Source organism: Pseudomonas putida (genome assembly GCF_005080685.1).
In the GTDB taxonomy this organism is placed as follows: Bacteria; Pseudomonadota; Gammaproteobacteria; order Pseudomonadales; family Pseudomonadaceae; genus Aquipseudomonas; species Aquipseudomonas putida_V.
Genome location: NZ_CP039371.1, coordinates 3,094,478 through 3,209,820, shown reverse-complemented (window position 1 = coordinate 3,209,820; position 115,343 = coordinate 3,094,478). Strand labels below are relative to the sequence as shown.

The window sequence follows — 115,343 nt, the reverse complement described above, 5'->3', positions numbered from 1 at the left end:
TCGCTCAACGCCACCCGCTTGTCGCGCAGGGCCGCATAGTCGTCCGGGCCTTCGGCGCGGGTCAGCAGCAAGGCCTGGTAGTGGTTGCCGGCGGGCGTGTAGGGGCCGGCACTCAAGGTGAAGGTGGCGAACGGCTCGATCCGGGGATCGCGCCGATGAGCCAGCATGTACGAGGCCGGGCCCAGGCGGGCGAGGTCGGCGCCGCCCGAGACGATGGCGTCCACCACGCTTTCGTAGGAGGGAGCGATCACCAGTTCGACCGGCACCCCTGCAGCCTGGCTCAGGCGCTCGAGCAGGGGCTGGTGTTCGGCGATCATCTGCTCGCTGCTCTTGATCGGAATCACCGCCAGGCGCAGGCTGCGCGGCGTGCAGTCGGCGAGGCTGGCACTGGCGTGCAGGGCAATCGACAGCAGAGCAAAGGCGGTCAATACACGCATGATCGTTCCTCGCTGCCATTGAACGGTGGGTACTCGCGCAGCTGCAGCGGCGACAGGGGGCGGCTGAAGTAGTAGCCCTGGGCGATGTCGCAGCCGGCGAGCTTCAGGCAGACCACTTGCTCGCGGGTTTCCACGCCCTCGGCGACCACCTCCAGGCCCAGGCGCTTGGCCAGGATGATGGTCGACGACACGATCGGGCTGTCGTCGTAGCTGTTGGACAATGGCGCGATCAACGAACGGTCGATCTTGAGCTTGCTCAGTGGCAGCGCCTGCAGGTGCGCGAAGCCTGCATAGCCGCGGCCGAAATCGTCCAGGCTGATGCCGATACCGGCGCCACGCAGGCAGTGCAAGTGCTCCACAGCGGTCCCCTCCGGATCAAGGATGGTGGTTTCGGTGATTTCCAGTTCCAGCCGCCGCGGATCGATGCCCTGTTGGCGCAACTGGCCCAGCAAACGCACGGCGAAGTCGGCCTGGCGCAGTTGCAGCGCCGACACGTTCACCGCCAGCCGCGCGCAGCGGCCATCGTGGCGCCAGTGGGCCAGCTCTTGGCAGGCCAGGCGCAGCACCTCCCAGCCCAGGTCGATGATGAAACCGCTGCGCTCGGCCATGGCGATGAAACGATCGGGGTAGAGCAGGCCGAACTCGGGGTGATCCCACCGCACCAGGGCTTCGTAGCCCAGTACTTGCTGGGTATCCAGGCGGATCTGCGGCTGGTAGTGGAGCACGAACTGGCGCTCGGCCAGTGCACTGCCAAATGCCTGTTCGAGCGTGAACGCCTGGATGTCCGAAACGTTCAACGAGGGGTCGAAGAAGCGGTACTGCGCGCGCCCGGCCTGCTTGGCCGAGTACATCGCGGCGTCGGCGCAGCGGATCAGGCTGTCGATGTCCTGGCCATCGCGAGGGCAGATGCTCACGCCGACGCTGGGGCTGGTGTTGACCTCCTGACCGTCCAGGGCATAGGTAGCCGAGAGCTTGTGCACCAGGGTGCGGACCCAGTCGTTGATGCGTTCTTCGCTGCGCTCGCCGGCCAGCAGCACCACGAACTCGTCGCCACCGAACCGCGAAGCTTCGTCACCCGGTTCCAGCAGGCGCTGGATGCGCCCGGCCACGGCCTGCAACAACAAGTCGCCAATCTTGTGCCCGAGTGAATCGTTGATCGACTTGAAGCGGTCCATGTCGATGAACAGGATGGCGAGTAGGCGGCGCTTGCCGCGTTGGCGGGTCAACGCCTGGCTGGCCACCTCGACGAACTGCCGGCGGTTGTGCAGGCCGCTCAGGTGATCGGTGGCGGCCGCGTGGCTGCTGCGCCGATGTTCGTCCTCGAGCCGGTCGATCAACTGGCGGTTGACCTGCTGGGCCTGCTCCAAGGCGCTGAAAGCCTCCTGGCGCTTGCGCAGCAGGCGCAAGGTCCAGGCCAGGCTGGCGAGGATCATCAGGGTCATGCTCAGGTTGAGCCAGAACTGACGACCGTAAGCCCGCGCGGAAGCCGCGAGGATCTCGTCGTGGCGCTGGCTCACCACCACGCTGAAGCCGCGTTCGGCCACCCGCCGATACAGGCTCTGGTAGGGTTCCCCCGCGGCGTACTGGGTAACCAGGCCGCAGGCCTCGTTGCCTTGTGACAATGCGGGCAGTAACGCATCGCCGGCGACCACCACGCCACTGGAGTCGATGCGCAGACGCTCCTGGCCATCGTCCTGGAGCAGGCGCACCAAACCGCTGCGGCCCAGATCGATATGCTGGAACAGCACGGCCAGATAACCGATATCCAACTGCACCACGAGAATGCCATCGATTTCCCGACCAGGCAGGTCGGTCAGCGGCAGCAGAAAGGGCAGGCGCCAGGTGGGCACCGCTGTGGGACTGTCGCTTTGGCTGGCCTTGGGCAGGAAAGGTTTGAATCCGTGATGGGCGACGTGCTGTTGCAGCTGCGCCAACCAATCCTGCGGTAGTACCTGGACTTCGTCGGGCTGACTGGCCGAAAGCAGCCGGCCTTGCCGGTCATACAGGCTCTTGCGCTTGAACACGGGGTCTTCGGCCAGTATTCGGGCCAGGTTGAAACTGCCTTGGCGCAGCGCTTTCATGTCGTCCTGGGTGCCGCGGCCAACGGCTTGGGCGCGGTCGACCAGTTGGCGCAGGCTTTCGGCGACGATACTGGCAAGGTTCAGGTGCTCGGCCGCCTTGGCCGACAGCGCATCCTGGCGCGAGGCAACTTTTTGGGTGAAGTACAGCCCCCAGAGAAATGCCAGGGTGGCGGCGCAGAGCATCATGATCAACAGCCGCAGCAGGCCTGCGGACGAAAGAGAGCGGCGGATCACTGCTGGTATTCCCTACCCTGGGTGATCCTCGAAAAATACGACAGACAGATGACAGTCTCGTGACTGATGGCTAAATGCCTTTAAGGTTTTTCCGTAGCCGCTACCGGGGTCTGGATGCGCGAGGTCTCGTTTTCCAGATAATCGAGCAGCGCCGTGACCTCGGCGTCACCCAGGCGCATGTTGGGCATCGCCAGGCCTTTGTACTGGTCGAGCAGCAACATGGCCAGCGGGTCTTTTTCGGCGAGCATCTGGTCCGGCGCTTTCAGCCAGCGGGTCAGCCACTGGATATCCCGTTGGCGCGTCACTCCCAGCAGGTCGGGGCCGATGCCCGGTTGGCCGCCAGGTTCGGCATTGCCCAGGGTGTGGCATGAGGAGCAGCGGGTGCGGAAGATCTGTTCGCCGCTGCTGGGTGGGCGCACCTGCGGTGCATTGGCATAGTCGTTGGCCATGGCGCTGGCTTGCTTCCAGTTGTGCAGGCTGTTGCCCAGGCGGTCGGCCAGGATGTAGGGGCTTTCGAAGGGCGAAGCTTTCATCCAGCGGCCGGTGCTCTGGTTGCCGATGATCAGGCTCAGGTTGTGGTCCTTCGAGCGGCCATTTTCCAGGCCATCTATATAGAGGCCCAGGCGCCGGCGCAGTTGCTCGATGTCGTCGGGTTCGCCGGTGAGCAGGGTCCAGCCGGGGCCGATGCCGAATTTCTCGGCGTAGCGTTTGAGGGTGGCGGGCGTGTCGTTGTAGGGGTCGATGCTGATGGAGTAGAGGAAGATATCCTTGCCGACCCGGTCGCCGAGAATTTTCTGTACCTGGCGCAGACGTGCGGTTTCCACCGGACAGGAGTCGGAGCAGCCGGTGAAGATGAAGTTGATGGCCACTACCTTGTCTTTGATCAAGTCGTCGAAGAAATGCACTTTCTCGCCGTCCTGGGTCACCAGCGGGGTATTGGGAAAGTAATCGGCGCCCCACGGGCTTGCGCCGCTGGTGTTGGCAGCCGGCATGGGCAGGGCTTGCTGGACCGGTTTCAAAGGCCAGTAGTGGATACCGGCGGCGAACATCAGGAGCGCGAGCAGAACACGCCATGAACTGGCCATGATGCAATCCTCTTCGAATGATTGCGGGGCGTCATCGCCGGCAAGACGGCTCCTACGGTGTTGCTAGGAGCTGCTTGCCGGCAATGGGCCGCAGAGCGGCCCGTGTCACGAACGACTCACTTGACGCTGATCGGCGCCGTCACGCTGCCCCCGAGCGCCGAATTCACGGTGATCGTAGCCGCGGTGGCGGGGCCGTTGCCGGTGGTGGTCACCGATATCCGCCAGCGCGCCCCGGTGCCCAAGGCGCTGAGCGTGGCTTGGCCGAGGTTCAGCGGGCCGGCCGTGGTCGCGGCGGTCACGCTGATACTGTTGCCTGCAGCTACCGAGGTGGTGCCGGAGATATCCCAGGTGTAGCGGTTGTTGCTGCGCACCTGCACTGCTGCGCTGCTGACCTGGATCTGGTCGGCCACTACCGCTGGCGACACTGCGACACTCACCGTGGCCGGGCTCGCCGACTCAGCGCCTTTGGCGTCGCGCGCCGAGTAGGTGAAGCTGGCGGTGAATGGCGTCGGTACGCTTTGCGGTGGTGTGTAGGTCACTTTCAGGCCGTCGGTACTGACCGTGCCTTGGCCCGAGTCCGGTTGGGCCAGGCCCACCACGCTCAGGGGCAGGTTGCCCTCTGGGTCGGTGTCGTTGGCCAGCACGTTGATCACGATCGGCTTGCCGGCGTTGGTCGCGGCGCTGTCGTTGACGGCTACCGGCGGTTTGTTGCTGTTGTCTTCGCCATTGTTGGAACTGGCGGTGCGGAAGGTCGGCAGGCCCACCGAGGCCACGTATTCCACGCCATCCCAGCCCGGCAACGGAGTCGGCATCACCTGGAACTGGCCAGGATGCTCCAGGTCCCAGCGCAGCAGCATCGACGAGTCTTCATGCTGGGTGTTATGGCAATGCTCCATGTAGGTCCCGGCGAACTCGCGGAAGCGGATGGCCATTTCCACCTCTTGCGAGGAGTCGGCATCCGGGCCGATGCGGTAGACGTCCTTGCGTGCCCATTTTTCCCACTCAGGCGGTGCCTTGCCGTCGCGGCTGAGGACCACGCCTTCCTCGAAGTGCACGTGCACCGGGTGGCTCCAACCGTTGCCGCCGTTCTTGATCTTCCAGACTTCCAGGGTGCCGTCGCCGCTGAAACCGCCAGCGGTGGCTTCACTGGCCAGTTGCGGGGCCGCAGTGATGCGCCGTGGGTCCATGCTGTAGCCGAAGCCGCCGTCGGTCTTGATGGTCCACGGCGTGGTGTCGGTACCATCGGAGCGGCCGAACAGGAACTCGCGGTGGCGCGCAGCCTTGATCTTCTCCTTGTCGGCGACCGAGTTGCGGTCCAGGGTCAGCGGGATCATCTTCAGGCCTTCGGCCTTGCCAGGCTTGGCCGGTTCATAGGCGGTCGGGTCCATGGCCTGGTCCACGCCGCTATAAGGCTGTACCAGCAGTTGCAGGAACTTGCCGACCACCGGGTCGCCGTCGTCCCACTCAGGGCCTTTGCTGGTTTGCTTGATCACCGCCTTGTATTTTTCCGACAGCACATCGGCGAGTGAAATGGTTTCGGCAGGCCCTTTGCCGGTGTCATGCTCCTGGAGGTTGACGAAGTACAGCTTGTCGCCCGCCTTGATGCCGTTCTTGGCGAAGTTGATGATGATGTCGTAGCGCTCGGCGATGCCTTGCAGCGGCAGGATGCCGTTGTTGTCCTGCAGGTTGCCGTCGCCGTTGAGGTCCAGGGTGCCGTCGAACGGAACTGCGTGTTCCATGATATTGCCGTCGTTGGCGATCATGTGGAACGGTACCCGCGCATAGGACAGGTTGGAGCCGGACGGGCCCTTGAATTCGCCGCCGTTGCCGGCGATTTCACGTACCACGGCGAATTTGAAATAGCGCGACACCGAGCCATTGAGGATCCGGAAGCGGTAGCTGCGCGCCCGCACCTTGAGCTTGGGTTGGTACTGCCAGTTGACCAGGATCTGGTCGCCGAGGAAGCCGTCGGTGTTGAACGGGTTGAACCACAATTGGCCATTCTCGTCCCAGGCCTTGTCGGCGATCACCAGATTGACGTCATAGTCGCGGTTGCCCCAGGGCATGCCCGTGCCGCTCGGGAAGCGCAGGTTGACACCATCCTGGAGGGCTTCGTTGCCGCGGTCGATGGCACTGTAGTAGTTCATCATCACGGCGTTGCCCTTGTAGACGTTCTGCGCCGTGAAATCCATCATGTGGTCGTGGAACCAGTGGGTGCTCATGGTTTCGCGCCAGTCGCCACGGATCTTGATGCTGCCGTTGTCGCAGGTCTTCAGGCCTGGCGTGGCGTCGTTGACGTACAGCGTCTCGCCCGGCGAGCAGGGGAACGCCGCACGCGGATCCTGGGCACGGGTGTTGATGGTGTCGTAGCCTGCCAGTTGCACCGGCCAGCGGTAGTCGTAGTACTGGCCTGGGAAGAAGTAGGCATTGGCGAAGCCGTCACTCTCGGCCGGCGAGTGGCCGTTGTGCTCGTGGGTCGAGATCGTGTGCAGGCCGAACCCGCCGTTGGCCGATGGGTCGATCGGCAGCGCGTTGTAGTGGCGCATCAGCACCGGCTGGCCATAGCGCACCATCAGCAGCTTGGGCGGGAAGGTGCCGTCGAATGTCCACAGCGACTTGTGGTTCTGCAATGGGAAGTTGGGGTGGAAACGGGTGTCGATGCCTTTGGTCGTGCCCAGCGTGGTCGGGATGTCCGAGGTCTGGTAGTACAAGCCGCCCGGCGCGAACTCGCCCGTGGCGTAGTTGTGCAACTGCCTGCGGTCACGCAGCCCCTGGTTGATACGTGCACCGGCCTGTGCGGTCTTGAACGCGGCCTGGGGATAGAACTCGTTCCAGCGTTGGTGTGACCAGCCCTTTCCTGGTGGACGGCCCTCGGCGGGCGAACCGACCGAGTTGCGGTTCAGGAACAGCTCGATCTGCGCCTTCCACGGGTTGCGGTCGAGCGTGTTGGAGTACTGGGTCGGGAACGGGAACAGGCCCGGTTGCTTGAGGAAGGCTTCCAGCGCGGTGCCGTTGGGGCTGCTGCGGGCCACCACGTTGGGGTCCTGCGCCGGGGCTTGGCCCAGGGTCGGCACGGGGAAGGTGAGTTCCTGAGGCGGCTGGTTGGGGTCGAGTTTTTCCAGGCCGAATTCTTCGAACAGCAGCAACTGCTGGGTGAAGGGCTGGGCGCCGAACAGCGGGCTCGGCTTGCCGTTGGTGGGGTAGTTGCGCGAGGTTTGCTGGGCAGGTTGCAACACGTTGTCGATGCGCACGGTGTCGCGGTTGCCGAACGCGCCGTTTGGCAGCTCCAGCGCGCCCTCATTGGCCTCGGGCAGGTTGAACAGGTTCAGTAACGCAGGATTCGGGTCGGCTGGCTGGTCGGTATAGGCAGATGGGTCCGTCGGCGGCGGCTGGCCCACATCATCGAGCGAAGAAGCGCTGGCGGAAATCAATCCAAAGCCAAGCAGCAGTGCGGTAACGGCTGAGAGTGGGAACGCGTGGCGGTTTGGGTGGAACACGGCAGGGGTTTTCATTGCCTGATGCCTCGCTTGCTAAAATGGCCTTTGGCCGCCAGTGGCTTTTTGCCTGTCTTCAAGGGGTTCAGCAACGGGTGTGCCAACTGACAGGACTGGTAATGCTTTGTTAAACAAATGCTTGCGGCGCCTGGTGTGTGCTAAATAAAAGCGCGTCAATTACTGGGGGAAGGCCCCCGCTAACGGGGTTGACCAAGCCCCCAACAGTGGTGATTGGTCCCCACGGCCCAAGCCCGTGATTGCGGGGAACACGCCGATCCGTTCGGTGATTTCCAGGTGCAGTTTCCCCGGCCCTGACGAAGCGGCCAGCAGTCGAAGCCAAGGGCAAACCCGGACGCTCAGTTGGTTACCAGCAGTTCCGGGCCTAGGTAATCGTTGATCTGGTCGATGTCGTCGTCACCGAGGCTGCCGACCGACGAAGCCAGGCGCAGGCGCGACATCAGGTAGCGCAGTTTGGCCTCAAACAGGTCGTGACGGGCGACGAACAACAGTTCCTCGGCATTGAGCACATCGGAGTTGGTGCTGGTGCCGCCTTCCTTGAAACCCTTGCGGGTCGAAAGCAACGAGCGCTCGTTCGATGCCACGGCCTTTTCCAGGGCGCGAATGCGCAGGGCGCCGCTCTGCACGCCGCGGTATTCCCGGGTGGTGCCAGAGATGACTTCCTCGCGCGTGGCATCGAGTTCGTCCTGGGCCTTGGCGCTGTTGGCACTGGCCTGGCGGGTCAGGGCGCTGACGCCACCACCGCTGTAGAGCGGGATGTTGATTTCCAGGCCGATCGAGCTGTAGTGATTGCGCTGATTGAGCTCGGACAGCGACTGGCTTTCGCCCGCGGTGTAGCCGGCGACGAAATCCAGCGTTGGCCAGTGCCCGGCCCGGGCGCGCCTGACTTCTTCCTCGGCCAGTTCGAAACTGGAGCGCCGCGCATGGATCAGCGGGCTGTCGGCCTGCGCCTTGATCAGCCAGTCCTGAAGGTTGCCTGGCAGCAGCGGCGGGGTGGCGAAGCCGGCTTGCAGGGTGGTCAGCGATGCCGGCGTTTCGCCGATGAATTCCTCGAGTGCACGCCGGGCATTGACCAGGTTGTCCTGTGCCTCGATCAGCTCCGCTTCGGCCAGGTCACGCCGGGCAGCGGACTCGTCGATGTCGGTGATGGTGCCGGCGCCGAGTTCCATGCGTCGTTTCGCCGAGGCGAGCTGCTCTTCGAAGGCGGTGAGCTTGGCCTTGGCCAGGGTGATGGTTTCGCTGGCAAGGAGCACGTTGAAGTAGCTGTCGGCCAGGCGCACCGCGGCGTCCTGGCTCTTGGCATCGAACACGGCGACGCTGTACTCGGCGCGCTGCTGGCCCTGGCGGTATTCGGCCATCTTCTGCTTGTTGAACAGCGGCTGGCGCAGGCGCACGTTGGCCCCGGTCGAGTCGTAGTCGAGATCGTTGCTGATGCCGTTCTGGCGCTGGCTGCCGTTGACCTTGTTGCTGTACGCCGAGGCGTTGATCTGCGGCAGCAGGCCAGCCTTGCCGATGGCACGGTTTTCCAGCCCGGCCTGCTGTTCGTGCACGGCGGCGCGGTAGGTGGGGCCCTGATACTGCAATAAGTCCCAGGCCTGCTTGAGGTCCATGGCGCTGGCGGGCAGCGCCACGCCGAGCAGGCACGCGACGAGGCAATGACGGTTCATTTCATTGCTCCTTGAAGGCGCTGTCGACCCGTTCGAGCATCGGCTTGAGCAGGTAGCTCAGCAGGTTGCGCTCGCCGGTCTTGATGGTGACGGTCGCCGGCATGCCGGGGCGGATGTGGTTGCTGCCAAGCAGGCCCATGCCGGCCTGGGTCACTTCGACCTGGGCGAGGTAGAACGGCTGCTTGCTCTCTTCGTCGAGCAGACGGTCGGCGGAGATGGTCTTGACCCGGCCAGGGATGTTCGGCGTATGCGCATGGTTGAAGGCGGGGAAGGCGATGTCCACTGCCAGGCCCGGCTCCATCTTGTCGATGGCCTGCACTGGGATCATCGCGTCGACCTGAAGCGGCTCGCTGCCGGGGACGATCTCCATGATCTTCGCGCCGGGCTGGATGACACCGCCGACCGTGGCGATGCTCAGGCCCTGGACCATGCCGTCGATGGGCGAGCGGATCACCGTGTGGGTCACCTCGTAGTCCAGGGCGCGCAGGCGGTCGGCGAGGCTGGTGTTTTCCCGGGCGGTGTCGGTCAACTGCGATTCGACTTCCTTGAGGTAGTCGTGCTGGCGCTGCAGGATCCGCAGCTTGATCTCGGTGGCCTGGCTGCGCGCCCGGGCGATATTGTTGAGGTTCTCGGCCTGGCCGGCGGACAGGTCGGCGTTGTTGCGTTCCAGCTCCAGCAGGCGGTTGCGCGGCACGTAGCCTTCGGCGGCGAGTAGCCGGGTGCCTTGCAGCTCCTGGTTGAGAAAGCCGATTTGTGAAGCGCGCGCGCCGTAGACTTGCTGCAGGCCCTTGAGCTGCACGGTCGAAGCCGAGAGGTTCTCTTCAAGGATGCCGATTTCACCGGCAAGGCCCGCACGACGGGTGTCGAGCAGCCGCTGTTGCAGGTCCATGGCCGCGATCAGGCGGGGATCGCCAGCGAAACGTTCGAGCAGCGCCGGGTCGTAGACCACCTGGTCACGTCCATCTCGTTCGGCTTCGAGGCGGTTCTCCACGGTCTTGCCGACGATGTACTGGGCACTGACCGCACCCTGTTCGGCGGCAGCACGCAAGGCATCGAGGCGGACCAGTGGTTGGTCCTTGTTCACCGCATCGCCTTCACGTACGAGGATCGCCTCCACGGTGCCGCCGCTCAGGTGCTGCACCGCCTTGCGGTTGCTGGTGACCTTGACCGTGCCGGTGGCGACCACGCCGGCATCCAGCGGCGCCAGCCAGGACCACAGCAGAAACCCGCCGAATCCGGCGGCCATCAGCCACAGACCCCAGCGGGCGGGTTTGCCGACATCGAGGTCGATCAGACCAAAGCTGTCGTCGGGGAGCATGGGAGCAGGTTGGTTGAGGTTCATGATCGTCACTCCCGTACCTTCACCGAAGCCAGCGGTGTCGAGGCGCCAGCGGGCATCACGCTGGCCTTGCGCAGCGCCGCGAACACTTCCTCGCGGGTGCCAAGCATCTGCACGCCGCCATCGCGCAGCATCAACACGTTGTCCACGGCGCACAGTACATTCGGTCGGTGCGAGACGAGGATCACCGAGGCGCCTCGCGCCTTGGCCTCGGCCAGGGCATCGACCAGGGCTTTTTCACCGATGTCGTCGAGGTTGGCGTTGGGTTCGTCCAGCACGATCAGGCTGGGCTCGCCATACAGCGCGCGAGCCAGGGCGATGCGTTGCTTCTGCCCTCCGGAGAGCGGGCTGCCATCGCTGCCCAGGCGGGTGTCGTAGCCTTGGGGGAAGCGCAGGATCATCTCGTGTACCGCGCATGCCTTGGCGGCGCGGATCACGGCGTCGCTGTCGACCTCGCCAAACCGCGCGATGTTGTCGGCAATGCTGCCTTCGAACAGCTCGACGTCCTGGGGCAGATAACCCAGCCAAGGGCCCAGCTCGCCCTTGTTCCAGGTGAAGATATCGGCGCCATCGAGCCGCACTTTGCCGGCTTGGCATGGCCAGACGCCAACCAGCAAGCGGGCGAGGGTGGACTTGCCAGAGGCCGACGGCCCGATGATCCCGAGGCTTTCACCGGGAGACAGATTGAAACTCACCCCGCGCAGGATGGTGGTGTTGCTGCCCGGGGCGCCGGCGTAGACGTTTTCCACCGCCAGCATGCCCAGCGGCCGTTGCAGCGACATGCTGGGCGGACGGTTCGGGTAGTCGCCGAGCAGTTCGCTGAGCCGGCCCCAGGCAAGGCGGCAACCGAGCAGCGGCTTCCACGCCGCGATCACCTGCTCGACCGGGCCCAGGGCGCGGCCGGTGAGGATCGAGCAGGCGATCATCATGCCTGGGGTGATCTTGCCCTCGATCGCCAGCAGTGCCCCGGTGCCGAGAATCAGCGACTGCAAGGTCACCCGCACGAAGCGGCCGACGCTGCTGATCACCGCGGCGCGGTCGGAGGCCAGGGTCTGCATCTGCAGGATCTGCAGGTGGCTCTTGTACCAACGCTGGCTGATGGCCGGGAGCATCCCCATCGCCTCGATCACCTCGGCGTTGCGCAGGTTGTTGTTGGCGTAGCTGGCCGACGCTAGGGCGGCCTGGTTGGCCTGGGCCAAGGGCTTTTGCGTGGCCTTTTCGGTGAGGTAGGCGAGGGCCGCCAGAATCGCCGAGCCGGTCAGCGTGACCAGGCCGAGCAGGGGGTGGATCAGGTACGCCACCAGCAGGTAGATCGGCGTCCACGGCGCATCGAAGAAAGCGAACAGGCCATTGCCGGTAAGAAACTGGCGCACTTGGGCCAAGTCTTGCAAGGCTTGCCCTGGATTGCCTCCGGCGCGGCTCAGGTTGCGCTCGAAGGCGGCGCTGAAAATGCGGCGGTTCAGGCCCATGTCGAGGCAGTTGCCGACGCGGATCAGGACCCGGGTGCGGATCATCTCCAGGGCGCTCATCAGCAGGAACAGACCGACCACCAGGAACGTCAGCATGGTCAGGGTGGTGACGTTGCGGCTGACCAGGGCGCGGTCGTAGACCTGCATCATGTAGATCGAGGGCGTCAACATCATGACGTTGATCACGCCGCTGAACCCGGCAAGGGCGTAGAAGGTGCGTCTGAGGCGCAAAAGTGCGTCGGCGAGCTCGGAACGGCTATGCGATTGCTTGTGCATGAGAGCCTCCCAGGGTGCAAAACCGGAGGCCGTTGCGGCGCTCCGGACAACAGTCAAGACAGCGTCTAGTCGGCATTGCAGAGGGCTCGCTCTGGTGACGGGCCTTTTACGATCACTGCGCTGCTCCCACAAGCTGGAGCGTAGGTGGGGTAGAAATATTTTGTAATATCAATTCGCTCTAAAGATTAATTGAACTTTCTATAAGTCCACTCAAAACAGTAAGTTGCGAGTGATTATCAGCACGTGCCATTTTTTCGACGTGATATTGACAAAGGTTGGCGCGCCAACTTTAGTCTTGATTATTCGCGGGTCGTCCGTTGAAGCCTGCCTTCTGTCCGGCAGTGCATGGCGCGGTGATATCCCCGTTGGAGTGAACATGGCGATCATTTCGTGCTCGTGCCGCATGAATAGGCCATACAGGACGTTCGCCTGCTGTTCCGGGCTGCATGGCCCACCCCCGGTACTGGGGCGTGTTGCCTGAATTCCCTGCGAGTCCTCTCTACGCGATGACCAGGCGCATTTCCCGGCTTGCGGGTCTTGCCTGCCTCGCGCCAGCTCTCGCCTTCATATGCTCCGCACCTCAACGGGCGCGGGATGGACCCTGTCGCCCTGCGTTCCCTACAGATCGAGGGCAATCACAATGGCCAACTTCAGCAAGTCGGACCTGGAATTCATCCTCAAGCAAATCTTCATTGCCGAGGCCCATGCCGATGGTGCCAACCTCAGCGACCTGCTGCCCAACAGCCAGGTGCCGTTCGGCTTGCGCACCGTCGATGGCAGCTTCAACAACCTGCTGACCGCACAGACCGAGTTCGGCGCCGCCGACAACGCCTTCCTGCGCCTGCTCGATGCCTCCTATCGCGCGGCGTATGCCAATTCCGGCAATGTCGTCGACGGCCAGCCACGGGTCATCAGCAACCTGATCGTCGACCAGACCGCGGCAAACCCGGCGGCGGTCGAAGCCAATGGCGGCGCTGCCCCAGTGCTTAGTCCAGGCCTTGACGGGGTATTCGGCACCAGCGACGACAAGCCGGTGTACTTCATTCCCAACGAATCACCAGACGCCGGGCTTACGGCTGGTTTCAACGCCTGGATGACCTTCTTCGGCCAGTTCTTCGACCACGGGCTGGACCTGGTCACCAAGAGCAGTACGGCCATGGTGGTGATCCCGCTGCAGCCGAGCGACCCGCTTTACGTGCCAGGCAGCCCGACCAATTTCATGGTGCTGTCGCGCGCGGTGCAAAACGCAGGCGCAGACGGCCTGGTCGGCACTGCCGACGACAGCCAGACCAACACCACCTCACCGTTCGTGGACCAGAGCCAGACCTACAGCTCGCACCCCTCGCACCAAGTGTTTCTGCGTGAATACATGCTCAATGGCGCCGGTGAGCCGGTGGCCACCGGGCGTCTGATCAGCAACCGCGATCTGGGCGCCGATGGCAAGTTCGGCACCAGCGATGACGGTGCTGGCAGCGGCATGGCCACCTGGGCGGTGGTCAAGGCCCAGGCCCGCGACATCCTCGGCATCGACCTGACCGACGCCGACGTGCACAACGTGCCCATGCTGCTGACCGACCCCTACGGCAATTTCATTCGCGGTCCAGGCGGCATGCCCCAGGTCGTGATCCGCGTGGGCAATGGCGCCGACGGCGTCGCCGGCACTGCAGACGACGTGCTTGGCCTGCGCGAAGGCAACCGCGCCTCGCCGATCAGCCTGGCCGATGCGGTGAGCACCGGGCATGGCTTTCTCGATGACATCGCGCACAATGCCGAGCCGGTCACGCTCAACGGGCAGCTCCAGGCCGACGGCGACACCCAGGTCGGCAACGCCCAGGATTCCCTCAATGGCAGGAACCTCACCTACGACAACGAACTGCTCGACGCCCACTACATCGCAGGCGACGGCCGGGCCAACGAGAACATCGGCCTTACCGCCGTGCACCATGTGTTCCACTCAGAACACAACCGCCTGGTGCAGCAGACCAAGGACACGGTCCTGGCGTCCAACGACCTGGCGTTTCTCAATCAGTGGCTGGCCGATGACGTGACCGAACTGCCGACCACGCCAGCGCAGATCGCCGCTCTGGTCTGGGATGGCGAGCGCCTGTTCCAGGCTGCCAAGTTCGGCACGGAGATGCAGTACCAGCACCTGGTCTTCGAGGAGTTCGCGCGTACCATCCAGCCGCAGGTCGATGAGTTCCTCGCGCCCAATGGCTACGACACCTCGATCAATCCGGCGATCATGGCCGAGTTCGCCCATGTGGTGTACCGCTTCGGCCATTCGATGCTGACCGAGACGGTCGACCGTTTCGACTCGACGTTCGACGTGGTCGGGGGCGACCCGAACAATCCTGACCAGCAGATGGGCCTGATCGCCGCCTTCCTCAACCCGCTGGCCTTTGCCGGCAGTGGCGAGACCGCCGACCAGGCCGCGGGCGCGATCATTCGCGGCGTGACCCGCCAGCTCGGTAACGAGATCGACGAGTTCGTCACCGAGGCGCTGCGCAACAACCTGTTGGGGCTGCCGCTGGACCTGCCGGCATTGAACATCGCCCGCGGTCGTGACACTGGCATCCCGTCGTTGAACGAGGCGCGTCGTGAGTTCTACGCCATGACCGGCGATAGCCAACTCAAGCCCTACATCAGTTGGGCAGACCTGGGCGATCACCTCAAGCACCCAGCCTCGCTGATCAACTTCATCGCCGCCTATGGCAGCCACGAAACGATCGTCAATGCCACCACCGTCGCTGATAAACGCGCCGCAGCGATGGCGCTGGTGCTGGGCGGCAGTGGCGCGCCAGGCGATCGACTGGACTTCCTCAATGGCACCGGCAGGTGGGCCAGCCCAGCGCTGGCTGCCGACGACCAGCTTGGTGCGACCATCACGGGGGTCGACGCCATCGATTTCTGGGTCGGTGGCCTGGCCGAGGAGAAGATGCCGTTTGGCGGCATGCTCGGCTCGACCTTCAACTTCATCTTCGAGACCCAGCTGGAGTCGCTGCAGAACGGCGACCGCTTCTATTACCTGGCGCGCACCGCTGGCCTGAACTTCGGGACCGAGCTTGAAAACAACTCGTTCGCCAAGCTGATCATGCTCAATACCGATGTCACGCACCTGTCCAATACCGTGTTCCTGACGCCCACCTATACCCTCGAAGTCGATGCCACCCGGCAATACACGGGTTTGGGCGCCGATGGCCGCGACGATCCTACCGGCGGCTTGACGATCAACGGCGTCGAAGTGGTGCCGCTGGTGATTCGCGACAATCCCGACACCGTTGGCAGCGATGACAACTACCTGCACTACACCGGCGAGGACCATGTGGTGCTGGGCGGTACCTCCGGGGCGGACATCATCATCTCGGGCGACGGTGACGACACGCTCTATGGCGACGGTGGCAACGACTACCTCGAAGGGGGTGCCGGCAACGATGCGGTGCTCGGTGGCGCAGGCGACGACATCATCACCGATTCGTTCGGCGACAACCGCCTGGAAGGCAACGCCGGCAACGACGTGATCGTCGCTGGCAGCATGCTGGTTGCGGGCAACCTGATCCTCGGCGGCGACGGCCAGGACTTCATCGTCACCACCGAAGACATCACTACCACCTTCGGCGGCCAGGGCGACGACTTCATCCTCGGCGCCAAGACCAACCTGCCGCCGACCGGCAACGAGGGCGACGACTGGATCGAGAAGGGCACCCAGGACGGCGCCCCGGGCGACAACTTCGCGCCGTTGCTGACCGACGATGTGGTCGGCAACGACATCTTCGTCGGCGGCGGTGGTTTCGACGAGATGATCGGCGAGGGCGGCGACGACATCTTCGTCGGCAGCGATGCCCAGGACAAGATGGACGGCATGTCGGGGTTCGACTGGGTCACCTACAAGAACGACCAGGTCGGCGTGACCGTGGACCTGAGCCTGGCGGCATTGGCCCAGCCACATGGCAACGCGCCAAACCAGAACGCCGGCGTGTTCAACCCGGTCGGCGCTTCGCCTGCGTCGATCCTCGACCGCTTCGCCGAGGTCGAGGGGTTGTCCGGTTCGAAGTTCGCCGATGTGCTCAAGGGCGATGACGTCGATGCGGTGACCATCCTCAACCATGGCGGCGCCACCGGCAGTGCCTTGAGCAACGTCGAGCTGATTCGGGGTCTCAGGCAATTCCTCAGCGATGCCGGGCTGCCGGTAACGGGCTTTGCCACCGGCAACATCATTCTGGGCGGCAACGGCAGCGACCTCATCGAAGGGCGCGGAGGCGACGACCTGATCGATGGTGACAAGTGGTTGAACGTACGGATCGCGGTGTATGCCGTTGGCGATGTCGACCACACCGGGCCTGAAATCGCCAGCTTCGACAGCATGGTCGACATGATCCCGTTCATGCTCGATCGGACCTACAACCCTGGCCAGCTCAAGGCCGTGCGTGAAATCCTGCCTGGTACCTCGACCGGCGGGGCTGCCTTCGACACCGCGATCTACTCCGGGGTGCAGGACGAGTACGTGGTCACCCATAACGACCGAGGCACGGCCGACGTCAGCGATGACGTATGGACCGTCACCGATACCGTGGCCGGGCGCGACGGCAGCGATACCTTGCTGCACATCGAGCGTCTGCAGTTCGCCGATGTGCAGCAGGTGCTGGTCGAAGGCGTGAATGCCCAGCCCACCGAGCGGCCAACGGTGACCGATGGCAACGGCGCCGCGATCACCGTGGGCGATGTGCTCACGGTGAGCATGGCCGGCGTGCGCGACGGCGATAACGTTACCGCCAGCAACCCGCAAGGCCTGGTGAACAACGCCTCGGTGTCCTACTACTGGCAGTTCGAGGCAGACCCAGGCAGCGGTGTGTTCGAGGATATCGTGCTGTTGCCCGCTGGCGATCTGGCGTTCCAGAGCGCCGATGGCACGGCGTTCAAGGTCTCACCGGATCTAGCCGGCCTGGCCTTGCGGGTCAAGGCGATCTACCAGGATGCCCATGGCACCACCGAAGTGGTGTTCTCGGCGCCCACCGCCGTGGTACAGCCTGGGGCACCGGTGGTACCGAGCCCGGCGGTGGCCGTGGTCGACGCCAATGCCGGCGGCGATGGCTTGCACATGGTGCGTTCGGACCTGAATTTCATCCTTCAGCAGATCAAGATCGCCGAGGCCGATGCGGCAGGGCAGGACATCCTTTCGCTGATCCCCAACATCCGCGCGCCGCTGGGGCTGCGGGCGGTGGATGGATCGAACAACAACCTGATGCACCTCAATGGCATCGACAATACCCAGTTCGGCGCCGCCGACAACGTCTTCCCGCGCCTGAGCGACCCGGTGTTCAATGACGCGCAAGACACACCGGCCGGGTTCTTCGGTCCCAACTCCCCAGGTGGCGCCCCGACCTCGTATACGCAGACGAGCGGCAGGGTGTTCGACTCGCAGCCGCGCACCATCAGCAACCTGATCGTCGACCAGACTGCCGACAACCCGGCAGCCTATGCCGCAGCCTACGACCCCGGCTCGGACGGCTTGCTGCACACCGGTGACGATGTGTTGAAGGATGGCGTGCGGGTGGTCGCCAGCCCTGGCATGGACGGCAAGTTCGGGACCGGTGACGACCAGGACGTGTTGGTGTTCGACAACACCGCCGCCGATGCCGGCCTGTCCGCACCGTTCAACGCCTGGATGACCTTCTTCGGCCAATTCTTCGACCATGGCCTGGACCTGGTCAGCAAAGGCGGCTCCGGCACGGTGTACATCCCGCTGCAGCCGGACGATCCGCTCTACGTGCCGGGCGGTCACACCAATTTCATGGTGTTGACCCGCGCCACCAACCTGCCAGGGGAGGATGGTGTGCTCGGCACGGCCGACGATATCCACGAACACACCAACACCACCACGCCGTTCGTGGACCAGAACCAGACCTACAGTTCGCACCCGTCGCACCAGGTGTTCCTGCGCGGCTATCAGATGACAGCCGACGGCCCGATCGCCACGGGCAAGCTGATCACCAACCGTGACCTGGGCGCCGATGGCAAGTTCGGTACCCAGGACGATACCGAGATCGGCGGGATGGCCACCTGGAAAGTCGTCAAGGCCCAGGCGAACGACATCCTCGGCATCCATCTGACCGACGCCGACGTGGACAACGTACCGCTGCTGGCGACCGACGCCTATGGCAACTTCATCAAGGGGCCGCACGGCTATCCGCAAGTGGTGATGAAAGGCGCCGATGGCTTGGCCGGAACCGAAGACGACGTGCTGGTCGAGGGCAACCCTGCCAGCCCCATAGACCTGACCAATGCCGTGCGTACCGGGCACCAGTTCCTGGCAGACATTGCGCATAACGCGGTCCCGGTATTCGTCGCTGGCGCCCTCGCGCCGGACAACGATGCCGTGGCTGGCAATGCCATCCCGGTCGATCCGCGCACCGGTGCCAGCGCGGTCTACGATAACGAACTGCTCGATGCCCACTACATTGCCGGCGACGGGCGGGTCAACGAAAACATTGGCCTGACCGCCGTCCACGCAATCTTCCACTCCGAGCACAATCGCCTGGTAGCGCAAACCAAGGACACCGTGCTGGAGTCGGGCGATGTGGCTTTCCTCAACGAATGGTTGCTCACTCCGGTCGATCATGTGCCGACCAGTCAGGCCGATATCGAAGCCCTGGTGTGGAATGGCGAACGGCTGTTCCAGGCCGCCAAGTTCGGCACCGAGATGCAGTACCAGCACCTGGTGTTCGAGGAGTTCGCCCGAACCATCCAGCCACGGGTGGACCTGTTCTTCGCGCCGACCCAGGTGTATGACGTCGATCTGGATGCGTCGATCGTCGCCGAATTCGCCCATACCGTGTACCGTTTCGGTCACTCGATGCTCACCGAGACGGTGGACCGCTTCGATGCCGACTTCAGCGTCGTGGGCGACCCCAACAGCACCAACCCAGACCAGCAACTGGGCCTGATCGCGGCGTTCCTCAACCCCCTGGCCTACGCCGACAGCGGTGTGACGCCGGAGGACGCGACCAGCGCCATCGTGCGTGGGGTGACCCGTCAGGTCGGCAACGAAATCGACGAGTTCGTCACCGAGGCCCTGCGCAACAACCTGCTCGGGCTGCCGCTGGACCTGCCGGCGATCAACATCGCCCGCGGTCGGGATGTGGGCATCCCGTCGCTCAACGCCCTGCGCCGCGACATCTTCGGCCAGACCGGCGATACCCAGCTCAAGCCGTACACCAGCTGGGCCGACCTGGTGCAGCACCTCAAGCACCCCGAGTCGCTGATCAACTTCATCGCCGCCTATGGCACGCATGACTCGATCACCTCGGCTACCACCCTGGCCGGCAAGCGCGATGCCGCCTTGGCGCTGGTGCTCGGCGGGGCCAACGCCCCAACGGACCGGCTGGACTTCCTCAACGGCACCGGCGACTGGGCCAACATCACCTTGGCCGGCAAGGATCAGCAGATGGGCACCGCCGACGACCTCAAGGGCGTGACCGTGACCGGCGTCGATGCCATCGACCTGTGGATCGGCGGCCTGGCCGAGAAGAAGACCCCGTTCGGTGGCATGCTCGGCTCCACGTTCAACTTCGTGTTCGAGAACCAACTGGAGAAACTCCAGGATGGCGACCGCTTCTATTACCTGGAGCGTACCGCGGGCCTGTCGATGGACGCCGAGCTGGAAAGCAACTCGTTCGCCAAGCTGATCATGGCCAACACCTCGGCCACCCACTTGCCGGGCCTGGTGTTCTCGACGCCGGGGCTGTACCTGGAGGTGGACCCGAACAAGCAGTACAACGACGGCCTGGGCGCCGCCGACCCGGAGGGGGTAATCCGCGACAACCCGCTGACCACAGGCCTGGACAGCAACTATATCCGCTACATGGGTGATGAGCATATCGTGCTCGGCGGCAGCAACGGCAATGACATCCTGGTGTCCAGCGAGGGTGACGACACCGTCTGGGGCGATGGCGGCAACGACCGTATCGAAGGTGGTTACGGCAACGACCAGCTGCGCGGTGGGGCAGGCGACGACATCATTACCGACGTCGGCGGCGACGATAACATCCAGGGTGGCGACGGTAACGACGTGCTGCATGGCGGCAACGGCGTCAACCTGATCATCGGCGGCTTCGGCAACGATTTCATCGTCACCGGCGAGGATGCCTCCGAGGCCATTGGCGGCCAGGGTAACGACTTCATCCTGGGCAGCAAGGCCAACGAACAGGACATGGGTAACGAAGGCGACGACTGGATCGAGAAGGGCACCTCGGACGGGGCGCCCGGCGACAACTTCGACCCGCTCGGCAACGACCCGGTGATCGGCAACGACGTGTTCATCGGTGGCAACGAGAACGACAAGTTCAACGGTGAGGGCGGGGATGACATCATGGTCGGCAGCCTCGGCCTGGGCGATCGCTACATCGGCGGTTCAGGATACGACTGGGCGACGTTCAAGGGGTTGGCCCAGGGCGTTAGCATCGACATCAGCGATCGCTTCTTCAATGTTCCGCCGGTACCGGGCTCCGGCGCCTCAGCCCTGGCGCGCTTCGATATCATGGAAGGGCTGTCGGGGTCGGCGCATGGCGACTTCCTGCGCGGCGACAACGAAGATGCCACCTCGCTGCCCACTGCGGGGGCGACCGGCAGCGTGCTCACCAACATCGGCCTGATCGACGGCCTGGCCGGCCTGTTGGCCGCCGGGGCGACTTTCTACGATGGTGGCAACATCATCCTTGGCGGTGCCGGTAGCGACCTGATCGAGGGGCGTGGTGGCGATGACATCATCGACGGCGACAAGTGGTTGAACGTGCGTATCAGCGTGAGGGAGAACGCCGATGGTACGGGGGACGAGATCGCTTCGTTCGACAGCATGGAGCCGATGGTGCCATTGATGCTCAACGGGACCTACAATCCAGGGCAGTTGGTGATCGTGCGGGAGATCCTCAGTGGCGCCGACCATTACGACACCGCCGTGTTCTCGGGCAATGCCGGGGACTACAACGTGGTGGTCGACGGTAACGCGGTGATCGTGACCGACCTTGTGGCCGGGCGTGATGGCGTCGACCGGCTGACCGGCATCGAGCGCTTGCAGTTCGCCGACGGTGCGCAGGCCTCTGGCGTGGGCACCGCCAGCAACAATGGCCCAGCGGGGCACCTGGCCATTCTCGACGATGCCAGTGGCGTTCGCGATGACACCCCCGTGGTGGGCCAGTTGCTGCGTGTGAGCAACCTGGCGGTGCACGATGCCGACAACCAGGGCGCTGGTAACCCCAGCGGGGCGCTTTCCGGCCCGGCTTCCTATTACTGGCAGGTGGAGCGCCTGCCGGGGTCTGGCGTCTATGAAGACATCACTTTCGTCGAGGCCGGTGAAGTCTCGCGGGCCATTGGCAGCACTTATCGGGTCACCGATGACGTCGCCGGGCTGAACCTCCGGGTGCGGGCGGTGTACCAGGACGCCAAGGGCACCCTGGAAATCGTCGATTCGTCGGCCAACAGCGCTCCGAGCGCCGGGCCTACGGTCAGTGGCGTGGTTGCCCAGAATCAGGTCCTAACGGCCAATCCGGCAGCCATCGTCGACGCCGATGGCCTGGCGCCCAACCCGCAGTTCACCTTCCAGTGGCAATCCAACACCGGCGCTGGCTGGGTCAACATCGCCAATGCCACCAACAGCACCTTGGCCCTCGGGCAGGCGCACGTGGGCCTGAACATTCGGGTAGTGGTGGGTTATGTCGACACCTTCGGCGTTGCCGAAAGCGTGCCTTCCGATATCCTCGGGCCGGTGGTCAACGTCAATGACGCGCCCACCGGAGGCGTGGCGATCAGCGATACCACACCGGACCAGGGTCAGGTCCTGACGGCCCTGACCGCGGGCATTGCCGACCTGGATGGACTGGGCGCCTTCAGCTTCCAGTGGCAGCAGGGCAGCGGTGCCACGTTCAGCGACATAGCCGGTGCCACGGCGGCGAGCTTCACGCCCACTGCCGCGCAGGGCAACCAGCAACTTCGGGTGATCGTGCGCTATACCGATGGTTTCGGTACCCTGGAAACCCTGACTTCGGCGGCGACGGCGGCGGTAGCGGTGCCGCCGGGGGTGGTGCTGCAAGGGACTGCGGCGGCCAATACCCTCAACGGCACGATCGGCAACGACATCCTTTCAGGGCTCGGGGGCAACGACATCCTCAATGGCCTGGCCGGCAGCGATCAATTGTTCGGTGGCACCGGCAACGACACCCTCGATGGCGGCGCCGACAACGACGTGCTCAATGGCGAGGATGGCAACGACACGCTGATCGGCGGGCAGGGTGCGGATGTGATGAATGGCGGGGCCGGCGACGATGTGTTCGTGGTCGACAATGTCGGCGACAGTGTCGTCGAGGGCGCAGGTGCAGGCACTGACACCGTGCGCACTACCCTGGCCAGCTACGTGCTGGGCGCCAATGTCGAGAACCTGATCTTTACCGGTACTGGCAACTTCAGCGGCACCGGGAATGGTCTTGCCAATACCCTCACCGGTGGGGCCGGAAACGACACCCTCAACGGTGGCGCCGGCGCCGACCGCCTGGTGGGAGGGGGCGGCAACGATACCTACGTGGTAGACGCCGCCGCGGACGTGGTGGTCGAGGCGACCGGCGCGGGTATCGACAACGTGCAGACTGCCCTAGCCAGCTACACCCTGGCGGGCAACGTCGAGAACCTGAGCTATACCGGGCTGGGCAACTTCGTCGGCACGGGGAACGGCCTCGACAATGCCATCCTCGGCGGGGCGGGCAACGACACGCTCAACGGTGCCGGGGGCAACGATGCCCTTACCGGTAACGCCGGCAATGACACGCTCAATGGCGACGCCGGCAACGACCAGCTGTTGGGTGGCCTGGGGACTGACACCTTGGCCGGTGGAGGTGGCGATGACAACCTCGACGGCGGGACCGGGGACGATGCCCTCAATGGCGGTGCCGGCACCGATACCTTGCAGGGTGGCATCGGCAACGACAGCCTGGACGGCGACGTCGGCAACGACCAGTTGCTGGGCGGCGATGGCAACGACACATTGTTCGGTGGGGTGGGCCTGGATACCTTGCAGGGCGGCAACGGCAACGACTTCCTCAATGGCGCCGCAGGCAACGACAGCGTCACCGGGGGAGCGGGCAACGACACCCTGGTGGCCAGCGACGGCAACGACATCTTCCTGTTCGGTGCAGGTTTCGGCGTCGATCAGGTAGTGGGCTTCGATGCCAACCCCGCAGGTGGTCAGGATCGGCTCGATGTATCTGGGCTGGGCATCACCGCCGCGACCTTCGCTGCCAGGGTGAGCATTACCGACGTGGGCGCCGACACCTTGGTGAGCATCGGTGCCGCCGACTCGATCCGCTTGGTCGGGGTGGCCGATGCCACGACGGTGACAGTGGCGGACTTCATCCTGGGCGCCTGAAGGCCGAGAACCGGGGCAGGGCATGGATGCCCCGTCCCGCTCCCCAAAAAATGTGCTGCGGCCTCCATGGCTGCGGCTCAAAACGCCCTGTTGCAGGCATTTCCTGCCCTGCGTCCGATCTTCTGCTAGCCTGGATCCTGCCAGACCCCAACCAATTCCACACCCGCGGCTGGGGAGCAAGCAGCTGACTGGGCGAGGTATCGGATGACCAACTACGATGTGATTCTGGCGGATGACCACCCCATCGTGCGCATGGGCGTTAAGGATGTGCTGGTGCAGGACCGTCGTTTCAACCTGGTGGGCGAGGCGTCTACCCCCAGTGAACTGGTGGGGTTGTATCACAGCGCGCAACCTCAGATCGCCATCACCGACTACAGCATGCCGGGCGATGACCGCTATGGCGATGGCCTGAAACTGGTTGAATACCTACTGCGGCATTTTCCCCAGACCAAGCTGTTGATCTTCACCATGATCGACAACCGCCTGGTGCTGGACAGCTTGTATGACCTGGGTGTCGCCGGCGTGGTCACGAAAAAGGGCAAGCTCGACGAGCTGCTGCTGGCCCTCGATTGCGTGGTGCACGGCAAAGTCTACCGGGGTAGCGAAATGCTCGACCCGGACAGCGTGATCACCAGCCGCAGTGAGGTCGAGGAGCGGGTCTCGCGTCTGTCGATGCGTGAGCTGGAGGTGATCCGCTATTTCGTTTCTGGCAAGAACGTGGGTGATATCGCCAAGTTGCTCAATCGAAGCGTGAAAACCGTAAGTACCCAGAAAGTCGCCGCCATGCGCAAGCTCGAGGTGGGCAGCGACCAGGCCCTGATGACCTTTTGCCTGCAGGCCAACCTGTTCGGTTGAGGTGCCTTGCATTGACCCTGGCGGACCCGCCGCATGAAGGAACATGACCTCAACTCGATACGCAAGCTGGCGCGTAGCTCGCTACGGCTCAATATCGTGCTGCTGGGCGCGGTGTCGCTGGCCCTGATGTTGATCGGTGCCTGTTACTGGGCACTTGGCCGCGTGGTGCAGGAAGAGCGCGAGAAGGTCAATTCGCACTTTTCCCGCCTGGTAGGCGATATCCGCGAACATGAGGCCTTTCTCAAGCGCATCGCCCTGCAGAGCGGCGAGGCTGCCCGGCGTCATGACCTCAGCACCATCCCCTTGCAGCAACGCCTGCTGGCCCGAGACCAAGGTATGGAAATCCACGAAGGTCGGGAATTTTCGTTCGCCATGCCGTTCACCCTGGCCCGCCGGCACGCGGCGAGCGACAGGCCGCTCACCGAGCCTGGCGGCTTCTACCTGGGAGTGATGCTGGCCAATCTCTACAGCAGCTTCTGGAGTGGCTCGGCGTTTCCCTCGCCGCAGTTGGTGGTGCTTGACCTCCACGGCCAGACCAGCCTTGCGGTGCCTGCCATCGGTGATTTGCGTGACGTGGCTCCGCTGACAAGGGAACGCTATCTGCCCGCTGTCGCGCAACTGGCCAGCACGCTGGGGGCCCATACCCCACGGCGCACAGCCGCACGGGTGCACTGGGCCCGTGGCGAGGGGAGCGGGCAGCAACTGCTGGCCTACATCAGCCTCGACGTGCCGGACGAGCTGTGGTGGGGCGACGACCCAGCGCGCCAGGTGGTGGCTGCCACGTTGCTGGACCTGGATGGCATCAACCGCTACGAGCGCTCGTTGCAGCGTCCGGCGTTCGATGAATTGGAGCTGGTGTCACCGGGCGGCGAGGTATTGATCGACTCTTTGGGAAAAGCCGCGGACTTCAGTGACGGCCTGAACCTCGACAGAGGCGGTTTGGTGTTCAAGGTGCCGGCCAGTGTCGGGGGTGGCTGGTCAGCCTTTTACCGCCTGACCTACGCAGGCTTCTTTCAATACGCCAAGTGGCAGTTCATCGGCGGTTTGCTGGTGGTACTCAGCAGCCTGGTCGGCGGCTGGGCCGCTACGCGCTGGTACAAGCGCCAGGTGGTGGGCCCGGCGCGCCAGGCTCGGGTGGACATCCTCGAAAGCCATGCCTTCAGCCGCGCGGTGATCCAGACCGTGCCCATCGCCCTGTGCGTGCTGCGCCGCAGCAACCATGAGGTGCTGATGCAAAACCGTCTGGCCGGGCAGTGGCTGGGGGATGCTCAGGCCATCACCCAGCTCAGCCACGCCTGGGACCTGAAGGGCAATGCCGAGCCGGCCGGCAAGGAGTTCGTCCTGCAACATGGCGAGCGCTTCCTGCACGTGACCTTCGCCTTGACCCGCTACCGGGGCGAGGAAGTGGTGCTCTGTACCTTCAACGACATCACCGACCACCGCCTGGCCCAACAGGTACTCACCGAGGCCAAGCACTCGGCGGATGCCGCCAGCGAGGCCAAGACCCTGTTCCTGGCGACCATGAGCCATGAGATCCGCACGCCGTTGTACGGTGTGCTCGGCACCCTAGAACTGCTTGGCCTGACTGACCTGAACCGTCAGCAGCGGGACTACCTCGACACCATCCAGCGCTCGTCTGCCAGCCTGATGCAACTGATCAGCGATGTGCTCGATGTGTCCAAGATCGAAGCAGGGCAGATGGCGCTGGAGGCGCAGGACTTCGACCCGCTGGGTTTGGCCGAGGAGGTGGTCGCCGGGTTTGCCGCAGTCGCCAACGGCAAACACTTGCAACTCTACGCCTGCATCGACGCCAATTTGCCGCGCAAATTGCGCGGTGAAGCGAACCGGGTTCGCCAGATCCTCAACAACCTGCTCAGCAATGCCCTGAAATTCACCGATCTGGGGCGGGTAGTGCTGCGCCTGAAAGTGGTCGAAACCACCGCTGGCCAGGCCACCTTGCAATGGCAGGTGACCGACACCGGTATCGGCATGTCGCAAGAGCAGCAGCAACGGGTGTTCGAGCCGTTCTATCAGGCCCACGGCCATGAACCGAGTGTTACCGGCACGGGGTTGGGCCTGTCGATCTGCCTGCGTTTGTGCGAGTTGATGGGGGGGCGCCTGCAGGTGGTCAGCGAACTTGGGTTGGGTAGCAGTTTCACCTTCACCTTGCAGATGCCGGTCCTCGATGGCGGCCCAGCCCTAGGCGACCAGGCACTGTTGCAGCCTGGCGTGGTTCATGTGCGTTCGCCGGTGAAGGAATTGGCGCACAGCCTTGCCCTGTGGGTCGAGGCCTGGGGCGCCACGGCGCAGATGATCGATACGCTGCCCGAGCACGTCGCGCCTGGTGCTGTCCTGCTTGACTTGCTGGGCAGCGCAGAAGACTCGACAAGCTGGCCAGCCGTGCGGGTTTGCGCGTTGGCAGAGGCTGGGCAGCAATTGCAGGCCACCGAAGGTGGCTGGGTGGTCAGCCTCTATCACCTGGCGGCGCTGGCCCAAGCCTTGCAGCTGGCGCAACAGGGCGTGATCGGCGATTTCGACCCAGGTCCGGTGGCACGTGCCGCGCCTCTGGGCAAGCTGGGCATGCGCGTGCTGGTGGCCGAGGACAATCCGATCAACCAGGTCTTGCTCAAGGAGCAGCTCGAGGAGCTCGGTTGCCAGGTAACCCTGGCCAGCAACGGCCGCGAGGCGCTTGCGCGTTGGCAGCCCGACGCCTTCGATGTACTGCTCAGCGACATCAACATGCCGGTGATGAATGGCTACGAACTGGTGCGGGCGTTGCGCGAACAGGGGGCCACGCTGCCGATCATCGGGGTCACCGCCAATGCCCTGCGCGAGGAAGGTGAGCGCTGCATTGCCGTGGGCATGAACGCTTGGCTGGCCAAACCGCTGAGCTTGCGTACCTTGCATGACGGCCTGCTGGGGGTCTTTCCCGGCGTGCAGGCCGAGTCGAGGCAGCAGGAGGCATCTGGTCTGGCGCAAGAAACAGGCCTGCAGGTGCCGGCCAGCATGCGCGAGCTGTTCGTCGCTACCCTGCGCCAGGACATGCTGGCCCTGCAGCAGGCGCAGCAGGCCGACGACCTGGCCGCGGTTGGCCAGCAAGCGCACCGCCTGCGCGGTGCGCTCGCGGTGGTGCAGGCGCATGCGCTGAGCGATGCCTGCGCGGTCGTCGAGGAGGTTCTGAAGGCGGGGACCGAACGCTCGGAGCTGGAGCCTATCGTCGCGGAACTGCTGGAAAACCTCGAGTCGGCGCTGGCCAAGCTCTAGGGCGTCGCGCCAATAAATAAGAATTGTCTGATATTTGCCGGGAAAGCCCCTCCCGATACTTGCGGTAATTCCTATTCCGCTGGTACGCGAGGCTCCCATGGCCAAGGCAATCGTTGTAATCGACAAGACGACCCACGCATCCACCCAGGTCACCCAGGCTGATCTGACCTTGCGCGCTCCTTCTATCGTCAGGTTGGCGATTGACCGGGATCAGGTTGCCAGCATGGCCCGCGAAGGCGATGCGTTGGTGATCAAGACCCTGGACGGCGAGACCATCGTGATTCGCGGCTTCTTCGGCCAGGCAGGCGAGCCCGACAGTGAGTTGGTGCTGCAGGACAGCGACGGTAGATACTGGCTGGCCGACATCAACGAGACCGGCCCGACACTGGGTGGGTACAGCGAAATAGACACGGTAGAGGCGTTGCTGGTCGCCCAGGGTGGTGAACATGACGCCCTGGCTTGGGTCGCCGGGGGGCTTGCCCTGCTGGCAGGGGGTGTCGCGGCTTCGAGCGGTGGCGGCGGTGGAGGGGGCCACCCTGCGCCGAGCGCCACCTTGCAGGCACCCACTGCCGAGCTGAGCGGCGACACGGCGGGCGGCTTGACCGTCAGCGGCACCACCAGCCCTGGCGCGCAGGTTACGGTGACCTTCCCGGACGGCTCGAAAGCCACCGTGACTGCCGATGCCAACGGCAAGTACCAAGCCAGCGCTTCGTCACCCCAGGGCAGCGGCGAGGTTCACGTGCAGGCCGAAGATGGCCAGGGTAACAGCAGCTCGACCCAGGCCGACTACACCGACGTCAGCCCGCCCGAGGTGCCGAGCATCAACGTATCGGCCAATGCCGACGGCGGTCTGACCGTCACTGGCAGTGCCGAGGCAGGCAGCGTTGTCGTGGTGACCTTCCCCGATGGCAGTCGCGCGACGGCGATCGCTGGCAGCGACGGCAGCTACAGTGTGACCACCCAGGTGCCGCAGACCTCCGGTGATGTCAGCGCCACCGCCACCGATGCGGCGGGCAACACAGGGCCTGCGGGTAGCCTGGCCTATGTCGACAGCACGGCGCCTGAAGCGCCCGTACTGGGTGAAGTCATCACCCACGAAGACGGCAGTATCACCGTGGGCGGCAGCGCAGAGCCTGGCAGCACGGTCACCGTGACCTATCCGGATGGCTCGACCGATACCGTGGTGGCCGGTGAAGACGGCTCCTGGTCGTTGACCTCGCCAGAAGACCAGCCGACTGGCGACGTCAGCGCAACCGCTACCGATGCCGCAGGCAACACGGGTGAAGCAGGCACGCTGGACTACGTCGACAGCACCGCCCCTGAGGCGCCCGTGCTGGACGAAATCGTTACCAACGAAGACGGCAGCATCACCTTGGGCGGCACCGCCGAGCCCGGCAGCACCGTGACCGTGACGTATCCGGACGGCTCGACCGACACCGTGGTGGTGGATGAAAACGGTGGCTGGTCGTTGACCTCGCCGGAAGATCAACCCAGCGGCGAGATCGACGTAAAAGCCTCGGACGAAGCGGGCAACACCAGCGTCTCGACCACTGAGGACTATACCGATACCACCGCACCCGAAGCGCCGAGCGTAATCGTAACGCCCAACGCTGACGGCGGCCTGACCGTGAGCGGCAGCGCCGAGGCCGGCAGCAGCGTGACCGTGACCTTCCCGGACGGCAGCAGCCAAACCGTGACGGCAGGAACCGATGGCAGCTACAGCGCCACCACCGAGGTGCCTCAAACCTCCGGCGAAGTGCGCGCCAGCGCGACCGATGCGGCGGGCAATACTGGGCCTGCAAGCTCCCTGGACTACGTCGACAGCACGGCGCCTGAAGCGCCTGTGCTGGATGAAATCGTCACCAACGAAGATGGCAGCATCACCATCGGTGGTACTGCCGAGCCTGGTAGCACCGTGACCGTGACTTACCCGGACGGCTCGACCGACTCGATCGTTGTCGGTGAAGACGGCACTTGGTCGCTGACCTCGCCAGAAGACCAGCCTTCGGGCGAGGTCGACGCCAAAGCCTCGGACGAAGCCGGCAATACCAGCGCCTCGACCAGCGAAGACTATAGCGACACCACGGCGCCTGAAGCGCCAAGCGTGATCGTCACGGTTAATGCCGACGGCGGCCTGACCGTCACCGGCAATGCCGAGGCGGGCAGCAGCGTCACCGTGACCTTCCCGGACGGCAGCAGCCAAACCGTGACCGCAGGTTCCGACGGCGGCTACAGCGCGACCACCGAGGTTTCACAAACCTCTGGCGAAGTCAGCGCCACCGCCACCGATGCCGCCGGCAACACGGGTGCCGCGGGCACGCTCGACTATGTCGACAGCACCGCCCCAGAGGCGCCCGTGCTCGATGAGATCATCACCAACCAGGATGGCAGCATCACCGTCGGTGGTACTGCCGAGCCTGGTAGTACGGTCACCGTGACCTATCCGGACGGCACGACCGACTCGATCGTTGCCGATGAAGACGGTGCCTGGTCGCTGACCTCGCCAGAAGACCAGCCTTCGGGCGAGGTCGAGGTCAAAGCCTCGGACGAAGCCGGCAACACCAGCGCTTCGACCACCGAAGACTATAGCGACACCACGGCGCCTGAAGCGCCCAGCGTGATCGCCACGCCCAATGCCGACGGCGGCCTGACCGTCACCGGCAGTGCCGAGGCGGGCAGCAGTGTGACCGTGACCTTCCCCGATGGCAGCAGCCAAACTGTGCTCGCCGGTACCGACGGCAGCTACAGTGCGACCACTTCTGTGCCACAAACCTCCGGCGAAGTGAGTGCCAGCGCCACCGATGCGGCTGGCAACACAGGTGACGCGGGCACTCTGGCCTATGTCGATATCACCGCGCCAGAGGCGCCGAGCGTCATTGTCTTGGCCAACGATGACGGGGGTCTCACTGTCACTGGCAATGCTGAACCTGGCAGCACGGTGACTGTAACGTTCCCCGACGGCAGCACCGCCACGGCGAGCGCGGATGCCGATGGCAGCTACAGCGTGACCACCTCGGTGCCGCAGACCACTGGCGAGGTGAGCGCCAGCGCGACCGATGCCGCCGGCAACACGGGCGATGCGGGTACCCTGGACTATGTCGACAGCACCGCCCCTGAGACACCCGTGCTGGATGAAATCATCACCAACGAAGACGGCAGCATTACCGTCGGCGGTACCGCCGAGCCCGGTAGCACGGTCACCGTGACCTACCCGGACGGCTCGACCGACACCGTGGTGGCGGGTGAAGACGGGACTTGGTCGTTGACCTCGCCAGAAGATCAGCCGAGCGGCGAAGTCGAGGTCAAAGCCTCGGACGAAGCGGGCAACACCAGTGCCTCGACTACCGAGGATTACGCCGATACCACAGCGCCCGACGCGCCGAGCGTGATCGGCACGCCAAACGCCGATGGTGGCCTGACCGTGACGGGCAGCGCCGAGGCGGGCAGCAGCGTCACAGTGACCTTCCCGGATGGCAGCAGCCAAACCGTGACCGCCGATGCCGATGGCTCCTATAGCGCGACCACCGAGGTGCCGCAAACGTCCGGCGAAGTCAGTGCCAGCGCCACCGATGCGGCTGGCAATACCGGGCCGGCTGGCACCCTGGACTATGTCGACAGCACCGCTCCCGAGGCTCCTGTGCTGGATGAAATCATCACCAACGAGGATGGCAGCATCACCGTTGGCGGCACCGCCGAGCCGGGCAGCACCGTGACCGTGACCTACCCGGACGGCTCGTCCGACACCGCCGTTGCCGGTGAAGACGGTACCTGGTCGTTGACCTCGCCAGAAGATCAGCCGAACGGTGAAATCGATGTCAAAGCCTCGGATGAAGCGGGCAACACCAGCGCCTCGACCACCGAAGACTATAGCGATACCACGCCGCCAGAGGCCCCCACGGTCACTGTCACGCCGAACAGCGACGGCGGCCTGACGGTCAGCGGTAGCGCCGAGGCAGGCAGCAGCGTCACCGTGACCTTCCCGGACGGTAGCACCGACACCGTGATGGCGGATTCCGATGGCAGCTACAGCGCGACCACTTCGGTGCCGCAAACTTCCGGCGAAGTGAGCGCCACCGCGACCGATGCGGCAGGCAACACAGGGCCTGCGGGTAGCCTGGCCTATGCCGACAGCACCGCGCCTGAGGCGCCCGTGCTCGATGAGATCATCACCAACGAGGACGGCAGCATCACCGTCGGCGGCACTACCGAGCCTGGGAGCACTGTCACCGTGACCTACCCGGACGGCTCGACCGACACCGTGGTGGCGGGCGAAGACGGTGCCTGGTCGCTGACCTCGCCGGAAGATCAACCCAGCGGTGAGGTGGACGTCAAAGCCTCTGACGAAGCCGGTAACACCAGCGCTTCGACCACCGAAGACTACAACGACACCACGGCGCCTGAAGCGCCCAGCGTGATCATCACGCCCAACGCCGATGGCGGCCTGACCGTTACCGGCAATGCCGAAGCAGACAGCAACGTGACCGTGACCTTCCCGGATGGCAGTAGCCAAACCGTGACCGCAGGTTCCGACGGCAGCTACAGCGCGACCACTTCGGTGCCGCAAACTTCCGGCGAAGTGAGCGCCAGCGCGACCGATGCGGCAGGCAACACAGGGCCTGCGGGTAGCCTGGCCTATGCCGACAGCACCGCGCCTGAGGCGCCCGTGCTCGATGAGATCATCACCAACGAGGACGGCAGCATCACCCTCGGCGGTACTGCCGAGCCTGGCAGCACTGTAACCGTCACCTACCCGGATGGCTCGACCGATACCGTGGTGGCGGGCGAAGACGGCGCCTGGTCGTTGACCTCGCCGGAAGACCAACCCAGCGGTGAAGTCGATGTGAAAGCTTCGGACGAAGCCGGTAATACCAGCAGCTCGGCCACTGAGGACTACACCGACACGACCGCACCCGAAGCGCCGAGCGTGATCGTCACGCCAAACGCCGACGGCGGCCTGACCGTGACCGGTAGTGCCGAGGCGGGCAGCAGCGTCACCGTCACTTTCCCCGATGGCAGCAGCCAAACCGTGACCGCAGGTTCCGACGGCGGCTACAGCGCGACTACCTCCATACCGCAAACCTCCGGTGAGGTGAGTGCGACCGCCACCGATGCCGCGGGCAACACGGGTGAAGCGGGCACGCTGGACTACGTCGACAGCACCGCCCCTGAGGCGCCCGTGCTGGATGAAATCATCACCAACGAAGACGGCAGCATCACCGTTGGCGGCACCGCCGAGCCTGGCAGCACCGTGACCGTGACGTATCCGGACGGCTCGACCGACTCGATCGTTGCCGGCGAAGACGGCACCTGGTCGTTGACCTCGCAGGAAGACCAACCCAGCGGCGAGATCGATGTCAACGTCTCGGACGAAGCGGGCAACACCAGTGCTTCGACCACTGAGGACTACAGCGACATCACCGCCCCCGAAGCGCCGAGCGTGACCGTCACACCTAATGCCGACGGGGGGCTGACCGTCACTGGCACTGCCGAAGCCGGCAGCAGCGTGACCGTGACCTTCCCGGACGGCAGCAGCCAAACCGTGACCGCAGGTTCCGACGGCGGCTACAGCGCGACCACCGAGGCTCCCCAAACCTCTGGCGAAGTCAGCGCCGCCGCGACCGATGCGGCGGGCAACACCGGGCCTGCGGGCAGCCTGGACTATGTCGACAGCACCGCGCCTGAGGCTCCCGTGCTGGATGAAATCATCACCAATGCAGATGGCAGCATCACCGTCGGCGGCAGCGCCGAGCCCGGCAGCACCGTGACTGTCACCTACCCAGACGGCTCGACCGACACCGTGGTGGCAGATGAAGACGGCACCTGGTCAATGACTTCGCCGGAAGATCAACCGAGCGGTGAAGTCGAGGTCAACGCCTCGGACGAAGCCGGTAACACCAGCGCCTCGACCACTGAGGATTACACCGACACTACTGCACCCGAGGCCCCTAGCGTGATCGTCACGCCAAACGCCGACGGCGGCCTGACCGTGACCGGCAGTGCCGAGGCGGGCAGCAGCGTGACCGTGACCTTCCCAGATGGCAGCAGCCAGACCGTGACTGCAGACGCGGAGGGTAACTACAGCGCGACCACCTCCGTACCTCAGACGTCTGGCGAGGTGGGCGCAAGCGCGACCGATGCCGCTGGCAACACGGGGGACGCGGGCACGGTGGCCTATGTCGACAGCACCGCCCCAGAGGCGCCCATGCTCGATGAGATCATCACCAACGAGGATGGCAGCATCACCGTCGGCGGTACCGCCGAACCTGGCAGCACGGTCAACGTGACCTATCCGGATGGCTCGACCGACACCGTAGTGGCAGACGAAAACGGTACCTGGTCGCTGACCTCGCCAGTAGACCAGCCCACAGGTGAGGTGGACGTGAAAGCGACGGACGAGGCGGGCAATACCAGTGCCTCGGTGACCGAGGACTACAGCGACACCACGCCGCCAGAAACCCCGACTGTCGATGTCACGGCCAATGCCGACGGCGGCCTGACCGTGAGCGGCAACGCCGAGCCTGGCACCAGCGTGACCGTGACCTTCCCCGATGGCAGCACCGGAACGGTGACAGCCGATGCCGATGGCAGCTACAGCGTCACCACCTCGGTGCCGCAAACCAGCGGTGAAGTGAGCGCCAGTGCGACCGATGCTGCAGGCAACACCGGCGACGCGGCCAGTGTCGACTATGTCGACAGCTGGGCGCCGCAAGTGCCGGTGCTGGATGAAATCATCACCAACACCGATGGCAGCATCACCGTCGCTGGTTCGGCAGAGCCGGGCAGCACGGTGACCGTGACCTACCCCGACGGCAGCACCGACTCGGTCCTGGTGGGCGAGGATGGCGCGTGGTCGCTGACTTCGCCGGAAGATCAACCCACCGGTGAGGTGGCGGTCGAAGCCAAGGATGCAGCGGGCAATACCAGCGCCCCGGTGACCCAGGACTACACCGATATCACCGCACCAGAGGCCCCGACGATCAACATCCAGGCCAACGATGACGGCGGCCTGACCGTCACCGGCAACGCTGAACCTGGCAGCATGGTGACCGTGACCTACCCGGACGGCAGCACCGAGACCGTTACCGCCGATGCCGATGGCAGCTACAGCGCGACCACGTCGGTACCGCAAACCTCCGGTAACGTCAGCGCCAGCGCGACGGATGCGGCGGGCAATACCGGCGACGGCACCACCGCCGATTATGTCGACGGCACCGCGCCATTGGCCCCGAGCGTGGTGGTCAATGCCAATACCGACGGCACCCTGGTGGTCAGCGGCAGCGCCGAAGCCGGCAGCGAGGTCACCGTGACCTTCCCCGACGGCTCCAAGCAAACCGTCACCGCCAACGCCGCCGGCGGTTATAGCGTCACCAGCGCCAGTGCCCAAGGCAGCGGAGAGGCATTTGCCGTGTCCAGCGATGCCGCCGGTAACAGCAGCGCCAGCAGCAGTGTGCACTACGCCCTGGCGACCATCAGCGCGGTCTCGGCCGATGCCGGCGTGGACGGTGATTTCATCACCAACGACAACAGCCTGCTGGTGACCGTCACTCTCGATGGCCAGCTCAACGCCGGGGACACCGTGCAGGTCTCGCTCGATGGCGGCAACACCTGGCACGACGCCGTGGCGCAAGGCGACGGCACCTATGTGTTCGACAACAGCGCCAGCGAGCTGGGCGATGGCACCTACGTGTTCATGGCTCGGGTCCTCGGTAGCGAAGGCAACGCAAGCCTGGCCGGCACCCAAGCGGTGGAAATCGACACCCAAGGGCCGTCCGCCAGCCTGACCATCACCTTCGACGGTATCAGCGACGACAACGGCTACCTGAGCGGCGACTATGTCACCAACGACAGCAGCCTGGGCTTCCATGGCACCCTCAGCGAGCCCCTGGGTGACGGCGAGCGGGTGCAGATCAGCCTCGATGGCGGTGCCACCTGGCAGGACGCTGAAGTCGACAGCGGCACCTGGAGTTTCGACAACACTGGTGTGGAACTGGCCGATGGCGATTATGACGTGCAGGTGCGGGTGGTCGACGAAGCCGGGAACCTGGGCAACAGCGCCAGCCAGAAGGTCGTGATCGATACCGAAGGGCCCAGCGCCGAGCTGTCCATCACCCTGGATGCCATCAGCAGCGACAGTGGCGCCCTGGGTGACGACCTGATCACCAGCGACAACACCCTGGTGTTCTCCGGAAGCCTCAGCGCCGAACTTGGCGAAGGCGAGGGCGTGGAAATCAGCCTGGACAACGGCCTGACCTGGTACCGCGCCTCTGTCGACGGCACCGGCTGGGTCTACGACCACCAAGGCCAGGTACTCGCCGATGGCCAGTACACCGTACAAGTGCGCGTGGTGGACGACGCTGGCAATATCGGCCAGACCAACTCGCGCGACGTCGTCGTCGATACCGAGGCGCCAGCCTTCACTGACGCGATCATCGACCTGGACGACAGCAGCGATAATGGCAGCAGTGCCAGCGACAACACCACCAGCGTGATCACACCGAGCATCACCGGCACCATCACGGGGCTCAATGCCGCCGACAGCGAAGCCGCGGCGGCAGGCAAGATCACCGTCACGCTGTTCGACGACATCAACGGCAACGGCCGCTACGACGACGGTGACGTGCTGTACGCCGAAGGCCTCACCCTCGATGCCAATGGTGTGTTCACCGCGACCCTGCCATCGCTGGTCGACGGCAGCTACAACATCAAGGCGGTTCTGGTCGACGATGCCGGCAACCAATCGGTGGCCGGGATGCTCGACGGCTCGGAAGATGCCCGCTTGGTCATAGACACCGAGGGCACCGCTTCGGTGGCCGCCAGCACGCAATCGGCCGACGGCCTGGGCCTGTCGATGTCAGCGATCGGTGACGTCAACGGCGATGGGTACGTCGACTACGTGGTATCGGCGCCGCACAGCATCTACGGTTCGACGGCGGCGTACGGATCGGATATCTACGTGCTTTACGGCAACGTCAACGGTATTCCCTCGCTGTCGAGTATCGACAATCTCACGCCGGAGCAGGGTTTCCGGATTACCCAGAGCGGCGTCACCGGTACCGGCGGCGACACAGGCATCCAGGGCAAGCTGGTCACCGCCCTGGGCGACATCAACGGCGACGGCTACGACGATTTCGCCATCGCTTCGACGCTGAACGACCGCACCTATGTGATTTTCGGCGGTGAGAACACCAATCTGGCCACCCTCGACCTGACCACCCTGGAGAACGGCGCCACCTCGGCCGGCTTCGTGATCAAGAACTACAACACCGGTGGTTGGTCATCGAACAGCGTTACCGGCGGCGATATCAACGGCGACGGCTATGCCGACCTGATCATCGGTTCGGCGGCGGGTAACGGTGGCAACGGCATGTACGTGGTGCTTTACGGCCACGCCGGTGCGGCCGGCAGTGCCGAATGGGGCAACCTGCTGCTGAGCAACTACGTCAGTGACAGCAATCCGGGCGGCCTGTTCTACGCCACCGGCACGACTTCGTCGACGCTGGGCAGTAGGGTCGAGAATCAGACCAATATCCGCACCACGTATACGGCCGATGGCGCCAGTGACCTGGGTACCACAGTGAAGGTGATCGGTGACGTCAATGGCGACGGCTACGCTGACTACATCGTGACTGCGCCACGGTCCAACGGGCTGACGGGTAGCACCATCACCAACAGCGGTACCGCTTACCTGATCTGGGGCAGCGCCGAGGGCTTGGGCGACAGCTACAACCTGGCCAACCTGACCAGCGACCAAGGTGTGCGTTTGGTCGGCAGCCAGACGGGTGAATGGCTGGGCGGCGCCACCGTGGACTCCGGTGGCACCGCGCAGAACGCCGGGCAGTGGTACGCGATGTTCTCCAACATCCAGAACATCGGTGACATCAACGGCGACGGCATCGAGGACTTCGCCATCGGCTCGCCCGGCTGGGGCGACTCGGCCGCCGATACTACAGGCCCGGGCCGGGTCTATGTGATCTACGGCAAGCAAGCGGGAGAAACCTGGACCGACATCAACCTCGGCAACCTGAGCGCCAGCCAAGGCTTCATTATCTCCAGCAGCAGCAACGGCACGGCGATTTCAGGCTCGGTGACCACCGCCGACGGCCAGCTCGGCTATGCCATCAGCGCCGGAGGCGACGTCAACGGCGACGGCATCGACGACTTCCTGATCGGCATGCCCGGCTACGACGACGGCGTTACCAACCGCGGCGCGGTGTACCTGGTGTATGGACGTGCCGACGGTAGCTTCGACCTGAACACCGACCTGGACGCCCTGGTGGCCTCCGGTCAGGCGATCCAGTACCTGGGTTTGAACGCCAACGACTATGCCGGCACCGGTCTGGCCATGGGCGACTGGAACGGCGACGGCATCGCCGACTACGGCTACGGCGTGTGGCAGAGCGACAGTGGCGCCACCAATGGCGGTGCGTTCAACATCTACACAGGCTCGATCGCCTTGCTGACCCACAGCTACACGGTCGGTGACGACGAACTCTGGGCGGGTTCCACCAGCCTGGGAGCGGCCACCAGCGTCGATGGGGTGGATATTCTCAGCGGCGGCCAGGGCAACGACATCATCCATGGCATCGGCACCGACACCACCGGCACCACCGATACCAGCGTGCAGCACGACGTGGCCATGGGCGGGGCAGGCGATGACACCATCGGCCTGGTCGGTACCACCTTCACCCGTGTGGATGGCGGGCTCGGAGTGGACACATTGCTGTTCGAAAGTGGTGGCCACGCGCTCAACCTCACCGAGTACGGCACCCGGGTCAAGGGCTTCGAGATCTTCGACCTGGGCAGCAGCGAGGCGGGCAGCGGTAACAACACGCTGAGCCTGCGCCTGGCCGATGTGCTCAGCCAGGTCGATACCAAGGACGACGGCCTCGGCAACCTGACGATCAAGGGCGACAGCACTTCGACTGTCGACCTTGCCGAAACGGTCGGCGAGGGTGGCTGGGCGGTCAGCGGCAGCACCACCGTGGACGGTGTCGCCTTCGACATCTGGCACAACGCGACGATGGGCAGCAACACCAACGCCGACCTGCTGATCCAGCACGGCATCAACGTGGTCTGAGCCCAGTACCGCGTCCTTTGCGCCCGGCCTCGTGCCGGGCGCTTTCTTTTAAGAAACGTCTGATTTAGGCGTAAGACAAGCCCTCAGATAATCACCGTGACGATCGGGCCGAGCCAACGGCCTTCTTCTTCTGCAGGCCGTTTCCAGTCGCCTGCGCCTCTACACACTCCGGGAGGCCCTCGGTGAACGATCGAATACTCAAACCCCTGGCCTGGCTGTGCCTGGCCGGCCTGTCCAGCGCCACGCTGGCGGCCAGCGACGACGGCTGGTTCGGCGCGCGTAGCCCCGAGCAGCGAAGCCTGGCACCCAGCCAACTGGTCGAACAGACCGGTGGCCAACGGCACAACCCCGAACTCGACGAACCGGCAGCGCAACACCTGCTGGACATCAACCAGGCAGTGCATCGTGCCGTCAATCGCCACCCCTCCATCGCCGACGCCATCGCCACCCTGGCGCAACAAGGCGATGGCATCGCCATGGCGCGCTCCGGCTACTACCCACAAGTGAAGGCAGGCGTGGGCTATGGCGACACCACCCACACCGGCACCAGCCAGACCGCTACGCTCTCCGCCTCGCAGATGCTCTATGACTTCGGCAAGGTGGCAGGCTCGGTCAGCAACGCCGAAGCCCAGTCACGCCGGCAACAAGCGGTAGTGCTCAAGCAGATCGACCAGATCGCCCGGCAAACCGCCGAGGCCACCATCGACGTGCAACGCTACCGGCTGCTCGGGCGCATCGCCGACGAACAGGTCAGCACCATGGAGCGCATCCATGCCATGACCCAGGATCGTGCCGGGGCAGGGGTGACCAGCCGTTCCGATCCGATCCAGGCGCTGGCCCGGGTCGATGCCGCGCGGGCCAACCAACTGTTGCTGCGCGCCCAATATCAGCAGGCCCTGCAGCGCCTGCGCACGCTGGTAGGCGGTCCGGTTTCCGGAACCATCGGCGCGCTGTCCGATAACCAGGCAGCGGCGGTCGATCTGAGCTGGCGGCTGGACACCAGTCTGTTGCCCGACGTGCTGATCGCCGAGGCCGAGCGCCAAGGCGCCGAGGCGCAACTGCGCCAGGCCAAAGCCAGCATGCGCCCCTCGGTGAGCCTTGACGCCGGCAGCACCAAGGCGCTGAGCGGGGACAACCCGACCACCTACGAACGCCACGGCACCAACAACAGCGTCAGCATCAACCTGACCCAGCCGCTCTATCAGGGCGGCGGCCTGCGCGCCCAGCAGCGCGCTGCGTACAACGGCCTGGAAGCGGCGCGTCAACGCAGCGAAGACGCCCGCCTGACCGCAAGCGACCAGATCCGCATCCTGCGCGAGCAGATTACCGGCAACCGGGCCCGACTGGGCGTGCTCGGCAGCCGGCAACGCGGGCTCAACGAGTCGCGCGAACTGTACCGCGACCAATACAAGCTCGGCACCCGCTCGATCCTCGACCTGCTCAATACCGAGCAGGAGTACTACCAGGCGTTATCCGACGTCGAAACGGTCCGTCATGACCTCTGGATGGGCTTGGTCGGGGTGGTTGACGCCCAGGGCCGCAGCCGCGAGTTCTACGGCCTCAACAACACCACCGTGCAAGGAATGGAGGTACTGCCATGAGCCTGCCCGCGCAAACTGAACGCTGGCTCGATGCCATGCTCGCCGTGGCCCGTCACTACGGGATCGGCGTCTCCGAAGAGGGCACGCGCGTGGCGCTGGCCTGGGAGGAGGGCGGTTCGGCCGATCTACAGCTGCTGCACATGGCCAAGAGCCTGGGCCTGGCGCTGCGCTTCAGCAACTTGTCGTTGCAACAGCTCGACACCTGCCGGCTACCGCTGGTGGCGGAATTGGACGGCGGCAGCATCTGCGTGGTGCAGGCCGTCGACGGCGAAGGCAATGCCGGCGTGCTGTTCAGTGGCGACAAGGGGCTGGAAACCCGAATCAGCATCGATGAACTGCGCCGCCGCGTACGCCGCGTGGCGATCCTGCGTCCTCAGGTAGCAGTGGCCGATGCCCGGGTCGACGAATACATCCGGCCTTTCCGGCGCAACTGGTTCTGGAACATCGCCCTGCGCGACTGGAAGCGCTATGGCGACATCATGCTGGCGTCGTTGGGCGCCAACGTCCTGGCCCTGGCCGGGGTGATCTTCTCCATGCAGGTCTATGACCGCGTGGTCCCTGCCAACTCCGAGGCGACCCTGTGGGTACTGTTCGGTGGGGTGATGCTGGCGATTCTCTTCGAGTTCTCCCTGCGGGTGGCTCGAACGCATATTTCCGACACCATCGGCAAGCGCGCCGACCTGCGGATCTCCGACATGGTCTTCGGCCGAGCCTTGCGCCTGCGCAACTCGGCGCGCTCACGCTCGACCGGGACGTTCATCTCGCAGTTGCGCGAGACCGAGCAGGTCCGCGACCTGTTCAGCTCGACCACGGTCGCTGCGGTGGCTGACTTGCCGTTCTTCCTGTTGTTCGTGGCGGTGCTGTGGATGGTCGGTGGGCCGCTGGTATTCGTCGCCCTCGGTGCCATCCCGCTGCTGGTGATTCCGGGCCTGCTGGTGCAGAAACCCCTCGAGCGCTTGTCCAACGAAGGCATGCGCGAATCGGCGCTGCGTAACGCGATGCTGGTGGAAGCTGTGCAGGGCATCGAGGACATCAAGCTGCTGCGCGCCGAGTCGCGCTTCCAGAACCAGTGGAACAACACCAATGACGTGCTGGCCAACGTCGGTATGCGTCAGCGCTTCTTCACCAGCCTGCTGATGAGCTGGACCCACGAGGTACAGGGGGTGGTCTACGCCCTGGTGCTGGCCCTGGGTAGCTACCTGGTGATGCAGGGCGACATGACCACCAGTGCCTTGGTGGCCTCATCGATCCTCGCTTCGCGGATGATCTCGCCGCTGGCCCAGATGGCCTCGATCTTCGCCCGCTGGCAAGCGGCCAAGGTCGCTCGCAAGGGACTCGACGAAATCATGAGCCGGCCGGTCGACCAACCGGACAACAGTCGGCGCCTGCACCGTGCCGCGCTCAATGGCAACTACCTGCTCGACGATGTCCGGTTCCGCTACAACGACACGGCCAAGCGCGCCGCGCTGCAAGTATCGGAGTTGCGTATCCGGGCGGGTGAGAAGGTGGCGGTCATCGGGCGCATCGGCTCGGGCAAGTCCACATTGCTCAACCTGCTGGCGGGCATGCACTTCCCTGAGCGTGGTCAGGTTTCGCTGGACGGCGTCGACCTGTCATTACTCGATACCGCCGACGTGCGCCGCGATGTGGCCATGCTGACCCAGGGGGCGCACCTGTTCTACGGCACCGTGCGCGAAAACATCCTGCTCGGCGCACCGATGGCCAGCGACGCCATGATCATGCAGGCGTTGGCGCTGTCCGGAGCCTTGCCGTTCGTGCGCAACCTGCCGGACGGGCTCGACGAGCTGATCCTTGAAGGTGGCCAGGGGCTTTCCGGCGGCCAGCGCCAGACGCTGCTGCTGGCCCGCACGATCATCCGCAACCCCTCGGTATTGCTCCTTGACGAGCCGACCGCCAACTTCGATGAAATGACCGAACGCCAAGTCATCGATGCCCTGGGCCCGTGGATGAAACCACGCACCCTGGTCGTCGCCACCCATCGCATGCCCGTACTCAAGTGGGTTGACCGCATCATCGTCATCAATGATGGCAAGGTGGTGATGGACGGCCCTAAAGAAGATGTCATCAAGGAGCTGAGCAAATGAACGACCAGTCGCTCTCAGTGGCCACTACCCAGGCAACGCCTCCGGCAATCGTCGGCAGGCCCGCCGCCGCGCCTGACCGGCGCCGCATTGCCAGCCCCGCCGAGCCTGCGCTGCCGCGTTCGAGCCTGGTGGTCTGGCTGATCGCCGCGCTGCTCGGCGCCTTTACCCTCTGGGCCAGCCTGTTCTCGCTCGATGAGGTCTCCACCGGCAGCGGCAAGGTCGTGCCGTCCTCGCACGAGCAGATCATCCAGTCGCTCGAAGGTGGCATCCTGGTGTCGTTGAACGTGCAGGAGGGCGACCTGGTGGAGGCTGGCCAGGTACTGGCCCAGCTGGACCGCACCCGTAGCGAGTCGGCGGTGCAGGAAAGCGCCTCGCGCATGCTCGCCGCCAAGGCCGAGGCCGCTCGCTTGTATGCTGAGGTCAACGATACGCCGTTGAGCTTCCCCGAGGACGTGCAGGCATTTCCCAACCTGGTTGCCAGCGAAACCGCGCTCTACAAGTCGCGCAAGGAAAGCCTGGCGAAGAACCTGGCCGGTATCGCCGAAGCAGTGACCCTGGTGCGCCGCGAACTGGCCATGACCCAACCACTGGTGGCGCGCGGCGCGGCCAGCGATGTAGAAGTCCTGCGCCTGCGCCGCCAGGCCAACGAACTGGAGCGCAAGGCCACCGAAATGCGCAGTGAGTACGTGGTCAAGGCGCGTGAGGGCCTGGCCAAGGCCAATGCCGAGATCGCCGCGCAAAGCTCAGTGACTCGCGGGCGGTCGGACGCGCTCAACCGCACCACCTTCAATTCGCCGGTGCGCGGCATCGTCAAGGACATCGAAGTGTTCACCGTCGGTGGGGTGATCCCGCAGAACGGCAAACTGATGGAAATCGTGCCGGTGGACGAAAAGCTGCTGGTCGAGGCGCGGATCTCGCCGCGCGATGTCGCCTTCATTCGCCCCGGGCTGGACGCCACGGTCAAGGTCAGCGCGTACGATTACTCGATCTATGGCGGGCTGCACGGCAAGGTCACGACGATATCGCCAGATACCATCCAGGATGAGGTCAAGCGTGAGGTGTACTACTACCGGGTGTTCATACGCACCGACGTCGATCACCTGAGCAACGACAACGGCGAGCGCTTCAACATCGTGCCGGGCATGGTCGCCACCGTCGATATCAATACCGGCAGCAAGACCGTTCTCGATTACCTGCTCAAGCCATTCAACAAGGCGCGGGAGGCATTGCGCGAGCGCTGAGGGAAATAAATCAAACTTCCGAGGTCTTTGGGTGTTCTTCCATAGACACTTGCAAGGGAGAAAACAGCATGTCCAAGCCCGACCAGCGCCCAGCATCACCCCAGGGCCCGCATTCCTCGGAACAGGCCGACAAAGAGGCAGACCTGGGCTTCGATCCCGATTCGCCAGACCTCGAAGACCCGCAAGTGGATCCCCAGGGGCCGGCGAAGCCGCCACGGGATGAGGAAAAACAGAAGTAGGAGAAGGGCCGCTCAAGCGGTAACGCTGTTCACTTGAGCTCGACATCGCCGGTATTGGGGCCGCTTTGCGGCCCATCGCGACACAAGGCCGCTCCCACAATGACCGTGGAAACCCGTATCTAGTGGGCAAGCACGGACAATGTGGGAGCGGCCTTGTGTCGCGATGGGCTGCGTAGCAGCCCCCGCATTCTGCCTCTTTTCAGTTGTCCAACTGCTTCGCAGCCTCCACACCCGCTGAAGACAACTTGATCGGGTAGCTGACGCTGATCTGGTGCTGGTCGTCCACGCTGACGTGGGCGCCCTGGATCAGGCCATGTTCCTGCAGCGTCTTGAGCATGCCGGCGACGGCTTTCTCGCCGCGATAGTTGTCCAACACCTCCTTGCCCAACCCTTCGGGGTGGGCATGCAGCAGGCGGGTGAGGATTTCCGCACGCAGTGCTTCGTTACTCATATCGGGCCTCTGTGGGTGTCAGATCACTTGCCGTGCTTGGCTTGCAGCTCTTTGGCATGCTGCAGGTGCTGCTCCAGCTTGGGCAGGGTTTCGCTGGCGAAGGCCTTCAACTCGGCCTTGTCGGACGAACTCGCCTCTTTCTTGAACAGCTCGACCGCTTTTTCGTGGGCGTCGACCTGGTTGTTGATATACGACTTGTCGAACGACTCGTCGCGCCATTCCAAGATCACCTTCTTGACCTTGTCGGTCAGCGCGGCTTCGTCGGGGACTTCGATGTCCAGCTTGCGGGCGATATCGGCGAGTTTCTGGTTGGCCTGGGTATGGTCGGTGACCATTTGCTGGGCAAAGGTCTTGATCTCGCCGTTCTGGCTTTTCTCCTGGGCCAGCTTGCCGGTGACGATCTCGGCGATGCCCGACTCGGTCGCGGCATCGACGAAATCATCCGAGGAGGCTGCCATGGCTTGCCAGGAAGCCATGCCCAGTACCATCGACAGGCCGACGCGCTTGATGAAGAGATTGCTCATGTCCCACTCCTTATTAGGTTGGCGCGACTTCAGTGTCGCGTACGCTGTTGAGCCGAGGCGCTGGGTAAAGGTTTAATTTTTCTGCGCAGGCGTCAGCTGTGTTGCGGTTGAACGTTGTGCCAGAAACGGGCTCACACATTCAAAGGCATGGAAAAGGACCATGATCCATGAGCATCGAACGCACTATTCCCGAGCTTGCGGCCTGGTACGCCCAGTACGACGACATCAGCTATCGGCGTGAGTCGCCGGATGCCTACCACCATGAGTTGCTGTGCACCGCCGAAGCCCTGCGCGACGACGGCACCATCGACTGGGACGACTGGTTGGCCCTCAAGACCCTGGCCGACCAGGCCCATGTGCATGCTCTGAAAGACGCGGTGCAAGCCCACGTCGACGACCCTGACGCATGAAAGCGCTGAAGATCGCCACGTTCAACATCAACGGCATCCGCAGCCGGCTGCCGGCACTGCTCGCCTGGCTGGCGCGCGAACAACCGGACATTGCCTGCCTGCAGGAGTTGAAGGCGCCCGACCAGCAATTCCCACGCGCCGAGCTGGAAGCAGCGGGGTATGGTTGCCTGCATCACGGCCAGCCGTCCTGGAACGGGGTGGCCATTCTTGCCCGTGGCGGTGAGCCTCTGGAGGTGCGCCGGGGCTTGCCGGGTATGGAGGATGACGAGCAGAGCCGCTATCTTGAAGCTGCCGTGCACGGCGTGTTGGTCGGTTGCCTGTATTTGCCCAACGGCAATCCGCAACCTGGGCCAAAGTTCGACTACAAGCTGCGCTGGTTCCAGTGCCTGATCGAGCATGCTCGCGGGCTGCAGGCCAGCGAGCACCCAACGCTGCTGGCGGGCGATTTCAACGTAGTGCCGACCGACCGCGACATCTACGACCCGAAGTCGTGGCGCAAGGACGCCTTGCTGCAACCTGAGTCGCGCGCGTGCTACCAGCAGTTGCTGGAGCAGGGTTGGACCGATGCCATCCGCCACCTGCACCCGGAGGCGCAGGTGTATACCTTCTGGGACTACTTTCGCAATCACTGGGCGCGTAACGCCGGATTGCGCATCGACCACCTGCTCCTCAACCCAACGCTGGCCGCCTACCTGAAGGCCGGGGGCGTGGACGCCTGGGTGCGTAATGAACACAAGGCCAGTGACCATGCACCGGTGTGGATCGAACTGGGCACACGAAAACGACACTGACTGGCTGGACTATAGTCACAGGCGGAAAACGCTCGCTGGCAAGGGATTTGACATTCGCATGTGCGCAGCCAGAAAAGATGATGACGATGTGCCGTTGGCGATCAGCGGCGAGGGACGCGCCGTGGCGTTGTTTCGCCTGGTGCTGACGTTCATGGCCGTGGTTCTGCTGACATTCCTGGCGGTAGAGGGCTGGCGGATCTGGCGTGACTACCGCCAGGAGTTCACCGATGCCGAAAGGGTGGTCAGCAATCTCGCCAGGGCCAGCGCCCAGCATGCCGAGGATGCCATTCGCCAGGTCGATGCGATAACTGCGGCCCTGACCGAACGCTTGGAGGGCGACGGCCTCGCCCATCTCGACCGGTCCCGCCTGCACGCTTTGTTAGCCCAACAAAAGGCGATAATGCCGCAACTGCATGGCTTGTTTGTATATGGCGCGGACGGTAGCTGGCTGGTCAGCGACGAAGCCAACATACCGGCCGACGCCAACAATGCCGACCGCGATTATTTCATCTACCACCGCACCCACACCGACCGTGACATCCATATCGGCTCTGTGGTGCGCAGCCGCACCAGCAGTGACCTGATCATTCCGATTTCCCGGCGCCTGGACAATCCTGACGGGACATTCGCCGGCGTACTGCTGGGCACCATCAAGGTGCAGTGGTTCGTCGACTACTACGGTGGATTCAAAATCGATGAAAGCGGTGCGCTGGTGCTGGCCAAGCGGGATGGAACGGTCCTGGTACGTCGGCCGTTCGTCGAGGATGTGGTGGGCGAGAGCCTGGCCGACAGCGAGATCTTCCGCAACCAGCTGCCCTATGCCAGCGAGGGCATCGTCGAAGCGGTCGCGGTGATCGATGGCACCACGCGGCTGTATGCCTACCGTGCCCTAAATAGCTACCCGGTGGTTGCCGAAGCGGGCCTGTCGCGTGACTCGATCATCGCCCCCTGGCGGCATGATGCAATCAAGACCATCGCCGTGCTGGTATTGCTGCTGGTGGGTCTGGCCGTGTTCGGCTGGGTGGTGCTGCGTCAGTTGCGCGAGCGTATCGTCATCGAACGCGCCTTGCACCAGGCCAACCAGACGCTGCAGGCCATGGCGCTGACCGACAGCCTGACCCGGCTGGGCAACCGTCGGCGCCTCGATGCGGTGTTCGAGGCGGAGCTCAAGCGCGCCCGCCGGCACGATTACCCGGTAGCCCTGGTGATGCTCGACCTCGACCACTTCAAGCTCTACAACGATCGCTACGGCCACCCCATGGGGGACCAATGCCTGCGGCGGGTCGCCGAGCTATTGCAGCAGGCGCTCAAGCGCCCGGCGGACCTGGCCGTGCGCTACGGCGGCGAGGAGTTCACCTTGTTGCTGCCGGACACCGATGGCCACGGCGCGGAACTGATCGTTCAGGACATCCAGGCACAGCTCAGGCGCCAGGGCATCGAGCACGCCGCCAGCGCGCTGGGCGTGGTCTCGATCAGCGCTGGCATCGCCGCGTGTCGGCCAGGCCAGGAGGCGGTAAGCCCGGAAGCACTGATCGCCGCCGCCGACGAGGCGTTGTACCAGGCCAAGCGACAGGGGCGTGATGGCTACACCGTGGCCAAGGGCTTGGCCGGCGTGGTTGCCGCGCCGCCGCAGGGAGGCGCATAGGGTCAAGGCCGCGAACATGACAATGCCTTCATCGACAAAGCCATGCAGACGATCACGCCTGCGTGGCATTGCGTGCGGGTAATCGGTACTCTTGCGGCAATCTTAACCGCTGCCGGACCGTTACATGCTGTTCAACCTCACCGTACTGTGCGCCACCCTGGTGGCCATGGAAGGTGTCGGCACGCTGGCCCACAAGTACATCATGCATGGCTGGGGCTGGTGGCTGCACCGTTCGCACCACGAGCCGCACCTGGGCGTGCTCGAGACCAACGACCTGTACCTGGTGGCCCTGGCGCTAATCGCCGCGGCCCTGGTGGCGCTGGGCAAGGCAGGCTATGCCCCGTTGCAGTGGGTTGGCGCAGGCGTTGCCGGTTATGGCGTTCTGTACGTGTTGGCCCACGACGGTTTTTACCACCGCCATTGGCCACGCAAGCCGCGGCCGTTGAACCGCTACCTGCAAAGGCTGCATCGCGCCCATCGGCTGCATCATGCCATCAAGGGGCGCACCGGCAGCGTGTCGTTCGGTTTTTTCTACGCACCGCCCCTGGCTGTGCTCAAGCGCCAGTTACGCAGGCGACGCGGACAGGGCTGACCGGTGTTACAACGACCGCGCCGGCACTTCGGCGCGGCTCGCCCGGCTGACCCACCAGCCGAATCCTGCTGCCGTGAAGAACATGATCAGGCTGTACAGCGCTGCCGGCACTGCCATGGTGGCGTTGTTCAACAGTGACGGGCTCAGCGCCAGGGCGATCGCCAGCGTACCGTTGTGGATGCCGATCTCCATGCCGATGGCGATGGCCTGGCGTTTGGGAATGCTCAGCATCCGTGGCACCCAGTAGCCGACTCCCAGGCTGATCAGGTTGAACAAGAGGGCCGCCAGGCCCACCACCGGGGCATATTCAAGCACCGTCTGCCAATCCTTGGCCAGCGCCAGAACGATAGTGAACGCCAGGAACAACGCGGCCACCAGTTTCATCGGTTTTTCCATGCGAGCAGCGAAATGCGGCGCCCAGTGTCGGATCAGCATGCCCAGCGCCACTGGCAGCAGGACGATGGCGAACACCTGCATGACCTTGGCGAACTGCAGGGGAATGGCCTGATCCGAAGCCATGAACGACATCAGCGAAAGGTTGACCAACAGCGGCATGGTGAGGATGGCGATCAGCGAGTTGACTGCCGTGAGGGTGATGTTGAGCGCCACGTCGCCGTGGGCCAGGTGGCTGAACAGGTTGGCGGTGGTGCCCCCTGGCGAAGCGGCGAGCAGCATCAGCCCCACCGCCAGGGCAGACTCCAGGCCAAAGCCATTGGCGATCAGGAAGCACACCAGCGGCAACAGCACGATCTGGCAGGCCAGCCCGATGACCACCGGCTTGGGGTACTTCACTACCCGGGCGAAGTCGGCCAGGGTCAGGGACAAACCCAGCCCTAGCATGATGATGCCCAAGGCCAGGGGCAGGAAGGCGGTGAGCAGCGGCGAGGCAGTCATGGGGCGGTCTCTGGGCGGAGGGTTTGCAGCAGTGTAGGTCGGTCGGGAGCAGGTATTGGTGGCCTGAGGCCAGGCGTTGGTAACCTTTTGTTACCGTGCTTGGGTTTTCTCGCTTTGCGGCAAAAGGCGGCTTGACTGGTCAACGACGCCTGGGCGCAGTAGCATTCTCGCTTTTGCCGAGGATTCGCCTGTCATGCCGTACCAGCAAGGTCTGCTTGCCACCCCGGTGCCGGTTCACGCCCGCCACCTGTTCTTCGCCATCGAGTCGCTCGACGGCCTACCTGCAGCCTTGCAGGCTCTGCAAGCCGAGGTCGATGGCCGCAGCCTGAGCCTGGGTATCGGCGCGCCACTGGCCAAGGCCCTGGGGCGGGAAATCGAAGGGCTCCGGCCGTTTCCGCAACTGGACGCGGTGGTGGAGAACCCCAGCACCCAGCACGCCCTGTGGCTGTGGCTGCGCGGCGAGGAACGTGGCGATCTGTACCTGCGTGCCCAGGCGCTGGAGCAACTGCTGAGCCCGGCGCTGCGTCTTGTAGACCATGTCGATGGCTTCCTGCACCGAGGCGGGCATGACCTTACCGGCTATGAAGACGGCACCGAAAACCCCCGGGACGATGACGCTGTCGAAGCCGCTATCGTCGCAGGCGACGCCGCAGGCCTTGCCGGCTCGAGCTTCGCCGCCGTGCAACTGTGGAAGCACGACCTCAATTACTTCAAGTCCCTGCCGCAACCCGAGCAGGACGACATCATCGGTCGCCGCCTGAGCGACAACGAAGAACTCGAGCATGCGCCGGAGTCCGCCCACGTCAAGCGCACCGCCCAGGAAAGCTTCAGCCCCGAGGCGTTCATGGTGCGCCGTTCGGTGTCCTGGGCCGATACCCGTGGCGCGGGCCTGGCCTTCGTCGCCCTGGGTCGTTCGTTCGATGCGTTCGAGATCCAGTTGCGACGCATGAGCGGCCTGGAAGACGGCGTCATCGACGCCTTGTACCGCTTTAGCCGACCGCTGACCGGCGGCTACTACTGGTGCCCACCCATGGCCAACGAGCGTATCGACCTGCAACGACTGCTGGGCTAAACATCCAGATACAGAATCTCGCGGCGGTGCGGGCTAGGCGGGCTAGCCTTGAAAGTTTCCGAATGATGACGGGAGCTTTGCCATGTACGCACGCCGTGATGTCCTACGCGCTGCTGCGACCTTGGGGATGTTGGCGGCAGTCAGTCCCTGGTTGCAGGCGGCCACCCCCGTCGGTCTCCTGACCCGCGCCATCCCGTCCACCGGCGAAGCGTTGCCGGTGATCGGTGCAGGTACCTCCGGCAGCTTCGAGGTCGAGCCGGGCTCGGACCAGTACCAACAGCTCAAGGACGTGCTGAAAGCCTTCTTCGATGGCGGTGGCAAGGTCATCGACACCTCACCCAACTACGGTGGCGCCGACGCGATTCTCGGCCAGTTGCTGGAGGAGGGCGGTTGGCACGCACGCTGCTTCCTCGCCACCAAGATCGCCGCCGACAGCCTGGACGACGCCAAGGCCCAGTGGGCCGGTAGCCTCAAGAGCCTGCGCACTGACAAGGTCGACCTGTTGCAGGTGCACAATCTGCGTGATTGGCGCACTCAGTTGCCCTACGCCCGCGAACTCAAGCAGCAGGGCAAGGCCCGTTACATCGGCATCACCCATTACCTGGAAAGCGGCCAGGACGACGTGGCCCGCATCGTCCGCGCCGAAGCCCTGGATTTCGTCCAGATCAACTACTCGGTCAATGCGCCACAGGCCGCTCGCGAACTGTTGCCGCTGTGCCAGGAAAAAGGCGTGGCGGTATTGATCAACCGGGCCTTCGACGACGGCCGTCTGTTCGCCAAGGTCAAGAATCAAGCACTGCCCGGCTGGGCTTCAGAGGCCGGGATCGGTAGCTGGGCGCAGCTTTTTCTCAAGTTCGCCATCAGCCACCCGGCGGTGACCACCGTGATACCGGCCACCAGCCGCCCGGATCGGCAACTGGATCAGCTCAAGGCCGGCCATGAACCCTTGCTCAGCCCGGCGCAGCAGCAGGCGCTGATCAAGCAGTTCGGTTGAGCCCATGGGCCACTGGCGGCAGCGTCTGCTACGGGGCCTGAACCTTGAGCCAGGTGAAGGCCCGGCGGTGGCTGCCGGCTTGGCGCTGTTCTATTTGCTGTTCAGCGGCTACTTCATGTTGCGGCCGGTGCGCGAGACCATGGGGGTGGCGGGGGGTGTGGACAACCTGCAATGGCTGTTCACCGGCACATTCATCGCCACCCTCGCTTGCCTGCCGCTGTTCGGCTGGCTGGCGAGCAAGGCCCGGCGCCGGCAGATCCTGCCATGGACGTACGGCTTTTTCGCCAGCAACCTTTTGCTGTTCGCCTTTCTGTTCCAACGCGACCCCGAGCACATCGGCTATGCACGGGCGTTCTACATCTGGCTTTCGGTGTTCAACCTGCTGACCATTTCATTGGCCTGGAGCGTGCTGGCCGATCTGTTCTCGCCAGAGCAGGGCAAGCGCCTGTTCGGCCTGCTTGCTGCCGGGGCCAGCCTCGGCGGCTTGAGCGGGCCTATCTTCGGCACGCTGTTGGTGGCGCCTCTGGGCCATGCCGGGCTGCTGGTGCTGGCGGCGCTGGCGTTGCTCGGCGCTATCGGCGCGACCCTCTACCTGCAGCGCTGGCGCAGCAGGCAACCGCAGGCGCACATCGAGGCGCAATCCACCAGCCGGCCCTTGGGCGGCAACCCGTTCGCCGGCGCCAGTGCGGTACTGCGCTCGCCTTACCTGATGGGTATTGCCCTGTTCGTGGTGTTGTTGGCCAGCGTCAGTACTTTCCTGTATTTCGAGCAGGCGCGGGTGGTCAGCGAGACGTTCAGCGATCGCACCCGGCAGACCCAGGTGTTCGGCCTGATCGACACCGTGGTGCAAGCCCTGGCGATCCTCACCCAGGTGTTCATCACCGGCCGCCTGGCCCGGCGCCTGGGCGTAGGGGTGTTGCTGGTCGCGGTACCGCTGGTGATAGCGCTGGGCTTCCTGTGGCTGGCCCTGGCTCCGGTGTTTGCCGTGTTCGTGGTGGTGATGGTGGTGCGTCGGGCCGGGGAGTACGCACTGGTACGCCCTGGGCGGGAGATGCTGTTCACCGTGCTGCCCGCCGAAGACAAGTACAAGGCCAAGAACTTCATCGACACCGTGGTCTATCGCGGTGGCGATGCGCTGAGCGGGTGGGTCAAGCGCGGCCTCGATGTGCTCGGGGAGCACCCGCAGCTGGCAATGGCCATTGGCGCGCTGATCGCCTTGGGCTGGGGCGTAACCGGGGGCTGGCTGGGGAGGCGTCAGCGACAATTGGAAGCGTCGCGGGAGCGGACCTGACATTTCTGCCAGTTGTGAACAGCACGGCAAACCTCCCCAATGGGTGTGCACGCCCAGCCCAGGAGGGACAGCATGCGCACACCATTCACCTTTGGGATGGAGGAAGAGTACCTGCTGGTCGACCTGGATACCGGGCAGGTGATCGCCAGACCCAAGGCCGCTGTCATACAGCGCTGCCGTGAAGTCATAGGTCCAACGTTTTCAGAAGAATTGCTGCGCAGCCAGATCGAGGTTTCTTCACCGATATTCGTTGAGCTGGCCGAGGCGAGCGAGTTCTTCCAGACCACCAGGCAGTGTCTGATCAAGGTGCTCGCAGCAGATGGCATCGCCCTATATTGCGCGGGCAGCCATCCCATGGCGCGCTGGTCAAACCAACAGGTCAGCGCGCCTGGCCATTACCAGCAGTTGGCCCTGGATTATCGCCAGGTTGCCCAGCGTAGTCTGGTAAATGGACTTCATATTCATGTCGGTATTTCCGATGTCGATCGGATGCAGTTGATCAACCGGAGGTTGTTGCAATGGCTACCTCTGCTACAGGTGTTGAGCACTTCGTCACCGTTCTGGTGCGGCAAACATTCCGGATACATGAGCTATCGGCGGATCAGCTACAGGGAATGGCCAAATGCCGATATGCCTGAGCCGTTGGACAATTGGCTCGCTTATCAGCGATATGAAGCCTTTTTCCAGCGATGGGATGACCAGCGTGACCATTTACGCTGGCTCATCCGACCCTCCCGACACTTTCCGACCCTAGAGCTGCGCATCTGCGACGCCTGTCCAAGATTGGAAGACGGTCTTTGTATCGCTGGTCTGTTTCGGCATCTGGTCGAGCAATGCGCGCGGCGCCCACTGCCGGCAGGCCCGAATCCGCCAGAGCTACGCTGGGCTACCCAGGAAAACCTCTGGCGCGCCGCCCGTTTCGGCTCGCATGGAGACTTCATCGTTCCAGGGGAACAGGACACGCTCGACGCTCACGGCTGGCTGGGACTTTTGCAAACTCAATATCCCGCCGACACCGACGATAGCGAACGCGCGTTCGCCCATGCCCACCGAATAATCGATCAGGGCACCAGTGCTCATCATCAGCTCGACGCCTACAAGCAGGCCAAGGCCCAGGACCTGAGCGACGCCCAAGCTCTCAGGGCAGTTGTCGAGCAGGTCCTGGCGCAGACCCGAGTCTAGGAAGCTGTCGCACCAAATACACCCCTAGCCGGTATTTAACGCCGCCGGTCCGGACTCAGCGCAATAAACCGAATCCGTCGTTATCGCCGAACTCCGAATCTATGTACGGGGCGAGCCCGTACACCCCTAAAGCCATACGAGGTGTCAGAACATGGACAAGAAAGACAACAGCCGCACCGGCAGCCAGGGCAGCAATAAAAACCCAGGCAATTTCGCCAACGATCGCGAAAAGGCCTCGGAAGCGGGTCGCAAGGGCGGCAAGAGTTCCGGCGGCCACACCAGTGAGTCGGGCCGCAAAGGCGGCCGTTCGTAATCGCGCCAGCGCAGTGCCAGGGCGACCTGGCACTGCAATCGATTGACTCATGGAGGACGCCCCATGCGCCTGATTCCACTTATTGCCCTGTTGGGCAGCCTGACCGTGCTCGGCGGCTGCTTCGACCGTGACAACGACGATCATGCGACCCAGGACAACGATCAGAGCAAGTCGTCGGTGCAGATGCAGAACACCGACAAGCCTGCACCACAGCCCGCGCCGGATCCCGAACCGATGCCGCGGGAAGAGAACCGGTAGAGATCGAGCGCGCAAGGAGTGAGGCATGACGGTCATGACCTGCAACACCGCCCCGTTGACAGTGCCGCTCGAGACCGACAGCGGGTTGCAACGACGCTATAGCGCCATGCTACAAGGCGCAGATGTCGATAGCCGGACCTGGCTCGACCTGCAATTGGCCCGGGCGCAGAGCCTTGGCGACGATCTCCCAGCCACTTCCGCGCAACTCGAAGCCTGGAGTCGCGACCATGCCAGCCAGGTTGCCCAGGCGCACGCCCATTACCTGGACCAGCGGCGTCAGGGCGGGCCGCGGCGGTATTTCAGCAACCGCGCCCACGCCCTATGGTTCCTCCAGCAGGTCGCACCGACCAAGGCTGTGGATGGCGCATGGCTGTATGCGACCTTGCGTCAGTGGCGCGATCCTCGCTATCACGGGTTGATTCGCACCTACCTCGAGGAACTGGGCGACGGCGATCCGCGTTCGAACCATGTGCTCATCTACCAGCGCCTGCTTAGCCGCCTTGGGTGCCTGGATCCTGCACCGCTGGCCGACGACCGCTATCTGTCGGGGGCCTTGCAATTGGCCCTTGGCCTGCATGGTGACGAATACTTACCGGAGGTCATCGGCTATAACCTGGGCTACGAACAGCCGCCGCTGCACTTGCTCATCACCACCTACGAGCTTGCCGAGTTGGGCATCGATGGTCATTACTTCCAGCTACATGTCACGATCGACAACGCTGCCAGCGGCCACGCCCACAAAGCCATCCAGGCGGTGCATCAACTCTGCCCGGAGCAAGATGGCGAGGTTTTCTACCAGCGTGTACGCAATGGTTATCGACTCAACGAACTGGGGACGGATACGCCCAGCCTTATCGAGCGTTTCGATCTGCGCGGTGAACTACTGGCTGCCCTCGAACGCAAGCGCGTGTTCGGCCAATTCATGCATGCCGACCACTGCCGGTTGCAAAAGCGCACCATCAATCAATGGTTGAGCGAGCCAGGGGTCATGCCAGGGTTTCTCGATGCGATGCAAGCCCAAGGCTGGATTCGGCGTGGCGTGGATCCCGCGCTGAGTCGTTGGTGGCAGATGATAGAAGGGCCGTCGGCGCCTATGTTCGGCGTCTTCAGTGCCTACGAAAAACAACTCTGGTACGACTGGATCGCCGCCGACTGGCAAAGCACCATCCGCCGAGTGATACCTGGCAGCTGGGAGGCGCGCCTGGCATTCGAGGCATTGCCTGCCAAAGAGTCGGGCGAAACCATCGAGACGCTGATCGAGCGAATGGCGGGCAACCGTCATGCCCTGCCCGAGGGCCTGCTTGCCACCCAGGCCTTCGTGCGTGCCACGGGCCTTGCCCAGGAGGTGCCGCACTGATGCGACCAGATCCTGCACAGACCGAGGCCGATGCTGCGCTGCTGCAACTGGGGCGCCGCCTGCGGGCCGACGGCTACCAATTCACCTGTGTTACACCGGCGACCCATGCGCGCAACAATGAGCGTTCGGGTGCCAGCCATGGCCACAATCTGCGCGATATCTTCGGTTGGAGTCGGCCATTCGCCGCGTCGCTCATTTCAGCGGATGAACTGGAGCAACTGCGCTTGGCCCAAGTGCTGCACGAGGGGCAGGGCGGCGCGTTGCGCAGCTTGGTGCGCTGGTCCAGTCTGGATGATCTGCTATTGGTGCATTCGGCGTATCCGACCGACACCGCCGATGCGGTCTTCTTCGGCCCAGACAGTTATCGCTTCGCCCAGGTGATTCACGACCACCTGCAACGCCACCCGACCCGCGTGCAGCATGCCGTGGACATTGGCTGCGGCAGTGGCATCGGCGCCTTGCTGATCGCAAGGGCTGCCCAACATGCCCAGGTCAGCGCTGTCGACATCAATCCATTGGCCCTGCGCTATACCGCCATCAACGCCGCGCTGGCTGGTGTCGGCAACCTGTCCGTGGAGCACAGCGACCTGCTCGATGGCATTGCCGGTACCTTCGACCTGATCGTCGCCAACCCACCTTACATGCTCGATGTCGGCGAGCGCACCTACCGCCATGGCGGTGGAGCCCTTGGCGCGCAGTTGTCCCTACGCATCATCGAGCAGGCGCGCGAGCGTTTGAGCCCGGGCGGCTCGTTGCTGCTCTACACCGGTGTAGCGATCGTCGAAGGCCGCGACGCGTTGCTCGAAGCCGTCCGACTGCGCCTGGCCGGGCCCCGTTGGTCCTGGGTTTATCGCGAACTCGACCCGGATGTGTTCGGCGAGCAGTTGCTCGAACCTGGCTACGAGCAGGTCGAGCGCATCGCTGCCGTTGCACTGACCGTCACGCGAAACGGCTGACGACGGTGGCGTGCACGTTCGGCATCGAGGAAGAGTACCTGCTGGTGCACCTGGACAGCGGCCGCGTACTGGCGGCCCCGAGCAAGGCCGTGACCAGGTGCTGCGAAGCGGCGGTCGCGCCGTACTTCGCGCCGGAGATGTTTCGCAGCCAGATCGAAATCGCCTCGCCCGTGTTCAATAACCTCCACCAGGCGCGCAGTTTCTTCTGCGAACAGCGCGGGCGTCTGGGCCAAGCCTTGGCGCAGGAAGGCCTCGGGTTCTACGGCGCTGCCAGCCACCCCTGCGCGCAGTGGCTGCGCCAGCAAGCGCGGCCAGATCCTCACTACCGGCAAGTGTTCGCCGATTACCAGCACGTAGCCCGGCGCAGCTTGCTGTCCGGGTTGCACGTGCATGTCGGCGTGCCGGTGGGATTGGACCGCATGCAAGTGATCAACCGTGTGCTCTACTGGCTGCCATTGTTCCTCGCGCTGAGTACTTCGTCACCGCTATGGACGGGCCACGCCACGGGCTACATGAGCTACCGCCGGGTCATTTGCGCCGAATGGCCGCACATGAACCTCCCTGAGCCTCTCGCCAACTGGGCGGCCTATGAGCGCTACCGGGCGTTGCTGCAGCGTACCGGCGCACTGGCCGAGGATGGCGACTTCTGGTGGGCCATTCGGCCGTCCAGGCGCTATCCGACCATCGAATTGCGTATCTGTGACGCTTGCCCGCGCCTGGAGGATGCCTTGTGCATCGCCGGCCTGTTCCGACACCTGGTAGAGCAGTGCCTGAGGCCAGGGCAGGACATCCCCGCGCTGAGCCGTGAAATCCGCTGGGTCACTCAAGAAAACTACTGGCGTGCCATGCGCCATGGCCTGCAGGGGCTGTTCATCGGTGTTCATGATCAGTTGCCGACCAACGCACTGGGCTGGCTGGCGCAACTGCAGGCGTTGCATCCGGCCGATACCGTGGACGCCGAACGCGCGTTCGCCCACGCCCGGCGCATCGTCGCCGAAGGCACCAGCGCTGAGCGCCAATTGCGGCGCCTGGGCCAGGCCCGCGATGCTGGAATGAGCGAGGTGCAGGCTTTGCGCGAGGTGGTCATGCAGGTCGTGGAGCAGGGGCAAGACGTCGGTTGTTACACAACCGCCGCGCCAGCGTTTGCAGCTGACTCTACTGCCCTTTAGAGTGACTGGGCTCGACCTTCTGCCGCTAACTGGAAAGCCCCATGATCCACATCGATGAACACACCCGCGTCGCGCTGGCGGATACCCTTTTCGTCTTCGCTCTGGAAGCCGAGGCCGCCGATGCGTTCAGCCACGTAGACGCAGTATTTACCGGCATCGGCAAGGTCAATGCCGCCATCGCGTTGACCACGGCTCTGCAAACGCGCAAACCCAAGCTGATCGTCAACCTCGGCTCGGCTGGCAGCCCCCGATATGGCAAGGGCGAGCTGGTGTGTTGTACGCGCTTCGTGCAACGCGACATGGACGTGACGCCGCTGGGCTTCGCCCGCTACGAAACGCCGTTTTCGGACATTCCGGTGGTTCTGGAACAGGGGCTGAGCATGCCTGGCCTGCCGTTGGGCACTTGCGGCTCGGGCGACAACTTCGAGACCCGCCATGGCGAGGCGCCTTATGACGTGGTCGACATGGAGGCGTACGTGCTTGCCCTGATCGCCCGTGAGCAGGGCATCCCGTTCCTGTGCCTCAAGTACATTTCCGATGACGCCGGCAGCGATGCGGCGGACGACTGGTCGGTGCAGGTGCACCTCGCCGCGGCGGCTTTCGCCCGGGCGCTGTTCAACTAGGTGACCATCTGTCGGGCATATCTGCGTCGCGAACAAACCTTGACGCCTTTGGCTTCCTCGAAACCTTAAGCGGCTCGCCTTGCGGGCGACGACGGTTTCAATCTGAGGAAGTTTCCCATGCCCAACAAGCCCCAGGATCAGTTCAGCATGCAAAATCCGCTGACCGAGTATCCACACCCTCCGTTTCCTTCCCAGGGCCAGGCCGCTCCAGGCCTGGACGCCCACATGCAACCCAAGCCGGACCACGGCGAAGCCACCTACAAGGGTTTTGGCCGCCTGGCAGGGCGCAAGGCGCTGATCACCGGGGCCGACTCGGGTATTGGCCGCGCGGTAGCCGTGGCCTTCGCCCGCGAAGGTGCCGATATCGCGCTCAACTACCTGCCGATCGAGCAGGCCGACGCCCGTGAGGTCATCAAGTTGATCGAGGCCGAAGGCCGCAAGGCGGTGGCGATTCCCGGCGACCTGAAGGATGAGGCGTTCTGCAAGACATTGGTGGACCAAGCCCACGAACAGCTGGGTGGGCTGGATATCCTGGTCAACGTCGCCGGCAAGCAGGAAGCGCGCAAGGACATCGGCCAGGTGAGTCACGAGCAGTTCGACCACACCATGAAGACCAACGTGTATGCACTGTTCTGGTTGTGCCAGGCGGCCGTGCCGCTGATGCCCGCCGGAGCGACCATCATCAACACCGCGTCCATCCAGTCCTACCAACCGTCGGCAACTCTGCTCGATTACGCCACCACCAAAGCCGCCATCGTTGCCTTCACCAAGGCATTGGCCAAGCAGGTGATCGAGCGCGGTATCCGCGTCAATGCCGTCGCGCCAGGCCCGATCTGGACCGTCCTGCAGCCCAGTGGTGGCCAGCCACCTGAGAAAATCCCCGACTTCGGCAGCCAGACCCCAATGAAGCGACCAGGCCAGCCAGCCGAGTGCGCACCGCTGTACGTGTTGTTGGCCAGCCAGGAATCCAGCTACATCACCGGCGAAGTGTTCGGGGTGACGGGCGGCAATCCGTTGCCGTAGGGCAGGCCGGCTAAACCTTCAATCCAGCACGCAGTCAGCATGAGGCATGCGCCCCGGCCTCCGGGGCGCCAACCGTGGGAGCACTGAAATGGCTCGGGCAATCTGGAAAGGCGCGATCAGCTTTGGCCTGGTACACATACCGGTGTCGCTCAATACCGCCGTGCGTTCGGAGCGGGTGGATTTCGACTGGCTCGACAAGCGCAGCATGGAGCCGGTGGGGTACAAGCGAGTGAACAAGGTCACGGGCAAGGAAATCGACAAGGACAACATCGTCAAGGGTGTGGAGTATGAGAAAGGCCGTTACGTGGTGATCAGCGAGGAGGAGATTCGCCAAGCGCGGCCTGAGGCGACGCAGACCATCGATATTTTCTCGTTCGTCGATGCCGGCGACATTCCCTTGCAGCACTTCGATACCCCTTATTACCTGAGCCCAGACAAACGAGGCGGCAAGGTGTATGCCTTGCTGCGCACGACGCTGGAAAGCACTGGCAAGGTGGCCCTGGCCACGGTGGTGCTGCATACCAAGCAGCACCTGGCACTGCTGCGTCCGCTGGACGATGCGCTGGTGCTCATCACCTTGCGCTGGCCAGAGGAAGTGCGCGGCCTTGAAACATTGGAGCTGGACAAGAGCGTGAGCGACGCCAAGGTCGACAAACGTGAGCTGGACATGGCCAAGCGCCTGGTCGAGGACATGAGCGGCCCGTGGACGCCCGATGAATACCATGATGCGTTTCGCCAGACGATTCTCGACCTGGTCGAGGAAAAGGCCAGCAAAGGTAAGATCGCGGTGGTGGAGAAGGGCGAGGGCAGCGACGCGCAGAAAGGCGCCGATATCATCGATCTGACGGAGCTGCTCAAACGCAGCCTGGGCGGCAAGAGCGCGCCAGCGGCGAAGAAGAAACCCGCCAAGCGCCCGCGCAAGGCCTCTTGAGCGTATTGGTGCTGGCTGCCCGGGCCTCATCGATTCGGCATGGCACCGGCTGCGCCGGTGTTCGCGGGTAAACCCGCTCCTACAGGCCAGGGCACCTACACAGGTAACAGTGAAAACCCTGTGGGAGCGGGCCCTGGCAGCAGTGAAAGCCCTGCAGGAGCGGAGTATGCCGTGCGAGGCGCTGCTCAGTTCACCAGCGATTCCAACCCCGCAAGATAATCGCCGAAGCCTTCCCGCGCCCGGCTGCGAGTTCGGCTGCTGGTGGCGACACTGTGCCGCGCCGTCCACACGATCTGCGCCCCCAGGGCCTGCAGGTCGCTGATCAGCCGAACATCCTCATGCGCCGGCAATGGCTGAAAGCCTCCGACGCGCTCATACGCTCGGGCGCACACCCCAAGATTGGCGCCATGGATGTGCCGATGGCCTTCCTCCGCCCGGTAGTGGCTCTGATACAACGCGCGTAGGGCAGCCTTCTGCCAGGGCTGCCAACGGGCCACATGAACAGTCCCGCACACCGCATCGGCGCCACACGCCAGCTGCGATACCAGCCAATGCGGGGGCACCTGGCTATCGGCATCGGTACAGGCCAGCCAGCGGGCCCCACGGTCGAGCATCCACTGAGCGCCTGCGCGCCGGGCCATGCCGACGTTGCCGGCATCCACCTCCATCGTTGCCACCCCATGCCGGCGTGCGACTGCGGCGCTGCCGTCGCTGCAACGATCGAGCACCACCAGGATCTCCACCCGGTGGCCATCGCGCTCGGCCAGTGCCACGGCGGCAGACAGCGCCTTTAGACAACGCCCCAGATGCCGCGCCTCGTTATGCGCGGGGATGATCACGGCAATCATGGGCAGGTCTCGTCCAGGTCGATGACACTGGGCTGGCAGGCCCAGTATTCGAGCAGGAAGTCGCCTTCCTCGTGACGGAACACCCTATACAGCGGCAGGTGCCGGGCCAGCATCTCGTGCACTTCGCGCCCGTCCTGAGGGCAGCCGGCGATGGGGTGACGCCAGTGGCAAGCGAGAAGGCCGCCATCGTAGGTCAGGCTATGCACCGCCTGCTCGATGACTTGCAGCCAGTCGGTCGGGTCCAGGTAATAGCCTATCTCGCTGAGCACGACCAGGTCGAAGCGTCCGCCCGGCCAGTCTCCGGGCAGGCGGCCCTGGGCGACGGCCACGTTGGGCAGGCTCGCCAGCCGGTCGCGGGCCAGACCGACAGCGGTGGGGTCCAGGTCCTGGCAAAGCAGCTCGGCGCAGCGCTCGGCCAGCGCAGCGCTCATCTCGCCGTTGGCGCACGCCGGCTCGAACACACGCTCATAGCATTGGCGTGGCAGGCTGGCCATGATCAGGTCGCGCTTGCGCCGCTCATACCAGCGGGTGCGAAAGGCCCATGGGTCTTCATTGTTGGCGTAGAGGTTGGCGAAATACTGTGCATCGAGGCTCATGACAACTCCGTTCAGAGGAACACCAGTTCGAAAGGTTGCAGCAGGCAATCGAGCAGGGCAGGGGGAAGTACGGGTGGCTGACCCTGGTCGGGTTCCAACTGGCTCACGTGGGCTGCCAGCGCCTGGCGCTTGCGGGCCACCCGGGCTTCATTCAGCTGGATACGGTGAGCGCGCGGCCAGGGTAGGCGTGGGTCGTCCGGCTGTGCCCAATGCCAGGCCCATACCGGCACTTCCACCAAGCGGGCCTGGCGAACCTGGCAGGCCTGGGCAGCGGCACGGCCTACCGCCTCATGGTCGCAATGGCCATCGCCACGCCAGGTGGTCATCAGCACGTCGCCGGGCTTGAGCAACTGGTTCAGGTGGTTGAGCAGGAAAGCCTCGTTGCGTGGCAGGTCGCCGTCCTTGAGGTTGAGGCGGCGCCAGTCCAGCTGGTTGAGGTCCAGGTCCAACTGCGCCAGCGCATGACGGCTCTCCAGTGGCCGTTGGCGGCGCAAGCGATGCTCGGTCCAGTGTTCGGAGCCTGGGTGGCTGCCCTCGCCATCGGTGGCGGAGATCAGCACCAGGTCCTGCTCGCGGCCGCGGAACTCCCCCAGTAGGCCCCCGGCCATGAGAATCTCATCGTCAGGGTGGGGGGCCAGCAGGACCAGACGCTGGCCAGGCGGACATAACTGGTCGGGGCTCATCCAGGTGGCCCGGGCCAAGTGCGCCGACTGCTGCCAGGCGGCCCACGGGGTGCCGCTGCTGGCCTGGATCAGGTTCTCGGTCATAGTTGCCATGCTCCTGCCGGCATCTGTGCCAATTGTTGGCCGAGCGCTGCCAGGTCACGCTCGGCGTGGCTCTGGCGGAGAAACACCGGCAGGTCGGCGTTGAGCCGGGCAAAGTGAGGGCTGCGGCAGAACGGCGTGGCGCCAAGGGCACGACCGACGTGATGGATGACCTGGTCGACGGCCTGCTCCACCTGCGCACGGGTACGGCGCACCTCGAAGCTGGCATCGGCGCCGGGTTGACGGTCGATCCACTGTGCGCACTCGCGCAGGCTGGCCCTGGCGCCGTACAAGGCGGCATCGACGGCGCCCAGATGAGCTTCGCCATGGGGATCGGGGCGTGGCTTGCGGCAATGCTCGCGCAGGTAGTCGGCGAGCGCCTCGGCGGCGCCATACCAACAGGCCGCGATCCCGGCACCGCCATGCCAGAAGCCGGGACGCGACAGGTACTGTCCTGGGCGGCCAATGGCGATCCCAGGGGCATCGTCGAACTCCAGTTCCACACTCGTGGTCGTGGCCATGCCCAAGGCTTGCCAGCGCTCTACTTGCAACTGCTGGCCACTGTCGGCCAGGTCGATCGCCACCAATTGCGGCTGGTCGTCGTCGGCCCAGGCAGTGATCAGTGCGCGGTCGATCTGCAGCGCGCCGGAGCACCAGGCCTTGCGCCCACTCAAGCGCACCCGCTCGCCGTCGCGCGCGATGATGCGCGTGCGCGCATCGGGCGGTTCGGCGGCCCAGACGCCCCAGATTCCTTCGCGGGCATGATGGGCCGCGCCGCACTCGGCGAGAATCGCCAAGGCATCGGTATGGCCTTCATAGAGCTTGGCCAAGGCCAGGTCGCAGCCCGCCACCCGGGCCAGGGTTTGCCAACGCCGCAGGGTATTGCCCTGGCCCGGCAGCGGCAGTAGGTCCAGGTGGTCGGCTTGCAGCGCGTGCATTACCTCAGGCAGCTGGGTATCGAGGTTCAATGGCTGCGCCCGCTGCGAATAGTCGCGTAGCAGGCGATCCAGATTATTGAGGTCGAAGTCCTGAATGATGCTCATGTGCTCGGCTCCATTGCCATGCTCTTCTTCCACCCCCGCAGGTTCATTGCGCACAGGCAAAACTGCAGGGCGATCAGGGCCCAGGCCTCGGCCTGCCAGCCCCACAGCACCCACAACAGGTTGCTGGCGATGAAGCAGCAAAAGCCCACCCGCCGGCGCATCGGGCGCCGCGAGCCGATGCACCAGGCGGCCAGCACGGTCACGGCCATGGCCGGCCATTGCAGCAAGTCGATCCAGCGCTCCATCAGGCCATCCCCATCTGTTTGCGCATGCGCGCGGTGATCGACTGCCGGGTCTTGGCCATGTCGGCCCAGGGGTCGTCGACCTCGGCCAGGCGCTCGTCCAGGTTGCCTATGTGCCACTGGTTCGCTCCCTTGATCTGCGCCAGTTCCTCGCGCCAGATCGGCACCGACACCGGCAGCCCCTCACGAGCCCGCAACGAGTAGGCGCTGACCGTGGTCGCGCCTTTGCCATTGCGCAGGTAGTCGATGAAGATCCGCCCGACCCGGTTCTTCGGCCCGGAGACAGCGCTCAGACGATCGGGGAACAGCTTGGCCAGGTAGGTGACGATGGCATGGCTGAAATCCTTCACCTCATCCCATCCGGCTCGCCGGGTCAGCGGCACGACCAGATGGATCCCCTTGCCGCCGCTGGTCTTGATGAACACCTTCAGGCCGAGTTCGTCGAGCAGGGTCAGGGTCAGCTGGGTGGCCTCGAGCATGGCCTTCCAGGGCAGTGCGGGGTCAGGGTCGAGATCGAGGACGAAGCGGTCGGGTTTGTCGAAGTCCTTGTCGGTGCCGTTCCAGGTGTGCAGTTCGAGCATGTTCATCTGTACTGCGCCGAGCAGGGTGTCGGGACGGTTGATGACCATCGCCGCCTGACCGGCCTCGGCCTTGTCATAGGTGAGCACGTTGGGAATGTGCAACTGGCCGGCGTTTTTCTGGAAGAACAGTTCGCCGCCCAGTCCGTCCGGCGCACGAACCAGTGCCACCGGACGGTCCTTCAGCTGCGGCAGGATCCACTCGCTGACCTTGGCATAGTAATCGGCGATATCGCGCTTGGTGGCGCCGCTACTGGCGTCGATCACCCGGTCGGGGTGGGTCAGGCGCAGGCTGCCCAGGTCCTGTTCGGGCGGCTTGGATGCAGTCTTGCCGGGCATGGCGCGCTCCAGGTCGATGGCGGTGGCGGGTTTGTCGTCGCGCAGCCCGTGGAATACCGAATGGCGAACCACGCCATCGCGGGTCATCTGGGCGTAGGCCACCTCCGCCAACAGCTGGGGCTTGAGCCAATGCACGCCGCGGGCTTCGGCGCCGGTGGGCGGCTTGGGCAGGGCAGGCTTGGCGATTTCGAGCGGCGCGAGGCGGTCATGGATGCTGGCCAGGGTGGTCGCATTGAAGCCCGTACCGACCTTGCCGGCATAACGCAGCTCGCCGCTGTCGTCGTCGTGCAGGGCCAGCAGCAGGGCACCGAAGCCACTGCGGCTGCCCTTGGGGTCGGTGAAGCCGACGATGACGAACTCCTGGCGCTGCTTGCACTTGAGCTTGATCCAGTCGGCGCTGCGCCGGCCAACATAGGGGCTGTCGGCGCGCTTGCCGATCAAGCCCTCGAGTTCCAGTTGGCAGGCGCTGGCGAGCAGCGAATCGACCGGTTGGTCGAAGCTTTCCGAGTATTTGAGTAGATCCGATTGGTTGTGTTGCAACAATTGGCTCAGGGCGTTGCGACGGTCTTGCAGCGGCAACTGGCGCAGATCCTGGCCACCAAGATACGGCAGGTCGAACAGATAATAGGTAATGTGTTCGTCCTGCTCGGTGTCGAAGGCGTTCTGCAACGCCTGGAAATCAGCGGCGCCGTGTTCATCGACGACCACCATTTCGCCATCGAGCCACGCCGAGTCCAGTCCCAGGGCGCGCAGCGCCTCGACCTGACGCGGCATCTTGGCGCTCCAGTCGTGGCCGTTGCGGGTGAACAAACGCACCTCTTCGCCTTCGATACGGGCCAGGATGCGGTAACCATCGAACTTGACCTCGTAGCGCCAATCACCGCTTGGCGGTGAATCGACCAGGGTCGCCAGTTGCGGCTGCAATTGATCGGGTAGGGCGGCCTTGCTGGCGGTCTTCTTGCCTTGGTGACGGGCAGCGGCGGCCTTGCCCTTGGGCTTGCGGGGTATCAGCGTGCGATCACTTAGCACGCTGTCGGGTTGTGCCTCGACAATGCTGTAATCGGCTTCGCTGCGTGCTTCGCCGTCGTTCGACTTGACCAGCATCCACTGTTCCTTCTTGCCGGCCAGGTGGGTGCGGAACAGGTTCCAGATACCAGCGAGCTTTTCGCCCTGCAGGCGAAACCGCAGCTTGCCCTTGGCGTAGGCCGCGCGAGGATCGCCTTCGGGCTCCCAGACCCCGCGATCCCAGACGATCACATCGCCAGCGCCGTAATGGCCCTCGGGGATGTGGCCTTCGAACTCGGCATAGTCCAGCGGGTGATCCTCGACGTGCACGGCCAGACGCCGCACCTTGGGATCCAGCGAGGGGCCCTTCGGTATCGCCCAGCTTTTCAGGGTGCCATCCAGTTCCAGGCGAAAATCGTAGTGCAGGTGGCTGGCGTCGTGCTTTTGAATGCAGAACTGCAACGCGTGCGCAGCCTTGCCTCGAGCGCGGCTGCCGCTGGGTTCGGGCGTGGCGTTGAAGTCGCGTTTGCGGTTGTATTCTTGCAGGGGCTTGGGCAAGGGCTTGGCCATGGCGGCTCCAGGCGATTCGCTGTGTCTCCAGTTGGGAGGCGACCGCGCACGGCGGAGTTCAATCTTTCGCTGCCACGGTCAGCGGCAGAAGAAACTCTGAATCATTGCCCAGGCTGGGTGGTCGACCGGTCATAGCTGCACGATATAGCTACCCGATATAGCCACCCGATGGAGAAACGAGATGCCTAGACCAGACGATGCCAACCCCCGCGTGCCGAGTGAAATCGACGACACCGAGGACCGCATGGGCAGCGTTCATGAGCTGGATTTCAGTGAGCGCAACGATCAGCGCCAGGGACGGGTAGGGGACGAGCGTCCCGCCGATGAGCTCGAGCAAGAGTTCCCGACCCGCCGCGTTGCCGAAAGTGGCATGACCGGAGGCGAAGCGCTGAGCGACAGCCTGCACGAAGACAACGTCACCTATGACGACCTCAGCCCGGATACCTTGCTCGACGAAACCGGCGCCCGTGATCCACACGAACCAGGTGACAGCGGCGGGCCTGCAGACAAGCGCCTGCGCCGGGTCGATGCCGAAGAAATCGGCGGCGGTATTGGCCTGGACGAGGCGGAGCTTGCGCGTTCGGCGCCGCTCGATGGCGAACCTTGGGCCGATGATGTCGTTGACGAGGATGAGAGGACGGACCCATGAGCGAAGTACGTTGTGCCTGTAGCCACTGCAATTGTACGGTCGATGCCACTACCGTGACCCAGGGTGACAAGGCCTACTGCTGCGAAGCCTGTGCCAGTGGCCACCGCAATGGCGAACCGTGCCGCATGCAGGATTGCCATTGCGGCGACGCTGCGCAGCCTAAAGAGTCCAGCGTGGACAATGCATTGGATGAAACCTTCCCGGCGAGTGATCCCATATCGCCCTGACCTTGCTGGATCGCCCGGGCCTTGCCCGGGCACCCCACTTTTGTCATCAGCAGCGTTGGACCTCTAACCAGCCTTGCGCAATGCCTCCACTAATTGCGCCTTGTTCATGGTCGAGCGCCCGGCAATGTCGTGCTTGCGTGCCCGTTCCAGCAACTGCGTCTTGGTCAGGTCGGCCAACTGCTCACCTGGCCGGGGCACGCCGCGCTTGGTGGCTGCCGCACGCTTGGCAGAAGACTCGCGGGACTTGGCCTTGGCCGGTTCGCTCTTCTTCTGCCCCGAGCCTCCCTTGCGCTCGCCACCACCGGACTGCTTGTTGACGGTAGCCCAGGCCCGGGCTTCGGCCTCGTCCTTGGACACACCCTTGGCCTCGTAGCTGTCCTCGATGTGCTCGGCCTTGCGCTTTTGTTTGTCGGTATACTTGTCCTTGTCGCCACGTGGCATGGTCGTGTGCTCCTTCAGGTGGTTTTGACGCGTTGGCGCATGGTCCTGGCGCGCTTTTCCAGCACCAGGTAGGTGATCACCGCCAACACCAGGGGAATCAGGTAATAGAGCGTGCGGTAGCCGAGCAGGGCGGCCACCAGGGTGCCTTGGTTCATCTGGTCATGCAGCAGACCGAGGAACACCGTTTCAAGCACCCCCAAGCCCGCCGGGATGTGCGCGACGACGCCTGCCACGCAACTGATCAGCAGGATGCCGAGGATTGACGGATAGAACGCCTCGCCAGGCAACAGCCACCAGATCAGCGCTGCCATAAGCGCCCAGTTGCTGGCACCCAAGGCCACCTGGCACAGCGCCAGGCGCAACGTCGGTAAGGTCACTTCGTGGTCACGCCAGCGCCATGTACGCTTCTTGGCGATACCGCAGGCCAGCAAGTAGCCGAGCGCGACGGCAATCAGCAGCACGCCGATCAGTTGCAGGCCGGTGGCGCCAACCGCCCAGTTCGCCGGCAGCTCGACCAGGCGCAGGGCGAATACCGTCCCGGCCAGCAACATGTAGCCCATCCAGTTGGTCAGCAAGCCCAGGGTGAGGATGCGGGTGATGGTCGGCGTGTCCAGGCCCAGCCGACCATACAGGCGGTAGCGCAGTGCCACGCCGCCGACCCAGGTGGTGAAGTTGAGATTGAACGCATAGCACACGAACGCCACTGGCAGCACCTGCCGGGCCGGCAGTTTGTGGCCGGTGTAGGCGCGGGCCAACAGATCGTAGCTGGCGAACGTCGCATAGCTGCACAGCGCCAGTAACAGCCCGATGGCCAAGGTGCTGGGCTTGTAGGCGAGCAACGAATGGCGCACTTCGTTCCAGTCCAGGTTGCGCGCCAGCATGTACAGCAGCGCGGGGATGAGGATCAGGAACAACACCGTGAACAGGCGCTTGCCCCAGGTTTTCCAGCGCGTTTGCGTCATCAGGTGTTCCCCTCGTGCAGGTCGCCATGGGCTTCGCTTTCCGGTTGTATGGAGCGCAGCCGCTGGCGGTGCGCCGGGAACCAGCCGGCAATGCGCGGAAAATGCCGGATCACGTGGAAGCAGGCGAAGATCAGCGGCGCCCGCCACCAGTAGCCGCGGATCATGCGCTCCAGGGTGACCGGCTTGCACTGCTGGTTCGCCAGGCCATCCAGGTGCTGGTAGAGCGCTTGGTTGAAGGCCCGGTCGCGGATGAACAGGTTGGCCTCGAGGTTGAACGACAGGCTCAGCGGGTCGAGGTTGCTCGAGCCCACCGTCGACCATTCTTCGTCCACCAGCGCTACTTTGCCGTGCAGGGGGCGTTGGCAGTACTCGTGGATGCGCACACCATCGCGCAGCAGGTAGTTGTACAGCAGCCGCGACAACGCACGGACCCAGCGCATGTCTGGCTGGCCTTGCAAGATCAGCGTGACTTCCACGCCACGCCGGGCAGCATTGCGCAGCTCGCGCAACAAGCGGTAGCCGGGGAAGAAGTAGGCGTTGGCGACGACGATGCGTTGGCGCGCTCCGCGCAACGCTTCCAGGTAGCGCGCCTCGATGGCCGTGCTGCGCTGGCCGTTGTCGCGCTCAACCATGACCGCAGTGATAGTCCCGGTCGGCTCGGTAACCGGGCGCACCTCACTGGGTGGCTGCAGCACGGGCGACATCAGGCGCCGGCTGGCCGCGTGGATCTGCGCCACCACCGGACCGGTCACCTCGACGGCGTAGTCCTGCTTGGCCATGGGGCCGTAGTCGCCCAGGTGGTCGGCGCTGTAGTTGATGCCTCCGATGAAGGCCCGGGTACCGTCAATTACCACGATCTTGCGGTGCAACCTGCGGAACAGGTTGGTGCGCATGCCGGCCAAACGGGGTTGCGGGTCGAAGGCATGAAAGCTGACCCGGCTTCGGTCATGGCCGAAATGAAGGCGTCGGGCAGGTCTGCCGTGCCGTAGCCGTCTACTGCAACTTCCACACGCACACCTCGGCGTGCGGCGTCGATCAGCACCTGTTGCAGCTGTTGGCCGACCTTGTCATCGAAGATGATGAAGGTCTCCAGCAGGATCTCCTCCTGCGCTTGGGCCATGGCCTCGAATACCCTCGGGTAATAGGCCTCGCCATTGATCAACAGCTCGACGCTGTTGCCATCCACCCACGGCCTGTTCATAGGTTGATCTCCGCGGCCAAGGGGGCGTGGTCGGAAAGGTGCGACCACGGATACTTCGACAGCACCTGCGCCTGGCATGGCAGGGCGTTGCGCAGGTAGATGCGGTCCAGGCGCAGCAGTGGCAGGCGGGCCGGAAAGCTACGCGCCGGGCTACCGAAACGGTCGCCGAACGCTTCCACCAGATGTTCGGACAACACTGCATCGGCCTTCAGGCGCCAGTCATTGAAGTCGCCAGCGATGATCACCGGGGCCTTGGCTGGCAACTTGTCGAGCAGGTCCAGCAACAGCCGCACCTGGCTTTGGCGATGCGCCTCGCGCAGGCCCAGGTGCACGCAAATGGCATGCACTTGCTCATGGCCGGGCACTTCCAGGCGGCAATGAAGGAGGCCGCGCTGTTCGTTGCCGGCGACCGAAACGTCCAGGTTGTGGTGCTCGATGATGGGGAATTTCGACAGCAGCGCATTGCCGTGGTCGCCATGCGGATAGACCGCATTGCGGCCATAGGCGAACTGCGGCCACATGCTGTCGGCGAGGAATTCGTACTGTGGCGTCTGGGGCCAGGCCGGGTGGCGCACGGCATGTTCCTGGTGGCTGCCATGCACCTCCTGCAGGAACACGAGGTCTGCGCCGGTCGCACGTACCGCTTCGCGCAGTTCGGGGAGGATGAACCGGCGATTGAAGAAGGTGAACCCCTTGTGCACGTTGATCGTAAGTACGGTGAGGCGGTTTACCGAGGTCACCTTGTCGATGATGCAGCGGGGGGCAGACAGTGTCGGATTCACAGGGCAACCTCCGGCAGGGCGCCTGGCTCGGTGAGCAGGTCGTGGTCGAGGTCGAGTTTTTCCAGCAGCCGACGCGCGTCGTAGGGCGCATGGACCTTCTGGTCGTTGTCGAAGTAGCAGTACACGTCCCGCGAAGCGCGCCTGGGCGGAGCACCTGGAACGACCAACTGCGCGTCCTCGGCCTGGCTGCCTTGGCTCCAGCGCTGTATCCGCTGTTTCCAGCGCCGCAGCGCCCGCGCGGTATAGCCGCTGCTGTAGAGCTCGACGTCGCCATGCAGGCGCATGTAGACGAAGTCTGCCGTGACATCCTCGACGTAGGGCCACTTGCCGGCGCTGTCGGCGACCACCAAGGCTACCTTGTGCTTGCGCAGCAGCTTGATGAACCCTTCGCAGAGAAAACTTTCATGGCGGACTTCCACCGCGTGGCGCAGCCGTGCATTGCCCTTGATAACCGTGCCGCCATTGCCTTGCAGGCGCTCGGCACAGCCCTCGGCGCAGGCGCGGGCAGCCTTGCGATCGCTGGGCAGCAATTGCAGAAAGTGCGCGAAGCGCGTCTCGTCGTAGCGCATGTTGGGCGGAAACTGCCAGAGCAACGGGCCGAGCTTGTCGCCAAGCAGCAGCGGCCCAGAGGCGAAGAAATTGGCCAGCGGCTCTTCGATGTCCTTCAGGCGCCGCACATGCGTGATGTAGCGCGGCCCCTTGACCGAAAACACGAAGCCCTCTGGGGTCTGCTCGCGCCACTGCAGGTAGCGTTCAGGTGTTTGCAGCGCGTAGAACGAGCCGTTGATCTCGATGCTGTTGACCGCCCGCGAGGCAAACGCCAGTTCATCGTCCTGGCGTAGGCCCTGGGGGTAGAAATCCTTGCGCCATGGGCCATAGCGCCATCCAGATATGCCGATGCGGATATCGCTCACCTACCGTCCTCCTCGACCTGTGCGAAACCTGCATGTCTGCAGCTGGCCGCGCAATCTTTGCCGGCGGCCCTTGAATTGCGACAGGCCGAGCCGGGCAAGGGTTCAGGATGATTGACGGAAGGCCTGGGAAGGCGCGTGAAGTTGAACTTTGCCGACGCCGGCGATTCCACCCAATAGCGATCATCGCGATCTCGCGAAGGAGGACCGACACCATGAAATTCGAGCGTTTCGCCCAATGGCTGGCCAACTGGGCCGGACGGCCGCTGACCTTCGGGGTCGCCCTGGCCCTGATCGTGGTCTGGGCGCTCAGCGGCGTGTTGTTCGACTACAACGATACCTGGCAGCTGGTGATCAATACGTCGACCACCATCATCACCTTCCTCATGGTCTTTCTCATCCAGAACACCCAGAACCGCGACAACGATGTACTGCACATCAAGATCGACGAACTGCTGCGCACCACCAAGCGCGCGCACAAGGCATTGCTCGATCTGGAAGACATGGACCCCGCCCAGTTGCATGCCCTGCGCAAGCAATACCAACGCATGGGCGAGAATCACGAACATCCGCGCCAGGGCTCCGGCGGGGAGCCAACCCACCCGGCAAAGGACGCCGATTGAGCGTCTGCGCCTACCCTGCAAACCCACCACCTGCCTGGAGGTAGCATGGCCAGACACATCATTCATTTCACCGGGCCGATCAATTCGTCGACCTGCGGCAACCTTATCAGCACCTGCGCCAAGGCTCTGCAGCAGGGCGCAGACGTCCTGCAACTGGATATTGCGACCATGGGCGGGGAGTGCAGCTACGGGTTCACCCTGTACAACTTCTTGCGCACCCTACCGGTGCCGGTGCACACCCATAACCTCGGTACGGTCGAGTCCATGGGCAACATCCTGTTCCTCGCAGGCGAGCGTCGCACGGCGTGCACTCACAGCAAGTTCCTGTTCCATCCTTTTCACTGGACCTTGCACGGTTCGGTGGATCACTCGCGCATGGCTGAGTACGCCATGAGCCTGGATTACGATTTGCGCCTCTATGCGCAAATCGTCGCTGAACGCACCGAAGGCAGTCGCGAAGTGCTGGATGTGCCGCGCTACCTGATGGCCTATCCGCGCATTCTCGCTCCGCAGGAGGCCCTGGAGAGTGGCATGATCCATGCGATCGAGGATCAGCCCATCGAAGCAGAAGCCTGCCAGTGGAGCGTGCACGCCTGACAGGCGCTCAATACGGTACGGAGCCGCTCAGCGACTCGATTGTCTCGACCAGTTCGTCGTAGCCCACCGGCTTATTCAGGTGCCTGTCGAACCCGGACTCGCGCGAGCGGTGCTGGTCGGCGCTGGCACCATAGCCGGTAAGGGCGATGGCGGGGGTATGGCGCAGGTGGTGGTGCCCGCGCAGGGCCTTGATCAGTGCATGACCGTCCATCATCGGCATGCCGATATCCGACAGGATGACGTCGTACTCGCCGCCCGCCGCGGCCTCGAGTGCCTTGCGCGGATCGCTGTAGGCCTCGACCTCGGCGCTTTCCATCTCCAGCAACTGCTGCATGATTTCCAGGACTTCGACCGAGTCGTCGACCAGCAGGACCCGGATACCGGCGAGGCGCCCCTCGATCTCCGGCTGCACGTGCTCACCGCGCCTTTGCTGCTCTGGAGCGCACAACGGCAGGCGCACGGTGAAGGTGCAGCCCTGGCCAGGGCCTGCGGAACTGGCCAGCACCGTGCCGCCGTGGGCTTCTACCAACTGACGCACCAGCGACAGGCCGATGCCCAGCCCTTCGCGGCTGTGACTGGCCAGTTGCGGCGCGGCCTGACTGAACAGATCGAAGATATGCTCGAGGCTTTCAGGGTTCAGGCCGATGCCCTTGTCGACGACGCGCAATACGGCGTCCACACCTTCGCTGACCAGTTGCAGGCGAATCATGCTGCCGGCAGGGCTGAACTTCAGGGCGTTGTTGAGCAGGTTCCAGATGACTTGTTCAAGGCGGGTACTGTCACCGACGATCAACAAGGCGCCGGCATCATCGGCAATGTCCAGGAGCACCGGGCAGGGATGCTGTTCGCTGAGCACCACCCCATGGATGCCACGCAGGATCTCGGTGAAGTCCACCGGTTCGGTCTTGAGCTTGAGCTTGCCAGTGCGGATACGCGCAACGTCGAGCAGGTCGTCGATGATCCGCGCCTGGCTCGATACGGCTTCGCAGATGGTGCTCACAGCCTTGCTGGCGGCGCCGACCGTTTTTACCGATGGCAGGCGGCGCAGGATCTCGGCGTTGAGCTGGATGAGATTCAGCGGGTGCTTGAGCTCGTGGGACATGACGGCAAAGAATTCATCCTTCATGTGGCTGGAGCTTTGCGATTCCGCCAACTGCTTGCTCTGCTCGTCGTGCAGGCGCTTGTGCCCTGTCAGGTCACGGGCGATCTTCACGTAGCCGCGCAGGCTACTGCCCTTGAGCAGTGACACCTCGCCACTGCAATAGAAGCGGCTGCCGTCCTTGCGTTTGTGCCAGCGCTCGTCCTGGCCGCGGCCATGCCGGCGGGCGCTGCGCAATTCCTGCTCGGGCACGCCATTGTTGCGATCTTCGTCGGTGAAAATCAGGGCATAGCTGGTGCCTAGCACCTCCTCCTTGGTGTAGCCGAAAATCAGCGTGGCACCGGTGTTCCAGTCGGTCACCAGACCCTCCTCGTCGAGCAGAATGATCGCGAAGTCATGGGTGCTCTCGGCCACCAAACGCATGCGCTCCTCGCCCAGGCGCACGCGTTCTTCGGCTGCCCGGCTCTTGCTGATGTCGATGAAGGTCAGCACCGTGCCGTCGATGTTCTTCTCGCTGGATCGGTAAGGCAGCAGGCGCGCCAGGTACCAGCGTTGACTGCTGCTGCTCACCTCGCGTTCGACGATCGCCTGGCCCTGGATCACCGCACGGGCGTCGTCGGCAAGCTCCGGGTAGGCCAGACGATGGGTGATGTCCAGCAGCGACCGGCCGGTATCCACCGGCAGCATGTTGAACAGATCGGTGGCGCGCGGGGTGAACCAGCGGATATGCAGGTTGCGGTCGACGAACACCGTGGCGATGTCGGTCGAGGCGATCAGGTTGCTCAGGTAGTCGTTGACCTTGTCGGTTTCCTCGACCTTGGTCTTGAGCTCGTAGTTGACCGTCAGCAGTTCTTCATTGATTGACTGCAGCTCTTCCTTGCTGGTTTCCAGCTCTTCACTGGCCGAGCGCAGTTCTTCGTTGATGACCTGCATCTCCTGGTTCGAGGCGGTCAGTTCCTCGCTGGAGATTTCCGATTGTTCGATGGTTTCCCGCAGCTGTTGGCGGGTACGCTGCAATTCGCGCTCGAGGTTGTTCAACACCATGCTGTCGGTCTGGCGGATGCCGGCAGGTTCGGGCAAAGGGGCATCGGCCTGGCGTTCCTCGAACACCACCAGCAAGCAGTCGGCGCCGGTCGGCTCGTCCTTGTGCGGTTGCACGGTGATCTCGATCTGACGCCTGAGCTGCCCCTCGCCGATCTCGATGGCCCGCGAGGTGATGGATTGGCTGCCCTGGCGGGCCTGGAACAGCGTGCTGCGCAGGGCCAGGCGCAGGGGCGGCAGGACCAGGTTGATGAGGTTGCGGCTGGGTTCGCCCCCTGTCACTTGCAGGAAGCGGCCGACGCCCTCGCTCATGTGCAGGATACTGCCATCGAGGTCGACGATCAGGCTCGGCGGCGTGCGCAGTGCCAGCGCGCGGTGGTGAATCTCGGCATAGGCGTGTTTGCGCCCCTGCTTGGCCACGGCATGTTTGGTCAGCGGCTGCTGGGTAAGCTCGGCATCGGGCCGTTGCCGGCCGGAGCGGCGGGCGATCGGCCTGACGTCGCGCGCACGGTAGATGCGGTTGCGCTTGTCGACCGCGACGAACAGATCGTCCACGGCATCGGCCGACTCCGACGAGCCGAGGAACAGGTAGCCACCGGGCCGCAGGGCGAAGTGGAACATCTGCAAGATTTCGCGCTGCACCTCGCGGTCGAGGTAGATCAGCAGGTTGCGACAGACGATCAGCCCGATCTGCGAGAACGGCGGGTCGGACAGCAGGTTATGGCGGGCGAACAGGACCTTTTCGCGAATTTCCTTGCGCACCCGGTAATGCTGGTCTTCGTTGACGAAGAACTGACGCAGCCGCGCCGGGGGGACGTCGGTGAGAATGGCCTCGGGATAAGTCCCGATGCGGGCAATCTCGATTGCGCGTGCATCGAGGTCGCTGGCGAACACCTGCACCTTGGCCTCGCGCTGGTCCAATGCCAATTGCTCGCAGACCAGCATGGCCAGGCTGTAGGCCTCCTCGCCGGTGGAGCACCCGGCCGACCAGACCCGCACCTCAGCCAGGCCGTCGGCTTCCTCAGGCTCGCTGACCAGCTGCGGCAATACATGGCGCTCCAACGACTCGAACGCTTCGCGGTCACGGAAGAAGTTGGTCACACCGATCAGCATGTCGGCCAGCAACGCAGCGGATTCTTCCGGGTGCTGTTCCAGGTAGCGCAGATACGCTGCCAGGTCGGTCTGGCCGGTGATATGCAGGCGACGTTCCATGCGCCGCAACACGGTAGCGCGTTTGTAGTGCTGGAAGTCGTGGCCGGTGTTGGCATGCAGGCGCTCGAGAATCTCTTCGAGCAGCGTTTCCGACTGGTGGGTGTGACCCACCGGATTGCCCAACGAGGGCGGCAGGTTGTCGTCGCCGATGTCTGGCAAGCGCACCTGGCGCGCTGTACGCCAGAGGTCGAGCAATTTCTGTGGTATCTCGGCCACTGGCAGCACCATATCGACCATGCCGGTCTCGATGGCTGCGCGTGGCATGCCATCGTATTCAGCGTCGTCAGGGCTCTGCACCAGGGTCACGCCGCCCTGTTCCTTGATGCGCGACAGGCCCACCGCGCCATCGGCGCCAGTGCCCGACAACACCACGCAGAAGGCGTGGCTCTTGTGCACGTCGGCCAGGTCGCGGAAGAACAGGTCGATGGCGACATGGTCGCCGCGGCGCCGGTTGGCCGGGGCGACTCGCAGGTAGCCGTCGTTGGTGGACAGCCGGTTGGCGGGCGAAATGACGTAAACGTGGTTGCGCTCGATCGGCACCGGATCACTGACCTGGCGCACCGGCATCGACGTGGCTTCCTGGATGATCCGGTCAGCCACGCTCTGATGGTCGGGAGACAGGTGCAGTACCACCACGAAAGCCATGCCGCAATCGCTGGGCATTTGCCTGAAGAACGTACCAATGGCGTCCAGGCCCCCAGCGGATGCGCCGATGCCGACCACCGGGAAATCCAGATGGCTGGTGCTCAGGTTGGTATTTTCGGGCCCGGATGCGGGTTGCGAGGGGGACGACTTCATCTCTTTGCCTTCTGCAGACCTGTACTCGGCCCCGCGACTAGCGTTGGGCATTGTGAAAACGATTATAGGCTTGCACGTTACACGACTACGAGCGCTCAAGGCCATGGCCTGGAACAACTGCGCCGTGCTCGATGTTGCCGGGGTTTCCGTTGCCCCAACCTTTGGCGCCACCCGTCAGGAGCAGTCACGGGCAATGGAGCATTCGGCGCTCGCCTCGGTTCGGAGCTTAGGCAGGTGCAACGACCTGACAGGGTCCGGTCGCCTGCGCAACCCAATCCATCGCAAGGAGATACGACATGGCTCGTGATCAAGCCCAGACCGGCCAACGTGGCGGCACCAAGGAAACCAACCCGGGCAATTTCGCCAACGACCGCGAAAAAGCGTCCCGCGCAGGCCACAAAGGCGGCCAGGCCTCGGGAGGCAACTTTGCCAACGACCGTGCGCGCGCATCGGAGGCAGGCCGCAAGGGTGGCCAGAACAGCCATGGCGGCGGCCGAACCAAGAACCAAGAGTGAGTCACCCCGCTCGCCAATGCCCGCCAGCACTTGGCGGGCATTGGCCCCGGCTCTAGGCGCAGGCCGCGTTCCGGGGCGCCTCATTCCACCGCATGGCGTTGGAGGATGCCGCCCGTGGCTACGAGATCTTCGATGACCGCCAGGACCGCTGCCGCAAGATGATCTTGGTCCCAGGCGCAGTGCCAGATGCCAACCCAGGCGCACCGCTTTGACAGGGAAGATGGCCCCGCTTACCGCTCGCGCGAATTGTTCGACGATTTATTGAATCTTCTGGCGCAAGCGGCACTCCATCAGGAAGTCATCCATGGAGAAGAGGAGGGCCCAGGGATGCCTAGTCCCCAGCTGTATATCATCGACTACCAACTGCACGGCAAGCTGCGCAGTTTCATCATTCGTCTGGAGCGGATGGACAATGCCGAAGCCTGGCATTGGGCAAGTTGCGATGCGGGTATCGGGATCATTCCCAAGTTCGGCCGGGAGAAGATTCGCAAGGTCAGTCGGCCCATGGCCGAGCGCTACGGCATCACTGCCGTGAGCTGGCGATTGTCCGGAGAAAAGACCGGCCAGCCTGCTGGTAATCCGTCGGCGGGCGAGAAAGATCCTGCCACGCTGTAACGCGCTGCCCCGGTCATCCTGGCGATGGTCGGGGCAGGGCGGTGCATGGCACCGGCTTCGCCGGTGTTCGCGGGCAAGCCCGCTCCCACAGGTACGGCGCAGGCCATGACAGCTGTTCAGTTCCTGTAGGAGCGGGTTTACCCGCGAACACCGGCGAAGCCGGTGCCATGCACCGCGTCGTTCCATTCGAGGGACAAGCCCTCACCTAAAGAAAAAAAGGCCTGCCGCGAGGGCAGGCCAATACAGGAGTGAGAGGCAAGCCCTTGACCACCCCTCATCATGTGAGAGCCCTGGCAGCCCGTCAGGGGTCAGTGCGATCCTGGCATTGCCGACCAGCGGTCACTGGACAGTTGCCGGTGCACGACCGGCTTCGGCTTGTACGGTATTGCTCTTGTAGATCAGCACCAAGGCGACCGCCAGCAAGCCAACGGCGATCATCCGTGAGCCGCCAAGGTGAATCACGTTATTGCCGAACCACCCGAAGTGATCGACCAGCAGACTCATCAGCAACTGTCCGCTGATCACCGCCACAGTGGCTGCGGCCGTGCCTACCCGGGGCATGGCGAAGACGATCACCAGCATGTACACCACCCCGAAGAAGGCTCCGCTGACCTGCCAGCGGGGCACGTTGAACAGGTTCATGGCGTGCTGGGGTTCGAACAGGAAGGCATACAGGAAGCTGACCAAGGTACCGAGGGCAAAGGTGAGCCAGGCGCTTTCCAGCACGCCCACCTCGGCGCCGAGGCGGCCATTGATTGCAGATTGTGCGCAGAGCACGGCGCCGCTGAAGACGACGAGCAGAAGCATGGTGACGAGCATCGTGTGACTCCAATCAGACGTTGATGAACCAGAGGGCGCCGAGAATCGCCAGCAGGGCGCCAACGCGGTAGTGGTCGACCTGGCGCTTTCCGGCACCCAACCAACCGAAATGATCGATGACCAGGCTGGCCGCGACCTGGCCAAAGAGAATCCCGACCATGGTCAGGCCGACGCCGATGTGCGGCGTGGCCAGGGTGAGCGCGCCTACGTAGATCGGGCCGAGCACGCCGCCGGCGAGCATCCAGCGCGGCTTGCCGAACAATTGGCCGAGCTTGGGGCGAGCGAACACCAGGCCGAAGGTGAGCAGGAGCGTGCCCAGGCCGAAGATGCCGAGCGTGGCCCAGCCGTGGCCGATCTGCTCGCCCAATGGCCCGAGTAGACCCGCTTCGACCGATAGGCCCATGCCGGCCAGTACGACCAGGGGGAGAATCCATAACTGTTGCATCGAACAACCTCTAGAAAACGATGCGCGCAGGTTAGGGAGATGCGTTAATTGCTACAATCCAGCGTAATAGCAAAACATCATTGCTTAAATCGCAACTCATAACGCATAGGTATTCGTAATTTCATGCATCTGAAAGCCCATCGCTATTTCGCCATGGTGGCGCTCACGGGCAGCTTCATTGCCACTGCCCGACATTTCCAGGTCCCTGCGTCTTCGGTGTCGCGCTTCATCGCGGCGCTGGAGCAGGAGCTTGGCCAGCAGCTGCTTTACCGCAACACGCGGGGTGTAAAGCTGACCGAGGCAGGCGAGCGCTATTACAGTCAGGTGCGTGAAGTGATCGAGTTGCTCGATGCGGCAGATGAATCGTTGCTGGGGCAGGCGGAGCATATCCATGGGCTGGTGCGGATCAACGCACCCCAGGCCCTGGGTAGCCTGCAGATCGCCGGATTGCTCGACCGCCTGCATGACGTCTACCCGGACATCACTGTCGAACTCACTCTCACCGATGCGTTCATCGACCCCGTCCAGGAGGGTGCGGACATCACCCTGCGTGTCGGGCATATGGAGGACTCTGGCCTGATCGGGCGCAAGGTCGCAGAGCAGCGCTATGTGCTGGCGGCCAGTGCGGCCTATGTGGAGCGCTATGGCAGGCCTGCGTCGCCGGAGCAACTGACCGAGCATGCATGCCTGGTGTACAAGGGCCGTGCAGGCGCACAGCGTTGGCATTTTAGCCAACCAGGCGAGGCCAGGCCGCAGGTGGTAGAGGTCAAGGGGCCATTGCGCAGCAATAACGCGCAAGTACTGGCGGCGGCGGCGCGTTCGGGGCGGGGGATCGTGTTGTTTCCGACATGGCTGTATGCCAAGGATGACTTCACCAGTGGCGCGATGATCGATCTGCTGCCGGACTGGCAGGGCGCAGTGGACGCCGATCCCAGCCCCATTCATCTGCTTTCTCCGGAGAATCGGCTGCGCTCGCGCAAGGTGCAGGCGGTGAGCGCGTTCTTGCTCGAGGCGATCGGAACGCCGCCTTATTGGGATGATCTGGGGATTGAATTGCCAGTCGCGCTGCGGTGAGCCCGCGTCAGGTACCTGGTAATTCTGCCAGTTGTGAGGGGGAGGGTAGTTGGGCTCAATGGGCCTTCGGTCATCACGGCCGTGCTTGACGGGACCCATTCAGGAGGCTTTACACGATGTCTATTTCCAAAAAGCTCGCGGTAATCTTCTTTGCAGTGTTGTCGTTCGCTGGTGTCAGCCATGCCAGCAGTATTCATTCCTCTGTTGGTGACTCCCATGGCACTGGAGTTTATGCCAGTGATGGTGGGTCGGGTACTGACGGAAGCGAGGACTCCACGAGTGATGACGATAATGGTGAGGAGTGATGGCTAGCCCGACGGGTTGGCGGTTCCCGCCGGAACGTCATAGATGTCCATGACTCATCGAAGTGTCGTTTGATCCTCAAGCTGCCGCCGCTTGCTTGAAAGGAGCAGGCGGCGGGCTTTGGATACTCTTCAACCAGTCACAGTAGCGGGCTACGCCTTGCTCGACGGTCAATGTTGGCGCCTTGAATCCCGCCGCGCGCAAGCGCTCCAGGTCGGCACAGGTGTAGCACTGGTACTTGCCACGCAAGTGATCGGGGAACTCGCTGTATTCCAGGATGCCTTCCAGCAACGCGGCCTGCAGCGTCAAAGGGGGTTGATCGTGCTGCTCGCGCAGCCGGTTGATGACCGCCAGGGCCACGTCGTTGAACGGCTGGGCACGCCCGCTGCCAACGTTGAAAATGCCGCTCAGCTGCGGGTGATCGAGGAAGAACAGGTTGACCTTGACCACATCTTCCACCGACACGAAGTCGCGCAGGTGGCCACCGCTTGGATAGTCGCCGTACTGGCCGAACAAGCTGACCTTGCCATGGGCCTGGTACTGGTTGAAGCAATGCAGGGCCACCGAGGCCATGGCGCCCTTGTGCTGCTCATGGGGGCCATAGACATTGAAATAGCGCAGCCCGACGATCTGGCTACGGGCTGCCGGTAACTGGCGGCGCACGTGCTGGTCGAACAGGAACTTGGAGTAGCCGTAGACGTTGAGCGGCCGCTCGCATTCACGTTGCTCGCGAAACACCTCTCCCGCCCCGTACACCGCTGCCGACGAGGCATACAGCATGGGAATCTGCTGTGCCTGGGCGGCCTCCAGCAGGTCGCGGCTGAAGCGGTAGTTGTTGTCCATCATGAAGCGCCCGTCGCCTTCGACGGTGCTCGAACAGGCGCCCTGGTGCAGCACTGCCCGGACTTTGCCAAACTGGCCGCGGGCGAAGCGTTCAAGGAAGTCGTTCTTGTCCAGGTAGTCGGCGATCTCGCTGTCGGCGAGGTTGCGGAATTTGTCACCATCGGTCAGGTCGTCGACGGCGATGATGTCGGTTTCGAAGCGTTGGTTGAGCGCCTGTACAAGGTTGCTACCAATGAACCCCGCGGCGCCCGTGACGATGATGGTCATGCCATGCCCTCGTTATCTGGGTGCGGAGCCGTCATTGTAAGGCCCGGTAACTGAACGATTCCTTAATCAGGATCAATAAAAACCGAGGTTATCGCTGCGGCATTGCTCCGCGCCAGGCACCGGGCATAGCTGAAATGCCCGGATTCTATAGCACCTGGCGGCAGCTCTCACTAGACTGCCCACATGCGCGTGAGGCCGGTCGAGCCCTGCCGTACCTCTTCTTGTTGGTAAAGGTCGTTTTGTGAACGCTGGTGTACGTCTTCCTGGGCCGGTCGGTATCTTCTGGCTCGGCCTTTTGCAGATTCTGGTCTGGGGTGGTTCTTTCTTCTTGCTGGCCGTGATGGCCGCACCGATCATGCGCGAGACCGGCTGGGACAGCCACTGGGTGTACGGGGCACTGTCGCTCGGGCTCATGGTGTCGGCGCTGCTGGCACCGCTGTCGAGCCGGATGATCGCCCGCTACGGTGGGCGTTGGCAGCTCGCCGCCAGTGGTGCGGTAGTCGGCGTCGGGTTGCTGGTAGTCGCCAACTGTCACAGCCTGCAGGTGTTCCTGCTGGCATGGGTGATCATTGGCGCAGGCATGGCGCTGGGGCTCTACGAAGCACTGTTCGCCACCCTCGGGGCGTTGTATGGCGAGCGTGCGGGCCGGGCGATCACCGGTATCACGTTGATCTCCGGTTTCGCCACCACCATCACCTGGCCGGTAGTGGCCCTGGCCATCGAACAACTGGGCTGGCGCACGGCGTGCACGGCCTATGCCGCGCTGCTGATCGTAGTGGTTGCGCCGCTGTACCTGTGGGTGCTTCCGGCCGGCCCGCGAGTGGCCAAGGCGCAGCGCTCGGAGGCCAGCGATAGCGGCGCGGTGGACCGGCGACTTTACCTGTTGCTGATCTGGATCTTCGCGCTGGGCGCGATCATCATGACCGCCGTGTCGGTGCAACTGGTGGCGGTATTGCAGGGGCTGGGGCATTCCCTGGCCAGCGCCATCGGCTTGTGTGCCTTGCTCGGGCCGAGCCAGGTGGCGTCGCGGGTACTGCAGATACTGGCGGGCAAGCGCCACCCGATCTGGACCGCGTTGGTGTCGACGGTGTTGGTAGCGATAGGCCTGACGCTGGTGACCGCAGCACCGGCAGCGACGGCGCTGGGCCTGTTGCTGTTCGGCTGTGGCAATGGCCTGCGGGCGATCGTGCGCGGCCTGCTGCCCCTGGCGCTGATGCCGCCGGCACAGTACGTGGCGCTGATGGGCAGGATGTCGCGGCCTTCGTTGATTGGCCAGGCATTGACGCCGCTGGTAGGGGGCTATCTGTTCCAGCACTTCGGCGCCATGGGGGTATTGGTTACCCTGGTGGGGCTGGCGCTGGTCAATGTCGTGCTGGTAGTGCTGGTCATGCGGTCGCTGCGGGGTCGCCCGGCATGACCGGTTCAATGATCGCGTGGGCCTGCTTCGCGGGCAAGCCCGCTCCCACCAGGACGGCGCCGCTCTCAGGGCAGCGGCCCAGGAGGTCACATGTCTGAATATACGTTGTCGGTGCTGGACGCCGTACACAGCCGCTGCTCGATCAGGGCGTTCCGGCCAGACCCAGTCGAGCGTTCGGTGCTCGAACAAATCCTCGCTGCCGCGGCCTGGGCGCCTTCGGGCAGCAATATCCAGCCATGGAAGGTGCACGTGCTGACCGGCTCGAGCAAGCAGGCACTGACCCGCAAGATCCTCGCAACCCTCGATGATGCCGAGGAAAATGCTCGCCATAGCGAGGTGCACGCCTACTATCCGACGCAATGGAAACCACCCTACATCGACCGCCGACGGGCGCTGGGCTGGGGGCTGTACTCGCTGCTCGGCATCACGCGCCAGGACACGGCTGCGATGCAGGCGCAACATGCGCGCAACTTCCAGTTCTTCGACGCGCCGGTGGGGCTGATGTTCACCCTCGACAGTTGCATGGAGCGAGGCTCATGGCTCGATTTCGGGATGTTCTTGCAGAATGTGATGCTGGTGGCCAAGGCATTTGGACTCGACACCTGCCCGCAAGCGGCCTTCAATCGCTATCACCGGATCGTCGCCGAACACCTTGAGCTACCCGCCGATGAGCTATTGGTATGCGGCATGAGCCTGGGTTATGCCGACCCCGACAAAGTCGAGAATGGCTTGGCGCGCGAGCGAGCTGGCCTCGAGAGTTTCGTGCGTTTTCATTCCTGAAGCGTGTCAGCGATGAATTAATGCCGGCGCGCCAGCCCCACCGGCCAGCCGGCGGCTCATGCGCATGATCCAGGCTTCGATGGCTGCTTCGTCCATGGGGTGTTCACGACCGCGCAGGGCATCGGCGGAATCGAGCAGGCCGAGGATCGCTTCGCCGAGATCCATTGCATCCTCGACGCCAGCGGCCTGGGTGCCGTGGCGGCTGGCACCCAGGTAATGACACAAAGGTGCATACAGCCGCTGCCGTGCTTGCAGCAGCCAACTGCGCCGCGCTGCATCGACATGACGTGTTTCATGGCGCAAGAGCAACTGCTCGGCGGGGTGGGTGCGCTGGCGCGCTAGCAGAAACTGCAAGAAGCCCTGCAGGTCGCGGGAGTAAGTGCTCAAACGCCAGGCCTCTACGCGTTGCGCATAAATATCCAACAGTACATCCAGCAGCAGGTCCTGCTTGCTGGCGATATGGTGGTAGAGACTACCGGGTTGCATGCCAACGCGCGCCGCCAACTGGCGCATGCTCATCGCGCCATACCCCACTTCGGCCATCAACTCGCTGGCTGCATGCAGCAGGAACATCGGGCATGAAGATGCGCTTTGGGGCATGGCAGTGCTCGTTCGGCAAGTGGAAAGGAGCCCCTGTCACCGCCTTGCCGAGCCCGTCAGAACGTGGCATGCCGGCAACAGGAGCGGACAACGCTCAGGAGTTGTTTTCGGCCCGTGCCACCAGTGCGCGGGCGCGCAGGATCACCGGGGCATCGACCATCTGCCCGTCCAGTTTGAACACGCCAGCGCCGCTGGCTGCGCCATCGAGCACTCGGCGCGCCCAGGCAAGCTCGGTCTCGGAGGGCCGCATGGCCCGGTGGATGACATCGACCTGGCTCGGATGGATGCACAAGGCACCGCCAAAACCCATGTCACGGGCAAACTGCACGTGCTGGTACAGACCGTCGGTGTCCTGGATGTTCGGGTACACGCCGTCGAGCGGCGCGCCTAGGGCGGCGGCACGGCTGTGCAGCAGTACGGCGTACCGAGCATGCCCCAGAACCTGGGCAGCGGCTTCGCTGTCGTTGCGCAAGTCAAGGTCCAGGCCCAGGTCCAGGCTGCCGAAAGACAAGCGCTCCACACCTTTGGCACTGGCTAGCTGGGGCAGGGCGACCAGGCCCCTGGCGCTCTCGATGATCGGCAACACGGCCCGGCCTGTGGCGCTGGCGCGGGCTACCTGCTCGGCGGTTTCGGCCTTGGGCAGGAGAATGCCGATGACGCCGGCGTGGCGATGACACAGCGCCAGGTCTTCATGGTGTGCCCAGTGTTCCGGCGCATTGACGCGGACCAGCACCTTGGCATCCGGCTGCACGCCAAGGAACTGCCGCAGGTTGTGCCGCGCCTGTTCCTTGGCGGCTTCCTCGACCGCGTCTTCCAAATCGACGATGACCCGGTCCGCGCCACTGGCCAGCGCCTTGGCAATGCGCTCCGGGCGGGTCGCTGGCACGAACAGCGCCGAGCGGACGATCGAACTGTTCATCGTGGTCGCTCCAGGGAGAACTCGATCTCACCCGATTGCGCCATGCCGGCCTCGGCCGTCGCCCAAACCTGGGCCTTGCCGTCATCGAGCATGCGTCCGCCAACCTCGAAAGGTGCGGGTGAAATCAACGGCCGCAAGCCTCGGAAGCTGTAACTCTCGACCTGGGCGCCTGGATTGGCACGCAGGAAGGCGCGCAAGTTAAGGGTCGCGATGAGCGGCCCGTGCACCACCAGGCCAGGGTAGCCCTCGGTTTCGGTGACATAGGGCCAGTCGTAGTGAATGCGGTGGCCGTTGAAGGTGACTGCGCTGTAGCGAAACAGCAGAGTGGCATCCGGGTTTACGGGTTCTTGCCACTGGGCCGCTGGGGCGGAGTCGGTGCCGCCGAGCTTGGGCGGGGTAGGTTCGCGGTAGACGATGTCCTGTTCCTCGATCAATACCACGCGTTCGTCCTGCAGGTACTCGTGCTTGACCGTGACGAACAGCAGCGACCCAGTGCGGCCGTGCTTCTCCTCGGCCTTGAGCACCGTGGAGACCCGGGTCACATCGGCTTCGACACGTAATGGGGTGATGAACTGCAGGCGACTGCCGGCCCACATGCGATTGCGGTTTTCAGCTGGCGGCAGGAAGCCGCCACGAGCCGGATGGCCATCGGCGCCAAGGCCTGCCGCCTCGACGTTTGGCTGGAAGAACGCCCAGTGCCAAAGCAGGGGTAGCGCCTCGCCGGGCGCCGGGCAGGCTTCGCTGAGCGTGGCGGCGATGCGTTTTACCAGCAGGTGCGAGAGACGCTCCTCGCAGCGCTCGCTGCGGCCGATCCAGGCGCCGAGGTCTTGTGTGGTCATGCTTGGGTTCCTTGCACGTTCAGAGCTGGGCGGAAAGTTCGGGGACGGCTTCGAACAAATCGGCGACCAGTCCATAGTCGGCCACCTGGAAGATCGGTGCCTCTTCGTCCTTGTTGATCGCAACGATCACTTTCGAGTCCTTCATACCTGCCAGGTGCTGGATCGCGCCGGAAATACCCACGGCGATGTACAGCTGCGGGGCGACGATCTTGCCGGTCTGGCCGACCTGCATGTCGTTGGGCACGAAGCCTGCGTCGACTGCGGCGCGTGAAGCACCGACCGCAGCGCCGAGCTTGTCGGCCAGGCTGTACAGGTGGCTGAAGTTGTCGCCGTTGCCCATGCCACGCCCGCCGGAGACGACGATCTTGGCTGCGGTCAGTTCTGGCCGGTCGGAGGCTGCAAGGGTTTGCTCGACGAAGGATGACAGGCCCGCGTCGGTTGCACCTGCCAGCGTCTCGATGACGGCGCTGCCGCCTGTGGCCGGTAGTGGGTCGAAACCGGTGCTGCGCACGGTAATGACTTTTACCGCAGCGCTCGACTGCACGGTGGCGATGGCGTTACCGGCGTAGATCGGGCGCTTGAAGGTGTCGGCGGACTCTACCGCGATGATCTCGGAGATCTGGTCGACGTCCAGCAGTGCGGCAACCCGCGGCAGGATGTTCTTGCCGTTGGTGGTGGCCGGAGCCAGTACATGGCTGAAGTCGCGGCCAAGGTTGGCTAGCAGCGGAGCGATGTTCTCCGGCAACTGGTGCGTGTAGACGGCGTCGTCGGCGCTCAATACCTTGGCGACTCCAGGGATCGCGGCTGCGGCCTGGGCCACGTCAGCGATGCCAAAGCCTGCGACCAGCACCACGATTTCGCCACCGATCTGCTGCGCAGCGGCCAGGGTATTGAGGGTGGTGGCCGCCAGGGTGGCGTTGTTGTGTTCTGCCAAAACCAGGATAGTCATCAGATTACCTTCGCCTCGTTTTTCAGTTTCTCGACCAGTTCGGCCACCGACTTGACCTTGATGCCGGCGCTGCGCGCGGCTGGGGCCTCGACCTTGAGGGTGGTGTTGGTGGAGGTCATGGAAACGCCCAGGGCATCAGCCGTGACGGTTTCCAGTGGCTTCTTCTTGGCCTTCATGATGTTCGGCAGCGACGCATAGCGTGGCTCGTTCAGGCGCAGGTCGGTGGTGACGATGGCCGGCAGGTTCAGCGAAACGGTCTGCAGGCCGCCATCGATTTCACGGGTGACGGTGAGCTTGTCGCCGGCAACGCTGACCTTGGAGGCGAAGGTGCCTTGGGCGTAACCGCTCAGCGCGGCCAGCATCTGGCCGGTCTGGTTGTTGTCACTGTCGATGGCCTGCTTGCCGAGGATCACCAGCTGCGGCTGCTCTTTGTCGACCACGGCCTTGAGCGCCTTGGCCACGGCCAGGGAGTTCAGCTCGTCAGCCGCTTCGACCAGGATCGCACGGTCGGCGCCCAGGGCCAGGGCGGTGCGCAGTTGTTCCTGGGCGGCCCCAGGGCCGACGCTCACCACCACGATCTCGCTGGCGATGCCTTGCTCCTTGAGGCGCACGGCTTCTTCCACGGCGATTTCGCAGAAGGGGTTCATGGACATCTTGACGTTCGCCAGGTCGACGCCGGAGCTATCCGCCTTGACGCGAACCTTGACGTTGTAATCGACCACGCGTTTGACCGCGACCAGTACTTTCATATGACCCCCGAAGTGCGCAGCTGCTGGATTCGTTCGTTGGACAGGCCCAATTTGGCCAGGATGGTTTCGCTGTGCTCGCCCAAGGCAGGCACCGGGTCCATGCGCGGCGTATAGGCGTTGCTTGTGGCCGGTGGCAACAAGCTCGGCACCCTGCCTGCGGCGGTATCGATCTGCCGCCAGCGGTCACGCGCCTGCAACTGCGGGTGCTGCCACACGCCCTGCATGTCGTTGACCTTGGCGTTGGCGATGTTGGCGCCTTCGAGGCGCTGGATAACCGTGTCGAAGTCGAGCGTGGCGAATGCCTCGACGATCAGCGCGCGCAGCGCATCGCGGTTGGCCACGCGCTTGAAGTTGGCAGAGAAGCGCTCGTCTTCGGCCAGGGCTGGATCGAGCAGCACCTGCTGGCAGAACAGTTGCCACTCACGCTCGTTCTGCAAGCCAAGCATCACCGTGCTGTCGTCGCCGATCGGGAAAGGCCCGTAGGGATAGATGGTGGCGTGGGCGGCGCCGGCGCGTGGCGGTGGAGGCGCGCCTTCGTAGGCGTAGTACATCGGGTAGTTCATCCACTCGACCAGGCTTTCCAGCATGGAGATCTCCACCTGGCTGCCGATGCCGGTTTTCTCGCGCAGCAGCACCGCCGAGAGGATGCCTGTGTAGGCGTACATGCCGGCGGCGATGTCGGCGATGGAGTTACCGGCCTTGGCCATCTGCTCGTCACCGGGGCCACCGGTGACCGAGAGGAAGCCGCCTTCGCTCTGGATCAGCAGGTCGTAGGCTTTTTTCTGTTCGTAGGGGCCGCCGGCACCGTAGCCGGAAATGTCGCAGACGATCAGCCTGGGGAAGCGAGCGTGCAGGGCCTCGAAGCTCAGGCCCAGGCGCGCAGCCGCACCGGGGGCGAGGTTTTGCACCAGTACGTCGGCCTGCTCGAGCAACTGTTCGAGGATATCGCCGGCGATGTCTTGCTTGAGGTCCAGGGCGAGGCTTTCCTTCGAGCGGTTGGTCCACACGAAGTGCGAGGCAAGGCCATTGACCCGCTGGTCGTAGCCGCGGGCGAAATCGCCGCTGCCTGGGCGTTCGACCTTGATCACACGGGCGCCGAGGTCGGCCAGCTGGCGCGTGCAGAAGGGCGCGGCGATGGCGTGTTCGAGGCTGATGACGGTGATACCGTCAAGGGGGCGGATGGGCTCGGGCATGGGCTCTCCTATTGTTGTTTTTGGTGCAACACCCATAAGCCTGCACGGTCCCGGCGGGAACGCGCAGGGTTCCAGGGATTTGCACGATCAGAACGAGCGCGGCAGTTCCAGCAGGTGCTCGGCTACGTAGGAGAGGATCAGGTTGGTGGAGATCGGCGCGACTTGGTACAAGCGGGTTTCACGAAACTTGCGCTCGACGTCGTATTCGTTGGCGAAACCGAAACCGCCGTGGGTCTGCAGGCAAGCGTTGGCCGCTTCCCAGCTGGCTTTGGCGGCCAGGTACTTGGCCATGTTGGCGGCGGCTCCGGCATTGCGGCCGCTGTCATATTCCTCGCAAGCGCGCCAGCGCATCAGGTCGGCGGCTTCGATTTCGATATGCGCCTCGGCGATGGGGAACTGCACGCCCTGGTTCTGCCCGATCGGGCGGCCGAACACCACGCGGTCGCGAGCGTACTGGCTGGCCTTCTCGACGAACCAGCGACCGTCGCCGATGCACTCGGCAGCGATCAGCGTGCGCTCGGCATTGAGGCCGTCGAGGATGTAGCGAAAGCCCTTGCCTTCTTCACCGATCAGGCTGCTGGCGGGGATTTCCAGGTTGTCGAAGAACAACTCGTTGGTTTCGTGGTTGACCATGTTGGCGATTGGCTGAACAGTCAGGCCGTTGCCGATCGCGTCGCGCAGATCGACCAGGAAGATCGACATGCCTTCGGACTTCTTCTTCACCTCGGCCAGCGGCGTGGTGCGCGCCAGCAGGATCATCAGGTCGGAGTGCTGGACCCGCGAGATCCATACCTTCTGGCCATTGATCACGTACTTGTCGCCTTTGCGCACCGCAGTGGTCTTGAGCTTGGTGGTGTCGGTCCCGGTAGTGGGCTCGGTGACGCCCATCGACTGCAGGCGCAGTTCGCCGCTGGCGAGCTTGGGCAGGTAGTAGCGTTTCTGTTCGTCGCTGCCGTTACGCAGCAGGGTGAACATGTTGTACATCTGGCCGTGGATGGTGCCGGAGTTGCCGCCGCAGGCATTGACCTCTTCGAGGATGACCGAAGCCTCGGCAAGGCCCAGGCCCGAGCCGCCAAATTCCTCGGGGATCATCGCCGACAGCCAGCCGGCATCGGTCATGGCCTTGACGAAGGCTTCGGGGAAGCCTTTTTCCTCGTCGATCTTGCGCCAGTACTCGGCAGGGAACTCGCCACACAAGGCGCGCACGCCCTCACGGATGGCGTTCAGCTGTTCTTGGTCGTGCTCGGTCATTTGCGATCTCCAGGGCGGGCAGGGCCTGTAGCGTCATCGTGGGTCGGCTACCGGCCCCACCCTGTGCTGCTTTTGTTTTGCCACAGCATGGCGGCAGATGACGCACAGGACGACTACCTTTTTTTTCTTTGAGATATGCCCAAATGCTATAGCTCAGGTGCGAACGCGTGACGCAGGGGTGGCTCTTGGTCAAGCAGGATCAGGCGTGGAGGCCAACTGATATACCTGAAATCTATAGCCGCTTCGGGAGGTGATGTTTAGACTGTGCACTGCCTCCCGGGCGTGCGAGCCCTTCCTTCAGTTCAGCGCAATGGTCGACCGATGGACGTAGTGCAACTCAAAACCCTCATCCATGTAGCCGAGCTCGGCAGCCTGAGCAAGGCTTCCGACCGTCTGCATATCGCCCAGCCGGCCCTGAGTCGGCAGATTCGCCAACTGGAAAAGGAACTGGGGGTGTACCTGTTCGAGCGGCACGGGCGCGGCATGGAAATCACCGAGGCGGGGCTGGAGGTGCTCGAGCATGCCACCCGTATCATGGATGAGCTGGAGTCGATCCGCACCTCGGTGGCGGGTGGGCGCGCAGCGTTTCGGGGCATGGTGGTTATCGGTACCACGCCGACCATCGCCGAAATCGTCACGGTCCCTCTGGTCAAGCGTATCCGCGACACCCACCCCGACCTGTCGATCCGCTTTTCCTCGGCGTTCAGTGGCTACCTGTTGGACTGGCTGCAGCGGGGCGAGCTGGAACTTGCGATCTCCTACGACCCCCAGCCGTTGCATACCTTGCGCATCCAGCCGGTGATGATGGAGAACCTGATGCTGGTCGGCCCACCCGAAGCCGGGTTGTGCCGCGACACTGCGGTGCCATTCGCCCAGCTTGCCAGCGAACAGATGGTCTTGCCCAGCCCACGTCATGGTTTACGCAAGATCATGGACCAGTGCGCACTGGAGCGCGGCTTCAAGATAGCTACCAGCGTCGAGGCCGACTCGTTCGGCGCGATGATCGACCTGGTGCGCAATGGTTTCGGCTTCACCGCGTTGCCACTAGCCTCGATCTACTCGCTATTGGAAGCCGGGACACTCTGCGCCGCACCATTGATCGAGCCAACGCCGATGCGCAAGTTGGTGCTGGTGTCGCCGGCAGATCGCCACGTAAGCCCGGCAACCCGATACGTGGGCCAGACCTTCGTCGAGATCGCCTCAGAGCTTGTGGCCGACGGGATCTGGGCCGGGCACATGCTCTGAGCCTTCCCGCGTCAGCTATTCAATCAGGGCATAACAGCTAGAGGCCTCGTGGTCTGGCGGCTACGCAGGTGAGGGCGTAGCTTTGCCCGGGAATAAAAGTCGGTGCCCTTTCGCCGGCTTGTAAAATAATAGATCCCCAAAGGTACCCCAAGATGTCCGTCACATCGTCTCGCGTTCTGCCCATTGCCTCCCACCGCTCGGCGACTCCAATCCGGTAAATCGACGCTCTGTCCTGTCCCTGCGTTCGTCTTCGATTTGGAGTCATCCCATGCACGCCGATAACACCCAATCCGTTTCTCCCGCCATCGCCAACCTGACCAACCGCCAGCGCATCCGTGCCATCCTCGGTGCCTGCTCCGGCAACCTGGTGGAGTGGTACGATTTCTTCATCTACGCCTACACCTCGATCTACTTCGCCGCACTGTTTTTCCCCAAGGGCGACCAGACCACGCAATTGCTCGCCACCGCCGGCATCTTCGCCGTCGGTTTCTTCATGCGCCCGCTGGGTGGCTGGATCTTCGGTTATCTGGCCGATACCCGCGGTCGACGCTTCTCGATGATCATCTCGGTGTTCTTGATGTGCGGGGGTTCCCTGATGATCGCCGTGCTGCCGACCTACGACAGCGTGGGCATGGCCGCGCCGGTGCTGCTGCTGATCGCACGGCTGATGCAGGGGCTGTCGGTGGGCGCCGAATATGGAACCGGCGCCACCTACATCAGCGAAGTGTCGAGCAAGGGCAAGCGCTGTTTCTTCGGCTCGTTCCAGTACTTCACCATCATCGCCGGGCAACTGCTGGCCCTGCTGACCGTGGTGGTGTTGCAGAACATCCTGCCTGCCGATGACCTGAAGGCCTGGGGCTGGCGGATTCCGTTCGTGATCGGCGCCCTCAGCGCGCTGGTGGTGGTGTACCTGCGTCGCTCGATGCTGGAAACCGGACATGCCGGCAAGCATAAGGAAGCCGGCTCGATCAAGGCGCTGATGCGCCACAAGAAAGCCATCCTGCTGACCCTGGCGATCACCGCCGGTTGCTCGCTGCACTTCTATACCTTCTCCACCTATATGCAGAAGTACCTGGTGGTGTCCGCCGGTTTCGACCCTTCGACCGTGAGCTTCATCATGACTGCGGCGCTGGTGGTGTTCATGTGCATGCAGCCGGTCTTCGGCATGTTCGCCGACAAGATCGGCGCGCGTAACAGCATGATCGCCTTTGGCTTGCTGTCCAGCGTGTTCATCGTGCCGTTGCTGAGCGGGCTGAAAAGCGTCAGCAACCCCTATGAAGCATTTGCCCTGGTATTGGGCGGGCTGCTGATCGCGGCGTTCTACACGCCGGTGACTGGCGTGCTGAAGGCAGATCTGTATCCGGCAACGGTACGTGCGCTGGGCGTAGGCCTGCCTTATGCAATTGGCAACGCATTGTGCGGTGGTACCGCCGAGTACGTGGCGCTGGCGCTGCGTGGTGCGGGGGTGGAGTCGTACTTCTACTACTATGTCGCGGCCATGAGCGCGTTTACCCTGCTGGCGGCGGTGTTGATGCCGGATCTGCGCAAACATGGGTATCTGGATGGTAGCGGTAAGGTCGAGGAAAATACCGGGCTGCGTTCGAGCCCGGACTATTCGGGAGTGCGTGGCTGAGTGCAGTGGCCGGGGCAGGGTTTGGCGGGGCCTGCCCTGGCCAGGCTTGCTCAGCCGGCGCTGACGGCCCGGGCGACCGCAGGCTCTGCCATGGCGATAGCGCCACTGTCGACCAGTTCGGTCAACCGCGCATCCGCCAGTCCAAGTTCCTGGCGCAAGATTGCCGCCGTATCCTGGGCAAACACCGGCGGCGCCAGGCGATAGCTCGGCGGGGTCGCCGACAACTGGGCCGGGTAGCCCAACACCTTCACCGGCGTGCCATCCAGTCGCAGCAGGGTCTTGAGCAGGCCCCGAGCCTGGACATGCGGGTCGGCCAAGGCCTGCTGCAAGTTGTTTATCGGCCCACCAGGCACGCCTGCCTGCTCCATGGCCAGCAACAGGTCGGCGGCGCACCAGGTCGAAATACTCTTCGCCAGTTGGACTTCCAGTTCGCGCCGGTGCTGGCTGCGCCCGTCGTTGCGCAACAAGCGCGGGTCTTGCGCAAGATCGTCGCGCCCGAGCATGCGGCACAATGCCTGGAACTGGCTGTCCGAGCCACAGGCCACGAGGATGTAATCGTCGCTGCAGGCGAAATCGCGATAAGGCACCACGTTGGGATGGGCATTGCCCAGGCGTTGCGGTACCCGGTCGCTGACCAGGTAGTTCATGGCCTGGTTGGCCATCAGCGACAACTGGGTGTCGAGTAGCGCGCAGTCGATGTGCTGACCTTCGCCGCTGGCCTGGCGGTGGTTCAAGGCGGCGAGGATCGAGATGGTCGCGTACAGGCCGCAGAACAAATCGCTGACCGGCAGGCCGACCTTCAACGGGCCCGCGCCGGGCTCATCGTCGCAGCGCCCGGTGATACTCATCAGCCCACTCATGCCCTGGATCAGAAAGTCGTAGCCGCCGCGCCCGGCGTAGGGGCCGCTCTGGCCGAAGCCGGTGACCGAGCAGTAGATCAACTTCGGATTGATCGCCTTGAGCGTGGTGTAGTCCAGGCCGTAGCGTGCCAGCGTGCCGACCTTGTAGTTCTCCACCAGGATGTCGGCCGAGGCTACCAGTTCGCGCAGCAGCGCGGCCCCGTCGGGGTGACCGAAGTCGACGGCGATGGCGCGCTTGTTGCGGTTGGCGCAGAAGTAATAGGCGGCGTCCCAGGTATTACCACCCTCGATGAAGGGTGGGCCCCATTTGCGCGTGTCGTCGCAGCGGGTAGGGCGCTCGACCTTGATCACATCTGCACCGAGGTCGCCTAGCGTCTGCGTCGCCCAGGGGCCAGCGAGCACGCGTGAGAGGTCCAGCACGCGCAGGCCGGACAGCGATCCCGGCGTGGTAGCTTGCGAATCGTTCATGTCGTTCACCAATTCAGTTCAGTTCAAGGATTTGCCGCGGGTTTCCGGCATGCGGATGAAGGCGATGAGGGTGATCACAGCCATGATCGAGACGTAGATCAGGAACCACTGTTCATGCCCACGGCTTTGCAGCCAGGTCATCAGGTAGGGGGTGGTTCCGCCAAAGATCGCCACTACGAGGTTGTAGGGAAGACCGATGCCCAGGGCGCGGACATCGGTACTGAACAACTCCGACTTGATTGCGGGCGCAATTGCCGAATAAAGGCCGTAGAGCAGCAGGCCAAACAGTTCGACCAGCAGGATCGAAGCGAACGAGGAATTCATGTTACGTACTACGGGGTACAGCAACGCGGCATAGCCCAGCGCGAATACGATCAGCTGTGGTCGACGGCCAATACGGTCGGAAAGCCAGCCAAACAGCGGTTGCGATAGCATGAAGATCGCCAATGCCAGGCTGCTGGCGGCATAGGCCGTACCGGGCTCGGCACCCAGCGTACGAATGGCGTGCACCGGCAAGTAGCTGACGAACAGATAAAAGGCGAATGCGCCCAACAGGCTGATCCCGACCAGCCGCTTCACGGCCTCGGGATGCTCGCGCCACAGCGTACGCAGCGGTTGCTCCAGGCGTTTGCCCTGGCGCTGCTCATGACCTTGGCAAAATGCGGCCGTTTCCTCGACCCCACGACGAATCCACAAGCCCGCCAGGCTGCCCAGGCTGCCGATGAAGAACGGAATCCGCCAGCCGAAGTCGAGCAGTTGCTCGCGGCTCAGGCACTGGCTGAGCAACCAGGCCAGGCCCGACGCCGTCAGCAGCCCGAGGGCGATACTGGCGAAGAAGAACCCCGAGTAAAGCCCGCGTTGACTGGCGGGTGCGGACTCGGCGAGAAAGGTCGCTGCTGCGCCATATTCGCCGCCCACCGAGAGCCCTTGGACCATGCGTGCCGCCACCATCAACAGCGGCGCGGCAATGCCGATCGTGGCATAGGTGGGCATCAGGCTGATCAGCAACGAGGGCAGGGCCATCATCATTATCGTCAGGTTGAGTGCCGCCTTGCGCCCGGCGCGGTCGTTGTAGATACCGATCACCCAGCCGCCCAGAGGGCGCATGGCAAAACCGATGGCGAACACCGCGAACGCGGCCAGCAGCGCCGTGGTTTCGTTATCGGAAGGGAAGAACTGATGGCTGAAATAGAGGGCGAACGCGGTATAGATCGTCCAGTCGAACCACTCCACGGTGTTGCCTACGCTGCCGGCGATGATCGTGCGCCAGGCAATGGGGGTCGGACGGCGGACTGGCTCACGGACGAGGTGCTTGCAGCAGGGGTGAGTGGATGTGCCATGGGTGTTCTCCTTTGTCATTGTTATGAGAATCACGGGGCGCCGCGGCTGGCGGCACCGGTCAAGCGGCGGGCAGGTGACGGCGCAGGAACGCCAGGCTGTTTCCAGGTTGCTCCAGGGCGGTGCTGCCGATCAGTCGATGCCAGGCTGCTTCACTGCCAAAATCCATCCGCCAGGCATTGAGCCGCCGGGTGTAAAGCTGCAGCTCACACTCCTCGGTAATGCCAATGGCGCCGAACACCGCGTGGGCGATCCGGCACACCTCGGTCGCTGCACGGCTGCAGCGGGCCTTGGCCACGGCTGCAGCGATCTCGGACGGCCAGGGCCCTTCATGCAACGCCAGCTGCGCAGCCATGTGCGCGGCGTACACTTCTTCGGCTAGCACGCTCAGTTGCTGTTGAATCGCCTGAAAGCTGCCGATCGCCTTGCCGAACTGTTGCCGGGTATTGGCATATTCCAGCGTCAGCTGCAGTACGCGCTGCGCGGCACCGGCCATCAGCGCAGCGGTATAGGCGGCCCCCAGTGCACGCCAGTCATGGGCTGCGGTCAGCTGCACGACGTCGGCCGGCAGGTTCGACCAGAACAGGGCCTGATGGGTGCTGGCGTGCACCCCGTCGGCCTGGCGTTGCGCACAGTCGATTGGCAGCAGCCAGGCCCCATCAGGCAGGCTGACCAGCACCCAGCGGGCATGGGTGGCAAAAGGAACGCTCGCGCAGCGCACGGCATCCCCTTGGCGCTGGCCGCTGGCCAAGGCAATCGGGCCTTGTGGCAGCTCGATGCCGGCCTCTGCACACGCCAGGCGTACCCACCATGTGCTGGCCAGGGGCAACGGCAAGGCGCAGGCACCGGCGGCGTACAACAGGCGGCCCGCCGTTTGCGTGCTGGCCGCCGCACCTCCCAGTGCCTCGGGTAATAGCAGGTCGGTGAAACCCTGTTCGGCCAGTGAACGCCAGAGCGCATCGGGGGCCTCGCCCAGGTCGATGCGCCGTACGCGCTCGGGAGTGACTTCACCTTCCAGCCATTGGTCGAAAGCGTCGATGATCAAGGTATCAAGGTTCATGAAGGCTCCTATCGCAGTCCAAGGCCACGGGCGATGACGCCACGCAGGATTTCGCGGGTGCCCCCACGTAACGAGAACACCGGGGCGACACCCTGCAGGTAGGCCAGGGTGCGTTGCAGCAGGTGCGGTACCGTCAGTCCCTCGACTGCGCCCATGAGGTCGCCGAGCAAGGTGGGGATGGACTGCTCGAAAAGCGTGCCCATGTCCTTGACCAGCGCTGCCTCGACCACCGGACTGCCGCCGTCGGCCAACTGGCTGGCGAGGCTGACCGACAGGGCGCGTAGCACCATCAACTCGGCCAGCAAGCGCCCGAGCAACGACACGTGCCCAGCCTGAGGGTGCTCGCGCAGCCAGGCCATCCAGGCATCGAGCAGGGCGATGCTCGAATAGATGCGCTCAGGGCCGCTGCGCTCGAAGGCAAGCTCCGCGGTCACCTGCTTCCAGCCTTCGCCTTCCTCGCCCACCAGCGCGTCGGCGGGGAGTTGCACCTGGTCGAAGAACACCTCGCAGAAGTGCTCGGCGCCAGACAGATCGCGGATCGGCCGAATGGTCACGCCTGGCAACGAGAGGTCGACGATCACTTGGGACAGGCCCCGATGGCGGTCCTGCGCGGTGCCGGAGGTACGCACCAAGGCGATCATGTAGTGGCTGTGCTGTGCGTAGGTGGTCCAGATCTTCTGCCCATCGAGCAACCAGCCGTCCGCGTTGCGTTCGGCGCGGGTGCGCACACCAGCCAGGTCGGAACCGGCGTTCGGCTCGCTCATGCCGATGCAGAAGAACTGCTCGCCACGGCAGATTGCCGGCAGGTGGAAGCGCTTTTGCGCCTCGCTGCCGAACCGCAGTATCAGCGGGCCGCTCTGGCGGTCGGCGATCCAGTGGGCGGCGACCGGCGCACCGGCACACAGCAGCTCCTCAACGACCACGAAGCGGGCGAGGGCATCGAGGCCAGCGCCGCCGTATTCACTGGGCAGGGTGAGGCCAACCCAGCCGTGGGCAGCAAGGGCCTGGCTGAACTGGGCATCAAAGCCCTGCCAGCTACGGGCGCGCAGGTCGATGGGGTAGTCACGTAGGCGCTCGTCGAGAAACGCCCGGAGCTGCTCGCGCACTGCCTCATGGCTTGGCGGCAGTGGCCTGTAGTCGAGAGCTTCGAACATCAGCCGGCACTCCGCTCGGGGCGGCCGGCGAGCAGGCGCTTGACCTGGTATTCGATAACTGTCTCTTCGCGCTGGTTGAGCACATGGACCCGCGAGGTGACCACGGCGCGGCCGTGCTTCGAGGTTGGACGCACCTCTTCGATGACCACCAGCGCTTCCAGGGTGTCGCCGACAACCACCGGCCCGCGCACGCTCTTGTGCAGTTCGAGCAAGGCCAGTCCGGTACCCTGCAGCATGGTCTGCATGAGAATGCCTTCGATCAGGCTGTAGCTGAGCGCTGCCGGGACCGGGCGGCCAGCGATCGCGCCATTGAAGGTGCTGTCGATGAAGATCACCTCGGCCTGGCCGGTGACGCCGACGAAACCGATCAGGTCCGCCTCGGTCACGGTGCGGCGGAAAGTCCGAAAACGCTGCCCGGCCTCGATGTCCTGCCAGTAGTAGCCTTGCCCAAGTGCAATTTCGTCATGCGCCATGTGTCGCTCTCCCAAACGGGTCATTGTTGTTGTGAGGCTTCAGGCTATTGGCAGAACTCGTTCGCATCCAATATTGTTTGGAAAACGATTGATATGCCTGGAGTATCAATATGGAACTGCGGCAGATTCACCAGTTTCTGGCCTTGGCCGAGACCTTGAACTTTCGCGAGGCCGCCGAGCGCCTGCACATGTCGCAGCCACCGCTATCGGTATCGATCCGCAAGCTCGAAGAAGACATCGGCGTTGCCTTGTTCGAGCGCACCACGCGCCAGGTGACCCTGACCGAAGCCGGCGAGGCGTTGTTGCCCGAGTTGCGCAAGGCCCTGCTGCACGTGCAGCAGGCCAAGCGCTATGCCCTGGAGGCCGGTGCCGGCGAGCGCGGCAAGCTGACGCTGGGTTCGGTGGGGTCGGCAACGCTGGCGTTGATCCCCCGCTTGATTCCCGAGTTTCGCCAGCGTTATCCAGGCATTGCCCTGGAGTTGCGCGAGCAGCCTTCGAGTGGCGTGCTCGAACTGGTCGAGAACGGCCAGGTCGACGTTGGGCTGGTGCGCTTCCCGCTGCCCCAGGCGACCACGCTGGAGGTGATCCCCCTGGTCTGGGAGCCAATGATCCTGGTGGTGCCGCAAGACAGCGCACTGGCGCTGAGTGGCCGGCGTCGAGTGCACCTGTCCGAGGTCGCCGACCAGCCGCTGATCGACTATCCGCATACCGAGGGGCTGCACTACGTGTTGTTGCAGCTATGCCAGGCGGCTGGTTTCGTGCCCAAGCTCACGCACTCGACCACCCAGGTGCTGGCCGCTATAAGCCTGGTGGCCTGCGGCCTCGGCGTGGCCTTGGTGCCGGCGTTGCACGCGCGCAATTCCACAGAGCCAGTGTGCTTTCTGGAACTTGAGTCGCCGCAGCAAGAGCGCACGGTGGCACTGGCCTTGGCGTTCAATCCGGAGAACGAGAGCAGGGTGGTGAGGCAATTCAGGGACCTGGCCGTCGAGCTGTTGGCCGGACCGGATTGACCTATGGCTGCCAGGCCCATTGCGGCTCGCTCAAGCGCTCGACGAAGAAGTCAGCCAGTACCTGGATCTTGCGCGGTCGGGTACGCGCCGATGGTGTCACGAAGTACAGTCCACCCTGGGTCATGCTCCATTCAGGCAATAGATGCTCGAGGCGGCCATCTGCCAGATACTCGGCGGCGATGAATTCCGGCAGTTCGGCGATTGCCATGCCCGCCAGCAACGGCGCAACCAGGGCATCTGAATTGGTGACCCGCAACGGCCCACGGGGTACCACATCCTGCGCGGTGCCATCCTGGTGCATAAAGCGCCAGACCTGACTGCGAGCGCGGTACGCGTAGCTCATGCAAGCGTGCGCGGTGAGGTCGCGAGGGTGTGCCGGGCGGCCATGCTCGGCAAGGTATGCGGGCGCGGCCACCAGGTACTGGGTGACCGCACAAATTCGGCGTGCCACAAGCGAAGAGTCGGGCAGTGCGGCGATGCGCAACGCAGCGTCGAAGCCGTCGGCGACGAGGTCGACCGTCGAGTCGGACAGGTGCAGGTCGAGCTCCAGCCCAGGGTGGCGAATCAACAACTCGGGCAGCAGCGGTGCGACCCAGCGTAACCCGAACGACATGGGTACCGCCAAGCGCACCAGACCACGTGGCTGCACCGACAATTCCAAGGCCTCGCTTTCCATCTCCTCGGCATGGCGGTAGAGCGCGCTGGCCTGGTCGACCATTCGCTGGCCGAATTCCGTCAGCGACAGTTGCCGCGATGTGCGGTTGAAAAGGCGGCCACCAAGGCGCTCTTCCAAGCGGGCGACGGCGCGTGAAACGGTCGGCACCGATACGTTCATCGCACGCGCGGCCGCCGCATACGAGCCTTTGATTCTATTTTGAAATGACCCACAGGTCGATACGCTTCTCCTCACCGCAACACACCACTTCAACGGGAGAAACATCATGAGCAAGAAACTCGAAGGCAAAATCGCACTGGTCACCGGCGGGACTACGGGCATTGGCCTGGCCACCGCCAAACGTTTTGCAGAGGAGGGCGCCCATGTCTACATCACCGGCCGCCGCCAGGTAGAGCTGGACAGGGCTGTAGAATGGGTCGGCAATGCCACCGGCATAGCGGTCGACTCTACCCGACTCGATCAACTCGATGACCTCTATGCACGTATCGGCAAGGCCCACGGCCACCTCGATGTACTGTTTGCGAATGCTGGCGGCGGCTCCATGCTGCCGTTGGGTGAAATTACCGAGGCCCACTACGACGATACCTTCGACCGAAACGTCAAAGGCGTGTTGTTCACCGTACAGAAAGCGCTGCCTCTATTGGCGCGCAACGCTTCGATCATCCTTACTGGATCGACGGCGGGCAGTTCCGGCACCGCAGCCTTCAGCGTGTACTCGGCCTCCAAGGCCGCGGTCCGCGCTTTTGCACGCAGCTGGATCCTGGACCTCAAGGATCGGGCGGTACGGGTCAATACCATCAGCCCGGGCGCAACGCGTACGCCAGGTTTGGTCGACCTGGCAGGGCCAGATGCCGCCCAGCAGCAGGGATTGTTGGACTATCTCGCTGCGCAGGTGCCGTTGGGGCGCGTAGGAGAGCCGGTGGAGATCGCCAATGCGGCGGTTTTTCTGGCCAGTGACGACTCCAGCTTCGTCAATGGTGCCGAGCTTTTCGTCGATGGTGGGCAGGCGCAGATCTAAGCTCAGCCAGGATGGGAAACCGGTACCTCGAGTACCGGTATGCCTGAAACGGGCAGGGTAAATCCAGTTATCGAGTCGGCCCACATATAACTACACTAAATGACTATTTAGCGTAGTTATCACTCAAACGCATATAAAATCAGGGTAGGCGGCGCCCCAGCCAGACGGTCTGACCGCCACATTCCGCATCTTCCACGATGTGTTCAAGCAGCTCGAAGCCATGGTCATGCAGTTGCGCGGTGTATTCGCGGGGATCCAGGCTCGCGTGATACAGCGTTTCGCCCTCGAATACACCCAAGGCCTCGCCATGTGAGGGGCCGCTTGTGAACATCAGCAACGCACCCGGTGAAGCATGGCGGCGGAAAACCGGGAACATCTGGCGTTGATCATCGGGCTTGAGGTGGAAAAAGCTGTTCCAAGCCAGAATCGCGTCGAACTGGCGGTTGAGCGCTAGTGTGCGCATGTCTGCGTGAATCCATTCCTGCGCAGGAAATTGCGCGCCGCACAATTCGAGCATCTGCATAGACGAATCTACACCCACGACACACGCGCCGGTTTCGATCAGATAACGCGCCACAGGCTGGCCAGAGCCGCAGCCCAGATCAAGCACGGTTGCGGACGGCGTTAGCAGCGAGCCGAAGTGCTCGATCCATTTGCGATCGATGAAGTGATTGGTGCGTAGTTTGTTCCAGGTGCACGCGTGGCGATCGTAGAGATCGATGATCTGGTCTGCAGATGGATGGTGAGGCATGAACTGGGGCATCCTTGGTTGGACTGGCGGTAGAACGTCCTTGAGGGGTTCCAGAGCTTGAAATGTACCTTGGGTGGGTATCGTATGGGAAATACGAATCTGCGCATAATGCGTATTATGTTAAATATAGGATTATGGGGCGCGCCACCTTCCTGATATCGTCTGCAAACCGGCTCATCCGCTTCACACGGTTCGCAGCACGTCAAACCAATTTCCTGTCAACGCAACCCAAACCCCATCCGAGCCAGCTCCTCGACCAGCGCCTCACGCCCATGCAGGCTCGAAACGCTGCGCAACCGATTGATGACCTGCTCCGACCACCCCGAAGCCTTGAGCCCTTCGCGCTCGTAGAACGCGCCCAAACGTTCGTCATACTCCGCGATCACCTCCTGCTCGCCAGCCGCGCCGTAGGTTTCGTGATGAAGCACCGCCTGCTGAGGCAACCTCGGTTTCACCTTCGCTGGGCGCTCCGTCGACGGGTAGCCAACGCACAAGCCGAACACCGGGTAAACCTGCGCAGGCAGTTGGAGTTCCTTGGCGACGCCTTCGATATCGTTGCGGATGCCGCCGATATACACACTGCCGAGCCCCAGCGACTCCAACGCGACCACGGCATTCTGGGCGGCCAACGCGGCATCGATCGTGCCTAGCAGCAGGCTTTCAAGGTAAGGCAGCGCTTCCAGCTCCACCTCCTGCTGCTCGGCAATCCGCTCGACCCTGGACAGATCCGCCAGCCAGACGAAAAACAACGGTGCCTGGCGAATGTACGCCTGATTGCCAGCCAATGCCGAAAGGCGGCTCTTGCGGTCATTGTCCTGAACGGCAACGACACTCCACACCTGCAGGTTGGACGATGTCGACGCGGACTGTGCTGCAGCGACCAGGGTTTCGATCGTGCCGTCAGGCAAAGGCTGGTCGGTGAAGGCACGCACACTGCGATGGTCGAGCAATTGGTCGAGCGTGTCGTTCCACTGTTTGAGCGGCGAGATATCTGGCGCGCCATAGCGGGCGGCTAGTTTCGAGTGTGCTTCGGCAGTCATGCGAGGTCTCCAAAAGAAACCGAGGCTACCAAATCGAGGCCGGGCGGACACGCTTGCCATCGTAAATTTCAAAAAAGGTAGAGAGAGTGAGGCCCTTTCAGCGTCCTTGCCATCAACTGGCCTGTTGCTGCCTGGGCCCAACTTGGGTACAAGGCAGCCGGTGAGAGCTGCCCTACCCCTCGTTCGAAAGGATAATCACGCCTTACCAGGCGCGTAGAGTTCCGCTCGCAGCCGCGAAGGCAGCATGCCTTGTTCGATCTCTTCCAGTAGCGTCTTGACCATGTCGAGTATCTGGTAAGCCGCCGCTTTCATTTGCTTGTCGCCCTTCAATACGGCGGTCTGGTCCAGGTACCGGGCGCAGTCCATCAGCTTTCTGGCTTCTGTGGAGGCGTACTGGAGGGTCATACCTGGGCCGACGTAGTAGAACGGTTGAGGGCAGTTGTGGATAGGGCGCAGGTTTTTGTCGAGCACTGGGGGGATGCGGGAGGGTTTGCATGGCATGAGATTTATCCTCGGAGTTTGGCGGGGGATGGCACGGGCTGGGCCCGTGTTCGCGGGTAAACCCGCTCCTACAGGATTTGCGCTGTCTTGACGTCGGCGTCGAGCCTGCAGGAGCGGGTTTACCCGCGAAGAGGCCGGATCAGTCGATAAACATCTCAGCGACGCAGACCTAACTCGGCATCATCCAGCAGGGCTTTGGCCAGGGTGCTGAAATAGTGGGCGGCCCGCACCATCTGGGGGCTCTCGTCCGCCGCACTGGCGGCGCTCATGTCGCGGGCGTAGCCCATCAATTTGGAGGCGTGTGCGCGGGCAACATGGCAAGGAATGCCGGGCTCGATGCAGAACAACGGTTGAGTCTGGTCTTGGCCTTGGTAGAACCGGGTTCTGCCGACCGTGCATTTGGGGTTGGAATCGTCCATTGGCATTGTTTGATCTCCCTGAAATTCTAGGTGCCCGGGCTGGCGTCATCGCCGGCAAGCCGGCTCCTACATGGCGCCAGGCCAGGCGTAACGAGATGTGGCTTAGTGGCGTGGCGGCTGATCGGTACGCAGTTGGACTTGGGCCAGCGCGGAGGCGATCAACTGCCTTAGCGTTCCAAGCTCATGCACCGTCGCCATGATCAGCACCGTGGCCTGCGACACGGGCTGCATCACGACAGCCTGCTGCACCACGGCTTCTGCGCACCGCGCGTAGTTCGAGGCGACCATCAGCGTGTTTTCGAGGGATTGGGGATTGTCTGGCGGGTCTGGAACGATCTTTAGCATCGTATAACTCCAACGTATAAAGGTGGAGCTACCGCAACCTTGCTGTCAAACAAGAAGGTGGCAGCCATACGCGGGTTGACAGACCGAGACGTTGGCACTCGGCGCACCAGACGGTGCCCCACGTACAGCTGCCATAACGGCGTGCACATGTGGAAACGTCGTCGGTCTGTCAAAACCGGTCGCCGAATTGGCGGCGACAGGAGGAGACTAAAACCCACGATTGGCATGCGCAACGAAAAACAGGCCGAAGAAGTATCTTTGGGAAACGTCCTACGGAAAAGAGCCTAATTCTGATTTCTTCCTACAAATCGCCGCAGGACCAATCGAATTGATGTCAGCAACCCGCCCAGATTGCATCCGCCACTCGTCCACCAATCTGATCACTGGCAAACGGGTGGCTGTCCTCTCTGTACCACAACAGAGACCCCAAGCATGCCTAGACCAACCTCCCCGCTCTTGACCTTCCCCATGACCTGTTGCTTGCTAGCAGGCTGCGCAAACGACTTGACCGAATCCCCGGTAGAAGCGCCTGGCAGACCCGAATCCACCCGCACCCAGGCATTGGAAACCGGCGCCGCGCTACTGCAGTCAAAACCACCCATGGATGCCCTGAACGCCTATTTGGACGGATTTCACTTCTACAACGGCCACCCCAAGGTGCAGATGGAAGCCCACCACTACTGCGCGATCCTCAACGAAGACGTCATCCAGTGCGTCATCTACGACGGCAACTCCAAGTCTGCCAAGCTGATGGGCGTCGAGTACATCATCGACGAAACGCTCTTCGCCGACCTGCCAGCCAAGGAAAAGGCCATGTGGCACAGCCACGGCTATGAGGTGTCGTCCGGCCAACTGATCGCCCCGGGCATCCCCGCCCCAGCCGAACACGCCCTGATGCAGCGACTCGCGCACACCTATGGCAAGACCTGGCACACCTGGCACACCGATCAGGACAAAGCGCTGCCAGTCGGCGTCCCACAGTTGATGATGGGCTTCACTGCCGACGGCCAGGCCGACCCCGCGATGGTTCGACAACGTAACCTGCGTCTTGGCGTGGACGCTGAAAAGACCAAGGCACAACGCGCGGACATCCCGACGCCAGCGCCAGACCCGCAGGCCAACGGCTGGCAGCAGGGCAACGTGATCCAGATCGAAGACCCGACCGGCGCGCACCTGCACCGCCCCGCTACACCCACGCCGCCAGCGACCAACAGCCGTTCTGCGCGATAGGCCCGCCCCTCGCCCAGGAGTCGTCTCAGGCATGTGACACTTTGTCTCTACCGGTGTAGTTGCTTAGCTTGCTAAAATTCTACGCCGGAAAAGCCCAATGCAGCCCTGTGAAGCACTTGCTCAACATGAAGCTGCATCCCGCCCCCTCTCCAATCTTTCCCGTAGCACCTGTCACCATGACCGAGATCCTGAAAAAGACTGCTGGCCTGCTCTATAGCATTCGTTATGTCATCCCAGCCTGTGCACTTACCCTCTATGTGATTGCGGGTCTGGCGTACTTCTTCGTCTTCAAGTACTGGCCCACCCTTCCAGAAGGTACGCAGTCCATCATCCTGGAAAACCTGTCCTGGGCTGCAACGGCGCCGATGTAGCTGGTCTCTCTCCCGGCCTATTCCGGCGCAATAACGATTCAGCTGTTCATGAAGATGTCTTCACTTTCCTTGCACCTCCTCCCCTCCCTGCATAGGATCGCTGCCAAAACTAATCGTTATCATTTCTGGAAAGCCGATGCTCTTGTCCGATCTACCGCGCCAACGGCAAGCGTTCGTCACTGGGGTCTTACCTTCGAACGCATCCTCCACGCTTAGCCAACGCCTGCAGGACATAGGCTTCGTGCCCGGCGAGGCGGTTGCGGTGGTGGCTCGTGCGCCATGGGGCGGTGACCCGATCCTGGTGCAAGTGGGCGGCACGCGCTTCGCACTGCGGCGCAGCGAAGCGAAGATGGTACTGGTCGAGGTGGCTGTCGATGAACGCTAGCCGCCTGGCCCTGGTCGGTAACCCCAACTGCGGCAAGACCGCCCTGTTCAACCTGCTCACCGGTGCCCGGCAAAAAGTCGCCAACTACGCCGGCGCCACGGTCGAGCGCAAGGAAGGTACTCTGCGCACCCCTGAAGGCAGGGCATGCCGGGTGCTCGACCTGCCTGGCACCTACAGCCTGTCGGCAGTCAGCGAAGATGAGCGGGTAACGTTACGGGTGCTGCAGGGCGAGTACCCAGGCGAACAGCGCCCCGACTTGCTGCTGTGCGTGGCCGATGCCACCAACTTGCGGCTGCACCTGCGCTTCGTGCTCGAAGTCCAGCGCTTCGGTATCCCGCTGGTGCTGGTACTGAACATGGCCGACGCTGCACGCAAGCGCGGAATCCGTATCGATACTGGCAAGCTATCGGCTGAACTGGGCGTTGCTGTCGTGGAAACCGTCGCCATTCGCCGAGACGGCGCCGATGCGCTGCTCAAGCACCTTGACCACGCCCCGCAAGCAGCGACCGCCGCTGCAGCGCCTGAGCCGATCGAAGACTTGCACCAGCGGGTGCGCCAGGTGCTGGCGGCCTGTGTCGAGATCCCCCAGCTCTCCGATGCCCGCGTCGATGCCGTCGACCGCTGGCTGATCCATCCGGTGATTGGCCCGCTGGTGTTGCTCACGGTCATGCTCCTGGTCTTCCAGGGGGTCTACCAGATCGGCAGGCCGATCACCGACCTCATCGCCGATGGCTTCGACAGCCTGGCGACGCTGATCGCTACCCTCCTCCCCGCCGGCCCCTTGCAAGGGTTGCTATGCGACGGCCTGATCGGTGGCCTTGGCACCGTTCTAGGCTTCTTGCCGCAGATTCTGGTGTTGTTCTTCTTCATTTTCGTACTGGAAGACTCCGGGTACCTGCCCCGTGCGGCGTTCATTCTCGACCGGCTGATGCGCGGTGTCGGCCTGACCGGGCGCTCTTTCATCCCCTTGCTGTCGAGTTTCGCCTGCGCCATTCCGGGCATCATCGGGGCGCGCAGCATCAGCGATCGTTATGACCGGCTCACTACCATTCTGGTCGCGCCGTTGATGACGTGTTCGGCGCGGTTGCCGGTGTATGCCCTGCTGATTGGTGCGGTGGTGCCCGACCAGCGTGTTGCCGGGGTGTTTGGTTTGCAGGGTTTGGTCTTGCTCGGCCTCTACGTACTGGGCATTGTCGGCGCCATGGCCGTGGGCTGGGTATGCAAGCGGCTGCGGCCGACCGCCAGTGAGCAACCGCTGCTGCTGATGGAGCTGCCCGCCTACCGGCTGCCGCGGGTGCGCGACCTCGCGCTGCGGCTCTGGGAGCGTGGTTACCTGTTCCTGAAGAAGCTCACGGGCGTGATTCTCGCCCTGACGGTCATCATGTGGTTCATCTCGACCTTCCCCAACCCTCCTGCCGGCGCGCCGGGCCCTGCCATCGACTACAGCGTGGCCGGCTACCTCGGCCAAGCGTTGCAACCGCTGTTCGCACCGCTGGGTTTCAATTGGCAAATCACCCTGGCGCTGATTCCGGCCTTCGCCGCACGTGAAACCGCCGTCGCGACCCTGGCGACCGTGTATGCCGTCGGCAATGCCGACAATGTGTCGGCGCTGGGTCAGGTGCTGGCCACGCAGATATCACTGGCAAGTGCGCTGTCGCTGATGGTGTGGTTCGCCTTTGCACCCCAGTGCATGTCGACCCTGGCGGTCATCCGCAAGGAGACCGCCAGCTGGCGCAACGTCGCGTTGGCCTTCGGCTACATGTTCGCGGTCGCCTACGTGATGGCCTGGGTTACCTATCACATCGTGGGGCTGGTTTCATGAGCGCGGCGCTGCAGTACGTCATCGTGGCACTGGCAATGCTCTGGGCCTTGCGCACTGTATGGCGACGCTTGAGGCCGCCCAAGCCAGGGCATTGCACAAGCGACGGCTGCGGATCCTGCGGCTCATGTGACGCAGGGGGCGAGCCGGTACAGCGCATCGCGGCGGCCAACCTGCCAGACGAGGGCGACAGGCCTTAGCCCGCCGCCCCCACAGGCTGTTCAATCCACCGTCACAGGCCTGGCCACGGCTGCTTTTGGCGCCGGCGTCTCAGGCGCAGCACTGTCGTCAGCCGCTTCGAGATCACGGCTGAAGGTGCGATCGTTCTCCCCCTTGAAGAAGTTCTTGCCGTAGATCAGCAAGCACAACACCACACCAATGGCGAATGCCCAACTCGCACCCTTGATCGCCAATACCGCGCCGATAACGCCAGCGATGCCCAGGTCCCGCTGGCTTTTGGCCTCCAGCACGCCAAGTCGCACACTGACATAGCCCTGAATCAGCAACGTCAGCGCCAGGGCGACACCCAGAATTGGCTGCACCAGGGTGACCACCGGCAACAGCAGCAAGCCGGTGTTGGTGCCCCAACGGAACGAGCCTACCCCGCCAATGATCGACTGCATGGCGCGTGGGCCGCCCTTGAAACGTTCGATGATCACCACCAGCATCGCCGCCCACTTGGGGCCGCACATGGCCACGTCTGGGCCGAAGATGCTCATGAACGCGTTGCGCCCGCCGAAGATCAGGTGCGCACGGTCGGGGTTGTAGTCCACCTTCTGGTCGGTACGCACTTGCTCGGCCTCGTCGAGCAGCACCTTGGCGCTGAGCACATCGCCAAACACCACGATGTAGACCGCGAGCACCATCGGGATCGCCGAGATGAACATCGAAACCGGCGGCATGCCGAGCCCGAACACCGTGTAGTTGTTCCACAACCCGACGAAATCAGGCGTGCTGATACCCCACTTGATCGTCGGCCAGGCGGCTTCCTGCGCCAGCGGTGCGATCACCACGGCGAGCAGGATGATCGGCAGGATGCCGAGCTTGGCGAAGTTCCACCAGAAGCGATTGCGTTGCTTCAGCTTGGCGAAGTGCTGCGAGAAGATCAGGTAGAAGGCCAGCCCCACGGTGATGCTGATGGTGATGGGCAGGACATCGAACTTCCCGCCCACCTGGAACACCGACATGACGGCGCTGAAACCTGCGCCGACGATGATTCCGGACTTGATGGCCGAGGGCACGTAGGTGAACACCTTCTTGGCCATGCCGGTTGCGCCGAGTACGATCGAGAACACACCCAGCAATAACTGGAACGCAATCAGCGCGTGGACGCGCTCCGGGCCTTCAGGGAACTTGGCGCAATAGGCCATCAACAACGGCACAGCCGGCGTGATCCAGCCGGGCACGGTGGGGTCGCCGAGCAGGTGGTGAGTGAGGTAAAGCAATCCGTTGAGCATGACCACGGCCAGGGCCACCTCGAAAGGCATGCCCAGCAGTTCGGTCATCAACGGAATGGCCGCGAGGTCCACGGCGCACATCAACAGGCCCTGGAGGTAGTCGGGCAGTTCGAAACGATAGTGAATGAAGGGCAGGCGAACTTTGAAAGGGCCCAAGGGAATGTAGGGGCTTTCATGGCTAGTGTTGGACATCGGTATACCGTCTTATTGGTCTTGTAGGCTTTGGCACCCACTGCTGGGTGCCAGGTTCATCGCGTGCTCGATGAGGCAGTTACCAGGCGGCTCGGTAGATCGCCTCGATCTCCGCGGCGCTGAGCTTGCGCGGGTTGTTGCGCATCAACCGGTCGATCTTGCTGGCCTCCTCTGCCATGGCGGGCAATGCCTCCTCGGGGACTTTGAAGGCGCGCAGCCCGGTGGGAATGGCAACGGCGGCGCACAGCTCGGCCATCGCCTCGACCCCGGCGTCCGCCGCCTGGCTGTCGCTCAACCCGGTCACGTTTACCCCCATGGCCTGCGCCACGTCGCGAAGCCGTTCGGCACAGGCCAGCTTGTTCCAGCGCATCACATACGGCAGCAGCAAGGCATTGCTGACGCCGTGGGCGATGTTGAAGCGCCCGCCCAGCGGGTAGGCCAGCGCATGCACTGCGCCAACGCCGGCGTTGCCGAAGGCCATGCCGCCCATCAGGCTCGCCGTCGCCATGTCCTCGCGCGCCGCAAGGTCATCGGGGTTGGCGAAAGCCTTGGGCAAAGCGCGGGCGATCATCTTGATGGCACCGAGGGCGATGGCGTCGGTGATCGGCGAGCGATTGAGCGACAGGTAGGCTTCGATCGCATGCACCAGCGCGTCGACACCGCTGGCAGCAGTGACGCCAGGCGGACAGGTGCGGGTCATGATCGGGCTGACCAGCGCCACATCGGGCAACAGGTAGTTGCTGACGATGCCTTTTTTCAGCTGCGCTTTCTTGTCGGAGAAGATCGCCACGTTGGTGACCTCCGAACCGGTGCCGGCCGTAGTGGGAATCGCGATCAGCGGTGGCCCTTTGCGGCGGACCTGATCGACACCGAACAACTCGGCCAGGTCGCCCTCGTGCCCGGCAAAGGCCGCGACCCCTTTGGCGATATCGATCGCGCTGCCGCCGCCCAAGCCGATCAGCCCGTCATGACCACCCTCGCGGAAGGCACGGGCACAGTCTTCGACCAGCCTGATTTCAGGCTCCGGCTGAACCTGGTCATAGATGCCATGGCGGCGGCCACCCAGCTGGGCTAGCGCCAGGCCGACAGTGCCGGACTTGACCAGGATGGCATCGGTCACGATCAAAGGGTTATGGACGTTCAGGCGGGTCAACTCGGCGTCGAGTTGTTCAACGGCGTTGGCGCCGGTCAGGAGTTTATTGGCGATCTGAAAGGCAGCAACAGTCATCGGCTCATCCTCGTTGTTTTAATTGAGTCGAACCGGGTGGTAACAAAACATGTGCCAAGGTCCTGCAGCCGCCGGATTCCGCGGTCTGCGGCCGGTTTCTTCAGGTTTTTGACTGGGCTGGCGATCAGGATCTGGATCAAAATCAGCGGCGCCGATCAGAAAACTAATCAGTCTGCTCCCAGCGCTTCATTTTCTGCACGACGGTCGCCTGGCTGACGCCCAGCGCCTTGGCAGCCAGCCGCGTGGTCTTGTGCTCGCGCATGGCGGCAAGGATGGCGCCCCGCTCGGCGTTCTCCAGCACCTTGCGCAGCGGTAGGTGGTTCTGGTTCAGGCGATCCTGGTGAAGGTTGAGGATTTCCTCAGGCAGGTCCAGCGCCTCGATGGTGTCGCTCTCGCAAGTGACAACCAGGCGTTCCACCAGGTTGATCAGCTCGCGGATGTTTCCGGGCCATGCGTATTCGCAGAGCAAGTCCAGGGCTTCCAGCCCCCAGGTCATGTTGCGCGAATACCGCTCGCAGAATTGACGCAGGTAACGCTCCAGCAACGTGGCAACTTCCCCGCTGCGCTCGCGAAGCGCAGGAATGCGAATGGGCACCACGTTCAGTCGGTAGTACAGGTCGGCGCGGAAAAGGCCCTGCGCGACCCGTTCACGCAGATCATGGTGGGTAGCGCTGATGATCCGCACGTCCACTTCGCGCAACTCCAGTCCGCCCACAGGAATGAACCGGTTCTCCTCGATCACCTTGAGCAACTTGACCTGCACCGACAAGGGCAGATCGCCGACTTCATCGAGAAACAAGGTGCCGTGGTTGGCCAGTTCCAGAAGGCCGCGCTTGCCCTTGGCCGCTGCTCCGGTGAACGCCCCTGGCGCGTAGCCGAACAACTCCGCCTCGATGAGGTTTTCCGGCATCGCACCGCAGTTGAGCGGTATGAACGGCTCCTTGGCCCGCGCGCTGGCATTGTGGATGTACTGCGCGATGAGGCCTTTGCCGACACCGGTTTCGCCCAGCAACAGCACCTTCACGTCACTGCCCGCCACACGCCGCGCCTGGGCGAACAGCGGACCGGACTGCGCCTGGTCGAACACCTCGGAAGACTGCGCCAGCTTCTGGTATTTGCCAGCGTGCAATTGCGCGGTGCTCTGGCGCAGCTTCTTGAGCCCGGCGAGTTCGTCGCGCTCATGTTTCATGCGCAGCAACTCGGTCATGTCGCGCACCGCGCTGACCACGTAGCTGACCCGACGGTCCTGGAAAATAGGCGTGGCGCTCACCAGCAGCTTCTTGCCATTGCCCAGGCTCTGCATCACCGAAACCGGTGCGCCCTGCTGCAGTACCCGCAAGGACGCCGATTGCGAGACCACGCCATCGCGCACCAGCTCGTGCATGCTGCGTCCGATCAGCTGATCGCTCTGCAAACCCGTCAAGCGCTCGTACGCGGTATTGACCTTGACGGTGATCCCGGCGCCATCGGTGATGTACACGCCATCGTGCAGGGCATTGAGGATCGTGTCGAAAGTTTGATCGGTGAAGTTCACAGCGATGCTCTGGGCTGACAAAAGCCTAAGTGTAAGGCGTTTCCCGGCGCAGTGGCCTTAGACTTTCAGAGATAGCCGCGTCTGCCCACAACCTGGTCGGCGCCTCGGATCACCTCACCGATCGCAGCCGCCACCTGCCGGGTCGCGAGCTCGATCGTGCCCTCGTTGCGGCACAACAGCCAGCCGTGATCGATGAACGCCTGCTCGAACGCCTGGGTCGCCGCCACGTGCTCATGAAACGCCTGGATCACCGTGCTGCCCAGCCCACGCGTGCGCGCCGCTGCCCTGTCCCACGAGATTTGTGGGTCGGTGACCACCCCGACGTGCAGGTCGGGCACGCGCACGTGTTGCTCCATGTTCAGCCGCAACGCCTCGGCGAAGGGGATCAACCGCCGGAACGCGGCGTCGGACGGATACCAGCGGTCGATCAGGATGATGCTGCCCGCAGGTTGTTTGGGCAGCACGTGCTGGGAGATCCAGGCGCGGCTTTGCGCAAGGCGCTCGCAGATGCTCAGTTCCAGCGCCACCGAGGGGTTTCTCGCCAGTGCGTTGACCAGGCCCATGGTCTCGGCCCTGTGAGGGTCATTCATCTTTTCCGAAAGCCGCACCACCTTGTGGCCGTCGGCCCGCAGCGCCTGGGTCACGGCTTCTGCGAGCGTGGTTTTACCTGTGCCCTTCGGACCATCCAGGGAGATGAACAGTGGACTTTTCATGCTGTGCGCAACGGTCGATGGATTGACCTGCATCTTACCCGGTTACGCCCGGTACACGCAGACGCATCCACGCTGCTGCTTGGCCTCGTACATGGCATGGTCCGCACACTTCAAGAGCCCCGAGACATCGCCGGCATGCTCGGGCGCCAGCGCCAGGCCGATGCTGGGCGTGACGAAGTCGATAACCACAGTCCCCAGGCTCACGGGCTCCGATACCACCTTGAGCACGCGCCCCGCCAGCGCCGTCGCGCCTTCCCGGCCAGTCCCCGGCAGGATCAAGGTGAATTCATCGCCGCCCAGTCGATAGGCCTTGGCCGGTGCACGCAGCGCATTGCGCAGCCGCTCGGCCATGCACCCCAGCAGTTCATCGCCCACATCATGGCCGAAGGTATCGTTCACCTGCTTGAAGCGGTCGAGGTCGAGAAACAGCACTGCCAATGGCCCCTTGCCGCTGCCTATGTGCATGGCCAGGTCCTGGTAGAACGCCTTGCGGTTACCCAGCTTCGTCAGCGCATCCTGATACGCCATTTCGTACAAGGCTTGCTGATGTTGCACGTGCTCGCTGACGTCATGCACGATGCCGCGGTAGCCCACCAGATCACCGTTGTCGGCCCGCAGCCAGGAGATATGGCTTTCGAAATAGCCAGTGCTGCCATCGGCCCGTTGCAGCCAGGCCGACACCGGCGCGCCGGGTTCGGCTTCGGTTACCGACGGTACGCTGGCGGGATACAGGGCATGCCCGCTTTGCAAGGAGGCGAACGTCTGGCCGATCATTTGGCTGAGCGGGTAGCCCAGCATGCGGCATAGCGCCGGGTTGGCCGAGACGAAGCGGGCGTCTCGATCGAGTTCGAAATAGCCGTCCGCCATGCCCTGGAGCAATGCCCTGTCGCGCGCCTCGCTGTACTCGAGCCGATCGAGCAAGCCATTGATCACGTCGGCAAGGCGGTCCAATTCGTCACTTCCCGCGTGCTGCAGGCGCTTGCCCACGGTATCAGGGCCAATGGCCGCAAGCGCTCGCTGCAAGCGGGCTATCCGTGTGAGCAAAGGGTCCGTCGGCATGCCTGCTCCTGTGTCGCATGGGCCATGTCAGGCGCTTGGGCACCCTACCCCTGCCAGGCACCGAAGCTGCCCGCACCACTTGCGCCAGTTTGCGCAGGTTGGCCTGATGGGCGTTGACCAGGCTGGTGATGGAGTTGTCCGCAGGCGTCTGCAACGAAGTGCGGCAGGTGATTTCGGCCTCGTCGGGCCGCTTTAGCCGCCACATGGCTTCAAGGGAAGCATACTGGCCCGGCACTGTGTCGAAACGTTGCACATCTACCCGCAGCAGCGTCTTGGGGCCACCCGCAGGGCCGCCAAGCTGGTCCTGCAGGGCACTCTTGAACTCATCGACAAGGTTGGCGCCCCACCATTCGGTTTCCAGGATGGCCAGGCCGCTGTCGCCCTGGCGCACCACGATCTGCGGGCGGTCCACCTGGGGCGGCATGCTGACCCGGCTGACCTGGATGTTCTGGGTGCCGGCCTGGGGTGGCTGCGCCGGCACCAGGGTATGGTAGTTGTTCGGCGCACTGCTGCAGGCCCAGAGCCCGGCGAGCACACTGGCGACGCAGAGATTACGCAGTCGATGCATGGGTGTCATTCCTCTATGCGCCTCAAGGTTTCACGCTGTCTGCGCCAGCCGCCTTCGGCCGGCCGCGGATCAGCGATTCAGGGTGCCGGCCCAGGTAATCGGACAAGTCTCGCAGCGAGCGCGACATGCGTTCCAGTTCGTCGAGCGTTTCCCCCAGCCGCTCACGCTGGGGAGAGTCCTCGGCAATGGTCGAGTTGGCGCTCTGCAGGGTCTTCTGCAGGTCGTCGAGGGTAGCTTTCACGCTCGGCAGGGTCTGACCGTTGAACTGCTTGAGATTGGCCCGCAGGTCGCGCAGGGTGCCATCGAGATTGTTGGCGATGCTTTC

The 115,343-nt window shown here is 63.7% G+C and carries 89 protein-coding genes and 3 pseudogenes (2 of these 92 running past the window's edge); 42 read left to right on the top strand and 50 right to left on the bottom strand.

What is annotated here, in order from left to right; genetic code table 11:
* From E6B08_RS14715 to E6B08_RS14685, 7 genes are all read right to left on the bottom strand, one after another.
* Nucleotides 1-437 carry the 5' portion of a phosphate/phosphite/phosphonate ABC transporter substrate-binding protein gene (locus E6B08_RS14715; RefSeq protein ID WP_136914699.1) on the bottom strand. Its footprint begins 433 nt before the window's first position, so 437 of the gene's 870 nt are visible here — the first part of the coding sequence; the start codon lies at nt 435-437; the stop codon falls past the left edge of the window.
* Nucleotides 425-2,752, bottom strand: a complete 2,328-nt coding sequence (locus E6B08_RS14710; RefSeq protein ID WP_136914698.1) for a putative bifunctional diguanylate cyclase/phosphodiesterase — start codon at nt 2,750-2,752, stop codon at nt 425-427. The genes E6B08_RS14715 and E6B08_RS14710 overlap by 13 nt, the downstream gene beginning before the upstream one ends.
* Nucleotides 2,753-2,832: 80 nt before the next feature.
* Nucleotides 2,833-3,837, bottom strand: coding sequence for an SCO family protein (locus E6B08_RS14705; protein WP_136914697.1), 1,005 nt, complete (start codon nt 3,835-3,837; stop codon nt 2,833-2,835).
* 116 nt (nt 3,838-3,953) lie between these two features.
* Nucleotides 3,954-7,349, bottom strand: a complete 3,396-nt coding sequence (locus E6B08_RS14700) for an Ig-like domain-containing protein (protein WP_136914696.1) — start codon at nt 7,347-7,349, stop codon at nt 3,954-3,956.
* Between the two features lie 338 nt (nt 7,350-7,687).
* Nucleotides 7,688-9,016 carry a TolC family outer membrane protein gene (locus tag E6B08_RS14695; protein ID WP_136914695.1) on the bottom strand — a complete coding sequence of 443 codons (1,329 nt, stop codon included), beginning with the start codon at nt 9,014-9,016 and terminating at the stop codon, nt 7,688-7,690.
* Between the two features lies 1 nt (nt 9,017).
* Nucleotides 9,018-10,358, bottom strand: coding sequence for an HlyD family type I secretion periplasmic adaptor subunit (locus E6B08_RS14690; protein ID WP_136914694.1), 1,341 nt, complete (start codon nt 10,356-10,358; stop codon nt 9,018-9,020).
* 5 nt (nt 10,359-10,363) lie between these two features.
* Complete coding sequence (locus E6B08_RS14685) at nt 10,364-12,100, bottom strand: type I secretion system permease/ATPase (protein ID WP_136914693.1); 1,737 nt, start codon at nt 12,098-12,100, stop codon at nt 10,364-10,366.
* 640 nt (nt 12,101-12,740) lie between these two features.
* Here E6B08_RS14685 and E6B08_RS14680 point away from each other — a divergent pair.
* The 8 genes from E6B08_RS14680 to E6B08_RS30855 all read left to right on the top strand — a co-directional run bounded on the left by E6B08_RS14680 (nt 12,741) and on the right by E6B08_RS30855 (nt 43,889).
* On the top strand, nt 12,741-23,507 hold the full coding sequence (locus E6B08_RS14680; protein ID WP_136914692.1) for a peroxidase family protein: 10,767 nt from the start codon (nt 12,741-12,743) through the stop codon (nt 23,505-23,507).
* Nucleotides 23,508-23,711: 204 nt separating this feature from the next.
* Nucleotides 23,712-24,362 (top strand): response regulator, encoded by a 651-nt coding sequence (locus E6B08_RS14675; RefSeq protein WP_136914691.1) that lies wholly within the window; start codon nt 23,712-23,714, stop codon nt 24,360-24,362.
* A 33-nt stretch (nt 24,363-24,395) separates the two neighbouring features.
* A complete protein-coding gene (locus E6B08_RS14670) occupies nt 24,396-27,626 on the top strand; it encodes a hybrid sensor histidine kinase/response regulator (protein ID WP_136914690.1) in 3,231 nt (1,076 codons plus the stop codon).
* 97 nt (nt 27,627-27,723) lie between these two features.
* A complete protein-coding gene (locus E6B08_RS14665) occupies nt 27,724-38,703 on the top strand; it encodes an Ig-like domain-containing protein (RefSeq protein ID WP_136914689.1) in 10,980 nt (3,659 codons plus the stop codon).
* A 182-nt stretch (nt 38,704-38,885) separates the two neighbouring features.
* Complete coding sequence (locus E6B08_RS14660) at nt 38,886-40,304, top strand: TolC family outer membrane protein (RefSeq protein WP_136914688.1); 1,419 nt, start codon at nt 38,886-38,888, stop codon at nt 40,302-40,304.
* Entirely contained in the window at nt 40,301-42,409 is a 2,109-nt protein-coding gene (locus E6B08_RS14655) for a type I secretion system permease/ATPase (RefSeq protein WP_136914687.1), read from the top strand. The genes E6B08_RS14660 and E6B08_RS14655 overlap by 4 nt, the downstream gene beginning before the upstream one ends.
* Nucleotides 42,406-43,650, top strand: a complete 1,245-nt coding sequence (locus E6B08_RS14650; RefSeq protein ID WP_136914686.1) for an HlyD family type I secretion periplasmic adaptor subunit — start codon at nt 42,406-42,408, stop codon at nt 43,648-43,650. The genes E6B08_RS14655 and E6B08_RS14650 overlap by 4 nt, the downstream gene beginning before the upstream one ends.
* A 68-nt stretch (nt 43,651-43,718) precedes the next feature.
* The gene (locus tag E6B08_RS30855; protein WP_192938667.1) at nt 43,719-43,889 is read left to right on the top strand and encodes a DUF6021 family protein; all 171 of its coding nucleotides are present in this window, start codon (nt 43,719-43,721) and stop codon (nt 43,887-43,889) included.
* Between the two features lie 199 nt (nt 43,890-44,088).
* Here E6B08_RS30855 and E6B08_RS14645 read toward each other — a convergent pair whose 3' ends face one another.
* Together E6B08_RS14645 and E6B08_RS14640 are read right to left on the bottom strand one after the other, a co-directional pair.
* Nucleotides 44,089-44,340 carry a hypothetical protein gene (locus tag E6B08_RS14645; protein WP_136914685.1) on the bottom strand — a complete coding sequence of 84 codons (252 nt, stop codon included), beginning with the start codon at nt 44,338-44,340 and terminating at the stop codon, nt 44,089-44,091.
* A gap of 23 nt (nt 44,341-44,363) precedes the next feature.
* Entirely contained in the window at nt 44,364-44,864 is a 501-nt protein-coding gene (locus E6B08_RS14640) for a DUF4142 domain-containing protein (RefSeq protein WP_136914684.1), read from the bottom strand.
* Between the two features lie 167 nt (nt 44,865-45,031).
* Here E6B08_RS14640 and E6B08_RS14635 point away from each other — a divergent pair, with 167 nt between their 5' ends.
* The 4 genes from E6B08_RS14635 (at nt 45,032) to E6B08_RS14620 (ending at nt 48,302) form a co-directional block, all read left to right on the top strand.
* A complete protein-coding gene (locus E6B08_RS14635; protein ID WP_136914683.1) occupies nt 45,032-45,274 on the top strand; it encodes a hypothetical protein in 243 nt (80 codons plus the stop codon).
* The gene (xth, locus tag E6B08_RS14630) at nt 45,271-46,065 is read left to right on the top strand and encodes an exodeoxyribonuclease III (RefSeq protein ID WP_136914682.1); all 795 of its coding nucleotides are present in this window, start codon (nt 45,271-45,273) and stop codon (nt 46,063-46,065) included. The genes E6B08_RS14635 and xth overlap by 4 nt, the downstream gene beginning before the upstream one ends.
* A 58-nt stretch (nt 46,066-46,123) precedes the next feature.
* Nucleotides 46,124-47,710 (top strand): sensor domain-containing diguanylate cyclase, encoded by a 1,587-nt coding sequence (locus E6B08_RS14625; RefSeq protein ID WP_136914681.1) that lies wholly within the window; start codon nt 46,124-46,126, stop codon nt 47,708-47,710.
* 124 nt (nt 47,711-47,834) lie between these two features.
* Nucleotides 47,835-48,302, top strand: coding sequence for a sterol desaturase family protein (locus E6B08_RS14620; RefSeq protein ID WP_136914680.1), 468 nt, complete (start codon nt 47,835-47,837; stop codon nt 48,300-48,302).
* 6 nt (nt 48,303-48,308) lie between these two features.
* Here E6B08_RS14620 and E6B08_RS14615 read toward each other — a convergent pair whose 3' ends face one another.
* Nucleotides 48,309-49,196 (bottom strand): bile acid:sodium symporter family protein, encoded by an 888-nt coding sequence (locus E6B08_RS14615; RefSeq protein ID WP_136914679.1) that lies wholly within the window; start codon nt 49,194-49,196, stop codon nt 48,309-48,311.
* Between the two features lie 193 nt (nt 49,197-49,389).
* Here E6B08_RS14615 and E6B08_RS14610 point away from each other — a divergent pair, with 193 nt between their 5' ends.
* The 12 genes and pseudogenes from E6B08_RS14610 (at nt 49,390) to E6B08_RS14555 (ending at nt 60,365) form a co-directional block, all read left to right on the top strand.
* On the top strand, nt 49,390-50,268 hold the full coding sequence (locus E6B08_RS14610) for a Dyp-type peroxidase (RefSeq protein ID WP_136914678.1): 879 nt from the start codon (nt 49,390-49,392) through the stop codon (nt 50,266-50,268).
* Between the two features lie 82 nt (nt 50,269-50,350).
* Entirely contained in the window at nt 50,351-51,262 is a 912-nt protein-coding gene (locus E6B08_RS14605; protein ID WP_136914677.1) for an aldo/keto reductase, read from the top strand.
* A gap of 4 nt (nt 51,263-51,266) precedes the next feature.
* The gene (locus E6B08_RS14600; protein ID WP_136914676.1) at nt 51,267-52,553 is read left to right on the top strand and encodes an NTP/NDP exchange transporter; all 1,287 of its coding nucleotides are present in this window, start codon (nt 51,267-51,269) and stop codon (nt 52,551-52,553) included.
* A gap of 72 nt (nt 52,554-52,625) precedes the next feature.
* Entirely contained in the window at nt 52,626-53,735 is a 1,110-nt protein-coding gene (locus E6B08_RS14595) for a carboxylate-amine ligase (RefSeq protein ID WP_136914675.1), read from the top strand.
* Nucleotides 53,736-53,937: 202 nt separating this feature from the next.
* Nucleotides 53,938-54,048: pseudogene (locus E6B08_RS14590) on the top strand (KGG domain-containing protein); the annotation flags it as partial.
* Between the two features lie 63 nt (nt 54,049-54,111).
* Entirely contained in the window at nt 54,112-54,306 is a 195-nt protein-coding gene (locus tag E6B08_RS14585; RefSeq protein WP_136914673.1) for a hypothetical protein, read from the top strand.
* Nucleotides 54,307-54,331: 25 nt separating this feature from the next.
* Nucleotides 54,332-55,663, top strand: coding sequence for an iron-containing redox enzyme family protein (locus tag E6B08_RS14580; protein WP_136914672.1), 1,332 nt, complete (start codon nt 54,332-54,334; stop codon nt 55,661-55,663).
* Complete coding sequence (locus E6B08_RS14575) at nt 55,663-56,619, top strand: methyltransferase (protein WP_136914671.1); 957 nt, start codon at nt 55,663-55,665, stop codon at nt 56,617-56,619. The genes E6B08_RS14580 and E6B08_RS14575 overlap by 1 nt, the downstream gene beginning before the upstream one ends.
* 5 nt (nt 56,620-56,624) lie before the next feature.
* On the top strand, nt 56,625-57,788 hold the full coding sequence (locus tag E6B08_RS14570) for a carboxylate-amine ligase (protein ID WP_136914670.1): 1,164 nt from the start codon (nt 56,625-56,627) through the stop codon (nt 57,786-57,788).
* Nucleotides 57,789-57,829: 41 nt separating this feature from the next.
* A complete protein-coding gene (locus tag E6B08_RS14565) occupies nt 57,830-58,411 on the top strand; it encodes a nucleosidase (RefSeq protein ID WP_136914669.1) in 582 nt (193 codons plus the stop codon).
* 117 nt (nt 58,412-58,528) lie between these two features.
* On the top strand, nt 58,529-59,434 hold the full coding sequence (locus E6B08_RS14560; RefSeq protein WP_136914668.1) for an SDR family oxidoreductase: 906 nt from the start codon (nt 58,529-58,531) through the stop codon (nt 59,432-59,434).
* A gap of 88 nt (nt 59,435-59,522) precedes the next feature.
* Nucleotides 59,523-60,365 (top strand): Ku protein, encoded by an 843-nt coding sequence (locus E6B08_RS14555; protein WP_136914667.1) that lies wholly within the window; start codon nt 59,523-59,525, stop codon nt 60,363-60,365.
* A gap of 185 nt (nt 60,366-60,550) precedes the next feature.
* Here E6B08_RS14555 and E6B08_RS14550 read toward each other — a convergent pair whose 3' ends face one another.
* Genes E6B08_RS14550 through ligD form a run of 6 tightly spaced genes read right to left on the bottom strand, consistent with a single transcriptional unit; the run spans nt 60,551 to nt 66,338 of the window.
* Complete coding sequence (locus E6B08_RS14550) at nt 60,551-61,213, bottom strand: glycosyltransferase (RefSeq protein WP_136914666.1); 663 nt, start codon at nt 61,211-61,213, stop codon at nt 60,551-60,553.
* Nucleotides 61,210-61,809 (bottom strand): class I SAM-dependent methyltransferase, encoded by a 600-nt coding sequence (locus tag E6B08_RS14545; protein WP_136914665.1) that lies wholly within the window; start codon nt 61,807-61,809, stop codon nt 61,210-61,212. Before E6B08_RS14545 ends, E6B08_RS14550 begins: the two co-directional genes overlap by 4 nt.
* Before the next feature lie 11 nt (nt 61,810-61,820).
* Nucleotides 61,821-62,576 (bottom strand): PIG-L deacetylase family protein, encoded by a 756-nt coding sequence (locus E6B08_RS14540; protein WP_136914664.1) that lies wholly within the window; start codon nt 62,574-62,576, stop codon nt 61,821-61,823.
* The gene (locus tag E6B08_RS14535) at nt 62,573-63,616 is read right to left on the bottom strand and encodes an acyl-CoA dehydrogenase family protein (protein WP_136914663.1); all 1,044 of its coding nucleotides are present in this window, start codon (nt 63,614-63,616) and stop codon (nt 62,573-62,575) included. The genes E6B08_RS14540 and E6B08_RS14535 overlap by 4 nt, the downstream gene beginning before the upstream one ends.
* Complete coding sequence (locus E6B08_RS14530; RefSeq protein WP_136914662.1) at nt 63,613-63,861, bottom strand: hypothetical protein; 249 nt, start codon at nt 63,859-63,861, stop codon at nt 63,613-63,615. The genes E6B08_RS14535 and E6B08_RS14530 overlap by 4 nt, the downstream gene beginning before the upstream one ends.
* The gene (gene ligD, locus E6B08_RS14525; protein ID WP_136917406.1) at nt 63,861-66,338 is read right to left on the bottom strand and encodes a DNA ligase D; all 2,478 of its coding nucleotides are present in this window, start codon (nt 66,336-66,338) and stop codon (nt 63,861-63,863) included. Before ligD ends, E6B08_RS14530 begins: the two co-directional genes overlap by 1 nt.
* A 193-nt stretch (nt 66,339-66,531) precedes the next feature.
* Between ligD and E6B08_RS14520 the strand changes: the two genes are divergently transcribed.
* Together E6B08_RS14520 and E6B08_RS14515 are read left to right on the top strand one after the other, a co-directional pair.
* Nucleotides 66,532-66,999: a phosphotransferase system, HPr-related protein gene (locus E6B08_RS14520; RefSeq protein WP_136914661.1), complete on the top strand. Its 468-nt coding sequence runs from the start codon at nt 66,532-66,534 to the stop codon at nt 66,997-66,999.
* Nucleotides 66,996-67,226: a metallothionein gene (locus E6B08_RS14515; protein WP_136914660.1), complete on the top strand. Its 231-nt coding sequence runs from the start codon at nt 66,996-66,998 to the stop codon at nt 67,224-67,226. Before E6B08_RS14520 ends, E6B08_RS14515 begins: the two co-directional genes overlap by 4 nt.
* Nucleotides 67,227-67,289: 63 nt before the next feature.
* Here E6B08_RS14515 and E6B08_RS14510 read toward each other — a convergent pair whose 3' ends face one another.
* From E6B08_RS14510 to E6B08_RS14490, 5 genes and pseudogenes are all read right to left on the bottom strand, one after another.
* Entirely contained in the window at nt 67,290-67,667 is a 378-nt protein-coding gene (locus tag E6B08_RS14510; protein WP_136914659.1) for a termination factor Rho, read from the bottom strand.
* A gap of 14 nt (nt 67,668-67,681) precedes the next feature.
* Nucleotides 67,682-68,629 (bottom strand): lysylphosphatidylglycerol synthase domain-containing protein, encoded by a 948-nt coding sequence (locus E6B08_RS14505; RefSeq protein WP_136914658.1) that lies wholly within the window; start codon nt 68,627-68,629, stop codon nt 67,682-67,684.
* Nucleotides 68,629-69,830, bottom strand: a pseudogene (gene clsB, locus E6B08_RS14500) (cardiolipin synthase ClsB). Before clsB ends, E6B08_RS14505 begins: the two are co-directional and overlap by 1 nt.
* Nucleotides 69,827-70,612, bottom strand: a complete 786-nt coding sequence (locus E6B08_RS14495) for an endonuclease/exonuclease/phosphatase family protein (protein ID WP_136914657.1) — start codon at nt 70,610-70,612, stop codon at nt 69,827-69,829. The pseudogene clsB and the gene E6B08_RS14495 overlap by 4 nt, the downstream one beginning before the upstream one ends.
* Entirely contained in the window at nt 70,609-71,526 is a 918-nt protein-coding gene (locus E6B08_RS14490) for a DUF72 domain-containing protein (RefSeq protein ID WP_136914656.1), read from the bottom strand. Before E6B08_RS14490 ends, E6B08_RS14495 begins: the two co-directional genes overlap by 4 nt.
* 212 nt (nt 71,527-71,738) lie before the next feature.
* On the opposite strand from E6B08_RS14490, the gene E6B08_RS14485 reads away from it, so the two are divergent.
* Nucleotides 71,739-72,146, top strand: coding sequence for a low affinity iron permease family protein (locus E6B08_RS14485; protein WP_136914655.1), 408 nt, complete (start codon nt 71,739-71,741; stop codon nt 72,144-72,146).
* Nucleotides 72,147-72,191: 45 nt separating this feature from the next.
* The gene (locus E6B08_RS14480) at nt 72,192-72,743 is read left to right on the top strand and encodes an ATP-dependent Clp protease proteolytic subunit (RefSeq protein ID WP_136914654.1); all 552 of its coding nucleotides are present in this window, start codon (nt 72,192-72,194) and stop codon (nt 72,741-72,743) included.
* Nucleotides 72,744-72,750: 7 nt separating this feature from the next.
* Here E6B08_RS14480 and E6B08_RS14475 read toward each other — a convergent pair whose 3' ends face one another.
* Nucleotides 72,751-76,893: a CheR family methyltransferase gene (locus tag E6B08_RS14475; RefSeq protein WP_136914653.1), complete on the bottom strand. Its 4,143-nt coding sequence runs from the start codon at nt 76,891-76,893 to the stop codon at nt 72,751-72,753.
* 296 nt (nt 76,894-77,189) lie between these two features.
* Here E6B08_RS14475 and E6B08_RS14470 point away from each other — a divergent pair, with 296 nt between their 5' ends.
* Both E6B08_RS14470 and E6B08_RS14465 read left to right on the top strand, forming a co-directional pair.
* Nucleotides 77,190-77,408, top strand: a complete 219-nt coding sequence (locus E6B08_RS14470; protein WP_136914652.1) for a general stress protein — start codon at nt 77,190-77,192, stop codon at nt 77,406-77,408.
* Between the two features lie 327 nt (nt 77,409-77,735).
* Nucleotides 77,736-78,023: a DUF6555 family protein gene (locus E6B08_RS14465; protein WP_136917405.1), complete on the top strand. Its 288-nt coding sequence runs from the start codon at nt 77,736-77,738 to the stop codon at nt 78,021-78,023.
* Nucleotides 78,024-78,362: 339 nt separating this feature from the next.
* Here the strand turns inward: E6B08_RS14465 and E6B08_RS14460 are convergent, their stop codons facing one another.
* Nucleotides 78,363-78,842, bottom strand: coding sequence for a DMT family transporter (locus E6B08_RS14460; protein ID WP_136914651.1), 480 nt, complete (start codon nt 78,840-78,842; stop codon nt 78,363-78,365).
* 13 nt (nt 78,843-78,855) lie between these two features.
* Nucleotides 78,856-79,287 (bottom strand): DMT family transporter, encoded by a 432-nt coding sequence (locus E6B08_RS14455; RefSeq protein WP_136914650.1) that lies wholly within the window; start codon nt 79,285-79,287, stop codon nt 78,856-78,858.
* Between the two features lie 123 nt (nt 79,288-79,410).
* On the opposite strand from E6B08_RS14455, the gene E6B08_RS14450 reads away from it, so the two are divergent.
* Together E6B08_RS14450 and E6B08_RS14445 are read left to right on the top strand one after the other, a co-directional pair.
* The gene (locus E6B08_RS14450) at nt 79,411-80,361 is read left to right on the top strand and encodes a LysR family transcriptional regulator (protein ID WP_136914649.1); all 951 of its coding nucleotides are present in this window, start codon (nt 79,411-79,413) and stop codon (nt 80,359-80,361) included.
* 116 nt (nt 80,362-80,477) lie between these two features.
* Entirely contained in the window at nt 80,478-80,666 is a 189-nt protein-coding gene (locus tag E6B08_RS14445; RefSeq protein ID WP_136914648.1) for a hypothetical protein, read from the top strand.
* Between the two features lie 76 nt (nt 80,667-80,742).
* Here the strand turns inward: E6B08_RS14445 and rfaD are convergent, their stop codons facing one another.
* Nucleotides 80,743-81,774 carry an ADP-glyceromanno-heptose 6-epimerase gene (rfaD, locus tag E6B08_RS14440; RefSeq protein ID WP_136914647.1) on the bottom strand — a complete coding sequence of 344 codons (1,032 nt, stop codon included), beginning with the start codon at nt 81,772-81,774 and terminating at the stop codon, nt 80,743-80,745.
* A 241-nt stretch (nt 81,775-82,015) separates the two neighbouring features.
* Here rfaD and E6B08_RS14435 point away from each other — a divergent pair, with 241 nt between their 5' ends.
* Nucleotides 82,016-83,191: an MFS transporter gene (locus E6B08_RS14435; protein WP_136914646.1), complete on the top strand. Its 1,176-nt coding sequence runs from the start codon at nt 82,016-82,018 to the stop codon at nt 83,189-83,191.
* A gap of 90 nt (nt 83,192-83,281) precedes the next feature.
* A complete protein-coding gene (locus E6B08_RS14430) occupies nt 83,282-83,971 on the top strand; it encodes a nitroreductase (RefSeq protein ID WP_136914645.1) in 690 nt (229 codons plus the stop codon).
* A gap of 6 nt (nt 83,972-83,977) precedes the next feature.
* Here the strand turns inward: E6B08_RS14430 and E6B08_RS14425 are convergent, their stop codons facing one another.
* The 7 genes from E6B08_RS14425 to E6B08_RS14395 form a co-directional block, all read right to left on the bottom strand.
* On the bottom strand, nt 83,978-84,571 hold the full coding sequence (locus tag E6B08_RS14425; RefSeq protein WP_136914644.1) for a TetR/AcrR family transcriptional regulator: 594 nt from the start codon (nt 84,569-84,571) through the stop codon (nt 83,978-83,980).
* A 94-nt stretch (nt 84,572-84,665) separates the two neighbouring features.
* A complete protein-coding gene (locus tag E6B08_RS14420; protein ID WP_136914643.1) occupies nt 84,666-85,490 on the bottom strand; it encodes an HpcH/HpaI aldolase/citrate lyase family protein in 825 nt (274 codons plus the stop codon).
* The gene (locus E6B08_RS14415; RefSeq protein WP_136914642.1) at nt 85,487-86,329 is read right to left on the bottom strand and encodes an FAS1-like dehydratase domain-containing protein; all 843 of its coding nucleotides are present in this window, start codon (nt 86,327-86,329) and stop codon (nt 85,487-85,489) included. Before E6B08_RS14415 ends, E6B08_RS14420 begins: the two co-directional genes overlap by 4 nt.
* 19 nt (nt 86,330-86,348) lie before the next feature.
* A complete protein-coding gene (locus E6B08_RS14410; RefSeq protein ID WP_136914641.1) occupies nt 86,349-87,278 on the bottom strand; it encodes an electron transfer flavoprotein subunit alpha/FixB family protein in 930 nt (309 codons plus the stop codon).
* Nucleotides 87,278-88,027, bottom strand: a complete 750-nt coding sequence (locus E6B08_RS14405) for an electron transfer flavoprotein subunit beta/FixA family protein (RefSeq protein WP_136914640.1) — start codon at nt 88,025-88,027, stop codon at nt 87,278-87,280. The genes E6B08_RS14410 and E6B08_RS14405 overlap by 1 nt, the downstream gene beginning before the upstream one ends.
* On the bottom strand, nt 88,024-89,220 hold the full coding sequence (locus tag E6B08_RS14400; protein WP_136914639.1) for a CaiB/BaiF CoA transferase family protein: 1,197 nt from the start codon (nt 89,218-89,220) through the stop codon (nt 88,024-88,026). Before E6B08_RS14400 ends, E6B08_RS14405 begins: the two co-directional genes overlap by 4 nt.
* Nucleotides 89,221-89,307: 87 nt before the next feature.
* Nucleotides 89,308-90,471 (bottom strand): acyl-CoA dehydrogenase family protein, encoded by a 1,164-nt coding sequence (locus tag E6B08_RS14395; RefSeq protein ID WP_136914638.1) that lies wholly within the window; start codon nt 90,469-90,471, stop codon nt 89,308-89,310.
* A 321-nt stretch (nt 90,472-90,792) separates the two neighbouring features.
* Here E6B08_RS14395 and E6B08_RS14390 point away from each other — a divergent pair, with 321 nt between their 5' ends.
* Together E6B08_RS14390 and E6B08_RS14385 are read left to right on the top strand one after the other, a co-directional pair.
* Nucleotides 90,793-91,716 carry a LysR family transcriptional regulator gene (locus E6B08_RS14390; protein WP_136914637.1) on the top strand — a complete coding sequence of 308 codons (924 nt, stop codon included), beginning with the start codon at nt 90,793-90,795 and terminating at the stop codon, nt 91,714-91,716.
* A gap of 268 nt (nt 91,717-91,984) precedes the next feature.
* A complete protein-coding gene (locus E6B08_RS14385) occupies nt 91,985-93,349 on the top strand; it encodes an MFS family transporter (RefSeq protein ID WP_136914636.1) in 1,365 nt (454 codons plus the stop codon).
* 50 nt (nt 93,350-93,399) lie between these two features.
* Here the strand turns inward: E6B08_RS14385 and E6B08_RS14380 are convergent, their stop codons facing one another.
* Genes E6B08_RS14380 through E6B08_RS14360 form a run of 5 tightly spaced genes read right to left on the bottom strand, consistent with a single transcriptional unit; the run spans nt 93,400 to nt 98,702 of the window.
* The gene (locus E6B08_RS14380) at nt 93,400-94,677 is read right to left on the bottom strand and encodes a CaiB/BaiF CoA transferase family protein (RefSeq protein ID WP_136914635.1); all 1,278 of its coding nucleotides are present in this window, start codon (nt 94,675-94,677) and stop codon (nt 93,400-93,402) included.
* Nucleotides 94,678-94,695: 18 nt separating this feature from the next.
* A complete protein-coding gene (locus E6B08_RS14375; RefSeq protein WP_136914634.1) occupies nt 94,696-96,036 on the bottom strand; it encodes an MFS transporter in 1,341 nt (446 codons plus the stop codon).
* A gap of 40 nt (nt 96,037-96,076) precedes the next feature.
* The gene (locus E6B08_RS14370) at nt 96,077-97,075 is read right to left on the bottom strand and encodes an acyl-CoA dehydrogenase family protein (RefSeq protein WP_136914633.1); all 999 of its coding nucleotides are present in this window, start codon (nt 97,073-97,075) and stop codon (nt 96,077-96,079) included.
* An 8-nt stretch (nt 97,076-97,083) separates the two neighbouring features.
* The gene (locus E6B08_RS14365; RefSeq protein ID WP_416194402.1) at nt 97,084-98,232 is read right to left on the bottom strand and encodes an acyl-CoA dehydrogenase family protein; all 1,149 of its coding nucleotides are present in this window, start codon (nt 98,230-98,232) and stop codon (nt 97,084-97,086) included.
* Nucleotides 98,229-98,702, bottom strand: a complete 474-nt coding sequence (locus tag E6B08_RS14360) for a MaoC family dehydratase (RefSeq protein WP_136914631.1) — start codon at nt 98,700-98,702, stop codon at nt 98,229-98,231. The genes E6B08_RS14365 and E6B08_RS14360 overlap by 4 nt, the downstream gene beginning before the upstream one ends.
* A gap of 110 nt (nt 98,703-98,812) precedes the next feature.
* On the opposite strand from E6B08_RS14360, the gene E6B08_RS14355 reads away from it, so the two are divergent.
* Nucleotides 98,813-99,712, top strand: coding sequence for a LysR family transcriptional regulator (locus tag E6B08_RS14355; RefSeq protein WP_136914630.1), 900 nt, complete (start codon nt 98,813-98,815; stop codon nt 99,710-99,712).
* A 1-nt stretch (nt 99,713) separates the two neighbouring features.
* Here the strand turns inward: E6B08_RS14355 and E6B08_RS14350 are convergent, their stop codons facing one another.
* Entirely contained in the window at nt 99,714-100,622 is a 909-nt protein-coding gene (locus tag E6B08_RS14350) for a LysR family transcriptional regulator (RefSeq protein WP_265411748.1), read from the bottom strand.
* A gap of 31 nt (nt 100,623-100,653) precedes the next feature.
* On the opposite strand from E6B08_RS14350, the gene E6B08_RS14345 reads away from it, so the two are divergent.
* Nucleotides 100,654-101,406, top strand: coding sequence for an SDR family NAD(P)-dependent oxidoreductase (locus E6B08_RS14345; RefSeq protein WP_136914629.1), 753 nt, complete (start codon nt 100,654-100,656; stop codon nt 101,404-101,406).
* A 139-nt stretch (nt 101,407-101,545) separates the two neighbouring features.
* Here the strand turns inward: E6B08_RS14345 and E6B08_RS14340 are convergent, their stop codons facing one another.
* The 5 genes from E6B08_RS14340 to E6B08_RS14320 form a co-directional block, all read right to left on the bottom strand.
* Entirely contained in the window at nt 101,546-102,157 is a 612-nt protein-coding gene (locus tag E6B08_RS14340) for a class I SAM-dependent methyltransferase (RefSeq protein WP_136914628.1), read from the bottom strand.
* Nucleotides 102,158-102,375: 218 nt separating this feature from the next.
* Entirely contained in the window at nt 102,376-103,197 is an 822-nt protein-coding gene (gene nfsA, locus E6B08_RS14335; RefSeq protein ID WP_136914627.1) for an oxygen-insensitive NADPH nitroreductase, read from the bottom strand.
* A 195-nt stretch (nt 103,198-103,392) separates the two neighbouring features.
* On the bottom strand, nt 103,393-103,698 hold the full coding sequence (locus E6B08_RS14330; protein WP_136914626.1) for a DUF3077 domain-containing protein: 306 nt from the start codon (nt 103,696-103,698) through the stop codon (nt 103,393-103,395).
* 155 nt (nt 103,699-103,853) lie between these two features.
* Nucleotides 103,854-104,123, bottom strand: a complete 270-nt coding sequence (locus E6B08_RS14325) for a DUF3077 domain-containing protein (RefSeq protein ID WP_192938666.1) — start codon at nt 104,121-104,123, stop codon at nt 103,854-103,856.
* A gap of 96 nt (nt 104,124-104,219) precedes the next feature.
* Nucleotides 104,220-104,462: a hypothetical protein gene (locus E6B08_RS14320; RefSeq protein ID WP_136914625.1), complete on the bottom strand. Its 243-nt coding sequence runs from the start codon at nt 104,460-104,462 to the stop codon at nt 104,220-104,222.
* A 468-nt stretch (nt 104,463-104,930) separates the two neighbouring features.
* Here E6B08_RS14320 and E6B08_RS14315 point away from each other — a divergent pair, with 468 nt between their 5' ends.
* The 4 genes from E6B08_RS14315 to feoB all read left to right on the top strand — a co-directional run bounded on the left by E6B08_RS14315 (nt 104,931) and on the right by feoB (nt 108,270).
* Nucleotides 104,931-105,692, top strand: a complete 762-nt coding sequence (locus E6B08_RS14315; RefSeq protein WP_416194401.1) for an OBAP family protein — start codon at nt 104,931-104,933, stop codon at nt 105,690-105,692.
* 125 nt (nt 105,693-105,817) lie between these two features.
* On the top strand, nt 105,818-106,063 hold the full coding sequence (locus E6B08_RS14310; protein ID WP_136914623.1) for a hypothetical protein: 246 nt from the start codon (nt 105,818-105,820) through the stop codon (nt 106,061-106,063).
* 136 nt (nt 106,064-106,199) lie between these two features.
* Nucleotides 106,200-106,448: a FeoA family protein gene (locus E6B08_RS14305; protein WP_136914622.1), complete on the top strand. Its 249-nt coding sequence runs from the start codon at nt 106,200-106,202 to the stop codon at nt 106,446-106,448.
* Nucleotides 106,438-108,270: a ferrous iron transporter B gene (gene feoB / locus E6B08_RS14300; RefSeq protein ID WP_136914621.1), complete on the top strand. Its 1,833-nt coding sequence runs from the start codon at nt 106,438-106,440 to the stop codon at nt 108,268-108,270. The genes E6B08_RS14305 and feoB overlap by 11 nt, the downstream gene beginning before the upstream one ends.
* 218 nt (nt 108,271-108,488) lie before the next feature.
* On the opposite strand, the gene E6B08_RS14290 is transcribed toward feoB, so the two are convergent.
* The 7 genes and pseudogenes from E6B08_RS14290 to E6B08_RS14260 form a co-directional block, all read right to left on the bottom strand.
* A complete protein-coding gene (locus tag E6B08_RS14290; RefSeq protein ID WP_238349335.1) occupies nt 108,489-109,916 on the bottom strand; it encodes a DUF3360 domain-containing protein in 1,428 nt (475 codons plus the stop codon).
* A 79-nt stretch (nt 109,917-109,995) separates the two neighbouring features.
* Complete coding sequence (locus tag E6B08_RS14285; protein WP_136914619.1) at nt 109,996-111,144, bottom strand: iron-containing alcohol dehydrogenase; 1,149 nt, start codon at nt 111,142-111,144, stop codon at nt 109,996-109,998.
* A gap of 163 nt (nt 111,145-111,307) precedes the next feature.
* Entirely contained in the window at nt 111,308-112,678 is a 1,371-nt protein-coding gene (locus tag E6B08_RS14280; RefSeq protein ID WP_136914618.1) for a sigma-54 interaction domain-containing protein, read from the bottom strand.
* A gap of 65 nt (nt 112,679-112,743) precedes the next feature.
* The gene (locus E6B08_RS14275; RefSeq protein ID WP_136914617.1) at nt 112,744-113,391 is read right to left on the bottom strand and encodes a dTMP kinase; all 648 of its coding nucleotides are present in this window, start codon (nt 113,389-113,391) and stop codon (nt 112,744-112,746) included.
* A gap of 42 nt (nt 113,392-113,433) precedes the next feature.
* Nucleotides 113,434-114,450 carry a diguanylate cyclase domain-containing protein gene (locus E6B08_RS14270; RefSeq protein ID WP_136914616.1) on the bottom strand — a complete coding sequence of 339 codons (1,017 nt, stop codon included), beginning with the start codon at nt 114,448-114,450 and terminating at the stop codon, nt 113,434-113,436.
* Between the two features lie 43 nt (nt 114,451-114,493).
* A pseudogene (locus tag E6B08_RS14265) lies at nt 114,494-115,018 on the bottom strand (PqiC family protein); the annotation flags it as partial.
* 22 nt (nt 115,019-115,040) lie between these two features.
* Nucleotides 115,041-115,343: the final stretch of an intermembrane transport protein PqiB gene (locus tag E6B08_RS14260; RefSeq protein ID WP_136914614.1), read on the bottom strand. The gene runs 1,338 nt beyond the window's last position; the window shows 303 of its 1,641 coding nt (coding positions 1,339-1,641); the start codon falls outside the window, past its right edge; it ends in the stop codon at nt 115,041-115,043.

Bases quoted from the DNA above. Each gene is read 5' to 3' on its own strand.
- E6B08_RS14600 (WP_136914676.1), top strand. From the start codon at position 51,267: ATGGGCCACTGGCGGCAGCGTCTGCTACGGGGCCTGAACCTTGAGCCA.
- E6B08_RS14465 (WP_136917405.1), top strand. From the start codon at position 77,736: ATGCCTAGTCCCCAGCTGTATATCATCGACTACCAACTGCACGGCAAG.
- E6B08_RS14445 (WP_136914648.1), top strand. From the start codon at position 80,478: ATGTCTATTTCCAAAAAGCTCGCGGTAATCTTCTTTGCAGTGTTGTCG.
- E6B08_RS14650 (WP_136914686.1), top strand. From the start codon at position 42,406: ATGAACGACCAGTCGCTCTCAGTGGCCACTACCCAGGCAACGCCTCCG.
- E6B08_RS14400 (WP_136914639.1), bottom strand. From the start codon at position 89,220: ATGCCCGAGCCCATCCGCCCCCTTGACGGTATCACCGTCATCAGCCTC.
- E6B08_RS14610 (WP_136914678.1), top strand. From the start codon at position 49,390: ATGCCGTACCAGCAAGGTCTGCTTGCCACCCCGGTGCCGGTTCACGCC.
- E6B08_RS14450 (WP_136914649.1), top strand. From the start codon at position 79,411: ATGCATCTGAAAGCCCATCGCTATTTCGCCATGGTGGCGCTCACGGGC.
- E6B08_RS14655 (WP_136914687.1), top strand. From the start codon at position 40,301: ATGAGCCTGCCCGCGCAAACTGAACGCTGGCTCGATGCCATGCTCGCC.
- E6B08_RS14555 (WP_136914667.1), top strand. From the start codon at position 59,523: ATGGCTCGGGCAATCTGGAAAGGCGCGATCAGCTTTGGCCTGGTACAC.
- E6B08_RS14315 (WP_416194401.1), top strand. From the start codon at position 104,931: ATGACCTGTTGCTTGCTAGCAGGCTGCGCAAACGACTTGACCGAATCC.
- E6B08_RS14530 (WP_136914662.1), bottom strand. From the start codon at position 63,861: ATGGAGCGCTGGATCGACTTGCTGCAATGGCCGGCCATGGCCGTGACC.
- E6B08_RS14695 (WP_136914695.1), bottom strand. From the start codon at position 9,016: ATGAACCGTCATTGCCTCGTCGCGTGCCTGCTCGGCGTGGCGCTGCCC.
- E6B08_RS14285 (WP_136914619.1), bottom strand. From the start codon at position 111,144: ATGACTGTTGCTGCCTTTCAGATCGCCAATAAACTCCTGACCGGCGCC.
- E6B08_RS14560 (WP_136914668.1), top strand. From the start codon at position 58,529: ATGCCCAACAAGCCCCAGGATCAGTTCAGCATGCAAAATCCGCTGACC.
- E6B08_RS14700 (WP_136914696.1), bottom strand. From the start codon at position 7,349: ATGAAAACCCCTGCCGTGTTCCACCCAAACCGCCACGCGTTCCCACTC.
- E6B08_RS14390 (WP_136914637.1), top strand. From the start codon at position 90,793: ATGGACGTAGTGCAACTCAAAACCCTCATCCATGTAGCCGAGCTCGGC.
- E6B08_RS14395 (WP_136914638.1), bottom strand. From the start codon at position 90,471: ATGACCGAGCACGACCAAGAACAGCTGAACGCCATCCGTGAGGGCGTG.
- E6B08_RS14580 (WP_136914672.1), top strand. From the start codon at position 54,332: ATGACGGTCATGACCTGCAACACCGCCCCGTTGACAGTGCCGCTCGAG.
- E6B08_RS14685 (WP_136914693.1), bottom strand. From the start codon at position 12,100: ATGCACAAGCAATCGCATAGCCGTTCCGAGCTCGCCGACGCACTTTTG.
- E6B08_RS14565 (WP_136914669.1), top strand. From the start codon at position 57,830: ATGATCCACATCGATGAACACACCCGCGTCGCGCTGGCGGATACCCTT.
- E6B08_RS14410 (WP_136914641.1), bottom strand. From the start codon at position 87,278: ATGACTATCCTGGTTTTGGCAGAACACAACAACGCCACCCTGGCGGCC.
- E6B08_RS14505 (WP_136914658.1), bottom strand. From the start codon at position 68,629: ATGACGCAAACGCGCTGGAAAACCTGGGGCAAGCGCCTGTTCACGGTG.
- E6B08_RS14550 (WP_136914666.1), bottom strand. From the start codon at position 61,213: ATGATTGCCGTGATCATCCCCGCGCATAACGAGGCGCGGCATCTGGGG.
- E6B08_RS30855 (WP_192938667.1), top strand. From the start codon at position 43,719: ATGTCCAAGCCCGACCAGCGCCCAGCATCACCCCAGGGCCCGCATTCC.
- E6B08_RS14320 (WP_136914625.1), bottom strand. From the start codon at position 104,462: ATGCTAAAGATCGTTCCAGACCCGCCAGACAATCCCCAATCCCTCGAA.
- E6B08_RS14635 (WP_136914683.1), top strand. From the start codon at position 45,032: ATGAGCATCGAACGCACTATTCCCGAGCTTGCGGCCTGGTACGCCCAG.
- E6B08_RS14340 (WP_136914628.1), bottom strand. From the start codon at position 102,157: ATGCCTCACCATCCATCTGCAGACCAGATCATCGATCTCTACGATCGC.
- E6B08_RS14310 (WP_136914623.1), top strand. From the start codon at position 105,818: ATGAAGCTGCATCCCGCCCCCTCTCCAATCTTTCCCGTAGCACCTGTC.
- E6B08_RS14290 (WP_238349335.1), bottom strand. From the start codon at position 109,916: ATGTCCAACACTAGCCATGAAAGCCCCTACATTCCCTTGGGCCCTTTC.
- E6B08_RS14545 (WP_136914665.1), bottom strand. From the start codon at position 61,809: ATGAGCCTCGATGCACAGTATTTCGCCAACCTCTACGCCAACAATGAA.
- E6B08_RS14325 (WP_192938666.1), bottom strand. From the start codon at position 104,123: ATGCCAATGGACGATTCCAACCCCAAATGCACGGTCGGCAGAACCCGG.
- E6B08_RS14375 (WP_136914634.1), bottom strand. From the start codon at position 96,036: ATGACAAAGGAGAACACCCATGGCACATCCACTCACCCCTGCTGCAAG.
- xth (WP_136914682.1), top strand. From the start codon at position 45,271: ATGAAAGCGCTGAAGATCGCCACGTTCAACATCAACGGCATCCGCAGC.
- E6B08_RS14605 (WP_136914677.1), top strand. From the start codon at position 50,351: ATGTACGCACGCCGTGATGTCCTACGCGCTGCTGCGACCTTGGGGATG.
- E6B08_RS14355 (WP_136914630.1), top strand. From the start codon at position 98,813: ATGGAACTGCGGCAGATTCACCAGTTTCTGGCCTTGGCCGAGACCTTG.
- E6B08_RS14370 (WP_136914633.1), bottom strand. From the start codon at position 97,075: ATGAACCTTGATACCTTGATCATCGACGCTTTCGACCAATGGCTGGAA.
- E6B08_RS14535 (WP_136914663.1), bottom strand. From the start codon at position 63,616: ATGAGCATCATTCAGGACTTCGACCTCAATAATCTGGATCGCCTGCTA.
- E6B08_RS14470 (WP_136914652.1), top strand. From the start codon at position 77,190: ATGGCTCGTGATCAAGCCCAGACCGGCCAACGTGGCGGCACCAAGGAA.
- E6B08_RS14270 (WP_136914616.1), bottom strand. From the start codon at position 114,450: ATGCCGACGGACCCTTTGCTCACACGGATAGCCCGCTTGCAGCGAGCG.
- E6B08_RS14455 (WP_136914650.1), bottom strand. From the start codon at position 79,287: ATGCAACAGTTATGGATTCTCCCCCTGGTCGTACTGGCCGGCATGGGC.
- E6B08_RS14620 (WP_136914680.1), top strand. From the start codon at position 47,835: ATGCTGTTCAACCTCACCGTACTGTGCGCCACCCTGGTGGCCATGGAA.
- E6B08_RS14385 (WP_136914636.1), top strand. From the start codon at position 91,985: ATGCACGCCGATAACACCCAATCCGTTTCTCCCGCCATCGCCAACCTG.
- E6B08_RS14705 (WP_136914697.1), bottom strand. From the start codon at position 3,837: ATGGCCAGTTCATGGCGTGTTCTGCTCGCGCTCCTGATGTTCGCCGCC.
- E6B08_RS14540 (WP_136914664.1), bottom strand. From the start codon at position 62,576: ATGACCGAGAACCTGATCCAGGCCAGCAGCGGCACCCCGTGGGCCGCC.
- E6B08_RS14640 (WP_136914684.1), bottom strand. From the start codon at position 44,864: ATGAGCAATCTCTTCATCAAGCGCGTCGGCCTGTCGATGGTACTGGGC.
- E6B08_RS14275 (WP_136914617.1), bottom strand. From the start codon at position 113,391: ATGAAAAGTCCACTGTTCATCTCCCTGGATGGTCCGAAGGGCACAGGT.
- E6B08_RS14360 (WP_136914631.1), bottom strand. From the start codon at position 98,702: ATGGCGCATGACGAAATTGCACTTGGGCAAGGCTACTACTGGCAGGAC.
- E6B08_RS14380 (WP_136914635.1), bottom strand. From the start codon at position 94,677: ATGAACGATTCGCAAGCTACCACGCCGGGATCGCTGTCCGGCCTGCGC.
- E6B08_RS14415 (WP_136914642.1), bottom strand. From the start codon at position 86,329: ATGACCACACAAGACCTCGGCGCCTGGATCGGCCGCAGCGAGCGCTGC.
- E6B08_RS14480 (WP_136914654.1), top strand. From the start codon at position 72,192: ATGGCCAGACACATCATTCATTTCACCGGGCCGATCAATTCGTCGACC.
- nfsA (WP_136914627.1), bottom strand. From the start codon at position 103,197: ATGACTGCCGAAGCACACTCGAAACTAGCCGCCCGCTATGGCGCGCCA.
- E6B08_RS14595 (WP_136914675.1), top strand. From the start codon at position 52,626: ATGCGCACACCATTCACCTTTGGGATGGAGGAAGAGTACCTGCTGGTC.
- E6B08_RS14680 (WP_136914692.1), top strand. From the start codon at position 12,741: ATGGCCAACTTCAGCAAGTCGGACCTGGAATTCATCCTCAAGCAAATC.
- E6B08_RS14345 (WP_136914629.1), top strand. From the start codon at position 100,654: ATGAGCAAGAAACTCGAAGGCAAAATCGCACTGGTCACCGGCGGGACT.
- E6B08_RS14510 (WP_136914659.1), bottom strand. From the start codon at position 67,667: ATGCCACGTGGCGACAAGGACAAGTATACCGACAAACAAAAGCGCAAG.
- rfaD (WP_136914647.1), bottom strand. From the start codon at position 81,774: ATGACCATCATCGTCACGGGCGCCGCGGGGTTCATTGGTAGCAACCTT.
- E6B08_RS14420 (WP_136914643.1), bottom strand. From the start codon at position 85,490: ATGAACAGTTCGATCGTCCGCTCGGCGCTGTTCGTGCCAGCGACCCGC.
- E6B08_RS14515 (WP_136914660.1), top strand. From the start codon at position 66,996: ATGAGCGAAGTACGTTGTGCCTGTAGCCACTGCAATTGTACGGTCGAT.
- E6B08_RS14585 (WP_136914673.1), top strand. From the start codon at position 54,112: ATGCGCCTGATTCCACTTATTGCCCTGTTGGGCAGCCTGACCGTGCTC.
- feoB (WP_136914621.1), top strand. From the start codon at position 106,438: ATGAACGCTAGCCGCCTGGCCCTGGTCGGTAACCCCAACTGCGGCAAG.
- E6B08_RS14575 (WP_136914671.1), top strand. From the start codon at position 55,663: ATGCGACCAGATCCTGCACAGACCGAGGCCGATGCTGCGCTGCTGCAA.
- E6B08_RS14670 (WP_136914690.1), top strand. From the start codon at position 24,396: ATGAAGGAACATGACCTCAACTCGATACGCAAGCTGGCGCGTAGCTCG.
- E6B08_RS14330 (WP_136914626.1), bottom strand. From the start codon at position 103,698: ATGCCATGCAAACCCTCCCGCATCCCCCCAGTGCTCGACAAAAACCTG.
- E6B08_RS14475 (WP_136914653.1), bottom strand. From the start codon at position 76,893: ATGAAGTCGTCCCCCTCGCAACCCGCATCCGGGCCCGAAAATACCAAC.
- E6B08_RS14430 (WP_136914645.1), top strand. From the start codon at position 83,282: ATGTCTGAATATACGTTGTCGGTGCTGGACGCCGTACACAGCCGCTGC.
- E6B08_RS14425 (WP_136914644.1), bottom strand. From the start codon at position 84,571: ATGCCCCAAAGCGCATCTTCATGCCCGATGTTCCTGCTGCATGCAGCC.
- E6B08_RS14615 (WP_136914679.1), bottom strand. From the start codon at position 49,196: ATGACTGCCTCGCCGCTGCTCACCGCCTTCCTGCCCCTGGCCTTGGGC.
- E6B08_RS14405 (WP_136914640.1), bottom strand. From the start codon at position 88,027: ATGAAAGTACTGGTCGCGGTCAAACGCGTGGTCGATTACAACGTCAAG.
- E6B08_RS14645 (WP_136914685.1), bottom strand. From the start codon at position 44,340: ATGAGTAACGAAGCACTGCGTGCGGAAATCCTCACCCGCCTGCTGCAT.
- E6B08_RS14520 (WP_136914661.1), top strand. From the start codon at position 66,532: ATGCCTAGACCAGACGATGCCAACCCCCGCGTGCCGAGTGAAATCGAC.
- E6B08_RS14460 (WP_136914651.1), bottom strand. From the start codon at position 78,842: ATGCTCGTCACCATGCTTCTGCTCGTCGTCTTCAGCGGCGCCGTGCTC.
- E6B08_RS14665 (WP_136914689.1), top strand. From the start codon at position 27,724: ATGGCCAAGGCAATCGTTGTAATCGACAAGACGACCCACGCATCCACC.
- E6B08_RS14625 (WP_136914681.1), top strand. From the start codon at position 46,124: ATGTGCGCAGCCAGAAAAGATGATGACGATGTGCCGTTGGCGATCAGC.
- E6B08_RS14485 (WP_136914655.1), top strand. From the start codon at position 71,739: ATGAAATTCGAGCGTTTCGCCCAATGGCTGGCCAACTGGGCCGGACGG.
- E6B08_RS14305 (WP_136914622.1), top strand. From the start codon at position 106,200: ATGCTCTTGTCCGATCTACCGCGCCAACGGCAAGCGTTCGTCACTGGG.
- E6B08_RS14675 (WP_136914691.1), top strand. From the start codon at position 23,712: ATGACCAACTACGATGTGATTCTGGCGGATGACCACCCCATCGTGCGC.
- E6B08_RS14690 (WP_136914694.1), bottom strand. From the start codon at position 10,358: ATGAACCTCAACCAACCTGCTCCCATGCTCCCCGACGACAGCTTTGGT.